91 protein-coding genes, 2 tRNA genes and 1 pseudogene (1 of these 94 only partly in view) are annotated in these 96,047 nt (G+C 65.1%); 35 read left to right on the top strand and 59 right to left on the bottom strand.

Features of this window, described 5'->3' with window-relative positions:
- From GQO94_RS08980 to GQO94_RS09050, 15 genes are all read right to left on the bottom strand, one after another.
- Window positions 1-253, bottom strand: partial view of an ABC transporter substrate-binding protein gene (locus tag GQO94_RS08980; protein WP_156840805.1) — the start only. The gene continues 956 nt to the left of window position 1, outside the view; only the first 253 of its 1,209 coding nucleotides appear in the window; its start codon is at window positions 251-253; the stop codon falls past the left edge of the window.
- The gene (locus GQO94_RS08985) at window positions 250-828 is read right to left on the bottom strand and encodes an ANTAR domain-containing response regulator (RefSeq protein WP_156840806.1); all 579 of its coding nucleotides are present in this window, start codon (window positions 826-828) and stop codon (window positions 250-252) included. Before GQO94_RS08985 ends, GQO94_RS08980 begins: the two co-directional genes overlap by 4 nt.
- Window positions 829-1,286: 458 nt before the next feature.
- On the bottom strand, window positions 1,287-1,697 hold the full coding sequence (locus GQO94_RS08990) for a hypothetical protein (protein WP_156840807.1): 411 nt from the start codon (window positions 1,695-1,697) through the stop codon (window positions 1,287-1,289).
- Between the two features lie 13 nt (window positions 1,698-1,710).
- Window positions 1,711-2,247 (bottom strand): hypothetical protein, encoded by a 537-nt coding sequence (locus GQO94_RS08995; RefSeq protein ID WP_156840808.1) that lies wholly within the window; start codon window positions 2,245-2,247, stop codon window positions 1,711-1,713.
- Window positions 2,237-3,058, bottom strand: coding sequence for a TIGR04255 family protein (locus GQO94_RS09000; RefSeq protein WP_156840809.1), 822 nt, complete (start codon window positions 3,056-3,058; stop codon window positions 2,237-2,239). The genes GQO94_RS08995 and GQO94_RS09000 overlap by 11 nt, the downstream gene beginning before the upstream one ends.
- 378 nt (window positions 3,059-3,436) lie before the next feature.
- Window positions 3,437-3,988 (bottom strand): recombinase family protein, encoded by a 552-nt coding sequence (locus GQO94_RS09005; RefSeq protein WP_156840810.1) that lies wholly within the window; start codon window positions 3,986-3,988, stop codon window positions 3,437-3,439.
- Between the two features lie 541 nt (window positions 3,989-4,529).
- Complete coding sequence (locus tag GQO94_RS09010) at window positions 4,530-7,073, bottom strand: DUF927 domain-containing protein (protein WP_156840811.1); 2,544 nt, start codon at window positions 7,071-7,073, stop codon at window positions 4,530-4,532.
- Between the two features lie 104 nt (window positions 7,074-7,177).
- Window positions 7,178-7,507 carry a hypothetical protein gene (locus tag GQO94_RS09015; RefSeq protein WP_156840812.1) on the bottom strand — a complete coding sequence of 110 codons (330 nt, stop codon included), beginning with the start codon at window positions 7,505-7,507 and terminating at the stop codon, window positions 7,178-7,180.
- On the bottom strand, window positions 7,504-7,689 hold the full coding sequence (locus GQO94_RS09020) for a helix-turn-helix domain-containing protein (protein ID WP_156840813.1): 186 nt from the start codon (window positions 7,687-7,689) through the stop codon (window positions 7,504-7,506). Before GQO94_RS09020 ends, GQO94_RS09015 begins: the two co-directional genes overlap by 4 nt.
- Before the next feature lie 63 nt (window positions 7,690-7,752).
- Window positions 7,753-8,400, bottom strand: a complete 648-nt coding sequence (locus tag GQO94_RS09025) for a hypothetical protein (RefSeq protein ID WP_156840814.1) — start codon at window positions 8,398-8,400, stop codon at window positions 7,753-7,755.
- Window positions 8,401-9,327: 927 nt separating this feature from the next.
- The gene (locus tag GQO94_RS09030) at window positions 9,328-9,621 is read right to left on the bottom strand and encodes a hypothetical protein (protein WP_156840815.1); all 294 of its coding nucleotides are present in this window, start codon (window positions 9,619-9,621) and stop codon (window positions 9,328-9,330) included.
- A 97-nt stretch (window positions 9,622-9,718) separates the two neighbouring features.
- Window positions 9,719-10,273: a hypothetical protein gene (locus tag GQO94_RS21015; protein ID WP_232332843.1), complete on the bottom strand. Its 555-nt coding sequence runs from the start codon at window positions 10,271-10,273 to the stop codon at window positions 9,719-9,721.
- Window positions 10,270-10,644, bottom strand: coding sequence for a hypothetical protein (locus tag GQO94_RS09040; protein ID WP_156840816.1), 375 nt, complete (start codon window positions 10,642-10,644; stop codon window positions 10,270-10,272). The genes GQO94_RS21015 and GQO94_RS09040 overlap by 4 nt, the downstream gene beginning before the upstream one ends.
- 102 nt (window positions 10,645-10,746) lie before the next feature.
- A complete protein-coding gene (locus GQO94_RS09045; protein WP_156840817.1) occupies window positions 10,747-11,979 on the bottom strand; it encodes a tyrosine-type recombinase/integrase in 1,233 nt (410 codons plus the stop codon).
- A 187-nt stretch (window positions 11,980-12,166) separates the two neighbouring features.
- Window positions 12,167-12,240: transfer RNA gene (locus GQO94_RS09050), tRNA-Gly, on the bottom strand.
- 222 nt (window positions 12,241-12,462) lie between these two features.
- On the opposite strand from GQO94_RS09050, the gene GQO94_RS09055 reads away from it, so the two are divergent.
- Complete coding sequence (locus GQO94_RS09055; RefSeq protein WP_232332844.1) at window positions 12,463-13,818, top strand: malonyl-CoA decarboxylase; 1,356 nt, start codon at window positions 12,463-12,465, stop codon at window positions 13,816-13,818.
- Between the two features lie 125 nt (window positions 13,819-13,943).
- Here the strand turns inward: GQO94_RS09055 and GQO94_RS09060 are convergent, their stop codons facing one another.
- The 5 genes from GQO94_RS09060 to pepN form a co-directional block, all read right to left on the bottom strand.
- Window positions 13,944-14,792 carry a cytochrome c1 gene (locus GQO94_RS09060; RefSeq protein WP_156840818.1) on the bottom strand — a complete coding sequence of 283 codons (849 nt, stop codon included), beginning with the start codon at window positions 14,790-14,792 and terminating at the stop codon, window positions 13,944-13,946.
- A gap of 28 nt (window positions 14,793-14,820) precedes the next feature.
- Window positions 14,821-16,137 (bottom strand): cytochrome b, encoded by a 1,317-nt coding sequence (locus GQO94_RS09065; RefSeq protein WP_156840819.1) that lies wholly within the window; start codon window positions 16,135-16,137, stop codon window positions 14,821-14,823.
- An 11-nt stretch (window positions 16,138-16,148) separates the two neighbouring features.
- Window positions 16,149-16,715, bottom strand: coding sequence for a ubiquinol-cytochrome c reductase iron-sulfur subunit (gene petA / locus GQO94_RS09070; RefSeq protein WP_156840820.1), 567 nt, complete (start codon window positions 16,713-16,715; stop codon window positions 16,149-16,151).
- Between the two features lie 199 nt (window positions 16,716-16,914).
- Window positions 16,915-17,685, bottom strand: coding sequence for a peptidoglycan editing factor PgeF (gene pgeF / locus GQO94_RS09075; RefSeq protein WP_156840821.1), 771 nt, complete (start codon window positions 17,683-17,685; stop codon window positions 16,915-16,917).
- On the bottom strand, window positions 17,682-20,336 hold the full coding sequence (pepN, locus tag GQO94_RS09080; protein WP_156840822.1) for an aminopeptidase N: 2,655 nt from the start codon (window positions 20,334-20,336) through the stop codon (window positions 17,682-17,684). The genes pgeF and pepN overlap by 4 nt, the downstream gene beginning before the upstream one ends.
- A gap of 77 nt (window positions 20,337-20,413) precedes the next feature.
- On the opposite strand from pepN, the gene GQO94_RS09085 reads away from it, so the two are divergent.
- Complete coding sequence (locus GQO94_RS09085; protein ID WP_156840823.1) at window positions 20,414-21,247, top strand: Rossmann-fold NAD(P)-binding domain-containing protein; 834 nt, start codon at window positions 20,414-20,416, stop codon at window positions 21,245-21,247.
- On the opposite strand, the gene GQO94_RS09090 is transcribed toward GQO94_RS09085, so the two are convergent.
- The gene (locus GQO94_RS09090; protein ID WP_156840824.1) at window positions 21,148-22,086 is read right to left on the bottom strand and encodes a DMT family transporter; all 939 of its coding nucleotides are present in this window, start codon (window positions 22,084-22,086) and stop codon (window positions 21,148-21,150) included. The genes GQO94_RS09085 and GQO94_RS09090 overlap by 100 nt on opposite strands.
- On the bottom strand, window positions 22,083-23,078 hold the full coding sequence (locus tag GQO94_RS09095; RefSeq protein WP_156840825.1) for a threonine aldolase family protein: 996 nt from the start codon (window positions 23,076-23,078) through the stop codon (window positions 22,083-22,085). The genes GQO94_RS09090 and GQO94_RS09095 overlap by 4 nt, the downstream gene beginning before the upstream one ends.
- Before the next feature lie 74 nt (window positions 23,079-23,152).
- On the opposite strand from GQO94_RS09095, the gene GQO94_RS09100 reads away from it, so the two are divergent.
- Window positions 23,153-23,443 (top strand): GNAT family N-acetyltransferase, encoded by a 291-nt coding sequence (locus GQO94_RS09100; RefSeq protein ID WP_156840826.1) that lies wholly within the window; start codon window positions 23,153-23,155, stop codon window positions 23,441-23,443.
- 96 nt (window positions 23,444-23,539) lie between these two features.
- Here GQO94_RS09100 and GQO94_RS09105 read toward each other — a convergent pair whose 3' ends face one another.
- Window positions 23,540-24,757 (bottom strand): M20 metallopeptidase family protein, encoded by a 1,218-nt coding sequence (locus GQO94_RS09105; protein ID WP_156840827.1) that lies wholly within the window; start codon window positions 24,755-24,757, stop codon window positions 23,540-23,542.
- Window positions 24,758-24,777: 20 nt separating this feature from the next.
- The gene (locus tag GQO94_RS09110) at window positions 24,778-26,190 is read right to left on the bottom strand and encodes a lipopolysaccharide biosynthesis protein (RefSeq protein ID WP_232332845.1); all 1,413 of its coding nucleotides are present in this window, start codon (window positions 26,188-26,190) and stop codon (window positions 24,778-24,780) included.
- Window positions 26,191-26,264: 74 nt separating this feature from the next.
- On the opposite strand from GQO94_RS09110, the gene GQO94_RS09115 reads away from it, so the two are divergent.
- Window positions 26,265-27,002, top strand: a complete 738-nt coding sequence (locus tag GQO94_RS09115; protein WP_156840903.1) for a phosphocholine cytidylyltransferase family protein — start codon at window positions 26,265-26,267, stop codon at window positions 27,000-27,002.
- A 1,217-nt stretch (window positions 27,003-28,219) separates the two neighbouring features.
- On the opposite strand, the gene GQO94_RS09120 is transcribed toward GQO94_RS09115, so the two are convergent.
- Window positions 28,220-28,537, bottom strand: a complete 318-nt coding sequence (locus tag GQO94_RS09120; RefSeq protein WP_198045895.1) for a hypothetical protein — start codon at window positions 28,535-28,537, stop codon at window positions 28,220-28,222.
- A gap of 330 nt (window positions 28,538-28,867) precedes the next feature.
- On the opposite strand from GQO94_RS09120, the gene GQO94_RS09125 reads away from it, so the two are divergent.
- On the top strand, window positions 28,868-29,500 hold the full coding sequence (locus tag GQO94_RS09125) for a glutathione S-transferase family protein (protein ID WP_156840830.1): 633 nt from the start codon (window positions 28,868-28,870) through the stop codon (window positions 29,498-29,500).
- A 31-nt stretch (window positions 29,501-29,531) separates the two neighbouring features.
- On the opposite strand, the gene dxs is transcribed toward GQO94_RS09125, so the two are convergent.
- The 7 genes from dxs to rpe all read right to left on the bottom strand — a co-directional run bounded on the left by dxs (window position 29,532) and on the right by rpe (window position 37,380).
- Window positions 29,532-31,454 carry a 1-deoxy-D-xylulose-5-phosphate synthase gene (gene dxs, locus GQO94_RS09130; protein ID WP_156840831.1) on the bottom strand — a complete coding sequence of 641 codons (1,923 nt, stop codon included), beginning with the start codon at window positions 31,452-31,454 and terminating at the stop codon, window positions 29,532-29,534.
- Window positions 31,455-31,639: 185 nt separating this feature from the next.
- Window positions 31,640-32,101 (bottom strand): Fur family transcriptional regulator, encoded by a 462-nt coding sequence (locus GQO94_RS09135; protein WP_156840832.1) that lies wholly within the window; start codon window positions 32,099-32,101, stop codon window positions 31,640-31,642.
- 54 nt (window positions 32,102-32,155) lie between these two features.
- On the bottom strand, window positions 32,156-32,788 hold the full coding sequence (msrA, locus tag GQO94_RS09140; RefSeq protein ID WP_156840904.1) for a peptide-methionine (S)-S-oxide reductase MsrA: 633 nt from the start codon (window positions 32,786-32,788) through the stop codon (window positions 32,156-32,158).
- Between the two features lie 50 nt (window positions 32,789-32,838).
- The gene (locus tag GQO94_RS09145; RefSeq protein WP_156840833.1) at window positions 32,839-33,003 is read right to left on the bottom strand and encodes a hypothetical protein; all 165 of its coding nucleotides are present in this window, start codon (window positions 33,001-33,003) and stop codon (window positions 32,839-32,841) included.
- 130 nt (window positions 33,004-33,133) lie between these two features.
- Window positions 33,134-34,723, bottom strand: coding sequence for a bifunctional phosphoribosylaminoimidazolecarboxamide formyltransferase/IMP cyclohydrolase (gene purH, locus GQO94_RS09150; protein WP_156840834.1), 1,590 nt, complete (start codon window positions 34,721-34,723; stop codon window positions 33,134-33,136).
- 91 nt (window positions 34,724-34,814) lie between these two features.
- The gene (locus tag GQO94_RS09155; RefSeq protein WP_232332846.1) at window positions 34,815-36,716 is read right to left on the bottom strand and encodes a heparinase II/III family protein; all 1,902 of its coding nucleotides are present in this window, start codon (window positions 36,714-36,716) and stop codon (window positions 34,815-34,817) included.
- Complete coding sequence (gene rpe / locus GQO94_RS09160; RefSeq protein ID WP_156840835.1) at window positions 36,709-37,380, bottom strand: ribulose-phosphate 3-epimerase; 672 nt, start codon at window positions 37,378-37,380, stop codon at window positions 36,709-36,711. Before rpe ends, GQO94_RS09155 begins: the two co-directional genes overlap by 8 nt.
- A gap of 326 nt (window positions 37,381-37,706) precedes the next feature.
- On the opposite strand from rpe, the gene GQO94_RS09165 reads away from it, so the two are divergent.
- Window positions 37,707-38,198 carry a DUF2141 domain-containing protein gene (locus tag GQO94_RS09165; protein WP_156840836.1) on the top strand — a complete coding sequence of 164 codons (492 nt, stop codon included), beginning with the start codon at window positions 37,707-37,709 and terminating at the stop codon, window positions 38,196-38,198.
- On the opposite strand, the gene GQO94_RS09170 is transcribed toward GQO94_RS09165, so the two are convergent.
- The 3 genes from GQO94_RS09170 to GQO94_RS09180 are packed head-to-tail and all read right to left on the bottom strand — an operon-like array spanning window position 38,164 to window position 40,920.
- The gene (locus GQO94_RS09170) at window positions 38,164-38,955 is read right to left on the bottom strand and encodes a nucleotidyltransferase family protein (protein WP_156840837.1); all 792 of its coding nucleotides are present in this window, start codon (window positions 38,953-38,955) and stop codon (window positions 38,164-38,166) included. The genes GQO94_RS09165 and GQO94_RS09170 overlap by 35 nt on opposite strands.
- Before the next feature lie 10 nt (window positions 38,956-38,965).
- A complete protein-coding gene (locus tag GQO94_RS09175; RefSeq protein WP_156840838.1) occupies window positions 38,966-39,865 on the bottom strand; it encodes a hypothetical protein in 900 nt (299 codons plus the stop codon).
- Window positions 39,862-40,920, bottom strand: coding sequence for a diacylglycerol kinase family protein (locus GQO94_RS09180; protein ID WP_232332847.1), 1,059 nt, complete (start codon window positions 40,918-40,920; stop codon window positions 39,862-39,864). The genes GQO94_RS09175 and GQO94_RS09180 overlap by 4 nt, the downstream gene beginning before the upstream one ends.
- Window positions 40,921-41,034: 114 nt before the next feature.
- Between GQO94_RS09180 and GQO94_RS09185 the strand changes: the two genes are divergently transcribed.
- Window positions 41,035-42,165: a CDP-alcohol phosphatidyltransferase family protein gene (locus GQO94_RS09185; protein WP_156840839.1), complete on the top strand. Its 1,131-nt coding sequence runs from the start codon at window positions 41,035-41,037 to the stop codon at window positions 42,163-42,165.
- A gap of 14 nt (window positions 42,166-42,179) precedes the next feature.
- Window positions 42,180-42,605, top strand: coding sequence for an HIT family protein (locus GQO94_RS09190; RefSeq protein WP_156840840.1), 426 nt, complete (start codon window positions 42,180-42,182; stop codon window positions 42,603-42,605).
- Window positions 42,606-42,780: 175 nt separating this feature from the next.
- Here GQO94_RS09190 and GQO94_RS09195 read toward each other — a convergent pair whose 3' ends face one another.
- The 3 genes from GQO94_RS09195 to GQO94_RS09205 are packed head-to-tail and all read right to left on the bottom strand — an operon-like array spanning window position 42,781 to window position 47,255.
- Complete coding sequence (locus GQO94_RS09195; protein ID WP_198045905.1) at window positions 42,781-44,124, bottom strand: amidohydrolase family protein; 1,344 nt, start codon at window positions 44,122-44,124, stop codon at window positions 42,781-42,783.
- A 35-nt stretch (window positions 44,125-44,159) separates the two neighbouring features.
- The gene (locus tag GQO94_RS09200; protein WP_408636609.1) at window positions 44,160-45,539 is read right to left on the bottom strand and encodes an amidohydrolase; all 1,380 of its coding nucleotides are present in this window, start codon (window positions 45,537-45,539) and stop codon (window positions 44,160-44,162) included.
- Between the two features lie 60 nt (window positions 45,540-45,599).
- Window positions 45,600-47,255, bottom strand: coding sequence for a peptide MFS transporter (locus GQO94_RS09205; protein ID WP_156840842.1), 1,656 nt, complete (start codon window positions 47,253-47,255; stop codon window positions 45,600-45,602).
- A 208-nt stretch (window positions 47,256-47,463) separates the two neighbouring features.
- On the opposite strand from GQO94_RS09205, the gene GQO94_RS09210 reads away from it, so the two are divergent.
- From GQO94_RS09210 to GQO94_RS09220, 3 genes are all read left to right on the top strand, one after another.
- Complete coding sequence (locus GQO94_RS09210) at window positions 47,464-47,745, top strand: integration host factor subunit beta (RefSeq protein ID WP_156840843.1); 282 nt, start codon at window positions 47,464-47,466, stop codon at window positions 47,743-47,745.
- A gap of 139 nt (window positions 47,746-47,884) precedes the next feature.
- A tRNA-Leu gene (locus tag GQO94_RS09215) sits at window positions 47,885-47,969 on the top strand.
- Window positions 47,970-48,215: 246 nt separating this feature from the next.
- Window positions 48,216-48,875, top strand: a complete 660-nt coding sequence (locus GQO94_RS09220; RefSeq protein WP_232332848.1) for a PilZ domain-containing protein — start codon at window positions 48,216-48,218, stop codon at window positions 48,873-48,875.
- On the opposite strand, the gene msrB is transcribed toward GQO94_RS09220, so the two are convergent.
- From msrB to GQO94_RS09235, 3 genes are all read right to left on the bottom strand, one after another.
- The gene (gene msrB / locus GQO94_RS09225) at window positions 48,833-49,330 is read right to left on the bottom strand and encodes a peptide-methionine (R)-S-oxide reductase MsrB (RefSeq protein ID WP_156840844.1); all 498 of its coding nucleotides are present in this window, start codon (window positions 49,328-49,330) and stop codon (window positions 48,833-48,835) included. The two genes, GQO94_RS09220 and msrB, sit on opposite strands and share 43 nt — an antisense overlap.
- Before the next feature lie 63 nt (window positions 49,331-49,393).
- Complete coding sequence (locus tag GQO94_RS09230) at window positions 49,394-50,632, bottom strand: ABC transporter permease (RefSeq protein ID WP_156840845.1); 1,239 nt, start codon at window positions 50,630-50,632, stop codon at window positions 49,394-49,396.
- Window positions 50,629-51,636, bottom strand: coding sequence for an ABC transporter ATP-binding protein (locus tag GQO94_RS09235; protein ID WP_156840846.1), 1,008 nt, complete (start codon window positions 51,634-51,636; stop codon window positions 50,629-50,631). Before GQO94_RS09235 ends, GQO94_RS09230 begins: the two co-directional genes overlap by 4 nt.
- 45 nt (window positions 51,637-51,681) lie before the next feature.
- On the opposite strand from GQO94_RS09235, the gene queG reads away from it, so the two are divergent.
- Entirely contained in the window at window positions 51,682-52,785 is a 1,104-nt protein-coding gene (queG, locus tag GQO94_RS09240) for a tRNA epoxyqueuosine(34) reductase QueG (RefSeq protein ID WP_156840847.1), read from the top strand.
- Between the two features lie 186 nt (window positions 52,786-52,971).
- Here queG and GQO94_RS09245 read toward each other — a convergent pair whose 3' ends face one another.
- The 7 genes from GQO94_RS09245 to GQO94_RS09275 form a co-directional block, all read right to left on the bottom strand.
- Window positions 52,972-54,198 carry an NAD(P)/FAD-dependent oxidoreductase gene (locus GQO94_RS09245; protein WP_156840848.1) on the bottom strand — a complete coding sequence of 409 codons (1,227 nt, stop codon included), beginning with the start codon at window positions 54,196-54,198 and terminating at the stop codon, window positions 52,972-52,974.
- Between the two features lie 116 nt (window positions 54,199-54,314).
- A complete protein-coding gene (locus GQO94_RS09250; RefSeq protein ID WP_156840849.1) occupies window positions 54,315-55,295 on the bottom strand; it encodes an LLM class flavin-dependent oxidoreductase in 981 nt (326 codons plus the stop codon).
- On the bottom strand, window positions 55,292-56,146 hold the full coding sequence (locus tag GQO94_RS09255; RefSeq protein ID WP_156840850.1) for a tetratricopeptide repeat protein: 855 nt from the start codon (window positions 56,144-56,146) through the stop codon (window positions 55,292-55,294). Before GQO94_RS09255 ends, GQO94_RS09250 begins: the two co-directional genes overlap by 4 nt.
- An 18-nt stretch (window positions 56,147-56,164) precedes the next feature.
- The gene (locus GQO94_RS09260) at window positions 56,165-56,911 is read right to left on the bottom strand and encodes an alpha/beta hydrolase (protein WP_156840851.1); all 747 of its coding nucleotides are present in this window, start codon (window positions 56,909-56,911) and stop codon (window positions 56,165-56,167) included.
- Window positions 56,912-56,951: 40 nt separating this feature from the next.
- Window positions 56,952-57,143: a helix-turn-helix transcriptional regulator gene (locus GQO94_RS09265; protein ID WP_156840852.1), complete on the bottom strand. Its 192-nt coding sequence runs from the start codon at window positions 57,141-57,143 to the stop codon at window positions 56,952-56,954.
- Complete coding sequence (locus tag GQO94_RS09270) at window positions 57,140-57,730, bottom strand: hypothetical protein (protein WP_156840853.1); 591 nt, start codon at window positions 57,728-57,730, stop codon at window positions 57,140-57,142. Before GQO94_RS09270 ends, GQO94_RS09265 begins: the two co-directional genes overlap by 4 nt.
- The gene (locus GQO94_RS09275; protein ID WP_156840854.1) at window positions 57,727-57,897 is read right to left on the bottom strand and encodes a hypothetical protein; all 171 of its coding nucleotides are present in this window, start codon (window positions 57,895-57,897) and stop codon (window positions 57,727-57,729) included. The genes GQO94_RS09270 and GQO94_RS09275 overlap by 4 nt, the downstream gene beginning before the upstream one ends.
- 348 nt (window positions 57,898-58,245) lie before the next feature.
- Between GQO94_RS09275 and thrS the strand changes: the two genes are divergently transcribed.
- Both thrS and GQO94_RS09285 read left to right on the top strand, forming a co-directional pair.
- The gene (gene thrS, locus GQO94_RS09280) at window positions 58,246-60,258 is read left to right on the top strand and encodes a threonine--tRNA ligase (protein WP_156840855.1); all 2,013 of its coding nucleotides are present in this window, start codon (window positions 58,246-58,248) and stop codon (window positions 60,256-60,258) included.
- 7 nt (window positions 60,259-60,265) lie between these two features.
- Complete coding sequence (locus GQO94_RS09285; RefSeq protein WP_156840856.1) at window positions 60,266-60,937, top strand: spermidine synthase; 672 nt, start codon at window positions 60,266-60,268, stop codon at window positions 60,935-60,937.
- Between the two features lie 37 nt (window positions 60,938-60,974).
- Here GQO94_RS09285 and GQO94_RS21250 read toward each other — a convergent pair whose 3' ends face one another.
- From GQO94_RS21250 to GQO94_RS09300, 3 genes are read right to left on the bottom strand one after another with little or no spacing between them, the layout of a single operon-like run.
- Window positions 60,975-61,109, bottom strand: coding sequence for a hypothetical protein (locus GQO94_RS21250; RefSeq protein WP_269748749.1), 135 nt, complete (start codon window positions 61,107-61,109; stop codon window positions 60,975-60,977).
- 44 nt (window positions 61,110-61,153) lie between these two features.
- Window positions 61,154-62,131, bottom strand: coding sequence for an agmatine deiminase family protein (locus GQO94_RS09295; protein ID WP_156840858.1), 978 nt, complete (start codon window positions 62,129-62,131; stop codon window positions 61,154-61,156).
- A gap of 12 nt (window positions 62,132-62,143) precedes the next feature.
- On the bottom strand, window positions 62,144-63,841 hold the full coding sequence (locus GQO94_RS09300; protein ID WP_232332849.1) for a M28 family metallopeptidase: 1,698 nt from the start codon (window positions 63,839-63,841) through the stop codon (window positions 62,144-62,146).
- Window positions 63,842-63,968: 127 nt separating this feature from the next.
- Between GQO94_RS09300 and glnE the strand changes: the two genes are divergently transcribed.
- From glnE to GQO94_RS09345, 9 genes are all read left to right on the top strand, one after another.
- Entirely contained in the window at window positions 63,969-66,683 is a 2,715-nt protein-coding gene (glnE, locus tag GQO94_RS09305) for a bifunctional [glutamate--ammonia ligase]-adenylyl-L-tyrosine phosphorylase/[glutamate--ammonia-ligase] adenylyltransferase (RefSeq protein WP_156840860.1), read from the top strand.
- On the top strand, window positions 66,680-67,150 hold the full coding sequence (locus tag GQO94_RS09310; RefSeq protein ID WP_156840861.1) for a peroxiredoxin: 471 nt from the start codon (window positions 66,680-66,682) through the stop codon (window positions 67,148-67,150). Before glnE ends, GQO94_RS09310 begins: the two co-directional genes overlap by 4 nt.
- A gap of 3 nt (window positions 67,151-67,153) precedes the next feature.
- Window positions 67,154-67,945 carry a ferritin-like domain-containing protein gene (locus tag GQO94_RS09315; protein WP_156840862.1) on the top strand — a complete coding sequence of 264 codons (792 nt, stop codon included), beginning with the start codon at window positions 67,154-67,156 and terminating at the stop codon, window positions 67,943-67,945.
- A 225-nt stretch (window positions 67,946-68,170) separates the two neighbouring features.
- Window positions 68,171-68,827 (top strand): M23 family metallopeptidase, encoded by a 657-nt coding sequence (locus GQO94_RS09320; protein WP_232332850.1) that lies wholly within the window; start codon window positions 68,171-68,173, stop codon window positions 68,825-68,827.
- Window positions 68,828-69,039: 212 nt separating this feature from the next.
- Complete coding sequence (locus GQO94_RS09325) at window positions 69,040-69,480, top strand: YeeE/YedE family protein (protein WP_156840909.1); 441 nt, start codon at window positions 69,040-69,042, stop codon at window positions 69,478-69,480.
- Window position 69,481: 1 nt separating this feature from the next.
- Window positions 69,482-69,895 (top strand): DUF6691 family protein, encoded by a 414-nt coding sequence (locus GQO94_RS09330; RefSeq protein WP_156840864.1) that lies wholly within the window; start codon window positions 69,482-69,484, stop codon window positions 69,893-69,895.
- Between the two features lie 89 nt (window positions 69,896-69,984).
- Window positions 69,985-71,415, top strand: coding sequence for a cytochrome ubiquinol oxidase subunit I (locus tag GQO94_RS09335; protein WP_156840865.1), 1,431 nt, complete (start codon window positions 69,985-69,987; stop codon window positions 71,413-71,415).
- The gene (gene cydB / locus GQO94_RS09340; RefSeq protein ID WP_156840866.1) at window positions 71,412-72,419 is read left to right on the top strand and encodes a cytochrome d ubiquinol oxidase subunit II; all 1,008 of its coding nucleotides are present in this window, start codon (window positions 71,412-71,414) and stop codon (window positions 72,417-72,419) included. Before GQO94_RS09335 ends, cydB begins: the two co-directional genes overlap by 4 nt.
- Before the next feature lie 12 nt (window positions 72,420-72,431).
- Window positions 72,432-72,566, top strand: a complete 135-nt coding sequence (locus tag GQO94_RS09345; RefSeq protein WP_156840867.1) for a DUF2474 domain-containing protein — start codon at window positions 72,432-72,434, stop codon at window positions 72,564-72,566.
- 173 nt (window positions 72,567-72,739) lie between these two features.
- On the opposite strand, the gene GQO94_RS09350 is transcribed toward GQO94_RS09345, so the two are convergent.
- The 3 genes from GQO94_RS09350 to GQO94_RS09360 form a co-directional block, all read right to left on the bottom strand.
- Window positions 72,740-74,326: an ATP-binding protein gene (locus GQO94_RS09350; RefSeq protein ID WP_156840868.1), complete on the bottom strand. Its 1,587-nt coding sequence runs from the start codon at window positions 74,324-74,326 to the stop codon at window positions 72,740-72,742.
- 128 nt (window positions 74,327-74,454) lie between these two features.
- The gene (locus tag GQO94_RS09355) at window positions 74,455-75,546 is read right to left on the bottom strand and encodes an alkene reductase (RefSeq protein WP_156840869.1); all 1,092 of its coding nucleotides are present in this window, start codon (window positions 75,544-75,546) and stop codon (window positions 74,455-74,457) included.
- Between the two features lie 505 nt (window positions 75,547-76,051).
- Window positions 76,052-76,750: a TetR/AcrR family transcriptional regulator gene (locus GQO94_RS09360; protein WP_156840870.1), complete on the bottom strand. Its 699-nt coding sequence runs from the start codon at window positions 76,748-76,750 to the stop codon at window positions 76,052-76,054.
- Between the two features lie 165 nt (window positions 76,751-76,915).
- Between GQO94_RS09360 and GQO94_RS09365 the strand changes: the two genes are divergently transcribed.
- The 3 genes from GQO94_RS09365 to GQO94_RS09375 all read left to right on the top strand — a co-directional run bounded on the left by GQO94_RS09365 (window position 76,916) and on the right by GQO94_RS09375 (window position 80,746).
- Entirely contained in the window at window positions 76,916-77,560 is a 645-nt protein-coding gene (locus tag GQO94_RS09365) for a (2Fe-2S)-binding protein (protein ID WP_156840871.1), read from the top strand.
- The gene (locus GQO94_RS09370; RefSeq protein WP_156840872.1) at window positions 77,560-78,579 is read left to right on the top strand and encodes an FAD binding domain-containing protein; all 1,020 of its coding nucleotides are present in this window, start codon (window positions 77,560-77,562) and stop codon (window positions 78,577-78,579) included. Before GQO94_RS09365 ends, GQO94_RS09370 begins: the two co-directional genes overlap by 1 nt.
- A gap of 103 nt (window positions 78,580-78,682) precedes the next feature.
- Window positions 78,683-80,746, top strand: coding sequence for a xanthine dehydrogenase family protein molybdopterin-binding subunit (locus tag GQO94_RS09375; RefSeq protein WP_198045896.1), 2,064 nt, complete (start codon window positions 78,683-78,685; stop codon window positions 80,744-80,746).
- An 84-nt stretch (window positions 80,747-80,830) separates the two neighbouring features.
- Here GQO94_RS09375 and GQO94_RS09380 read toward each other — a convergent pair whose 3' ends face one another.
- On the bottom strand, window positions 80,831-82,030 hold the full coding sequence (locus GQO94_RS09380; RefSeq protein WP_156840873.1) for a low temperature requirement protein A: 1,200 nt from the start codon (window positions 82,028-82,030) through the stop codon (window positions 80,831-80,833).
- 392 nt (window positions 82,031-82,422) lie between these two features.
- Between GQO94_RS09380 and GQO94_RS09385 the strand changes: the two genes are divergently transcribed.
- The 3 genes from GQO94_RS09385 to GQO94_RS09395 all read left to right on the top strand — a co-directional run bounded on the left by GQO94_RS09385 (window position 82,423) and on the right by GQO94_RS09395 (window position 85,589).
- Window positions 82,423-82,968 carry a fasciclin domain-containing protein gene (locus GQO94_RS09385; RefSeq protein ID WP_156840874.1) on the top strand — a complete coding sequence of 182 codons (546 nt, stop codon included), beginning with the start codon at window positions 82,423-82,425 and terminating at the stop codon, window positions 82,966-82,968.
- 273 nt (window positions 82,969-83,241) lie between these two features.
- Window positions 83,242-83,862 carry a TetR/AcrR family transcriptional regulator gene (locus tag GQO94_RS09390; RefSeq protein WP_156840875.1) on the top strand — a complete coding sequence of 207 codons (621 nt, stop codon included), beginning with the start codon at window positions 83,242-83,244 and terminating at the stop codon, window positions 83,860-83,862.
- Window positions 83,863-83,921: 59 nt separating this feature from the next.
- Window positions 83,922-85,589, top strand: a complete 1,668-nt coding sequence (locus GQO94_RS09395) for an FAD-dependent monooxygenase (protein WP_156840876.1) — start codon at window positions 83,922-83,924, stop codon at window positions 85,587-85,589.
- Between the two features lie 126 nt (window positions 85,590-85,715).
- On the opposite strand, the gene GQO94_RS09400 is transcribed toward GQO94_RS09395, so the two are convergent.
- The 3 genes from GQO94_RS09400 to GQO94_RS09410 form a co-directional block, all read right to left on the bottom strand.
- Window positions 85,716-86,570, bottom strand: a complete 855-nt coding sequence (locus GQO94_RS09400) for an NAD(P)-dependent oxidoreductase (protein ID WP_198045898.1) — start codon at window positions 86,568-86,570, stop codon at window positions 85,716-85,718.
- Between the two features lie 126 nt (window positions 86,571-86,696).
- Complete coding sequence (locus tag GQO94_RS09405; RefSeq protein WP_156840878.1) at window positions 86,697-87,602, bottom strand: alpha/beta hydrolase; 906 nt, start codon at window positions 87,600-87,602, stop codon at window positions 86,697-86,699.
- 115 nt (window positions 87,603-87,717) lie between these two features.
- A complete protein-coding gene (locus tag GQO94_RS09410) occupies window positions 87,718-88,611 on the bottom strand; it encodes a LysR family transcriptional regulator (RefSeq protein WP_156840879.1) in 894 nt (297 codons plus the stop codon).
- Between the two features lie 78 nt (window positions 88,612-88,689).
- Here GQO94_RS09410 and GQO94_RS21380 point away from each other — a divergent pair.
- The 4 genes and pseudogenes from GQO94_RS21380 to GQO94_RS09430 all read left to right on the top strand — a co-directional run.
- Window positions 88,690-88,869: pseudogene (locus tag GQO94_RS21380) on the top strand (hypothetical protein); the annotation flags it as partial.
- Between the two features lie 330 nt (window positions 88,870-89,199).
- Window positions 89,200-91,479 carry a TonB-dependent receptor gene (locus GQO94_RS09420; RefSeq protein WP_156840880.1) on the top strand — a complete coding sequence of 760 codons (2,280 nt, stop codon included), beginning with the start codon at window positions 89,200-89,202 and terminating at the stop codon, window positions 91,477-91,479.
- 14 nt (window positions 91,480-91,493) lie between these two features.
- Window positions 91,494-92,723: a Ca2+-dependent phosphoinositide-specific phospholipase C gene (locus tag GQO94_RS09425; protein ID WP_156840881.1), complete on the top strand. Its 1,230-nt coding sequence runs from the start codon at window positions 91,494-91,496 to the stop codon at window positions 92,721-92,723.
- A 113-nt stretch (window positions 92,724-92,836) separates the two neighbouring features.
- Window positions 92,837-94,045, top strand: a complete 1,209-nt coding sequence (locus tag GQO94_RS09430) for an MFS transporter (protein ID WP_198045900.1) — start codon at window positions 92,837-92,839, stop codon at window positions 94,043-94,045.
- On the opposite strand, the gene GQO94_RS09435 is transcribed toward GQO94_RS09430, so the two are convergent.
- Window positions 94,029-95,255 carry a TetR family transcriptional regulator gene (locus tag GQO94_RS09435; protein WP_156840883.1) on the bottom strand — a complete coding sequence of 409 codons (1,227 nt, stop codon included), beginning with the start codon at window positions 95,253-95,255 and terminating at the stop codon, window positions 94,029-94,031. The two genes, GQO94_RS09430 and GQO94_RS09435, sit on opposite strands and share 17 nt — an antisense overlap.
- Before the next feature lie 80 nt (window positions 95,256-95,335).
- On the opposite strand from GQO94_RS09435, the gene GQO94_RS09440 reads away from it, so the two are divergent.
- Both GQO94_RS09440 and GQO94_RS21385 read left to right on the top strand, forming a co-directional pair.
- A complete protein-coding gene (locus GQO94_RS09440) occupies window positions 95,336-95,713 on the top strand; it encodes a TetR/AcrR family transcriptional regulator (protein ID WP_198045901.1) in 378 nt (125 codons plus the stop codon).
- Window positions 95,714-95,776: 63 nt separating this feature from the next.
- Window positions 95,777-95,974, top strand: a complete 198-nt coding sequence (locus GQO94_RS21385) for an HGGxSTG domain-containing protein (RefSeq protein ID WP_408636610.1) — start codon at window positions 95,777-95,779, stop codon at window positions 95,972-95,974.
- Window positions 95,975-96,047: the final 73 nt, after the last annotated feature.

The following is a 96,047-nucleotide window of genomic DNA, read 5'->3' on the forward strand; positions in this document are numbered from 1 at the left end:
CGAGCACGAACGGCACCGACAAGGGCTGTGCGGGACGGCCTCTTCCCAGCGTCGTCGCGATCGCAAGCGGCGCCACCATGTGCGCCGCATCGGAATGTCCATAGAGCAGGCGATCGAGCACGGTGGCCCAACTCATGTCCCTGACCAGCCGGAGCGACAGCCCTTCTGCCTCGGCGAACCCGTGTTCGGCTGCGAGGATCGGCAGGCAGGCATCCACGAGCGGCAAGAAGCCGATGGCCAGTTCGTTCGTCATGCCCGTCCCATCATCTTGTGCGCCGTGACGATCGCCTCGGCGATTTCGGCAATGCGCTTGCCTTGGTTCATCGCCGTACTGCGCAATTCCGCGTAGGCCTGGGGTTCCGCAAGCCCGCGCGAGTCCATCAAGATGCGCTTTGCCCGGTCCACCGTCTCGCGATCGGCGAGCTTGCCCTTCGCCGTCTCGAGATCGCGCTGCAGCCGGGAAAAGGCATTGAACCGTGTCACCGCCAGATCGACGATCGCCCGGATACGCTGCGGTGCAAGACCGTTCACGACATAGGACGAAACCCCGGCCTCGACCGAGGCGACGATCGATTCGTCATCGGACTGGTCCACGAACATCGCGATCGGGCGGGCCAGCACGCGGCTGACGGTAAAGTATTCCTCGAGCACATCGCGCGAGGGATTTCCCAAGTCCATCAGCACGATATCCGGGTCGATCTCGGCAATGCGCGCAATCAGGCCGCGCCGTTCGGTCAGCACGAAGACTTCACAGTCCGTCAGCGCGGCCAGACCCTCGCGGATCACGGCAGCGCGCGAGGGACTTTCATCAATGACGGCGACACGCATGCCGTATATTGCATTGCAACATCGCAGTGAGCAATGCCCTTGGGATAGCGCCATTAACCCCGTCGATGCGACCATCAGTAACATCGCTCCCAGGGGTTGATGATCGAGCAATCACCTCCGCATCGGCGCGTGGCCCCTCGATGGGGCCACGCCTCTGCTCAGAGTTCGACAACTTCCCAGAATGGCCCCCGCTCAGCGCGGATGGTGATGGAAATTTGTAGACAGCTCTGGACAGACGAAGCGCAAAAAGCGCCCGTTTCCCAGGGGTTTTATACACTTTATGGGATGTCCGCGGAAGTGGCGGCTGGAGGGTAGCGGGAACCGCAAAGTGCCTTGATATTGGCTGATTTTCGATAATCATCCAGCGGCACACTATCAGCATACCCCCAATAGTACCCCCAGACCGAGTGGGTAGAATGGTACAGTAGTTGAAACGATCCGGATGGAGATCGACATTTTCAGAACGTCTCCAGATCCTCTCGGTGCTCGGGCAAAACCCAATCGGCATAGCTTACCCATCTAGCCGCTGCGCGAAGCCTCTTCTGTGGGCCGCCGGTCATGCGCGGAAAAATCTCGCAGTGATTGAGATTGCCGACCAGCGGTGCTCGCGAGATAATGACGTTGTGCTCGCGAAAGGCGGAAGCTGGCACGCAAACGACGCTGAAATCTTCGTGACGGCGAAGGATGTCCTCCAGGTCGCCAGGAGCTTCCCAGATCGTTACGGACAAGCCACAGCCCGGCGCTCGCTCGTCGAAGACGCTCTTTTCGATCCGGCCGGAATGAACCAGCAATTCCGGTACGCGCCGAAGGAGCCTGATTGGCCCGGCGATCTCCGCATCGTCGACAACCCAGGCAGGCAAATCCTCCACCGGGCGGCCAACCTCAAAGCGATGCTTCGAAAATCAACTCCGCTTCCTCTGGAGTGTTCACGGGATATTCGTGAATCTCGCCAGAGGCGACATCCTCGACGGTAAACTCGAAAGTCCCGCCTGGTTGTATGTCTAAGTCGATTTCCTTTTCCGGGGTTTCCCAGCGCAAGCCGATCCCACCACTACTAAGCGGCGTGAGTCTCGGGCACGGGCTACCTCGATGATGGCTGAGTAATAGGAATTTCAGGACCGGAGCAACGATGGTCTTATCGAGGGTCTGGCCGCCATAGCTATCCCAGCCGCCCTCCAGTCCTTGGATCGTATAAAGGCGCTCGATCGCCGCGAGAATCATAGGCGGAAACTCTCGGCCGTCTGGCGTCCACGTGATCTCAACGCCAAGCACGTCCAATGTCACCGGCGTCAGCACCGGCTGGCGCTTGCGTGCTGCAGGCGAGCGAAACTTCAGATCGGCTTGCATATACCCATGGGCATTATTGGCCTGGGCAGGTTGGTCCCAGACCCCGTCCACCTGTGCAGCATTAGACGCCATGTTGCTCTCCCCACCGCTCTTTCATGGCATCTGTGACCGATGCCATGAATGCGCCATTTATCGCGTTCCGCGCTATTTCAAAGAATTGTTCAGCATCCTCAAGCGATCGAATGTTCGGTGCGCTTCGAGCAGTCAGCTCATATCGGATGCCCTGAGAGTTATCGATATTTGAGACGACGGGTGCCAGCACTGTATGGAGCCGGCCTATGGGCTGGCCGTCATCGCCAAGGATCTTGTGCTGGCGAGATCGCTCGAAAATCTCTGACTGAACATTAGGCAGACCTAAGTCCAGGGCGTCAACGCGCAGAGCGTTGGGCACGTCCGAAAAACCGGTCCCAAAATCGGAAACTGGGATGACGTTCAGATTTGTCAGTTCGCACTGTTTTAGGACAAACTCGCCTAAATCCTGCTTGCGTGCGTAGGCGGCAAATCGCGCGAACAACGCCTTGAATCGTGCCATCAGAGGTTCTGACCTCGGATATGACTGGTCCCCCACCTTTGCCCAGTTGAACCCAAAGCGATTGTTCTGAAGCTGAACCAGTTCGCCGTTATTCGGATTCCGGAACATCGCGCGAGGGATGGGCGGCACCTTGAGCAACTGGAATGACATTTCCGTCGGACGAAAATTATCGAACTGCTCGACAGGTGCCTCTAGTGGAACATCGGTCGTGACTTCGGGAAACTCGCCTGCCACCTCGGCCCAAAACAGGCCGTAGTCGACGATCCGAAATTTATCGAGAGGCTGAAAAACAATTGAAATCGCCTGCTCCTGCAGGGGTGGGCGCTCAAAGTTTGGCCTGATCGGCGTCACATGCGATCCTAACTAAATTCGTGCCGTCAGAATCGACAGACGGCGCAGGATTGCTCCTGACGCCGCCTGGTCTGGCGGCTTGTTGACTCGTTAATATGGGGTCTGTCAACTGAGTCTCAAATACCACAGTGCAGCGGGAGAAAAGTAAACGTACAAAAGGCCCTGAGACTTCCGGCCAGAACCGGGTCAGCTCGGCTGGCTCGCTGGCGTTGTGGGATTGCTCTCCAAATGCCGGGAACAGCGGGAAACTGGGAACATGCCCGGCAAAAGCCCGATTTTACGAGTGAAAGCGTGTTCCCGAAAATGAGAAAGGCTGTCCCCAGTCAAAGCACTTGGGAACAGCCTTACGCCCTCGGTGGGGGCCAGCGGCCAACACCCCTACGCAAGGGCGGCATTCAAGATCTTGTAGACCGCGCTGCGTGAACAACTCAGGCGGCGGGCGATCTCCGTCACACCAAGCCCGCTGGCTTTCATGTTCTGGATTGCAGCAGCGTCCAACGTTGCCGGTCGGCCATTGTAGCGCCCCTCAGCTTTCGCCTTCTCTATACCGTCCTTCTGCCGCTCGCGAATGAAGCCGAGCTCCATTTCGGAGACCATACCGAGGACCGTGAGCACAACCTTACCCATGGGGCCCTTAGTATCGATATCCGGTTCCAGCACGCGCAACGCGGCTCCTCGCTCCTCCAGATCGTGCACCAAGTTGAGCACGTCCCGAGTTGAGCGTCCAAGGCGGTCAAGCTTCGCAACAACCAGCGTGTCGCCGGCTTGGATGAAGTCCATCACCGTTTCCAACTCGGTTCGACCCTCTCGGCTGCGACCAGAAACCTTCTCCATACGGATCACGCTGCAACCGGCCTCTTTCAGCTTTTCAACCTGAATCTCGGTCGACTGGCTGGCGGTCGATACGCGGGCATATCCGATCATGCTCATTCGAGTGCATCCCTGCTTGCGGTGTGCACTAAGGTCTAAGACCCTTACCCGAGATTGTCAACTAACTTCGATATAGACCCTAAGTGAACACTTTTCGCAATCGACGTGCACGTACTCTATGGGTGCACCTTAGTGAACACGGGAGGCCTACCCCAGCATCTCATCCCGGTAGTGCAACCGAAGCGTCGGCACCGTGATGCCGAGCAGCCGAGCAACCTGCGCTTGCGTCAGGCCAATGCGGATCGCGCGCCGGACAACGTCCCGCCTCGCTGGGGTCGGCGCATGCCTACGCCTGCCCATGGGAGGATTAGAGACGACACTGGGAAAGTAGTACTTTGCCAGAGTGCTGGTCCCAATCCCGAGGGCGCGAGCTATGGCCTCCTGAGTTTCTCCAGCCGCTTGCATCTCTCTGACCTTCAGCTTGCTTTCAGCGGTCGGCACGTGGCGGGGAATACCGCCTCGCTGGCGGGGAGGTGGTGGCGGAGCTGGCTCGAACAGATCAAACTGCGGCTGGCCATTGCGTTTTGTCATCGTTGGCTCCTCAGTCAGCCAGCGGATCGATGCCATCGGCATCACTGTCGAAATCGTCCCAGCCGGGAGGCAAGTTATCGACTCTGGAACGCCACGGCTGCGGTTCGGCTGGCAGACTTTCGGGCGAGGAACTGTCGCCGGCACCATCCAGGTCGCCAGCATCCCAATCAAGGATGGCGGCGCGCACCGTGTAGAAACGGCGGCTTTGCTCTCCCACGCGCTGCTTTCGTTTCGGCCGGCCGCCATCGCCCGCGACGAGATAGCCACGCTCCAGAAGCACTCCGGCAGCTTCCTTCTGATCGAAACCCGCGAGGATCTCTGCCCAGCCGCTATCGTGGAACAGATAACAGGGCTTTCCCGGTTCAATGTCATGGTAGAAGCCCAGCGTTGTCAGCGACCGCGCCTCGCCTTCGCGATTACTGGCCCCAGCGCTTTCGTCGGGATCTTCCCCATAGAACGACGACAATCGCGCCTTGGGGATCGCTGCGAAACGGGACTGCCCGGTCTGGATCGCGTTGCGCACCCGCTCCAATATCTGCCGATGCTCTCGGAGCCCGGTGCGTCCGAATCCCACTGCCCAGGCATTGAAACATGCCAGCGCCGCTGCCTCAGCGTCTCCCGCCCGCCAGGGAACAATGCCCAGCGCTGAGGCCATCTCTCCAGCCGCAGAGACGGCGGCGAAGCGAAACGCCCCGCGATGCACTTGCCCGCTATCCCCCTCCAAGGCCGCCTTCGCGACAAACGATGCTGCCAGCCGCTTAGCCTCTCGCTCCCAATGCTCGGGATCAGCAACAAGGCCGCGCACGAAGGCGGGCCCAGCATGCCCATAGTGGGCCGCACAAGTTGATTTGATCGCGTCGGACAGGGCGGCTGGGCTGGCCACATTGTGCAGGCTCTCCCATGCGCCCATACCCGCTCCGGCATCGGCTGGGATGTCCAACAGCCGCAATTCCTGCCCTGCCATTGTGCGTTCAGCTCGCTTCGCGGCGCGCATATGATCAGCAAGGCCGATTTCCCCTGTGCTGCACACCATGACTCGCCATTCGGCGCGACGGCGCAAGGCCCCGCTCTGTTGCGCCCTCGCCTTGCCTTGCCCACTTGCAAGCGCATAGGCGGCGCTGCCAGCCTCCTGCGGATCGACAAGCGCCAGCTCGTCCAGGCAGAGCAGAGTTTCGGTATGCCCATGGGCAACGCCCTCAAGAGCATTGCCGGTCGCTCGCCAACTCGATGCAAAACCGAGCTGTCCGCCACCTCCCCACACACTGCCAGCCGCCATGGCCAGCGAGGTCTTGCCAGTGCTGGAGGAACCTCGAAAATGGAACCCGCCGCCTTCCATTTCGAGCCAACGCATAATCGGCCCCGCGAAGGCCAGCGAGATCGCAAATGCCAATCGACTGTTGCCCGGCGCGATCGTCGCCAAATGGCGCCGCCAGCCATCGAGACTTCCATTTTGCCGATAATTGAGGGCGGAGGCCGCCCCGTCGAAATGCACGGCTTCCGCTCCGGGCGGCGCAATGACCGCGTTGGGAAGGACAAAGCGGTCTCGGCCATTCCAGCCAGTCCGCTCCGCCAAGGTCAGGCGGGCGCTATGCGTCACGTGGCGGAGGTATCGAATGAACCGGTCGCTCTGGCCCGTAGCGGAAAGGATGAGCAGCCCGCCCGCCGCCAGCATGGCACGCACAGCACCCGCGTCAGACGCCAGAGCAGCCCGCTTCACGGTCATAGACTTTGCCACGCCATCGCGGTCGCGAAACCGGACCAGCAATCCCCAATCATCACCCTCGGCATTGCGCACTTCGCCCGCGATTTCGAAGGGATCTGACAACCGAATAGCGCGCGGATCGGCACCATCCTTTCCAGGTTCGTGCCAATAGAGGCCGTCGGGCTCCAGCGAATAGCCGGGAACGTCCGCAATCTGCCCAGCGCTGGCGGTATCGAGCGCCGACCCGATCAGACCCAGCAGGTCGGCGAAGGTAAAGCCCGGCGGGAACGGATCGGCACAATCCCACCTGTCAGGCAGCGTGGCTGGGAGCCGGACGATTGCGGCACCCTCCGCCCCAGCCGCCAGGACTGCCTTGAAAACGGCCTGCGCGGCTTCCCGGCCCGGCATGTCGGCATCGGGGACAATGACCACCCTGCGGCCCGCCAGCGGCCCCCAATCAGCCTTGCCGACTGCCTTTGACCCACCGGACCAGGTGACAACCGCAAAGTCCGGAAACAGCTCTGCCGCCGCGTCCGCTGTCTTTTCCCCTTCGACAAGCAGCACGGGCGCGGCTGGAGCCACCGCGAGCCGATCCAGCCCATAGAACGGGCGAGGGACTGGCGGCGCAGCCCAACGCCAGGACAGCCGCCCGCCTTCACGCCACAGGGTCTGCGGCGGCGTCTCCTTACCCCCGTCCGGGAGTTCGAACCGGCAAACCCATTGCATCACCCGCCCCTCGGCGTCGCGATAGGCCCATGAGGCCGAAGGCTTGCCAAGCCGATTGTGCGAGGTGCGCGCTGGCGGCGCATCGGCTGGCACCGGGCAGACCCATTCGCCTTTGGGCTTGGGCACGCCCCTACCCTTGCTCTTGCGTTCGGGCACCTCTCCGGCTGGCACATCGCCCCCAGCCGCAATAGATTTGGAGACGTTGGCGAATGGATCGTCCGATTTCTCACCTACGCCCACGGGGACACCCCCATGGATTCGGCAAGCCGGATGGCCGCCTCGCGCTGGGGCAAGCCCGCCACGAAAGCAGCAAGGCTCACCAGATCGCCTCCCCCGTCACCGGTCGCGAAATCCGCCCACCGGCCCGTTGAGACATTGACCTTGAAGCTCCCCAGCCGCCTGTCCGGGCGCAGTGGGTTGCGGGCAACCCATTCGTGCCCTTCCAGCCGCCCTTCGGGCAGCAGGCCCCGCACAATCGCGTTGGCATTGGACAGCGCCGCCCGATTGACCCGCCCGAAGTCAATCCGCCCGGACCGCACGGCCCCGCTTTCTCCGATCATTGGTCGCCCTCCAGCAGCTTATGGAGGGCATGTGCAGGGATCAGCGTGCGATTGCCGATCTTGACGACTTCCAGCCGCCCAGTGGCAATCAGTTGATAGAGCCGGGTACGGCCCAGCGAGGTGGCGCGGCTAGCCTCTTTGATCGAATAGGCGAGAGGTCCGGCCTGTGATGTATCGTTCATTCTCGAACTCCCTTGTTCATGGGAGTTCGGATCAGTACGCGCCGCTACGACGCAGGGGTGATGTCAAAAACTGTCCCGATGGAACCGGTAAAAGTCTGAAAGGCGGAATGCGCCGAATCGCGAGCTGTGCCTCGCCGTCTGCTCCGCTAGCTCAATCGTCTCAGAAACCCAGTTGGGCCAGAAGACCATGCGCTCCAAGTCAAAGCCGCGGCGATCCTCACCGGCATAATGTGAGCACAACACTTCAACAGTTGCCGATGCAAGGTGCAAAACCGGCTTGCGCTTTGACCAAATGGCCCGGATTGCATTCCCCTGTTCGACGCCATGCCGAGCCGCATACGACCTCGCCAACGCCCGCGTCGATGCGCCCATGCTGCGTATTGCAGTGAGGATCGGGCCTTGATTGGCAGGCAGTGCGGCGTTGCACCGCCGATCAAACCACAAACCTGCGTGAAAGCCCTCTAGCACCCGTCTATTGAACTGTGCGAGCTGAACAGTGATCCGGCTTTGCTTGCTCAGGTTGTATGGCAGGATCGGAACGCTTTCACCACGGTAGCGCCGTCGCGCCCAGCACCATTGCTCCAACAGATGCACGCCAGATTGGGGACGGTGCGGCATGGCTATCCAGGCCAGTATCTGCGCGCCAGCTATCAGGTCGTCGGTGTCGAGCCTGATCTCACGCCTTGGCGCAAGCGGGGCAGCACAAGGCATCAACCTCGGTCGCCGGATCGAGGGGGCAGGGGGGAGCCACATGCGCGCGGATTTTCAGCCATCGGCATCGGGCATTTCTGTTCCCATGTTCCCAAAGCGTCCTGACGGCTTGGGAACATGATCGTTTCATCCGAGAGCCCGACATTCTGCCTGTTTGACATACCTTGTTCCCATGTTCCCAAGGTTCCCGCCATAAATATAGCTTCCCGAATGCCACTCGCATAATGGGAAAAAATCGGCCCTTTTCCGGCCTCTCTCGTAGGATCTCAAAACCATATTGCGAATGCGCCCAGTTCGGGCGGAGATGTCAGCAGCGGCGGCGCGGCGACTGAATTGGATTGGCGAAAGCCCCACCTGCTTGGCTGACCTCACCCGGCCCGCCTGTCCGCCACTTCTCCAGGTCGCTGTCCGGAAATTGCAGCGAGCGAAAAATAAATCTGCCGATGAGGGGGACAGCGGTCAGACCAAAGGGATGGCTCAGGACTTTTGGCCTCCCCCCCTTTTGCCTCCAGCTCGCCCGGCCAGGCCTCGAATTGCCATGGAATGCCGCGCGCTTGTGGCATCCCCACACCCCCACCGCCGAGCGCACTCTCGCCTTGCGGCTGGCTTATTCTGGGTCCGAACGCCATAACCGCCGCCTCGCATCCCATAGCGCTTCCCATGCCCGGAGGTGGGCCGGGTTGCTAGGATCGAACGGCGGTACGTCCGCCCGAAGCTCAGGCGACTGAGCCTCTCGTTCTGCCGCGCGCCAGAACGGTAGCTGATATGGGAATTCAACGGGCTGGCTTGCGATCATCGCGCGCTTTGCAGCGACGTACTTCCGACCATAGTAATGTTGAACTTTCCTCTCCGCCGCAGTCGGAAGGATGACGACATTCGCAGGGCATTTGCGCCGCAGCGACCGGAGACCGGGGATGCGCTTCTCAGTCATTGCGCGAACCTCCGCAGATCGGACAGGACAGCCGTCCACCATGTGTCCGGCCAATCCTCGAAATCGACCCATCGCTCGCGCGCATATTCAATTTTCCAGATCGCGGTGGACAAATCTGGCGAGGGGACCGCGATCAAGACATCTTCGGCCACACAGCGCAGCTCGCTGCGCCGCTCAGCTTCGGCCTCGAACGCATCAGGTATCGCCGGACCGCCGGACGTCTGGGCCTGATAGTGAAGCAACCATTCCCCTTGGCTATACGCCTCCTCGAAATCGCGGGCGATCTCCAATGCCACCTGCGCTGCATCCCACTTGCTCATATCCCGGAACCTTTCGCTCGATTGATTGGCACGATGCGTGCTCTTGTTTGCGTGTGCGATGCGGCAATCATTCGACGAGCATCGCCAGCACCAGCGCCTGGGAAAGCACACCCAGGGGAACAGGAACACTTGTCGAGACGAATCCAACATTCTGCGCCCTGCGTTGCCCGTAGATTTCGATCCAACGCCTGCCGTTCATTCGCCAAGCGCGCTGGAGAAGAGGCACCGGCAAGAGATATGCTCGACGTGAAGGTGCGAATGCGTAGGCTATGAAGTCACACGCCAGCGGCTTCTGGACCCAGCCGGGCTTGCGGCGATCTTCATCGCTCCACTGTTCCAGCAGAATGTCCCGCCACTCGTTGGCCCTCACCTTTTCATCGACCGTATAAGTGCGGCCGCAAGCGAGCGTTATGACGCGATCGATGCCGCCGCGCTGAGCCCAACCATCGTTGCGCACCGACACGGCAGAAATCATCGTCGGGAATGCCTTTCTGTAGAGATCCAGCCACCAACCCGCCTCAGAGTGCACGGTGGACATCGCCAAGCTGGCGGCGAATTTATGAACCGGCGGTCGGTCGAATGGTCGCAATGGCAAACGGCCGCCCTGCGCGACCGGCGTCATGAGCGGCCAGCGCCAATCTTGCCGAAATAGCTGCTCATCCCGTGCGAGCGCATATGGGCTTCGATCGCCTGATATCCGCAAGGCAGTGCCTGAATTGCAGCAAGAAGCCCGCGCATCTTGCCATGATAGTGCGCGTCTCGCCAGACGTGCTGCTCCGCCGAAAGATTGGCAGAAGCCTCAACATAGGCAGGACTGCTGTAATAATCTGGGAAGCCAAGCGATGCCGTGTAGTCGGCTGCAAGCAGGACTGACCCACCAGCTTCAACCCATTGTTGGAGCCAAGCCGCCGCGAACAGATCAAGACCGGGCGCTATCGCATCAGGAATTGCATGCGGTTGGGGATCGCAAGGGCTATGATTTGCCTTAGCCATAATCTCGACTCCTTTTCAGTCGGGTTGTTGGTGAGGGACAGCCGGGAGATTAGGCCCTCCCTGCTGTCCCGGTTCCAATCGGGCCGCCTGCCCGATCGGAAGCTATCCGGCCTCTCTGCCGGGGAAGTGCACAACGTCCGCGCCCTTGCGCAGCGTATCGAGATGATCGCTCCACCATTGGGCCATTTCCACCCGCTCGTTCCAGTAAGCGCCTCGCGTGTAGGCGGCCCGCACCTTGTCGGCATCGCCATGGGCAAGCGCCCGCTCGATCGCGTCTGGATGCCACTTGCCGCTTTCATTCAGCAGCGTTGCGGCCATGGCCCGGAACCCATGAGCGGTCATTTCATCGCTGGCATATCCCAGCCGCCTCAGCCCGGCATTCAACGTGTTCTCGCTCATGGGGCGGGCACGGGTGCGGACAGAGGGAAAGACGTAGCCAGCCGGGCCGGTGAGGGCGTGAATCTCTCGCAGGATCGCCACGGCCTGCCGGGACAGAGGGACGCGGTGATCCTTCCGCATCTTGGTTTTCTCGGCTGGGATGGTCCACAGCGCCACGTCCAGCTCGATTTCATCCCAGCGGGCATGGCGCAGCTCGCCGGGCCGCACGAACACGTGGGGGGCCAGTTGCAGCGCCAGCCGGGTAATCCCAAGGCTCTCATAGCCGTCTATCGCCCGCAGCAGCTCGCCGACCTTCACCGGCTCAAGAATGGCTGCGTAGTGCGTCACCTTGGGCGTTGCCAGCGCCCCGCGCAGATCGCGCGTAGGATCGGAAGCCAGCCGCGCCGTGGCCACCGCATAGCGGAACACCATGCCCGCGAGCTGCAGTGTCCGGCGGGCGCTCTCCAGCGTTCCCTTGGCTTCGATCTTGCGGACGGCAGTCAGAATGTCGGCTGGTTCAATTTCGCCGATCGGCAAGCTGCCGAGGGCGGCATTCAGGCGGGACAGCAGGTATTCGCTGCGCTTGGCTGTGGCTGGCGACCAGCCGGCCTGCCCGTCCGCCTTTCGCTTGGCACAATATTCGGCAGAAATGATCGCGAAGGTGTTCATCGCCTCTGCCCGCTGCCGAACCTTCGCGCGGCGCTTCTCCCGCGACGGATCCTTGCTGGCGGCGATTTGTTCGCGAGCTTCATCCCGCCGCTTTCGGGCATCGGCCAGGCTGATCTCGGGATAGGCCCCAAAGGCCATCAGCTTCTCTTTACCAGCAAGGCGATACTTGAGACGCCAGAGCTTTCCGCCGGCTGGGGTCACCAGGAGGTAAAGGCCAGCCCCATCCGCAAGTTTATATTGTTTTGCCGCCGGTTTTGCCTGTCGAACCGCGATGTCGGTTAGCGCCATGGTTCGCCTCACGTACCCCCAGGGTGGCGCATCGTACCCCCTGCATCTCTTGGCTTCCCCCAATCATACCCCCATCAGCGGGTGGCTAGATCTGAACGCGGGCGAACGAATGCGGCCTGATAGGCCCTAAATACCGCCGATTTCGGCGGGATGTCCAGACAGATACGGACGTGGCTGAACTGGAAAGTGGAGCGGGTAGCGGGAATCGAACCCGCATAGCCAGCTTGGAAGGCTGGAGCTTTACCACTAAGCTATACCCGCGCAGTGCCCGAGGCGGACTGCGCTTGCCATGCTGATGGGCCTTGCGTCAATCACAGATTGACCTGAGGCGCCGCACCACCGGATCGCCCGGCCCGAATGGATCCTCGCTCGGGCGATCCGTGGCCCGCGTGGGGTGCGTGGGTCTGTGACTGGCGCCAACTCGTGATAGAATGGCGATCGAGGAATCTGTTCCGGAACCACGAAGAGGGGAAGCACGCGCATATGAATGCCACGACCAAGGGCAAACCGAAGACTGCGAGTCCAGCGGGAGCGCGGCGGCGCAATCCGCTCGATCTGCTGATGAATTCCGGCCTTGGCAAGCTGCTGCGCGGGATCGGGATCGCCCCGCGCCCGGAAAGCGGCGAGAGCCTGCTCGACCTGGCCGATGCGCTGCTGTCGCTGCGCGGTCGCGCCTCCGGCCCGGCGCTGGCGTCGGCGTTCTTCGATCTCTATGAGGCCAGCGATGCCAGCGCCCGGCAGGAATTCCTGGGCAAGATCCACGATTCGCATCCCGCCGATACGGTGGCGATCGAGTCGGCCATCGCGCTGTGGCACGAGAATCGCGACGAGAATTCGGCCCGCGCCCTCCACAGTGCGACCGAATCGCCGAGCCAGAAGCTGATCCGGCTCCTCAATCTGGCGCCGCAGGGCACCCAGCGGCTGATCGGGATGCGCGAAGATCTGCTCGCCGTGCCCGGCAAGGCACCCGGCCTCAAGGCGTTCGATCGCGAACTGGAAAGCGCCTTCACGACTTGGTTCAACGCGGGCTTCCTCGAGCTGCGCCGGATCCATTGGGATTCGCCTGCCGCCCTCCTCGAACGCATCATCCGCTATGAGGCAGTGCACGAGATCCATGGCTGGGAGGACTTGCGCCGCCGCGTCGAGCCGGTCGATCGGCGCTGCTACGGCTTCTTTCATCCGCAAATGATGGACGATCCGCTGATCTTCATCGAAGTGGCGCTCACCACCAGCTTGCCCAGCGGCATTCACCAGATCATCGCCGAGGAGCGCGATCCGATCGAACCGCGCGATGCCTCCTGCGCGATCTTCTATTCGATCAACAATTGTCGCGAAGGTCTGCGCGGCATCCCTTTCGGCAATTACCTCATCAAGCGCGTCGTCGGACTGCTGCGCGAGGAATTGCCGCACCTCAAGACCTTTGCGACGCTCTCTCCCGTCCCGGGTTTCGCCAAGTGGCTGTCGAAGGAGCGGGGAGACGCGAAGAGCGTGCCGGGGGCCAAGGATCTGCGCGCCCTGACCGCGCAATACCTCGTGACCGCCAAGGGCCGCGGCGGCCAGCCGAAGGATCCGGTCGCGCGCTTCCATCTGGGCAACGGCGCCCGACTCGAGGCGATTCACGCCAATGCCGATTTGTCCGAGAACGGGCAGCGCCAGGCGCATGGCGTGATGGTGAACTACGTCTACGATCTCGGCGAGATTGAGGCCAATCACTTCGCGCTGACCGAGTTCGGAACCGTCGCAACGTCGAAGTCGGTGCAGGCGCTGGTCGACGAAGCCGACGAAGGCAAGGACGCAAAGAAGAAGGATAGTGCGGCAAAGGATACCGTGTCCGCCTGATCTCCCCCCACGCGCTGTTCCAGTTGCGGTGCGAGGGGGATCGAGTCCAACGAAAAAGGGCCCCGCCGTCTTGGTGACGGCGGGGCCCTTTTCGCATCTAGGATAGCGTTCCTAGAAAGCCTTGGTCAGACCTTCTTCTTCTTTTTCTTGTCGGCCCAGATCGTGCGGTAGGACATGTAGCCCAGCACGGTCGCGAAAAGCAGGAAGCCGATCACCGGCCAGCCGGTCTGCTTGCGCTTCTCGAGCTTGGGTTCCGCGGTCCAAGTGAGGAACGCAGCGATGTCCTTGGCCATCTGGTCGACGGTCGGCTTGGTGCCGTCTTCGTAGGACACCTGGCCTTCGCCCGAGAGCGGCGGCGCCATCGCGAGATTGAGATTCGCGAAGTACGGATTGTAGTGCAGGCCAGCGGGCGTCTTGGCGTCGGGAAATTCCTTCAGCAGCTCGGCCGGCTGAGCCTGATAACCCGTCAACAAAGAGTAGACGTAGCGACTGCCATCGTGACGCGCCTTGGTCATCAGCGAAAGATCAGGCGGAATCGCGTTGTTGTTGGCAGCGCGCGCGGCAACGTCGTTGGCGAACGGCTTGGGGAAGTAGTCGGTCGGCATGCCCGGTCGCAGCGCGTCCTCGCCCGTGACCGGATCGATCCCGGGAACCTGGAAGCCGGCGGCGATCGCCTTCACTTCGGGCTCCGAATAGCCGAGCGCCTGCAGATCGCGGAAGGCGACCAGTCGCAGCGAGTGGCAGGCCGAGCACACTTCCTTGTAGACCTGGAACCCGCGCTGGAGCTGCTGGCGGTCGAACTTGCCGAACGGGCCGTCGCTGGCGAAGGATACGTCCTTGGGGTGCTTGTGAAATTCCTCTTCGGCCGTCGCCGGTGCCGGCTCGGTGATCGCGAGGTAGGCACCGTTGCCGAACGACCAGAGCAGGGCGACCGTAAAGAACAGCCCGACGAGGATGGAGATGATACGTGCCATGGCTTCCGTCTTTCCGTCTTGCTGTAGCTTACGCGGCCGGAGCCGGCGTGTCGTGCGGGGAGCCTTCCGCGGTACCGAGCAAGGCGTTGTCGTCAGACCCTAGCACGGCCTCGGTGATCGAGAACGGCAGCGGATCGGGGCGCTCGATCGCGGAGACGATCGGCAGGATGATCAGGAAGTGCGCGAAGTAGTAGAACGCACCGATCTGGCTCAGCATCAGATAGGGTTCCGCCGCGTGGGCACCGCCGCAATAGCCGAGCAGCAGCACCGCCGGGATCAGGCCGAACCAGAAGAACTTGCGGTACAGCGGGCGATACGCGGACGAACGAACCGGCGACCGATCGAGCCAAGGCAGGAAGAACCACACGAGGATCGCGGAGAACATCGCGAGCACGCCCATCAGCTTCGCAGGGATGATGAAGAAGTCCGACGTGAACGCGCGCAGGATCGCGTAGAACGGCCAGAAATACCATTCGGGAACGATGAGCGCCGGCGTGCTCATGGAATTGGCCGGAATGTAGTTGTCCGGGTGGCCCAGCGCGTTCGGCATGAAGAACACGAACACGCAGTAGACCAGCGCGGCCGCGCCGATGAACCAGCCGTCCTTGGCGATGTAGTAGGGAAAGAACGGAACGGTGTCGCTCTCGCTCTTGACCTCGACCCCGGTCGGATTGTTCGAGCCCGGAATGTGCAGTGCCCAGATGTGCAGCACGACCACGCCGACGATCACGAACGGCAGCAGATAGTGCAGCGAGAAGAATCGATTGAGCGCGGCGTTATCGGGGGCGAAGCCACCGAGCAGCCACTGCTGGATCCCCTCGCCAACCACGGGAAACGCGCCGAACAGGCCGGTGATGACCTTGGCGCCCCAGAAGCTCATCTGGCCCCAAGGCAGCACGTAGCCCATGAACGCGGTCGCCATCATCAGCAAGAAGATCACCACGCCGAGCAGCCACACCATCTCGCGCGGGGCCTTGTACGATCCGTAGAACAGGCCGCGGAAGATGTGGATGTAGATCACCACGAAGAACGCGGAGGCGCCGTTGGCGTGCGCATAGCGCAGCATCCAGCCCCAGTTGACGTCGCGCATGATGTGCTCGACCGAAGTGAACGCCACCGCCTGGTTCGCAGCATAGTGCATGGCGAGCACGATGCCGGTCACGATCTGAAGCATCAGGCAGGCCATCGCCAGGAAGCCGAAATTCCAGAAATAGTTCAGGTTGCGCGGCACCGGATAGCCGGACCCGACCGAGTTGTAGACGAGGCGCGGCAACGGCAGCTTCTCGTCCATCCACTGCATGAAGGGATGGGTCGGGGTGTAGTGCTTGGCCCAGGGAAAGCTCATGATTTTCTACCTCAGCCGATCTTGACCACGGTTTCGGACGTGAAGGCGTACTCCGGAACCTCGAGGTTCTTGGGAGCAGGGCCTTTGCGGATGCGCGCGGCGGTGTCGTACGCAGAACCGTGGCAGGGGCAGAAATAACCGCCGAACTCGCCTTTGTTCTCGCCTTCGCCGGCGCCAAGCGGGACGCAGCCGAGATGGGTGCAGACGCCCATCGTGATCAGCCAGTTCTCCTTGCCCGCGAGAGTGCGCTCCTCGAGCGTCTGCGGATCGCGCAGCGAGGAGATGTCGACCGCGTTGGCTGCGGCAATTTCCTTGGGCGTCAGGTTGCGCACGAAGACAGGCTGGTTGCGGAACACCGCCTTGATCGCCTGCCCGGGCTGGATCGCCGAGATGTCGACCTCGGTCGAGCTCGCGGCGAGCACGTCCGCCGACGGCGCCATCTGGCTGATCAGCGGGACCAGCACCGCGACGCCGGCGACGCCGGCCGCGCTGACTGCCGCAATATTGATGAAGTCACGACGCCGCACGCCGTCTCCGGCCACCGTATCCGGAGATTCAGTGATCGCTTCTTCTGCCATGGTTCGACCTTGCCTTGCCTCAATGCCTGCCGACGACCCCGCGCGCAGGCTGGAAACTTAAACCGCGCTGCGCGTGGTAACCCCCGGATTTCAACAGGCGGTCGGACGTGAAAAGCCCGGACGCATGCCGACTTGGCGCGCTGATAGACGCGAAAAACGCACCTGCCAACCGCCTTTTTGGGTCATGGGGAAAGTGGCGTCAGCGAAGCGCAATCAGGGAAATCTGTCGGCCATACGACGGTTCGTCGCGATGAGTCGCGCGGCGGTAGGAGAAGAAGCAGTCTTCGTGGGCATAGGTATCGAGCCCCAGCCGCTCGACTTTGGCCAGACCGTGCGCTTCGAGACGGCGCGAAACATAGCCTTCGAGATCGAACTGGTAGTGCCCTGACTTGCCGGGTTCGAGCAGGTCCATGTTGGCAGCATCAAGCGCGACGAGGCGATCATGGAACGCGGTATCGACTTCGTAGCTGGGCTGCGCGATGCACGGGCCGACGGCTCCGACGATGCGCGCGGCTTTGGCGCCAAGCGATATCATCGCTTCGATGGTCCTATCCGTCACGCCCGCGACTGCGCCTTTCCAGCCCGCATGCGCGGCGCCGATCACGCCCGCCTCACAATCCGCGAGAAGCACGGGCGCGCAGTCCGCGGTCAGAATGCCGAGAAGCAGGCCCGGCCGATCGGTGACGAGCGCGTCGGCTTGGGGCCGCGCGTCGTCGTCCCACGGCTCGGTGACCACGACGCAATCGGGCGAATGCACCTGGTAGACCGTGACGAGCCTGGCATCGGGCTGCACCGCCGCGACCGCGAGCCGCCGATTCTCGGCGATCAGCGCCGGGTCGTCGCCCGAGCCGTGCCCGACGTTGAGACCCGCGACATCGCCGGTCGAGACCCCGCCCTTTCGGCCAAGAAACCCGTGCGCGATGCCTTCGAGCACCGCCGCGCGGGCGACATCGACCGACTCGGACGTCATCCGAGGCTCTTGGTCACCTGCTCGAGCACGTCGCGCGAGAGCTGCGGCACGGCCGCGATCTTCTCCAGCTCGGCGCGCATCATCGCCGAGCGACCCGGCTCGATCCGACGCCAGCGGCCCAGCGAGGGCACGAACCGCGCCGCCGTCTGCGGATTGACCGGGTCGAGGCGACGGATGAGATCGCCGATGATGCGATAGCCCTCGCCGCTGGCGGCATGAAACGCGTGCGGATTGGCCGCAAGCGCCATGTACAGCGCGCGCACCCGGTTCGGGTTGTTCATCGTGAAGTCGGGGTGATTCGCCAGCGCCTTCGCATGCTCAAGCACGTCGGGATGGAACGAGCTCGTCTGCAGCGAGAACCACTTGTCGACGACCAGCGCATTGCCCTGGTAGCGCTTGTAGAAGTCGCCCAGCGCTTCCTCGCGCTCGGGGCAATCGAGGCTCGCCAGCACCATCAGCGCGCCTTGGCGATCGGTCATGTTGTCGGCGGCCTGGTACTGCGCCAGCGCGCGGGTCGCGCCCTCTTCCGGATCGCCCGCGGCGATGTATTGCAGCGCGATCGACTTGACCTTGCGCGCGCCCCGCGCCTCGGCATCGCGCGAATAAGGCACGGCCAGCGCGCGATCGTGGAGGTCGAGGAAATCGTCCTGCAGTTCCTCGCCCAGCCACGCCTTGAGCGCCTCGCGCTCGGCATGGATCGCGGACGGATCGGCGACCAGCATCTGTTCGGCGAGGTAGCTCTCGGCAGGCAGGATCATCAGCTCGCCGCGCATCAGGTCCTCGAGCGAATCGGAATCGAGGATCGCTTCGAAGGCCTGGCTTACCGCATCGCGCTCGACATCGCGCGCGCGCTCCTCGAGCCCGCCGCCGACTGCCTTGACCAGATGCCGGACGACGAGGCTCTGCATCGCTTCGTACCGCGCGAACGGATCGTCGTCGCGCGCGGCAAGGAACACGAGGTCTTCGTCGGGGCGCTCGCTCTCGATCGCGACCGGCGCGGAGAAACCGCGATTGAGCGAGACGACGGGCGGGCGCAAGTAGCCCTTGAACGGGAAGTCCTGCGTCTCCTTGTCGAGCACGATCAACTGCTCGCCATGGTGCTTGCCAGTCTCGCGCTCGAACAGCGCGACTTTCAGCGGGATCGGCATCGGCTGCTTTTCGGGCTGGCCGGGCGTCGGCGGGACAGTCTGCGTCAGCCGCAGCGTCGCGAAGTTGTTCTCGTGGATCAGCTTTGCCGTGACTTGCGGCGTGCCGGCTTGCGAATACCACAGGCGGAACTGCTCGAGATCGATCTCGGCGCCGTCCTCGATCGCCTTGACGAAGTTCTCGCACGTCGCGGCCTCACCGTCATGGCGCTCGAAATAGAGATCGGTGCCCGCACGGAACCGCTCCTCGCCCACCATGGTGCGCATCATGCGGATCACTTCGGCGCCCTTGTTGTAGACCGTCGAGGTGTAGAAGTTCGAGATTTCCTGGTAGGAATCGGGGCGGATCGGATGCGCCAGCGGGCCGGAATCCTCCGGGTACTGCGCCGCGCGCAAGATGCGCACGTCTTCGATCCGCTTGACCGCCGCGCTGCCCATGTCGGCGCTGAACAGCTGATCGCGCAGCACGGTGAAGCCTTCCTTGAGGCTGAGCTGGAACCAGTCGCGGCAGGTCACGCGGTTGCCCGACCAGTTGTGGAAATATTCGTGGCCGATCACGCCTTCGATGCCATCGTAGTCGGCGTCGGTCGCGGTTTCGGGGTCGGCCAGCACGTAGCGCGTGTTGAAGACGTTGAGCCCCTTGTTCTCCATCGCGCCCATGTTGAAGTCGGAGACGGCGACGATGTTGAACAAGTCGAGATCGTATTCGCGGCCGAAGGTCTCCTCATCCCACTTCATCGAGGCCTTGAGCGAGGCCATCGCGTGCTCGGTGCGCGCCTCGTCGCCCGGGCGGACATAGATGTTGAGCGCGACTTCGCGGCCCGACATCGTGGTGAAGCTGTCCGAATTGGCGACCAGATCGCCGGCGACGAGCGCGAACAAGTACGAAGGCTTGGGCCAGGGATCGTGCCACTCGGCCCAGTGCGTGCCGTCCGCGCCGTCACCGCTGTCAGTGCAATTGCCGTTCGACAAGAGGATCGGGAACGTCTGCTTGTCGCCTTCCATCCGCACGGTGAACGTCGAAAGCACGTCGGGCCGATCGGGGAAGAAGGTGATGCGGCGGAAGCCTTCCGCCTCGCACTGCGTGCACAGCATGCCGCCCGAGGCATAGAGCCCCATCAGCTGACTGTTGGCAGCGGGATTGACCGCGGTTTCGATTTCGACCTCGTGCGCCTCGCCCGGCAGATCGATCAGGAGATCGGAGCCGTCGAGCCGCCAGTCGTTCACAGCGCTGCCATCGAGGCTGACCGAGACCGGCGTCAGATTGTCGCCATTGAGCCGCAAGGTCGTGCTGCCATTGCCATCGGGATTGCGGCGCACCGCAAGCTTCGAGCGAACGCGGGTGTCGTCGAGGCCGAGCGCGAAATCGAGCGCGATCTCTGGAACCAGCCACGCGGGCGGCAGGTAATCCTCGCGACGAATGACCGGCGGCGCCTGCGGCGGCGGCGCAGCATCGGCGAGTTGGGGGCTGGCGGCGGGCTCTGACGGTCTGCTGGCGATATCCATTGCGGCTAATTAGGCTCTCGCGCCGCGAATGAAAGGGACCTTTCGCGACGAGCGGCATTCGCGCTAGGACGGGCGACATGCCACGCATGTTCATCTTCGGCCTGGGATACACGGCCCAGAATATCAACCGCGAGCTGGTCGCGCGCGGGTGGGAGGTCGTGTCAACGGGCCGCGAGGGCACGCTCTCGTTCGACGATGGCGATACGGTGAGAATGGCGCTGGCCGATTCGGATCACGTGCTATCGTCAGTGCCGCCGGGCGGCGAAGGGCTGGACCCGGTGCTAGATCGCTATGGCGCAGCACTCGCGGGCAAGCCCCTTTCCTACCTCTCCTCGACGGGTGTCTACGGCGACGCCGGCGGGGCCTGGGTCGACGAGCATTCGCCAGTGGGCACGGGCCGCCGCAGCGCACGTAGCGACGCCGACGCGGCATGGCTCGCAATGGGGGCGCGGGTCTATCGCTTGCCGGGCATCTACGGACCGGGGCGCAGCGTCTTCGAGCGGATCGAAGAAGGCAAGGCGCATCGCATCGCCATGCCGGGTCAGGTTTTCAGCCGAGTCCATGTCGCCGACATCACCAGTGGCGTGATCGCGGGGCTGGAGGCGCCCGCGGGCGCGTACAACCTGGGCGACGACGAACCGTGCAGCCAGAACCGCCTGGTCGAAGAAGCATGCCGCCTACTCGGCGTGGCCCCGCCGCCGATGCAGTCGCTCGAGGAGGCCAACCTCTCGCCGATGGCCCGGGGCTTCTATGCCGAGAACCGCCGGGTCGCGAACGGCAAGGCCAAGCGCGTGCTGGGCTGGCGGCCCGCCTACCCCGACTTCAGAACCGGATTGCGCGCTCTCAGGGCCACGACCAGCCCCACCATCGCCAGCACCGCGCCCGCCACCGACAGCGCGCTCCAGCGATAGCCCTCGAACAGCGTGGAGAGCACCATCGCGATCACCACCACGACCACGCCGTTATAAGCGGCGCGTCCGGCGCCCAATTGCCGGATCAGCGTGTAATAGAGCGGAAAGGTCACCACCGAGCCGAACAGCGCCAGGAAAACCGTGCCCGCCCAATACTCGGCGCGGACCGGCAGCACCGGCGGCCCGGCCGTCATCCACGCAACCGCGAAGTCGATGATCGTGCCGTAAAGCATCGCCCAGGCCAGCAGGCTGACCATCGGCAGCGCCCGGCCCGTCTCGTTCGCCTGCATCACGTTGGACAGCGATGCGCAGAGCATCGCGATCACTCCGAACACGATCCCGAGCCAGACATCGCCGCCCAGCGGCGCCGTGCGCGCCTCGTGCACCAGCAGCAGCGCCAGTCCGCCGATCGCGATGGCGCTACCGAGTGCGAATCGGCGCGTAATAGGCTGGCCCAGCACGAAGCGGCCGAGAATAGCGTTGGGCACCAGCAGCAGCCCGATCATCAGCGCGACGATCCCCGAGGTGAGGTGCAGCTCGGCCCGATAGACGAAGTTGAAATTGCCGCAGAACTGCGTCGCGCCCATGAACAGCGCCAGCGCCTGTCCGTTTCTGCCCAATGCCAGCCGCTTACGAGTCAGGAGCGCGACCAGAAACATCGCCGGCGTCGCCAGCATGAAGCGGTAGGTGACCGACCAACTGGCGGGAACGTCGTCGATCTGGTCGGTGATGACGAGCCAGGTCGATCCCCAGATCAGGCAGACGAGGATGAACGGCAGCGCGATGCGCGGCTGCAGCAAGGTATGCGGCGCTTCGGCCGCGCCGCTTGCGGCGGTCATAGCGCCTCGATCGCGCGGGCGAGAGCGGAGACGTGAGCGTCATCGGCATCCCATGCGGTGACGAGACGCGCCGCATCGTTGCCCCAATCGTAGAATTCGAACCCTTCGTGACGCAGCGCGCCGCGCTCGGCCTCGCTCACCGCGAGAAAGATCTCGTTGGCTTCGACCGGATGCAGCAAGCGTCCGCCTGCCGCTTGCGCAATGGCTTGTGCGGCGGCGTTGGCGGCGCGCGCGTTCTCGAGCCAGAGGTCGTCCTCGAGCATGGCCAGGATCTGTGCCGCGAGGAACCGGCCCTTGGACTGGAGGTGCCCGGCACGCTTGCGTCGATAGCGTACGACCTGCGCCATGGCCGGATCGAAGAATACGATGGCTTCCGCCCCCAGCCCGCCGTTCTTGACGAAACCGAAGCTCAGCGCATCCGCGCCCGTCGCCGCTTCTGCGGGCGCACAGCCGAGATGCGCGACGGCATTGGCGAAGCGCGCCCCATCGATGTGCAGGCCCAATCCGCGCGACTTTGCCATCTGAGCGATCGCGGCCAGCTCATCCGGCCGATAGACGCAGCCGTATTCGCTCGCCTGCGTGATCGAAACCGCGTGGGGCTGAACCTGGTGCACGTCGTCGCGGATCGGATCGACCACGGCGGCGATGGCCTCGGGGGTCAGCTTGGCATGATCGCCTTCGGCCAAGAGCAACTTCGCGCCATGAAGATAGAAGCCGGGCGCCCCGCCCTCGTCCGCTTCGATATGCGCCTCGCGGTGACACACGACACCGCCATGCGGAGGACACATCGCGGTCAGCGCGAGGCAGTTCGCCGCCGTGCCGGTCGCGACCCAGAGCGCCGCGCACTCGCGCCCGAACAGCGCGCTGAAGGTGGCGTCGAGCTCCCGGCTGAGGTGATCGTTGTCGTACGGCGAATCCGCCAGGTCCGCGGCGCGCATGGCCTCCCACACGGCAGGGTGGACGGCGGCGGCATTGTCGGAGAGGAATTTCATGACCATATCGCCTGCGAGCGGATGACGCGCAGGTCAAGTGGCGCCACCGCAAGCGAATGCAAGGAGCCCAGCATATGGTCGCAGTCACGATCACCAAGCACGACCGCGGTGACGCGGGCGAATACCAGGCGCATGTCGCGGACAGCGATCACATCGGCCGTCTTACCTGGGTCGAGCAGGACGGTGTGCACATTGCCGACCACACGATCGTGCCCCCCGCCATCGGTGGACAAGGCGTGGCCGGGCAACTGGTCGAAGCGCTCGTCGCCGATGCGCGCGAGAACCAGTTCAAGATCAGGCCGATGTGCAGCTACGTCGTTGCGGCGTTCGACAAGCATCCCGAATGGAGCGACGTCAAGGCCTGAGCCGACCAGTCCCGTAGCCCCGCGCGTGTTCTGCGGGGCAGCGCAGCACGCCCCGCCGCGCCCCCGGATCGGGTCGCGCGCGGGTTCGCCTGCCCCTCAGGCAAAACCCCGCGCGAGATATTCTTCGGCGAGCCCGGCCAGATAGGCCGCGCCTTGCGGCATCACCGTCTCGTCCACCATCATCCGAGTCGAGTGAATGCCGCAGCAATGCTGCCAGTCCTCGCCTTCGTGGCTGACCCCGAGGAAGAACATCGCGCCGGGCACTTTCTCCAGCACATAGGCGAAGTCTTCCGCGCCCATGATCGGATCGGCGAGCCGCAGGAACGCCTGCTCGCCGAACATCGCGCGCGCCACGCCCTCCCCGAAATCGACCGCAGCCCCGTCGCAGATCGTTACCGGGAAGCCTTCCTGGATGCGGGTCTCTGCGGTCAGCCCATGCGCGCCCGCGACGCCGGCCGCCAGCGACCCAAGCTCCTCGCGCAGCCGCGCGCGGCTTTCTGGCGAGAGGCTGCGCATCGTGCCGATCATCCGCGCGCTATCGGGGATCACGTTGTGCGCAGTGCCGCTATCGATCTTTGAGACGGTGACGACGACGGGATCGAACACGCTGAACCGCCGCGCGACCATCGTCTGGACCGCGCCCACGATCTCGCAGGCGACAGGCACCGGATCGAGCGTCTGATGCGGCATCGAGGCATGACCGCCGCGCCCCGTGACGACGATCTCGAACTGATCCGCCGCCGCCAGCAAGGGCCCGGCGCGGCCGCCGACCAGGCCGTGCGGCGCATTGGGCATGACATGCAGCGCGAAGGCCGCGTCGGGCAGCGGATGGTCCGCATCCTCGCCGCCGAGCAGCCCGTCCTCGAGCATGAACCGCGCGCCGTGATGGCCTTCCTCGCCGGGCTGGAACATGAAGCGCACTTCACCGCGCAGGCTGTCCTTGCGGCGGCACAGGATCTCGGCCGCGCCCGCCAGCATCGCGGTATGCGCATCGTGCCCGCAGGCATGCATCACGCCGGGATTGCCCGAGGCGAAGTCGAGCCCGGTCTCCTCGGGCATCGGCAGCGCATCCATGTCGCCGCGCAGCAGCACCGAGCGGCCCTCTCCGGCATCGCCGCGCAAGGTCGCCACCAGTCCCGTGGTCGAGGATCCCTCGCGCCATTCGAGCGGGAGATGCGCCAGCGCCTCGCGCACTTTGTCGCGCGTGCGCGGTGTCATCAGGCCAAGCTCGGGGTCGGCATGGATCGCGCGCCGCAAGGCGGTGATCTGCGGGGCGATGGCGCCGGCTTCGGCCAGCAGCGTCTGGGTCGTCATCGCACGATGATGGACCCTGCTCAGCCCACTGTCGAGGCATCCGCTTCCGCGATCGTCTCGACCTCGCCGCGTTCCAGGCCGCGCAAGGTGCGCCACGCCAGAATGCCCATGACGAAGTACGCCGTCGCACTGCCCAGCGCGACGGCCCAGGCTGCCCCGCTGGGGCCGAGCGGGATGAACAGGATCATGCCCACGGCCAGGGCCGCGACCGAAGCCAGCCGCGCGAAGAGGCTCAAGTGCGCGCGCCCCGTGGAGTGCAGCACCGGCTCGAACGCGACCATGGCCAGCTGGAAGCTGGCGGCGACCGCGAGCGGCACGAGAATGCTGGCTCCGCCCTCGAACGCCTCGCCGCCGATCAGCCCCAGCAATTGCTCGCCGAGAGTCAGCGCGATGACGACCACGATCACCCCGGTTCCGGTCGCAAGCAAAGTGGTCTGCAACACCAGCTTGCGAAATTCGTCGGCCTGCGCCGCAACGCGGGCCCGCGCGACTTCGGCATAGACCGCACGCGTCAGCAGGGTGGAGAGCTTGCCGAGCGCCTGCGTCACTTGCGCGGCAAGGCGGTAAAGGCCTGCGGCGCGCGTCGAGATGAACGCGCCCACCGCGAGCAGCGGGCCGTTCTTCATCACCGCATCGAGCGATTCGCTGGCATAGGTAACGAGGAAGAAGCGCACGATGCCTTCGTTCTCGTCGAGCGCCTTGCGCCAGTCGCGCAAGTAGCGGAAGCGAATCGCCTGCGGAGCAAGACGCCTCGCGGTGAACCAGTAAAGCGCCGCCTCGGCGAGATCGATCGCGGCCCAGGCGAACAGGAATCGCCCGACGGTGGGGCCCATGTGCCAGATCCACAAGGCGGCGAGCAACCGCCCCAGCGGCACGATCGCCTCGACATAGACCGCGCTGTCGAACCGATGCAGCGCGCGCACGATCCCGGTCGGCGCCGAAACCAGCGACCACAACGAGGCCACCGCGAACCAGAAGGCGATGTCGATGTAGTTCGGGTTGAGCGAGAGGGCATCGGCGAACCCGTAGATCGCGATACCGGCAATCGCGCAGCCCAGGATCGCGCCGATCAAGTCGAGGATGCCCGCCAGCATCGCCAGGCGCCCGAACTGGTCCCACTGCTGCGCATGGACGTGTTCGCTGCCGTAACGCACCACCACGCGCCAAGTCTGGAAGCCCGCCAGCGCGACCAGCGCCTGCGCGGTTCCGAAGATCAGCGAAAAGTGGCCGAAGTCCTTGAGGCCCAGCGTGCGGGTGAGGATCGCCAGATAGACGATGCTGCACAGCGCGCCGAAGCCCTTCCCGCCCAGCAGCCACGTGGTGTTCTGCAGGATCCGCCTGAGGGGATTCGTCGTGTCGTCTACGCTCTTGGCGGCCATACTGGCGAGGCATTTGGACGAGCCCGCGACGTCTGGCAAGCGCGGTCGCTGCACCGCCGCTTCCCCTGCAACCCAACAGCGGCTAGAGCGCCCGGCTATTCCGCCATTCCAAGATGACGAAGCGCACCATGATCGAACACGCCATACTCCTGAGCGCCGGCCAAGGCTCGCGCATGCTGCCGCTGACGGCGGAGCGCCCGAAGTGCCTGATCGACTTTTCCGGGCGCTCGCTGCTCGAATGGCAAGTCGAGATGCTGGCGCGCGGCGGCGTGAAGCGGATCGACGTGGTCACCGGCTTCATGACCGACATGGTCGATGCCGTGATCGACCGGATCGACGATCCGCGGGTCACCATCACCACGCGGTTCAATCCATTCTACAAAGTCGCCGACAACCTCGGTTCGTGCTGGATCGCGCGCGACACGATGGACGGCGATTTCCTGATCCTCAACGGCGACACGCTGGTCTCCGAGCAGATCGTCGCGAAGGTTCAGGCAGGCTCCGACTGGCCCATCGCGGTGACGGTCGACGTCAAGGACGCCTACGACAGCGACGACATGAAAGTCACGCGCGGCCCCGACGGCCGCCTCGCCCGCATCGGCAAGACGCTCACCGCCGAGGAAAGCAACGCCGAATCGATCGGCTTCCTCGCCTTCCGCGGCGAAGGCGCCGAGCTGTTCCGCGAAGCCGTGCGCACCGCGATGCGCACCCCCGAAGGCGTGCAGCACTGGTACCTCAAGGTCATCGACAGCCTCGCGCCGAGCGGCAAGGTCGGCACCACGTCGATCGAAGGGCTCGACTGGGCCGAAGTCGATTTCCTGAACGACATCGAGATCGCCACGGCCCTGACCGATCGCTGGGCCTAGCACCGCAAGCGCTGCGCGGAACTTCACGAAGTTCGCCCAGATAGCGCATGGTAAGTTTGGGCGGAGTCCCTAAGTCTCAGGCGTGCGCCGCAACGCGCGCGGCGGTGGCGATCCGGTTATCCGACGATGAAAAAGAGCGGACTTGCGCTGCTGGCGAAGCCGGCACACTTTTGACAGACCGCGCCACCGTAGGAAAGAAGGCGCTGTTTGGGCGTGCCAAAGCGGCTGCGGCGCGCCAGATCGCCCCAGTTCCCGCCCCCGCGTCATCCCGGCCCTGAGCCGGGATCCCGCTCCTTTCAAAGACCGAGACAAATATAAGCGAGACCCCGGATCAAGTCCGGGGTAACGGCGGCTTTCGGGGATGCGTTTAACGATCGCGAATGTCGCGAAAGTCGTGGCAAGCGGACATTCCTAACTTTAACGATATCTCGCAAAGGCAGTGATTCGCATTTCAAACTTAGTCAGTCCATGCGCGCAGATGATCCGTTGAACCATTTTCATGATCCCTATTGCTACGAATATCGTTTTCTCTGGCAATCCGAGTTTTCTAAGCGGCGCAGGGCGCTCGGGCCTTATGCTGCGATTAGAGCACAGAATTATGTTTCAGAATTGCGGGCAATGCGACGGTCATTGAGCATTGGTGGCAAGCCGTCATTACTTAATTTCAAATCTTTCGGGGCCGCTCATCATGAACATTTCATTCAGGATCGAAAAAATCAACGCTTAAGGCGTGCAATCGATAGAGGTGAAACGCGGCGATCAATCGCACGTCGCGGCTTATTTGGTTCATTGAAGAACTACTACACTTTTCACCGCAGCTAACGTTAGGCTCACGGAGATATCAAGATCAGGGTAGTCGGGTGGCGATGTCGGCTTTGGGGCGAAAAATGCGATAAGCTGCCAAGTCCGCTTTTGGGGAGGCCGACGCGGGCTTCGAACGACAGGAAAATCATTGGAAGCGGACATTAGGGATAGTCCACCAAGAGCCATTCGATGGCTGCGATGATCAATGCGAATAGGCCAATCGCTGCCGCACAACCAATGAATCCTCGCACCCACTGATTTTCGAATGCGGGTTCGCCATTGGGTTCTTCGTAGCTCACCCAATCCAACATCGCAGATTTTCTGATGGCAGCAATGTTGTCGTGTCCCGACAGTCCGCTTTTGGGGAGGCCGCCGTGAGCGGCAAACGGCGGGAACGTCGTGGGAAGCGGACGTTAGTCTCCCACTGGGTGACGCTCCAACCAAATGTCGTTCTGCCAGTCCTCATAGCCGAGCAAACTGCCAAAACGTCGCTCATGTTCATCTTGCCAATTGCCGTAATGCTCGATCAGCTGAAGCATCGCGTCCACCCGCCAATCTTCGCCGGGCAGAGTGTAGAAAACTCGGCGTGATAGCCAGTCTGGTCGATTAGGAACCCCTGAATCAACAATGCGTCGATTTATTCGGCGACTGGTGACATGTCGGTCGAACAACCGATGATACCGCATCACGCAATCAGGCTCATACCCCACTATATCGTTGAACATCGCCATGGGTTTAATACCACGTAGCATTAGTCCAAGTTCTCGGTTCGTGTGTACAAGGTAGGGCAAATCGCGAAGAGCATCAGGCAGCATCAAACAATATTACACTCGCCCGCTTCTGTCCGCTATGTTGTTGTGTCCGGAAAGTCCGCTTTTGCGGCTTGAAATTCGATAGCCTGTCATGTCGGCTCTTGGAGACACCGACGCGAAATGCGTGCGGCAGGATAGGATCTGCGAACCAGCGCCGCTGTGGGATCATCCCGCCGGGTATAGGCGTTGTCGTTAACATGCATTCCCTGAGCGTCGACCGACGCATCATTCCCGAAAGGAACTCCCGCCATGCTGACCGTCCATCATTTGCGCATGTCGCAATCCGAACGCATCGTCTGGCTGTGCGAGGAGCTTGGCATCGCATACGATCTCAAGCTCTATGACCGGCGCAGCGACAACCGGATGGCGCCCGACGAATACAAGGCGCTGCATCCCATGGGCATGGCGCCGGTCATCACCGACGGCGACATAGTGCTGGGCGAAAGCGCGGCGATTTGCGATTACATCAATGCGCGCCACGGCGGCGGCAAGCTTGCACCCGGAGCGCAGAGCCCGGACTTCGCCGAGCATCTGTTCTGGTTCCATTTCGCGAACGGATCGATGATGCCGATCGCCTTTGTCGAAATTTCCGCTTCGGTGACCGGAGCCGAGACCGTTCCCGACTTCATCCAGGACAGAAAGCAGCGCGCCTGGGGGATGATCGAACAGCGCTTGAGCGACGCTCCGTTCTTCGGCGGCGAAGCGCTGAGCACGGCCGACGTCATGATGATCTGGACGCTGACCACTGGCCGCCTATTCGACAAGTTTTCGCTCGAGAACTATCCCGCGGTCCGCGCCTATCTGCAGCGCATCGGTGAGCGTCCAGCCTACCGCTCGGCTCGCGCCAAGGCCGAACCGGGCGTTGAACCGATGCTGAGCTGAAAGGGGGCTGAGCTGAAGCGGCGCGCGCGCTTTAGGCGCGCGCTTCGCTGACCCCGGCGCTGTTGTGGCGCAGCGCTTTCAGCACGGTTTCGACGATCTGCGGGGCGTTCAGGCCCGCCGTGTCGTACTGCAGCTCGGGCTTGTCCTGATCCTGGAACACGTCGGGCAGGCGCATGGTGCGGATGCGCAGGCCATTGTCGGTCAGGCCCTCGTCGCTCGCCATGGTCAGGACGTGGGCGCCGAGGCCGCCGATCGCGCCTTCCTCGATCGTCACCACGACTTCGTGGCTGAGCATCAGCTTGCGGATCAGGTCGGTGTCGAGCGGCTTGGCGAAGCGCAAGTCGGCCACCGTAGTCGAGAGCCCCTTGGCTTCGAGCGCATCGGCGGCCTTGCGCGCTTCGGCGAGGCGCGTGCCGAGCGACAGCAGCGCCACCTTCGAGCCTTCGCGCACGATCCGGCCCTTGCCGATTTCGAGCCGCTCGGGAACCGCCGGCAGTTCGACGCCGACGCCTTCGCCGCGCGGATAGCGGAACGCGATCGGGCCATCGTCATGCATGACGGCGGTGTGGACCATGTGCACGAGCTCGGCCTCGTCGGCGGCGGCCATCACTACGAAGTTGGGCAGCGTCGAAAGATAGGTGACGTCGAACGAGCCGGCATGCGTCGCGCCGTCCGCACCGACCAGGCCGGCGCGGTCGATCGCGAAGCGTACCGGCAGGTTCTGGATCGCGACATCGTGCACGACCTGATCGAAAGCGCGCTGCAGGAAGGTGGAATAGATCGCACAGAACGGGCGCATGCCTTGCGCCGCGAGCCCCGCGGCAAACGTCACCGCATGCTGTTCGGCGATGCCGACGTCGAAGCTGCGATCGGGGAACTTCTGCGCGAACTTGTCGAGCCCCGTGCCCGAGGGCATCGCGGCGGTGATCGCGCAGATCCGCGAATCCTGTTCCGCCTCGGCGATCAGCGCCTTGGCGAAGATGCCGGTGTAGCTGGGCGGTCCGCCCGCGCTTTTGACCTGCTCGCCCGTGACGACGTTGAACTTCTGCACGCCATGGTACTTGTCGGCGCTTTGCTCGGCCGGGCCGTAGCCCTTGCCCTTCTGCGTCACGACGTGGACCAAGCACGGGCCACTGGTGGCATCGCGCACGTTTTCGAGAACGGGAACGAGCTGATCGAGATTGTGACCATCGATCGGGCCGACGTAGTAGAACCCCAGTTCCTCGAACAGCGTGCCGCCCATCGCCATGCCGCGCGCATACTCGTCGGTCTTTTTGGCGGCACGGTGCAGCGGTTCGGGCAGGCGGCGCGAAACCTTGCGGGCCAGCTCGCGCATCGAAAGGAATTGCTGCGAGGACACCAGCTTGGCGAGATAGGCCGAAAGCCCGCCCACCGGCGGCGCGATCGACATGTCGTTGTCGTTGAGGATCACGACGAGGCGATTGCCCGCCGCGCGCGCGTTGTTCATCGCCTCGTAGGCCATGCCCGCGCTCATCGCGCCGTCGCCGATCACGGCAATGCCGCGCCCCGGCGCGCCGCTCAGCTTGTTGGCGATCGCGAAACCGAGTGCCGCCGAGATCGAGGTCGAACTGTGCGCCGCGCCGAAGGGATCGTATTCGCTTTCGCTGCGCTTGGTGAAGCCGGAAAGACCGCCGCCCTGGCGCAGCGTGCGGATGCGATCGCGCCGTCCGGTCAGGATCTTGTGCGGATAGGCCTGATGGCCGACGTCCCACACCACGCGGTCATCGGGCGTGGCAAAAACATAGTGCAAGGCGATCGTCAGCTCGACGACACCGAGCCCCGAACCGAGGTGACCGCCCGTTTCGCCGACGGCAGCGATCGTTTCCGCGCGCAATTCCTGGGCGAGCTGTTCGAGCGCCTCAGGTTTCAGCTTACGAAGATCATCCGGAATGCGAATGGTATCGAGAAGGGGAGTGGCGGGTTCGCCTGTCATGTTATGGTTGTACACGAGCCTGTTTGCACTGTCGAACACCCCCCATATGACGGCCGGGGCCCGTTGCGAACCCCTCAAATGCGAGGAAGAACCCATGGGCATACGCTGAGGTGCTGGGCGGCAGCGGATGGCTCGTGGCGATTACGAGGCTTCGCTCGAAGGTGCTTCGGAGCTGAATCGGTCGGTCAGTTGCACTGCGAGCACGTCCCGCGCACTTCGACAACGGGGCGGACATCGGCGAAACCGGAGGCGCGGGCCGCGTTGGCGATAGCGCCGGTCAGCGCGTCATCGTCGATGTGGATGGCTTGGCCGCACGAATCGCAGATCAGGAAAATACAATCGTGGCGACAGCCGGGATGGCTGTTGGCGAGGTAGGCGTTCGCGCTCTCGACCCGCCGCGCCAGGTTGGTGCGCACGAACAAATCGAGGATGCGGTAGACGGTGTTGGGCGCGACCCGCTTGCCGCGTGCCGCAGAAACGCCTTCGGCAAGATCGTAGGCCGACGCCGGGCAATCCTGCGCCGCGAGCACTTCGAACACGTCGGCGCGCATGTCGGTCCATTGCTCGCCGGCGTCCACGAAAGCGGCTTGGGCGGCATTGCGCAGCTTTTCGCCGCTATGTTCCTGGTGACTGTGTTTGCTGGCCATGCTGCGCAATATGGCAATCCCTCGGCGCCTGTACAATCCGGCGCTCTGCGGCGCTCAATTGCGCGTGAAGTCGGCCTTGTAGACCACCGGGTACAGCGTCTTGAGCCCTTTGACCTTGGGCGCATCCCAACGCACGATATACGCAGCATCGGGGTTCTTGAGCATGTAGTCCTGATGGTAGGTCTCAGCCGGATAAAAGCCGCTGTATGCCTCGACCTTGGTGACGATCGGATCCTTCCAGATCCCCGCCTTGCCGATCTGCGCGAGGTAGGCGCGCGCGACCTTGGCCTGCTCCGGCGTCGTGGGCACGAGGGCGGAGCGATACTGCGTCCCGCGATCGGGACCCTGGCGATTGAGCTGCGTCGGATCGGCGCCGACCGAGAAGAAGATGCGCAGCAACTGGTCGTAGCGGATGACGGACGGATCGTACTTGATCCGAACCGCTTCGGCATGGCCGGTGCCGCCGCCGCTGACCGCGCTGTAGTCCGCATCGCGGCGCGAACCGCCGTGATAGCCCGCAACCGCGCTCTTCACGCCTTTGACGTGGCTGTAGACCCCCTCGATGCCCCAGAAGCAGCCGCCGGCGAAGATCGCGGTCTGCAGGCCCTTCTCGGAGGCCTGAACCTTCGCGATCGGCGCGCGAACGATGCTCTCGGCGGCAACCGGCGACTGGCACGCGGCCAGCATCGCCAGGCTCGCCGCCAGCGTCAGCGCGGAATGTTTGGGGCCGAAGGACTTCACTCGGCGGACGCAGCGACGGCGGCCGGTGCAATGCCGTTGGCCATCGAACTGGCCGGCTCGCCCGAGATCGTCGCGAAGACGAGCGCGGTGCCGCCGGCGAAGCCGAGCGCGAAGAGCCGGGTAAAGTCGGACTTGATGAGCTTTTTGAACATATCGATCACTGTGTCTCGTTGAAGTGCCCGACCCGTTTGTCAGATCGCGCCTTTAGGCGATGTGAACATTGCCACAGGGAACTTGTGAGATCGACGAACTGCGTTTCAGGAAGGACGGCCCGAGCCTGAACGCCCCGAATCAGTGACGGAAGTGGCGCATCCCCGTGAAGACCATGGCCAGGCCCGACTCGTCGGCGGCGGCGATCACCTCGTCGTCGCGGATCGATCCGCCCGGCTGGATCACGGCCGTCGCGCCCGCTTCGGCGGCAGCGAGCAAGCCATCGGCGAACGGGAAAAAGGCGTCGGAGGCGACGGCGCTGCCCACGGTGCGCGGTTCGCTCCAGCCGAACTTCTCGGCGGCTTCCTTCGCCTTCATCGCGGCGATGCGCGAGGAATCGCGGCGGTTCATCTGCCCCGCGCCGATACCGGCGGTGACGCCGTCCTTCGCATAGACGATCGCGTTCGACTTGACGTGGCGCGCCACGGTCCAGGCGAACAGGCAGTCGCGGATTTCCTGCTCGCTCGGCGCGCGCTTGGTGACGACCTTGAGATCGTCTCGCGAGATCGCGCCATTGTCGCGGTCCTGCACGAGAATGCCGCCGGCGATGATCGCCATGGTCTGCCCCGCGCGGCGCGGATCGGGCAAGTCGCCCGTCAGCAGCAGGCGCAGGTTCTTCTTCTTGGCGAAGAACGCCTTGGCCTCTTCGTCGGCATCGGGCGCGACGACGACTTCGGTGAAGATCTTGCAGATCGCCTCGGCCGTCGCGCCGTCGAGCGGGCGGTTCGCGGCGACGATGCCGCCAAAGGCCGAGACGTCATCGCATGCCAGCGCGCCTTCCCAGGCCTCCAGCAGGCTTCCCGCCTGCGCGACGCCGCAAGGATTGGCATGCTTGACGATGACGATCGCCGGGTCCTGTCCGCGGAACTCGGCGGCGAGCTCCAGCGCGGCATTGGTGTCGTTGTAATTGTTGTAGGACAATTCCTTGCCCTGCACTTGCTCGGCCTGCGGCAAGCCCCGCGTGTGCGGACCGCCCGGCAGATAGAGCGCCGCATCCTGATGCGGGTTCTCGCCGTAGCGCAGCGTGCCAGCAAGCACGCGCGACATGCTGACTTGGGCGGGGAACTTCTCGCCCTGGTCGGCATAGGCGAACCACTGCGAAATCATGGCGTCATAGGCTGCCGTCGCGGCGAAGGCGCGTGCAGCCATGCGCTTGCGGAAGTCGAGCGTCGTGCCGCCCGCGTCGTCGAGCTGGGCAAGCAATTCGGCATAGTCGGCGGGGTCGGTGACGATCGTGACGTAAGCGTGGTTCTTCGCCGCCGAGCGGACCATCGAGGGGCCGCCGATATCGATGTTCTCGATCACCGTGTCGCGGTCCGCACCCGAAGCGACGGTCGCCTCGAAAGGATAGAGGTTGACGACCACGAGATCGATCGCGCCGATCGCATGCTCGGCCATCGCCGCCGCGTGCTCGGGATTGTCCCGCACCGCGAGCAGGCCGCCGTGCACTTTCGGATGAAGCGTCTTGACGCGCCCGTCCATCATTTCGGGAAAGTCCGTCAGGTCCGAGACGTCCTTGACCGTCAGCCCCGCCTCGCGCAGCGCCTTGGCCGTGCCGCCGGTCGAAACCAGTTCGACGCCGCGTGCGGCAAGGGCCTTGCCGAGATCGACCACCCCGGTCTTGTCGGACACCGAGAGAAGAGCGCGTTGGAGAGGGATCGAATCTGGCATGAGCTCGGCTTTCGCTAACGGGCGGATCGCGCGCCTGTTAGGAGGGCGAATCGCGATTGTAAAACCGCGCGGCCGCGCCAATCCACGACGCTCAGCTCATCTTCTTGAACAGCCACCCGAAATTGCCGCCGCCGCGCGAGACGAGCCCTTGCACGACCAGTTGCTGCGTCGCCACGGGCCGGCCGCCGCCATCGACCCACAGACTGTCCTCGATCTCGAGTTCGACTCCGGTGCTGCGGAACTGCCAGTAGCTGCCGTCGGGCAAGGCCAGGCCCGCCCCCATGCGATCCTCGCCGAGACGCACTTCGACGCCTGCCCCGAGATGGAACCGGATCGCGAAAGCGACTTTGCCGCGCTTGCCCTTGCGGCCCGAAGGCACCAGCAGATCCTCGCCGCGCAGTTCGGTGCCGTCGTCGCGCATAATGAGGATGCGGCGGTGTTCGAGCCCGTAGCGCGTCGCATAGCCGTTATGGCTCGCTTCGATCCGAGTGGCGGTGCCGCCCCCCTCGAGCTCGAGCGAGCGACGGTCTACATCGACTTGCGACACGCCCGAACCGATCGCGCCATTGATCAGCACGGCGGTGGAATTGGCATCGTCGAGCGTCATCGTCGAATGCGCCGCGGTGGCACGCAGACCCTGCTCGAGCCGGACCGGGACCAGCCCGCCGGCACACGCGGCGCCGCCGCAATTGGCGACAATCCGCTGGCCGGCATGCGACAGCTCGAACGCCAAGGTCGAGGCGCAGCCGTAGCGGGCATGGCGCGCCAGCGGCGGCGGCGCGACGTCGACCATCAGGATCGATTTGCGCGCGGCAATTCGCTGATAGCCCCATTGCCGCACGTCGCGCAGCGGCCGCGCGCGCACTTTGCTTGCGTCGACGAGGCGGGCGAGCTCTTCGGCAGGCACTGCCCAGGCGCCCTGCCAGCTGCCGAGCGAACCGTTGCCGTGCGTCAGCGCCAGCAGCGGCGGCACCATGAAGGCCAGCATCTGCTCGAAGGGCTCGGGAAATTCGTGGCGCATCGCGGCGTAGCAGGCGCGCAGCTTCACCAGCAGCGCGATCGCGTCCATCTGCATCAGCGGACTGCGCGAGAGCAGCCCTCCGTCTTCACCGACCAGCTCGCCCAGCGCTTTGGCCAGCCCGGCTTCGCCGAAAAGGCGGCGCGGGCGTCCCTCGGGCAGCAACAGGCCGGCGGCGACGATGCCGCACCAGCCCGCCACTTCGGCCAGGCCATCTTCGGCCTTGGTGACGTTGTGATCGAGCCAGCGCGCGGCATCTTCCATCGCGCGCAGCATCCGCCCGCGAAACTCGGCTTCGCCGCCCAGCAGGAGCGGCGCATGCACCAGCCAGTTGATCAGGCGCGTCCCGGTGTTGCCGACGGTCCATGCCGGCCCCTTGCCCGGGCGGGTCGGCGCCTTGACGTTGGCATCGAGCCATTCGCCGGCGATCCGCTCGGCGACGGGGCCGGTCTGTTCCCGCGGAGCACTTGCCTCGAGATCGGCGAGCCAGGTGAAGCCGTGGACCACGCGCTCCAACGGCGGGGTCGCGCGTGCCGCGCCCTGATAATCGACTTGCGCGATCGGCAGCTTGGCGCCGTGGACGAAGAAATGCCCGGCGCGCAGGGCCGTGCCGGTCACGCGGTTGCCGGGCAGCGGGTTCTCGACCGTCGCCAGCAGCCGGAGCCGGACCTTGCGGCCCATCCGCGAGGTCAGCATCGAGGCGGGCATGCCCATCTTGTAAGCCAGCCGAATCAGCTTCTCGCCCGCACTGGCGCGCGGCGGCACGAAATCGGTCAGGGCAAGCGCCCGCCCGGGGCGAATGACCTGATCGGGCGCATGCGACGCCTCGCCCCCGTCCACGCTAGCAGCAGCATTGGCCGAAGGCTGGTCCGTGCTGTCCTGCGTAATGCCCTCCTCGGCACGATCGATTAGCGGCATGGCAACGGGTCCGTCCGAGCGCGGTTCGCGGCGTCGGACGCGGACCGCCTCAGCCATGGGGCACGAGCCCCTTCAAAGCGGCAATGTTGTCCGCATAGTAGGAGGAACCACCCTTGAACGTCGCGGTTCCCGCCACGAGCACATCGGCGCCCGCATCGACGCACATCGGCGCGGTGCGTCGGTCCACGCCGCCATCGACTTCCAGCCGGATGTCCTTGCCGGTCTTGTCGATCATCTTGCGCACCGCTTCGATCTTGCGCAGCTGGCTGTCGATGAAGCTCTGGCCACCGAAGCCGGGATTGACGCTCATGATCAGGACCAGATCGATCTCCTCGATCAGGTAGTCGAGCATCTTGGCCGGGGTCGCCGGATTGAGCGAGATGCCGGCCTTCTTGCCCAGCGCGCTGATCGCCTGGACCGTGCGATGCGCGTGCGGGCCCGCCTCCGGGTGGATCGTGATGATGTCCGCGCCCGCCTCGGCGAAGGCCTCGAGGTAGGAATCGACCGGCGAGATCATCAGGTGGACGTCGAACGGCTTGGTGGTGTGCGGCCGCAGCGCCTTCACCACCATCGGGCCGATAGTGATGTTCGGCACGAAGTGACCATCCATCACATCGACGTGAATCCAGTCTGCTCCGGCGGCGTCGATCGCACGGACTTCCTCGCCGAGACGCGAGAAATCGGCAGACAGAATCGATGGGGAAATGAGCGGGGGGGCCATGAGGCGGATCGAAGCTCCTTTCACAGGCGATTAAATCACCCCGACTCCGCCTAACAATACGATCATGCCCGGTTTTCCACACGCAATCGCGAATTCGGCAATTCTCTTTGCCCGCCGAGCACCGCCAGGGACCAATTGGAGACGACGAACCGAGCGCCCTGCGCCATGAACCGACAATTCAGTCCTTATTCACTGGGATTTGTCTAGAACCGGGATGTTGAAACACTCGCCGGGACGAGCCAGCTCTCCTCCCGCACGGCCTGTGATCGGCGCGACCGCCGATCAAGGCGCGATGGACGATTTGAGAATTACGGGGTCTAGCTTTGATGAACAAGTACCTTGCCGCTTGCGTGACCGGTATCGCCGCCGTGGCGCTGACCAGCCCCGCCCCTGCGGCGGCGCAATACGGGCAGAAGATCGGAAACGACCTGTCGAAATGCTACAAGGGATCATCGTCGGCAGTGATGGTCACCGTGGACGGCGTCAAGAATTCGGTCGGCGAAGTGCGCGTGCAGGCGTATCGCGCGACGTCTGGCGACTGGCTCAAGAAGGGCCGCTGGCTCAACCGGATCGAGACGCGGGCCAAGAGCGGCTCGATGACCTTCTGCGTCCCGGTTCCGGGCCCCGGCAGCTATGCCATCGCCGTGCGACACGATGCCAACAACAACCACGAAACCGATATCACCGTCGATGGCGGCGGCATGTCGAACGATCCCAGCATCAACGTGTTCAACCTCGGCAAGCCGAGCGTGTCCAAGACCGCCTTCACGGTCGGCAATGGCGTCAAGTCGATCCGGATCCAGATGAAGTACATGTGATCGCGCGACGCGCGGCGGCGATCCTCCGCGCGTCGTCGAGATCCTTGGGCCGATCGACATCGACGGCCGCGAGGCCATCGCGCGCGGCGACGGCCGCGGCCCTGAAGCCCAGCCGATCGCCCAGCCGCTGCACGGTATCGGCCAGCGTCAGCCGTCCGCGCCAATAGGCCCAGAGCGTCGCCGGACCCAGCCGGGCGGCGATCCGCCAGGGCCGCTTGCGGTCCGCTTCCACCATCGACCAGGTCGCGATCCCGTCGCGCGCGCCCTCGGTTGCCAGCAGGAACAGATTGCAGCCCGACCATTCACCGTCGGCAAAGCGCAAATACGTGCGGCGCGAGCCCGGCACGGCGCGCTCGATCGCTGCGCGATGCGCCAGCAGGATGGCGACGTCGGTACCGACGGGCGTGTCCGCAACGAAATCGGTGATCCAATCGGACTGCAACAGCGCATGGTCCGCCGTCGTCACCAGCAGCGGCGCGCCGAGCAATTCGAACCCCGCCGCGACGCTCGCGCTCGGTCCTGCGCGCGCGGGCACCCATTCGCATTCCAGACGACGCGCCAGCGCTTCGACTTCGGGATGGTTCCCGGCCACCGCGCAGCGCGCGATCCCCGCCGCACGGATCGCCTCGACCACGCGTTGCAGCATCGGCTTGCCGTCGATCTCGGCCAGCGCCTTGTGCGCCACCCCTGCCGCCTCGGCCACGGGATCGGGCGCGCCCGGACGGGCGCCCGCGAGGACCAGCGCGGACAGGCTCATAGCGGCTGGCTCATGCCCGGCTGCGCTTTGCCCGCCACAGCTTCCACAAGACCCCCGGTGCCGCGAGCATCGGATGGCGTTCGCGCCACGGCGTCAGCGGCACCGCCACGCCGGTGTGGCGCTCGATCTTCCACGCCGCATAGCGCGCCGCGCCTTCGAACGTGGTGGAGGCCTTGACCAGGCGGGCGAGGTTGTAGGGCCGGCCCGCCCGCCGCCGCCGGTGCCACCAGCGCAGCAGGCGTTGCCGTCGCTCCGGATCGAGGCGCGGCGTCAAGGTGCCCTGCGCGCCGCGCGCGAAATCGATGCCTTGCGCGATCAGCGCCAGCGGCAGCAGCCCGTCGAAATGCTCGCGATTGACCGCCAGGATCGAATCCTCGCGCCCCGCCTTCTCGACGCGGAATTCCGCAGCGTACGTCGCGCGAAACAAGGTTCGCCAGTATTCCTCGGGCGAAGCGCTCGGCGCGCCCAGCGCCACGGCGACGCGCGCACCGGTCTGCGCCGCGGCGCACACGGCGGCGGTCACGGCCTGGCGCGCAGACGGGGTGCGCGCGTAGACCAGGGCCGAGGGCTGCACGAAGCGCGTCCAGATCGTCGTGTCGATCGTCTCGCCCGCGGCAGCGGCGGCGAAGGTCTGCAGCGTCATCGTCGCGACTTTCGCGCGCAGCGTCACGCCGTCGATATCATGCTCGTGGTAGCTGACGCGCGGCCAGATGCCGCGCTCCACCGGCCCGGGCAGCAGCACATAGAAGTCGAGCACCCCCTCGAGCGATCCAGTGCGGAGATTCGATCCGTAGAACACGGTGGCCAGGGCATCCTGCGCGACACCGAGCTGCGTGGCGAATGCGGCGACTTTCGGATCGACCGGTCGCGCCAGCGCGGTGGCGATCCGCGCTTCCAGACCGTCGGTCACGGAACGACGAAGGCGAGCCGCGGCCCTTCCTCGACCAGATACCGGCCCGCGGGGAACGCTTCGCCATCGAGAATGAAGGCAGCGCCCAGGTCGAAAGTATAAGGACCGCCCTCGAGGCGATGGCCGGCATTGCCGCCCCATCCTTCCATCGAGGACCCGAAGATGATCGCCGGCAGTCGGGCAAGGAAGCGCCGCACCGGATAATCGATGAGGCCCAGCTTGAGGCCCGCGCCGGCATTGCGTCCGAACGGCTTCGCGCCGAGCGGGAATTGCTCGAAGGTGGTCGCCACCGCGATGAAGCGCTCGTCCGGATTGCCGGTGTCGCCGTGCGGGACTTCCTGTCCGGTAGACCGGTCGACGATCCGCATCGGGGTGCACGAGCGCCAGATATTGCCGCGCCGACCGAAAAAGGACTGCACGATTACCCAGATCACTGCCAAGGCGACGGCGAAACTGCGGAAGGCACCATGGCGATGCGCCGCCTGCGCGGTATCGGTCGCGCGCGTGAAGACGCCCGCGCCCATGAAGAAGCCCATCGCGCTGCCGCCTTGCCCGGCGGCGCCGGAGATCCGCAGCGGGCTGCGATGGGCGATGCGTCCACCCCGGGCCGCCGCGAGCGCTTCCGCCAGCGACCAGTGATCGGGGAGGCCCAGATCGATGGTGAGCGCGTTGGTCTTGCCTTTGGGCAGGATGATCAGGCGCGGCCAAATTCTGCCGAAGATCGCCTCGCCCGTGCTCAGCACGTCGCGCACTGTCCCGTCGCCGCCGTCGACCACCAGGAAATCGATACCGCGCTCGGCAAACCCGGCGAGGCAAGCGTGCAGCGCCTCGCGCGTCCGCGGCGTTTCGATCAGGATGTTGGAGCAATCGGCAAGTTCGGGATCGCGGCCCTTGTTGCGATGGCTGCGCGGATTGCGCACGATCCCGACCAGCGGAACCGCGCGCCCACGCGGCGCATAGCGACCGGCACGCGCCAAAGGCACGGCGGGCTGCTCGAAGAGGCGCAGGGTGTCGATTTCGTAAGCGGATCCGTGCACAGCGGGCCATGTAGACACGGAACTATCAAAAATCATCCATAAAACTGTACTCTATTGTAATCGCCGCCCTCCGCCCGTCGCAAAGCGCAGCGCGATTGCGTCGTCGCCATCGCCCTCTTAGGGGCTGGACAGATGAACGAGCGCAGCGAGACACTTCAGGTCGAATTCGTCGGCACCAATCCGACGAAGCTTTGGGGCCTCACCCTGGCGGAGCGAACGCGCCGGCTATCCGCGGCCGCCGGATTCGACTGGGTCGAACGCGTCTCGGCGAGCCATGGGCTCCTCGTCAACGCGACGTTTGCCTGCGATCCGGCGTGGTTTCGCCATGTCGCGCAGCATCCGGGCACGATGCTCGCGTTCGAGGGGGTTCCCGCGCTAGCGCACGTCCGCTCCGAGTCCGAAGCGGCCGAAGTGCGCGAGGCGATGCGGACGGATCGGCCATGCGCCGCGACCGCCCTCGAGACGCTGGAGTATACCGAGGGCCCGACCATCGAGGACAAGGCGCTGCGCAAGCGCGAGACTCCGTTCCTGATGCCGCTGCGCCCCGACACGGTCCGCCCGATCGAGCGCGCCAGCTACTTCGGCGCCTACAAGGGCGTCACCGACATCCTGACGAAGTACCTGTGGCCCGAGTGGGCGCTGGTGCTGACCCGGATTGCCGCGCGCATCGGCATGACGCCCAACATGGTCACCGCGATCGGGGCCACGCTTTGCGTCGTTGCCACTGTGTGCTTCGCTTACGGCTGGTACTGGACCGGGATGGCGACGGGTCTCGGATTCATGGTGCTCGACACCGTGGACGGCAAGCTGGCGCGCTGCACGGTCACGTCCTCGTGGTGGGGCAATATCTTCGATCATGGCATCGATCTGGTCCATCCGCCCTTCTGGTGGTGGTTCTGGGCAACGGGGCTTGCCGCGTGGGGCCTCGCCTACGACACCGCGACGTTCTGGTGGGTCCAGGGCGCGATCCAGATCGGCTATGTCGTGCAGCGCGTGATCGAAGGCATCTTCATCCGCCGCCACAAGATGCACATCCACATCTGGCGCCGGTTCGACAGCCGGTTCCGCCTCATCACCGCGCGACGCAATCCGAACATGGTGATATTGTTCGTCAGCACGCTGGTGCTGCGCCCCGATCTGGGCCTGATCGCGGTGGCGTGGTGGACGGTGCTGTCCTGCCTCGTCCATGCCGTCCGCCTGGTGCAGGCCGAAGCGGCCATGCGGCGCAACGGGCCGCTCACATCCTGGCTCGCCGAAACCTGAAGGAGACGAGACCGATGAACCCCACGATCGAGAAATTCGGCTTTCCGCAATCGCTGGTGGCCGAATTCGACCACTGGGTCGTCCTCGCCCGTCCCGCGCAGCCGACGCTGGGCTCGCTGGTGCTGGCGGCGCGATCCGCCGCGACTGCGTTCGGCGAATTGCCGGCAGAAGCGCATGCCGAGCTGAAGACGGTCACCGCCGCGATCGAGGCGGCGCTGTCCGAGGCGGTCGATTACGCCAAGATCAACTACCTGATGCTGATGATGGTCGACCACGAAGTGCACTTCCACGTCATCCCGCGCTACGACGGCGCGCGCGAGTGGGAGAGCCGCGAATTCGTCGATGTCGGCTGGCCCAAAGTGCCCGACCTCGGTCACGCCGTCGCGCTGGAACGCGAGGATCTGATGAAGCTGGTCGAGTGGCTGAAGGGCTACTTCTGAGCGTGGATTGAGTCTTTTGTTTGGTGCGCTCGTCACATCCGTGACGAGCTTTGCGGCACCGGCCCACGCCCCCACCCGACCTCCCACGAGTGTATCCTGATGGGAGGTCGGGTGGGGGCGTGAGCCGGGGCCGCCAAAGGTCCGGACATCCGTCCGGACCTTCCAAACCTAGAAGCTACCAGTCGTAGGCCTTGGGCAAGTCGCTCTCGTCGAGATCGCGATAGCGCTGCTTGAGGCGGCTTTGATGGCTGTCGAGCGGCTGCACGACGCCGTCGATGACGACTTGTACCGGCGCCGAGGTTACTTCCAGCGGATCGCCGTCCCAGACCACGACATCGCCCACCGCGCCCGGCTTGAGCACGCCGGCCCTGCCGCCCATTCCGGCGATTTCGGCGGGAATCGAAGTGATCGCGGCCAATGCCTCGCCCCAGGTCAGTCCGGCGGCCCCCGGAATTTTGGTGAGCGCGACGAGATTGCCCGCGTACTGCGGCGCATAGCGCGGGTGGTTGTCTCCATCGAAGGGCCCGATCGCGACCTTGACGCCTGCCTGCTTCATCCGGCCCACGTTCGATTGAGTCGAGGCGAGCTCTTCGAAGCCGACGGGCAGGTCCATCAGCGCCTGCGCGATCACGGGCACGCCTGCCGCCGCGATCTGATTGGCAACCTGCCAGCCCTCGCTTGCGCCGACGATCACGAGGTCGAGCTTGGGAAACTCGCGGCTCAGATCGAGCACCGAGAGAATGTCCGACGCGCGCTCGACATGGACGTAGAGCGGCTGGCGGCCCTCGACCACCGGAACCAGCGCGGCTGCATCGAAGCGCGTCAGCAGGACGTCGCCGCCGCGTTCGGCCCGGTCGTCACCCGCCAGACGCGGGTCGATCGGCAGATCGTCGCCGCTGCGCATCGGATCGGGGCTGGAGGACTGCCCCGGGATCGATGCGCGGGTGCCATAGGCCTTGGCTTCGCGCAGCGCGTTGCGGAACAGCGCGTGCGCCGAGGTGCGGCTGCCGCCGGCGCGGCGGGCACCGTATTCGCCGAGCTCGACGAACTGGAAGGCGCGCGGCCGCGTGACCGCATTGCGATCCGCGCCGAGGTCGATCACCGCGCCTTGTCCAGCGAAGATCGAGGATTCGGCGTCCGGCGCGACCGTGGCGCGCGTGACGCCGCCTTCGCGGCTGACCACGACATCCTGCGAGGCCGGATTGATCGCCGGCGCCACGTCGAGCGCGGCATTGAACGGCGAATTGCCCGCGCCGATGTCGTTGCTCTCGTCGACCGCGAGGACATCGTAGAGGCCAAGGTCGGTAATCGCGGCGAAAAGCCCCGGCGTCACCCACATCCCCGTGCCGTCGACCGCCTGCACCCCGGCGGGAACGGCGATTCCCGTGCCGACGGCGGCGATCCGGCCGCCGCGCACGACGACGGTGGCGTTCTCCATCGGCGCGCTGCCATCGCCGGTCGCGACCGTGGCGCCGGTGACGGCGTAGTCCTGTGCCTGTGCGAGACCGGGGACGGCCATGGTCAAGGCGACGAGCGCCGTGCGGATCAGGCGCTTCACTTCACGTCTCCTTCGCCGGGCTGGCCAAGCTCGAAATCGCTCACCGGCCGCCGCTTGCGATCCATCGCATCGTACATCAGCGCGCCGTCGACCCAGACCTTCTCGGGCCGCGAATAGACCGAGAGCGGATCGCCGTTCCACAAAACGACATCGGCCATCTTGCCGCTTTCGAGGCTGCCGGTCTTGTCACCGATTCCCATCGCCTTTGCCGGGTTGAGCGTGAACCAGCCGACCACGGTGGCGTCGGGAATTTCGATGCCCATGCGCCGCCCGTCGGCCTGCGCCTTGGCGGCTTCCTGGTTGAGGCGCTGGATGCCGTTCTCGTCATCCGAGTGAATGATGACGCAAGCGCCTTCGCGCGAGAGCAGCGCGGCGTTTTCGGGAATGGCGTCGTAAGCTTCCATCTTGAAGCCGTACCAGTCCGCCCAGACCGCCGAACACACGCCCGCCTCGCGCAGCAGATCGCCGATCTTGTAGCTTTCGACCGCGTGGTGGAAAGCCGTGACCTTGTAGCCGAACTCCTTGGCCATATCGAGCACCAGCGCCATCTCGTCGGCGCGATAGCAGTGGTTCTGGATCAGGATCTCGCCCTTGAGCACGCCTTCGAGCGTCTCGTTGGCGAGGTCGCGCTTGGCGTGATCGCCGTTCATGTAGTTCTGCGCGTCGATCCAGGTCTGGCGATTGACCGCGAAGTTGCCCATCCGGGTCGAAGGCTTGGTGCCACGGCTGCCGTAGACGCGCTTGGGGTTTTCACCGCAGGCCATCTTCAGCGAATAAGGCGCGCCGGGAAACTTCATGCCCTGCACCGTGCGGCTCGGCACATTCTTGAGCGTGACCGAGCGGCCGCCCATGAGGTTGGCCGAGCCCGGCAGGATCTGCAGCGACGTGACGCCGCCATTGGCGAGCGCGCGGGTGAAGCCGGGATCCTGCGGCCAGACCGAATGCTCCGCCCAGACATCGGGGGTCGTGGGCGAGGTCGCCTCGTTGCCGTCCGAGTGCGCATCGACCGACGGCGTGGGATAGTCGCCGAGGTGCGAGTGGATGTCGATCACGCCCGGCGTCACGAACTTGCCGCTGCCGTCGATCTGCGTGAAGCCTGCCGGGATCGCGAGATCGGGGCCGCCGATGCCGGTGATCTTGCCGTTCTCGAACAACACCGTGCCGCCCTCGATCACGCCGCCCGCGCCATCGTAGACGGTGGCGCCGACCAATGCGGTCGGCGTGCCGGGATAGGCCTTATAGGTCGATGGGTAAGGCGTTTCGGTCGAAGCGGTCGACTTGGCGCCGCCCGATCCGCCGGTCGTGGCGCAAGCGCTCAGAGCGAGGGCAGCGGCAAGCGCGCTACCAAGTTTCCCGATCCCGGGACGTACCATCATGATTTTGTCTTCCCTGTTAATCAACATACTGCCGCGCCGAAGCGCCGACAGAATCTGTGTTCACTTTGGTTTGACAGCCGGGTGAATGCCCGCTTCCTGCGCCTCGAGGCCTGCCCCCGCCTGGCCTTCCAGATCGTCCGAAACGTTCCGGTCGCCGAGCGTATCGAGATGCATCCAGCGCTTTACGATCGGTGACAAAAGCAGAACCACCACGGCGATGCCGATCGTGGTCCAGCCGATCGTGCTGTAGATCGACAGCGTCAGCTCCTTCGACATCTCGCCGCTTTCGCCGCCGGTCGCCTCACCGATCTTGCCCGCCACGAAATTGCCGACGGCGGTCATGTAGAACCACGCGCCCATGATGAAACTGCCGAGATGCAGCGGCGCAAGACGTGTCATGGCCGAAAGGCCGACGGGCGACAGGCAGAGCTCGCCGGTGGTGTGCAAAAGGTAGATGAGAAACACGAAGATGACCGGCGTCATGATCGCCGGATCGCCTGTGCTTGCCCCCCAGACGAAGACGAGGAAGCCGAGGCCCACTTGCACCAATGCCAGACCGAACTTGGCAGGCGCGCTCGGCTCCAGCCCCTTGGCGCCAAGAAACTGCCATAGTGCGGCGAAGACCGGCGCGAAGATCACGATGTAGATCGGGTTGATGGACTGGAACAGGCTGGTCGGCACCCCGCCCCGGTCGACGAATTTGTCGGTATAGAGCGACAGCGAGCCGCCCGCCTGCTCGAACAGCCCCCAGAAGACCGGATTGAGTGCGATGAGGAACAGGATCGCGAAGATCCGCTCGCGCGCATCCTTGGGCAGCTTGAACGCCTCGTAGAGCGTATAGCCCAGCATCGCGACGCCGGTGATGATCAGCATCGTCTGGATCACGTCGACGTATTGAATCAGCAACCAGATTACCGCGACGGCGGCAATGCCGGTGGCATAGAGCAGCATTTCCTTGCGCTTCACCAAAGGCATGGGCGGCTCGCCCTGGCCCCTGAGCGCGGGCTTGCCGAGCATGAAAATGATGAGCCCCAGGAGCATCCCGATGCCCGCGATGCCGAAGCCCCAGGACCAACCGATCGTCTCCCCAAGGTATCCGACCAGAATGGTCCCGAGCGCCGCGCCGACGTTCACGCCCATGTAGAAGATCGTATAAGCCGCGTCTCGGCGGGTATCGGTCATGCGGTAGAGCTGCCCGACGATGACCGAAATATTCGCCTTCAGGAAGCCCGAGCCGACGATGATCAGTGCGAGCGCGAGCCAGAAGATATTGATCGCGGGATCCGCCTGCTTGACCAGGGGATCGGTTGCGCCCTGCACGCCCTCGACCGCCATGAACAAGTGGCCGAGCGCGAGCACCAGCCCCCCGAAGAGCACCGCCTTGCGCTGCCCAAGCCAGCGATCGGCCAGATAACCGCCCAGCACCGGCGTGATATAGACGAGGCTGGTGTAGCCGCCATAAACAAGCGCCGCATCGCCATCGCTGAACAGCCAGAACTTGGTGAGATACAGAATCAGCAGCGCGCGCATGCCGTAGAAGGAGAACCGTTCCCACATCTCTGCATAGAACAGAACGAAGAGGCCACGCGGATGGCCAACGAATTCGTCGGACTTTCGCGTGGCGATGACACCGCCGATGGCCAGAACCGCGAAAAGAGCGAGGGCGGCAATCGCCGCGATCCAATCGCCCTCATTCCACATGGAAATGTTCTTCATGCGCCCCCGAATGCCTTTGAACCCCGTTGCGGGGCTTATCAGCGGGTTAGCGTAGCGAGCAAAATGCCCAAGCGAAAGGCTTTAGGCTCGCTTCGGGCAAAAGCGCGCGGGTATTGCGCAGGCACGATCCCGGTGGCAATTTTCTGTTGGGTTTGCAGAAAGGTAAGAGCCTGTTTATTGCGGCACACTTGCAAAGGGGGAACTTCGCATGATCCGATCGGAACTCGTTCAAGAGCTTGGCAAGATGAACCCGGAGTTGCGGGGGGAAGACATCGAACGTGCCGTCGATGCCTTCTTCGAGGAAATTGCCCAGCGCCTGAGCGAGGGCGGCCGCGTCGAGCTGCGAGGCTTCGGCGCATTCTCCACTCGCCATCGCGAAAGCCGCAAGGGCCGCAACCCGCGCACCGGCGAATCCGTGGACGTCCCCGAAAAGCGCGTTCCCTACTTCAAGCCGGGCAAGGAAATGCGCCAGCGGCTCAACGTCGAGTAGGCGCGCAAGGAACCTCGCGCGCCTCGCCATCGGCCAGGGACGCGCGTCGGGTCCGAAGGACGGCGTGTCGGATCCGACATGATTGCTTCGACTTGCCGCCGGGGAACCGATCTGCCAGACGTCGCGCCGCACCGACTGCGCGGACGTGGCGGAATGGTAGACGCAGGGGACTTAAAATCCCTTGAGCCTTGCTCGTGCGGGTTCGAGTCCCGCCGTCCGCACCACGCCTGCACGGTGTCGGCAAGCCTTACATCCGGACTGGTCCAAAGCGCAGTTTTGATCAGATCGATCGCGCCCTGGACCCGGCAACGTGTTCCGTCCCGCACCCGACCGTCGGGATAATTTACGAAACCGCAATATGTCAGGATGTAACATCATTCGTGAATTCCAGGGTCGCTCCTCGGGGTTCGACACTTTCGCGATGGAATTTGGCCCGCATGGTGACGATGAAAACCCAGGAGACGGCAACGATGCCTCTCGCATCCAGTGATGAGCCCGGCGCCGAACAGCGCCAGGAGCCGCGTTTAGCCCTGCTGCTGCGAACCGCGAAAGTGGTCTCGCCGCAGGGCGAATTCCTCTGCATCATCCGGGACGTGTCCGAAGGCGGCGTCCGCCTGCGCCTGTTCCACTTGCTGCCCGAAAGCTTCGACGGCGGTCTGGTCGAACTCGGCAACGGCGCCCAGTTCGGTGTCGAGAGGGTGTGGGAGAGCAATGGGGAAGCGGGCTTCCGCTTTACCCAGCCGATCGATCTTGAGGCCTTCATGGGCGAGGCGAGCCCGTACCCCAAACGCGCCATTCGCCTGTGCATGGACGTTCCCGCCGAGATCGCCTTCGCCGGGCAGCAGATCCCGGTGAGGATCCATGATCTGTCGCGCCAGGGTGCCTGCATCGAAAGCGAGGAATTGCTCGCGCGGGGCCAGGTCCTGCGAATCAAGGGACCGCATCTGCCCGAGATCGAAGCCACGGTCTGCTGGCGGCGCGCGCCCAATTACGGTCTGGTGTTCGATCGCATCATGACCATGAGCGACCTCGCCGAACGGGCCGCGGCCATGCAAGGCGCGCTCGCGGCGCGTTCGTCCGATCCGGTTCAGGCCGGGCGGAACTTCATCGCATCGCCATTCATGCAGTAGCGTTTGCCGGTGGGCTTGGGCCCGTCGTCGAACACGTGCCCGAGGTGGCCGCCGCACTTGGCGCAGTGCACTTCGGTGCGCGGATAGCCCAGCTTGAAATCTCGCGACGTGCCGATCGCGCCCGGTAGCGGCTTCCAGAAGCTGGGCCAGCCGGTGCCGCTTTCGAACTTCGTGGCCGAAGAGAAGAGCGCATTGCCGTCGGCCGCACAGACGAACGTGCCCTTGCGCTTTTCCTCGTTGAGCGGCGAGCTGTAGGGCCGCTCGGTGCCTTCCTTGCGCAGGATCTGAAACTGCGCGGGAGTGAGCCGCTTGCGCCACTCGGCTTCGCTGTAGCTGACGGGAAAGCCCTTCGCCTCGGCATCGCGCGATCCGCACGCGGCAATCACCGGCATGGCGACGCCCAGGCCGAGCCATGCCAGCATCCGGCGCCGGTCTGTCTGCTCGATCGTGATCATCGCCTAGTCTCCCTCTGGAACAGCGCGTGATAGCACGCCGCGCCTGAACCGGGGATGTCGGGATCAACCCCGCGCGGTGCGAAGCCGAGACAGGAGCTTGCGGCGCTGGCGCACCGGGGCCGGGCCCGACTGCATCACCCGCTTGCGGAACAGCCGCGAGCCCAGCTTCACGAACACGACCACGCAGACCAATTGCCACGCGATCGCCAGCACGTGCGGCACGAGTCCGGGATCGAGCGCGGCCCGCGCCAGCATCGCGAAAGGCGAGCTGAACGGGATCACGATCGCGGCGATCTCCAGCCCGCTGCCCGCCTCGGTCATCGCGAAGCTGGCGAAGAAGAAGTTGATGAGCTGCAGCATCGTCACCGGCATCGACATCGTCTGCACTTCGCGCACGGTGGTGGCGAGCGAGCCGATCGCGAGAAACAGCGAGCCGACCAGCAGATAGGCCATCGCGAAGTAGACCACGCCCAGCGCGAACAGCAGCGGCCAGCCCACGGCGGGCGCGGGCAGGCTCGGCAGCGCGGACCCGGCAGCCAGCACCAGCGCGCCGACCATCGATCCCCACACGGCGATGCCGACGAACGACACCCCGAGCATCGCGAACAGCTTGCCGAAGAACACTGCATCCATCGGGATCGCGGCGGCGAGGATCTCGATGATCTTGTTGCCCTTCTCCTCGACGAGGTTCGAGAGCACCATGCCGGCGAGGATCATCATCAGCAGGAACAGCAGCGTCTGCGCGCCCTGCGCGGTCTTGAGCCGGCCCGAGCGGCTTTCGCCACGCTTCGCGACGACGACCTGCGTCTCGACCTTGGCGTAGTCGCGCGGGCCGTTGCCTTCCGCCTGCGCCGCGATCAGCGAGACCGGTCCGCGCCATTCCTCCACCCAGCGCTGCGGGCCGGTGAGAACCGGGCTCGCGGGCGTGCCGGACAGAATCGCGGTGGTATCCGCTTTGGCAAGGCGGGCACGGGCGTCAAAGGCCTCGCCTGGCCGCACCTCGGCAATGACGCGCATGTCGGGAAGCGGGATCCCGGCGGACCCGGCCAGCGAATCGCGCGCGGTCGTCATCCGCAGCGCATCTTCGCCGGACATGGCGATGCCGATGCGCGGGGTCTCGGCGCTGGTCTGCACGCGCTGGCCGACGCCGCCCGCCATGACTGCGACCACTACCGGAAACAGCGGGCCGAGCAGGAAAAACAGGAAGCTGCGGCTGAACAGGATCGCGGTGAAATCGCGCCGCGCGACGACCATCGCGGCGGCGAAAGTGGACAGACGGCCTGTCTCGACGGACTTGCTCATCGCTTCTGCTCCACGGGGCTTTCCGCTTCGAGCGCACGCGCCGCCGCCTCGCCGGCGATCGCGACGAAGGCATCGTGCAGCCCCGCGCGCTCGATCGAGAGCGAGAGAATTCCGGCCTCGCCTTCGATCAGCGCGCGCAACAGCGGCTCGATCCCGGTTTCGGGCAGCGAGAAATACCAGAACTGGCCTTCGTTGCGGGCATCGGCGGGCAGCGCGGCCCGCCAGGCTCCGTCGATGGCGCGAGTCTCCAGCCGCACTTGCGCGGGGATCCGGTCGCGCGCGACGTCGACGGACCCGGCAAACGGCACTTTGCCGCCGGCGATGATCGCGACTTCGTCGCACAGCCGCTCGGCATGGGCGATGACGTGAGTGGAAAAGATCACGGTGGTGCCGGTCGCGGCGAGATCGCGCATCATCCGCTCCAGCCGCCCCTGGTTGAGCGCATCGAGGCCGGAAAACGGTTCGTCGAATACCACCAGCCGGGGCCGGTGCACCAGCGTGCCGATGATCTGCACTTGCTGCGCCATGCCCTTCGAGAGCTGGCGGATCTGCCGGTCTGCCGCATAGCCAAGGCCATGCTCCTCGAGCAACTCGCGCGCGCGCGCACGACCCGTCTTGAGCGGCAGCCCGCGCAGCGCGCCGACGAACGCGATCGCGTCCACCGCCTTCATCGCCGGGTAGAGCCCGCGTTCCTCGGGCAAGTAGCCGATCCGGGTGGCGACATCGTGCGGCCGGTCGGCGCCGAGAATGCGGCGCGTACCCGAATCGGGATCGATGATGCCCAGCAGCATGCGCAGCGTCGTCGTCTTGCCCGCACCATTGGGGCCGAGAATGCCGTAGATCGCGCCTTCGGGGACGGAAATGTCGACCCCGTCGACCGCGGCGAAGCCGTCGAAGCGCTTGACCAGGCCGCGCGCTTCGATCGCGAGCGGCACCGTGTCGGTCCCGGTGTCCGGTGCGTCCGCGTTGCCCGCCACCGGCCATTCTCCTACAGCGATGTTCATTCCTGCGCCCCTAGGCCCTGCACATAAAGTCGAGCATCCGCAAGTTTGGTTAAGACCGTCCTAAATCCCGATCTTTCGGACGCGCTCGCCGCCGAAGCGGAGCGGCTGGGCTTCTGCGCTTGCGGGATCGCGTCCGCCGAGCGCGACGACACGCGCGCCCGGTTGCTGGAGACCTGGCTGGCGGAGGGCATGCACGGCTCGATGGGCTGGATGGCCGAACGCGCGCACCAGCGCCGCTCGCCACAGGATTTGTGGCCCGAAGCGCGCTCGGTGATCGTGCTGGGAATGAGCTATGCACCCGGCGCCGATCCGCTGGCGCTGGCCGAACATGGCGGGATCGCGCGGATTTCGGCTTATGCGCAAGGCGCGGACTATCACGACACGGTCAAGAAGGCGCTGAAAGCACTGGCCCGCTGGCTGATCGCGGAAGCGGAGCGGCGCGGCCTACCCGATGCCGGCGTGAAAGTGTTCACCGACACCGCGCCGGTGATGGAAAAGCCGCTGGCCGCCGCCGCCGGGCTCGGCTGGCAAGGCAAGCACACCAATCTGGTCAGCCGCGAACACGGATCGTGGTTGTTCCTCGGCGAGATCTACACGACGCTGGAGTTCGAGACCGACAAACCCGCGCAAGACCGCTGCGGCTCGTGCCACGCCTGCCAGGACGCCTGCCCGACGAACGCCTTTCCCGAACCCTACCGCCTCGATGCGCGCCGCTGCATCAGCTACCTCACGATCGAGCACAAAGGCGCGATCCCGGAAGAATTCCGCGATGCTCTCGGCAACCGCATCTATGGTTGCGACGATTGCCTTGCGGTTTGCCCCTGGAACAAGTTCGCCAGCACCGCGCATACCATGCGTGCCTTCCTGCCCCGCGCCGAACTCGCCGCCCCGCCGCTCGACGCGCTGCTGGCACTCGACGATGCGGGCTTCCGCAAGCTGTTCGCCGGCTCCCCGATCAAGCGAATCGGCCGCGACCGCTTCGTCCGCAACTGCCTCTACGCGGCGGGCAACAGCGGCGATCCCGGACTGCTGCGCGCGATCGAGCCCTTGCTGACGGATCCTGATCCGGCAGTAGCAGACGCGGCGGCGTGGGCGAAGAGCCGACTTGAATGCGAGCGGGTGCGGTCCGCCCATCCGGGCGAACCTTAGCGGCACCGGCCCACGCCCCCACCCGACCTCCCATCAGGATACACTAGTGGGAGGTCGGGTGGGGGCGTGGGCCGGTGCCGTGCCAAACCGCGAATGCGGTTTGGCAATCACAAAGACTCGCGGGGGACGGGGGCGGGGGCAACCTGGCGATGCAGGTTGCCACTCGGAAAAGACTCCCGAACCCTCTTACAACAATTCCTTGAGCGGCGTGTCTTTGTCGGCAAGCGCGTCGAGGCTTGGCGTGGCCTTGGCTTCGACCAGCTTGCGGCCCTGGACGTAGTCCTTGACCATGTTGACGCAATCGAGCGCCACCACCCGGCCTTCGCGCAGATAGACGACCGAGAAGGCGCGGTCCTCGGGATCGCCGCGCAGCACGGTGTTGTCGAAGCCTGCGTTGATCCCGGCGGTCTGCAGCCGCAAGTCGTACTGATTGGACCAGAACCACGGGAAGGAGCGATACTCCTGCTCGTCGCCGCAGATCTGCTTGGCGACGCAAGTGGCCATGTCGTTGGCGTTCTGCACCGATTCGACCCGCATGACGACGCCGCCCGCGTAGTCGCAAGCGAACGCGGCGCAATCGCCGACCGCGAAGACATCGGGCAGCGAGGTTTTGCAATATTCGTCGACGTCGACGCCATTGGCGCCGGCCGCGCCCGCCAGGATCAGCGGGCCGACGGCGGGAACGATGCCGATGCCGACGATCACCGCCTCGCAGGCAAGCTCCTCGCCATCGGCAAGCTTGACCGCCGAGACCTTGCCGTTTTCGCCGAGAATGCAATCGACCGCGACACCGGTGCGCAAGTCGACCCCGTGATCGCGGTGCTCTTTCTCGTAGAACGCGGAAAGCTCCTCGCCGGCGACGCGCGCGAGCACACGGTCGAGCGCTTCGAGCAGCGTGACTTTGCAGCCCAGCTTGGTCAGCACCGCCGCCGCCTCGAGCCCGATGTAGCCGCCGCCGATCACGACGACATTGCGCGTGCCGTCGTCGATCTCGGCCATCAGCGTGTCGCAATCCTGCCGCGTGCGCACGGTGTGCACGCCGGCCAGATCCGCGCCGCTGCAGGACAGTCGCCGCGCATCGCCTCCGGTCGCCCAGACGAGATGGCCGTATTCGAGCGTGTCGCCGTTGGAGAGCGTGACCGTGTGTGCCGCCGGATCGACCTTGGAAACTTCGACGCCAAGCTCGAAATGGATCTGCTTTTCGGCCCAGAACGTCGGCGGGCGGATGTAGAGGCGGTCAAAGGTCTTGTCGCGCGCGAAGTATTCCTTGGAGAGCGGCGGCCGCTCGTAGGGATACTCGGGCTCGCGTCCGACAACGGTGATCGTCCCTTCGAACCCGTTCTGGCGCAGCGCGATCGCGCATTGCGCGCCCGCATGGCCTGCCCCGACAATGATGACGTCTGCCTTATCCATATCCCGTCCGTTGTTCATTTCCGTTCGCTTGCCTGCCCTTCCCGGCAATCTTCATGCCGCGGGCAAGCCAATCACGCGTTGATACAAAGCCGCAACGCACTTAACCCGCCTGACCGTCAGCGCAAGGCCTCCATCGTCATGGCAAGTGAGCGGCGCCAGGCCTCGGGGTCGTAGGTCGAGCCCGAAACGATCAGCTCGTCGGCTTGCGTGCGCGCGACGAAGTCTTCGATCCCGGCTCGCACGGTGCTGGGCGAGCCGATTGCGCTGACCGAGCGCATCTGTTCGAGCAAAGCCATCCCGCTGCGGTCCAGCGTGTCGCGATAGCCGCGCACGGGCGGCGGCAGGCGCCCCGGATTGCCGCTGCGCAGCGAAACGAAGCTCTGATCGTTGCTCGATGCGAGATACCAGGCTTCCTCATCGGTATCGCCGCACATCACGTTGATCGCGGCCATGAAGTGCGGCTTGTCGAGCGTGGCGGACGGCTCGAACCGCTCGCGATAGACCTGCGCGGCCTGGTCGAGCAGGGCCGGCGCGAAGTGCGAGGCGAAGGCGTAAGGCAGCCCGAGCATCCCGGCGAGCTGCGCGCCGAACAGCGAGGAGCCGAGGATCCACATCTCGACATCCGCGCCCACCGCCTGCGTCGCGGGAAACGGCAGCGCCGGATCGCCCGCGAAACGCGCCCGCAATTCAACCACGTCCTGCGGGAAATTCTCGGCGGCCTGGCGCGGATCCTTGCGCAAGGCGTAGGCAAGCCGCCCGTCCGCACCCGGCGCACGGCCCAAGCCAAGGTCGACCCGGCCGGGAAACAGCGCCGCCAGCGTGCCGAACTGCTCGGCGATCACGTAAGGCGTATGGTTGGGCAGCATGATCCCGCCCGCGCCGATGCGGATGGTGCTGGTGGCATTGCCGATATGCGCCAGCACGACCGAGGCCGCGCCGCCGGCGATGCCTTCCATGCCGTGATGCTCGGCGACCCAGTACCGCCGATAGCCCGCCTTTTCCGCCGCACGAGCCGTCAGCGCGGTCTCGTGGAACGCGGAAGCGAGGGTCTCCCCTTGGCGTACGGGCACGAGGTCGAGTAGCGAAATGGGGATCAACGTCCGGTCTCCGGTTGGGGTGCGAGCTGGTTGATGTAGCCTTGGGCCGTCGCCGCTGCGGGACTGCCGGGCGCGGTCGCCATGACCGATCGCCAGCTTCTGCGAGCCGCTTCCTCGCGTCCGCCGAGCATCGCGATCACGCCGGCCTCGAGGCCCACTTCGGGGTTCGCCGGATCGATCCGCGCGGCTTCCTCGATCTGCTGCTGGGCCTCGTCGAGGCGGTTCTCGCGGCGAGCCAGCGTGGCGGACAACAGCCAGGCCTGCGCGTCGCCCGGCGCGAGCAGGCGGGCGTCGGCCAGCGCGCTGCCAGCCTCGGCCGGACGGTCGAGCGCCACCAGGGCACGCGCCCGGTCGAGTTCGACTTCGGCCGCCAGCGCCTTGTCCGAGACCGCCTTGGCATCGGCGAGCGCGGCGTCGAGCGCACCCATGGCGGCGCCCGGGCGGCCACCGGCAAGCGCGGCGTTGCCGGCCATGGCGCCAAGCCTAGCGCGGCTGGCGCGATCCTCGTCAGCGGCGGCCTCGCGCGCGTCGGCAAAGGCCCGCTGCGCCTCGTCGAAGCGCTCGAGATCGACCAGCGCCATGCCGAGGCACAGCCCGGCGCGCACGCGCTCCTCGCCTGCCGCGCGCCACATCGCTTGTTGCGCCGCCTCGACGCCGCGAACCGGATCGGCCTCGATCTCGGCAATGCAGCCCGCGCTCCCGACCGGCGCGGCAACCGCAGTGACCGGTGCCGTCGGCTGAGCCACGCGCCGCTGCTCGCGGATTTCGGGCGGGGTTTCGAGCGGGCTGGTGCCGATGGCGGGCGCGGCGCCGACCTGGGCAAGCAGAAAGAAGAAGAACAGAGGGGACATGGCGATGGGCTCCGAAGCTCAGCCGCGCTCGGGGAAGTGCGCCAGAGTGCGCAGCAGCAGCGCGACGTCCGCGTCGCGCGAGAGGCGGTGGTCGCCGTCCTTGATCAGCGTGACCTGCACTTGCGGTGAACGCAGCGCCGCCGCCAACCTGAGGGAGATGTCCCAGGGCACATCAGGGTCCTGCTGGCCGTGCAGCAAGTGCACCGGGCAATCGAGCGCGATCTCTCCATCGAGCAACCGGTTCGCTTGCCCGTCGGCCCAGAAGCCGGGATGGGTCGGCGTCGGCTCGGGGCCGTACGGGTTCTCTTCCAGCACGGTTTCGCCGGCCGCGAGCCGCGCTTGATCCTCGGGCGACGTGCCCCAGTCGGTGAAGTCCGGCGCCGGCGCGACACCGATCAGTCCCGCGCGCCGCTCGGGCGGCAGCGCCAGCGCGGCGAGCAGCATCAGCCAGCCGCCCATCGACGATCCGATGAGCAGCACCGGCTCGCCCGGCAATTGGGCTTCGATGAGCGCCAGCACTTCCTCGCGCCAGCGCGACAGGGTGCCATCGGCGAAGTCGCCGGAACTCTCGCCGCAACCCGAATAATCGAGCAGCAGGCAGGCGCGGCCGTTCGCGCGCGCCCAGTCGAACACGGCGGTCGCCTTGCCGCCCGCCATGTCGGACATATAGCCGGGCAGAAAGACGATCGCGGGGCCGGTGCCGGCGGTGAAGCGATGGGCAATGCGGCGCCCGTCGGGCATGTCGTGGAAGCGGGTATCGCTCATGCATCCTTAGTGGGGACGGCGACGGCGGGCGGCAACCGCATCACTCCCGCAGGAAAATATCCTCGATGGCCATCCCGAACACATCGGCGATGCGGAAGGCCAGCGGCAGCGAAGGATCGTACTTGCCCGTCTCGATCGCATTGACGCTTTGTCGGCTGACTTCGAGCCGCGATGCCAGTTCCTGCTGGCTCCAGTTCCGTTCGGCGCGCAGCACCTTGAGGCGATTGTTCACCGGCCGCGCGCCAGGATCGCGCAGTTGCCGATCCCCATGCCAATCCCGAAGACCGGCACCACCCACCAGGCCCAGACATGCGGCACCACCCCGAAGGTCTCGAGAAAGCCCCAGAACGAGCCGAGCGCGAGCACGAAGCCCAGCCCGATGACCGAGGCGAGCAGCGTGCGATAGCGCAAATACTCGTCGGTCTCGTCGAGCAGATAGCGGGCCATCGCCCAGATCATGGCCAGCGTCGGGATCGCGGGCAGTAGCGCGAGAACGGCTAGCAGCGGCGTCGCCAGCCGGATCTGCTCGTAGACCAGCGTCGCCACGCCGAGCCCGGCGACATAGCCGAGCGAGGCGAACAGCATCCGTTTGTTGTACGCCTGCAGCGCCGAGCTGGAATTGCCCGAGCGGCGGGCCGCAGCCATGGCCGTGCGGAAGATCTGCGGCAGGCAGGCCGCCGAAACGACCGCGAGCAGCAGGAACCCCGTCGGCGGATTGATCATGTCGAGGATGCGGGCGGCCGCGATCAACGCCATCGCGATGCCGAATAGCGTGCCCCAAAAGGCCGGGCCGCGAGTTCGGGCCATACCGTCGGTCATTGCGCTGCGCCTTGGCGACGGCAGGCGGCGCGAGACATCACGGCGACCGCCGGAAGGACGAGCAACATCAGCGCGCCGACATCGCGGGCGACGACGTCGAAGCGCACGGCGATGGCGGCGATCAGGAGCGCCGCTGCGCATACGGCTGCGAATCTGGTCGATGGCATGGTCAAGCTCCCTTAGCTTTGTGATAGGTTTCCTTTACATCGCGTCGCCATATAGTCAAGTGTCCTTGGCAGACCGACAAGCGTCCTTGTCACTTTCGGAATTGCGACGTGACAGCGCCGCCCCTGCGCCCTACATCGACCGCCATGGCGACGCAGCGCACCACGACCACGACTACCACCCGGTTCGCCCGGGCCCGGTCGGTCGCGCGTTAAGCGTACCTGCCGCCGCCCGGGCATCCGGGCAGGACGGCGCCGCCTTCCCGGATCGATCACATCACGGCGCCAGCCTTTGCGGTCCGCGCGCACCTGTGCCATGGCGCGCTCCGGTTGAAAGAAGAGACGCCAGCGATGTCCGAGATGTTCAAGATCAGCCTTCCCGACGGGTCCGTGCGCGAGATGCCCGAGGGCTCGACCCCGGCGGACGTCGCCGCCGCGATCGGCCCGGGCCTTGCCAAGGCCGCGCTGGCCGCCAAAGTGGACGGCGAGCTTGTCGATCTGACGCGTCCCTTCGCGGGCGACGCCGAACTGGCGCTGGTCACTGGCCGCGACGAGGCCGATGCGCTGGAACTGGCGCGGCACGATTATGCGCACGTCCTCGCCGAGGCGGTGCAGGCGCTGTGGCCCGGCACGCAGATCACGTTCGGCCCCGCGACCGATGACGGCTTCTACTACGACGTCATGGCGCCCGCTTCGCGCGATCCGTTCTCGATGGACGATCTGCCCGCGATCGAGGAAAAGATGCGCGAGATCATCAAGGCCGACAAGCCGCTGGTCCGCGAAGTCTGGTCGCGCCAGCAGCTGATCGACCGCTGGCAGGCACAAGGCGAGACCTTCAAGGCCGAATGGGCCGCAGAACTCCCCGAAGGCGAGGATCTGACCGTCTACTGGTCGGGCGATCCCGATCACGAGAAGGGCTGGCTCGACATGTGCCGCGGGCCGCATTTGCCTTCCACCGGCAAGCTCGACCCCGCCGCGTTCAAGCTGATGCGCGTCGCGGGCGCCTATTGGCGCGGCGACCAGAAGAACGCGCAGCTCACCCGCATCTACGGCACCGGCTGGCTCAACAAGAAGCAGCTGAACGAGCACCTCACCCGCCTGGAAGAGGCCGCCAAGCGCGATCACCGCAAGCTCGGCGCGGAGATGGACTTGTTCCACCTCCAGGCCGAAGCGCACGGATCGGTGTTCTGGCACCCCAAGGGCTACGTCATCTGGCGCGAGCTGGAGGCCTACATGCGGCGCGCGATCGACGGTGCCGGCTACCGCGAGGTCAAGACCCCGCAAGTCATGGACGCGCGCCAGTGGGAGCAGTCCGGCCACTGGGGCAAGTATCGCGAGAACATGTTCGTCATCCCAGACGAGGTCCCCAACGTGGAGGACGAGGGCCCGATCATTTCGGGCGAGGCGGACTGGATGGCGCTCAAGCCGATGAACTGCCCCGCGCACGTCCTGATCTTCCGGCAGGGCATCAAGTCGTACCGCGACTTACCTCTGCGCATCTACGAGAACGGCTGCTGCCACCGCAACGAGCCGCACGGCGCGCTCCACGGGCTGATGCGCGTGCGCCAGTTCACGCAGGACGATGCACACATCTTCTGCCGCGAGGACCAGATCGTCGACGAAGTGCAGGCCTTCTGCGAGCTCGCCGACCGGGTCTACAAGCACTTCGGGTTCACCTATGCGATCAAGCTCGCCCTGCGCCCGGAAAACCGCTTCGGCACCGAGGAGCAGTGGGACCAGGCCGAGCAGGAACTGCGCGACGCGGTCCACCGCGCCGGCCTCGCCACTGAGGCTTATGGCTGGGAGGAGCTGCCCGGCGAAGGCGCGTTCTATGCGCCCAAGCTCGAATGGCATCTCACCGACGCGATCGGGCGGACCTGGCAGGTCGGCACGATCCAGTCGGACCGCGTGCTTCCCGATCGGCTCGATGCGAGCTACGTCGGCGAAGATGGCGAGCGGCATCGTCCGGTCATGCTGCACCGCGCGATCTTCGGTTCGTACGAACGCTTCATCGGCATCCTGATCGAGCACTTCGCTGGCAAGCTGCCCGTCTGGCTCGCGCCGGTGCAGGCGGTGGTAGCGACGATCGTCTCCGACGCGGACGATTATGCGGACGATGTGCTGGCCAAGCTCAAGGCGGCGGGGATCCGCGCCGAAAGCGACCTGCGCAACGAGAAGATCAACTACAAAGTGCGCGATCACTCGCTCAAGAAGGTCCCGCACTTGCTGGTCGTCGGCAAGCGCGAGGCCGAGGAAGGCACGGTCGCGATCCGGACGCTGGGCGAGCAGCAGCAGAAGGTCGTGTCGCTCGACGAGGCGATCGCGATGCTGAAGGGCGAAACGACGCCGCCGGACTTGCGATGACCGGCACATGATCCGCCGCGAACTGCTCGGAACCGCGCGAGTGCCCGGCGGCGAAACGCTCGAGCTCTATCGCCACGATCGCGATTTCATGATCGTGATGGGCAACAACGAGCTGATGAGCACGCGCAAGCAAGGCTCGGAAGAAGCGCTGGCGACGATGAGCTTCGAGCGGCTGGGCCCCGCCGGCGGGCAGCGGCACTTCCTGATCGGCGGCTACGGCATGGGCTTCACCTTGCGCGCCGCGCTGCGGGTCCTGCCCGCCGATGCGCTGGTGACGGTGGTCGAACTGGTGCCCGAAGTGATCGAGTGGGCGCGCGGGCCGATGGCGGACGTCATGGCCGGCTGTCTCGACGATCCGCGCGTGACGCTGATCGAAGCCGACGTGGGGCAGTTCATTTCAGGCGCCGAAGGCGAGTACGATGCGATCCTGCTCGATGTCGACAACGGCCCCGACGGGCTGGTCCGCGCGGAAAACGACGGTCTCTATTCGAAGCACGGCCTGCGCGAAGCAAGGCGGGCGCTAGTGGATGGGGGCATCCTCGCGATCTGGTCGGCCGCGCCCGATCCAGCCTTTACTCGCCGATTGGAGCGCGCGCGCTTTTCCGTCGAGGAAAGGCGTGTCGCGGCGCGCAGCAATGGCAAGGGCGCCAAGCACGTGATCTGGTTCGCGCAGCGTTGAGCGCGCCGCGCGCTGCGCAGTGCTCGGCTGACGGTTTTTAGAGAGGCAGGTAGGCCAGCGCTTCGCTGGCGCAGATCAACGCGATGGCGCAGCCCGCGACGATCGCGGTGCGCGCGATCTCTTCGACGGCTGGGCGGCGCGAGGCGTCGATGCGGGCGATGATCCGGTTCATGCTCCACATGATGCCCGGTCCCGGTTGCGAAACTGTTAATGCGCCTATGCCGACGGCATCTGCTGGCTGGCGCAGTGGAACGAGCCACCGCCCGCGAGCACGGCATCGGCGCGCAGGCCGATCGTTTCGCGATCGGGGAACAACGCGGCGACCGCAGCGACACCCGCCTCGTCGTGCGGCGTGCCATACGTCGGCACTACCACAAGGCGCGAGGTGATCGCGAAGTTCATGTAACTGGCGGGTTCGATCCGGCCGTCGGTCTCGACTCGTCCGGGCGACGGGATCTCGCGCACGTCCAGCCCGAAAGCCAGCGCCCGCGCCTTCGCATCGGCATAGATCGCGGCGTTGGGATCGTCTTCGCCAGTAGCGCGAGGCAAGGCGAGCACACCCGGCGCGACGAAGCGCGCGAGGTTATCGACATGGCCGTCGGTGTGATCGTTGATGAGCCCCTCGCCCAGCCACAGCACGCGCTCGAAGCCGAGATCGCGCGCCAACCGCGTTTCGATCTCGCCGCGCGTCAGCGAGGGATTGCGATTGGGATGGAGCAGGCATTGCTCGGTGGTGACGACGAGACCGGTCCCGTCCCCGTCGATCGCGCCGCCTTCGAGGATCCAGTCGGCGGTTCTGCAATCCAAGTCGGCGCTGGCGGCAAGCTCGACGCCGATCTCCTGGTCGCCCTCCATCTCGAACTGCCCGCCCCAGCCGTTGAACCCGAAGCGCTGCGCGTAGCGGCGCCCGCCCTCGCCGGTCAGCACCAGCGGCCCGGTGTCGCGCAGCCAGACGTCGCCGTAGCGCCGCTGTTCGAGCGTGACGCCCGGCCCGATCAGCGCAGCAGCGCGCGCCGCGTTGGCCGCGTCGCGCACGATCAGCCGCACTGGCTGACCGCTTGCGGCGACGGCGCTGGCGAAGGCGGCGATTTGCGCCTGCGCGGGTTCAAGAAAGCCGGGCCACTCGACCGGATCGTGCGGAAACCCGATCCAGATCCAGTCTTGCGGCGCCCATTCAGGCGGAAAGTACGCCATGCGCGGCTGGGATCAGCAGCCGTTCGGCGAAGCCGCGCAGGCCTTGTCGCGAATGGCGCGGAATTCGTCGCCCTCGTTCCAGTTCGGCCATTGGTCGCTATCGGCCAGCAGACGGCCGAGCGTGTAGTACATCTCGACGTCCTGCACGATGCCGTCCCAATTCCAGTCGTCGGAGTATTCGTCCGAGGGCTGGTGGTAGCGGTTCACGGTGTAATCCTCGGCCACCGCATCGCCCGCCGCGGTGCCGCCTTCGACCAAGTCACGCCCACGGCTCACGTCGAACATCGGCACGCCCTTCTTGGCGAAGCTGAAGTGATCCGAACGGTAGTAATGCCCCTTTTCCGACGACGCCTCGGGCGTCTCGACGAGGCCCTTGGCGGCGATCGTCTGGCGGACCAGCGCGGTCAGGTCCGACTTGTCGCCGCCGGTGATCGCATAATCGCGCGTGCGACCGCTCGGCGCCAACGCGTCCATGTTGACGCCGCCGACCGTCTGGTCGAGCGGGAAGACCGGGTTCTGCGCATAGTATTCGGAACCGAGCAGTCCCGATTCCTCCAGCGTCACCGCCAGGAACACCTGGCTGCGCTCGGCCCCGCCGGCGGCCTTTTCGGCCTTGGCGATGGCGGCGAGCGCGGCGATGCCGGTCGCGTTGTCGACCGCGCCGTTGCAGATATCGTCGCCAGTGGCATCGGGCGTGCAGCGGCCGAGGTGATCCCAGTGGCCCGAGTAGAGCACGTATTCGTTGGGCCGGGTCTTGCCGGGAAGCAGGCCGACGACGTTGTGCGACATCGACTTCTTCAAGGCGTTGTCGAACCCGAAGCTGGCCTTGAGGTTCAGCGGCACCGGCTTGAAGCCCTTCTGCTTGGCGGCGGCGGTGAGGGTGGCGAGGTCCTTGCCGGCGGCGGCGAGAATTTTTTCGGCGACGTCCTTCTGCATCCAGCCGTTGGCCGCGGTCTGGTCCGCGCCATCATTGGCGGTCTGGACGTAATACTGCTCGCCGGTCCAGCTCGAATTGACGACGTTCCAGCCATAGGCGGCGGGGAACGTGTCATGAATAATCAGCGCGGCGGTGGCGCCTTGGCGGGCGGCTTCCTCGAACTTGTAGGTCCAGCGGCCGTAGTAGGTCATTCGCCGGCCCTTGAAGAGCCCGTCCTCGGTGGCGGTTTCGTAGTCGGGATCGTTGACCAGGATGACCGCGGTCTTCCCCTTCATGTCGAGCCCGGCATAGTCGTTCCAGCCCAGCTCGGGCGCGTTGATGCCGTAGCCGACGAAGACCAGCGGGCTGTCGGTGATCTGCGTCTTGGGCGTAACGCGATAGCTCGCCGCGACGTACTGATCGCCGAACGAGAACGACATCGGCGAAGCGCCGCCGGTCACCTTGAGCGGCGTCTGCGCGCTGGCGGTGATGCCGACCATCGGCACGTCCTGCAGCCAAGAGCCCTTGTTGCCCGGTTGCAGCCCGGCTTCCTTGAACTTGGCGACGATGTAATCGAGCGTCTTGGGCTCGGCAGCGGTGCTGGGGCCGCGGCCTTCGAATTCATCGGAAGACAGCGTGCGGACCATGTCCTTCATCAGCGCGAGGTCGATATCGGGCTCTGCGGCGGCTGCGGGCGCCGGTGCGGAGGCGGTGGTCGTCGGCGTGGTGGCGCAAGCGGATACCAGCGCGGATGCGGCCAGCACGGCAAGCGTGGGCAGGGATTTGCGATTCAAGGTGGCGGCCCCTTCGAAAAGAATTGTTGCTGGCCAGGAGCCTAGGCGGCCCACTCGGGCGGGGCAAGGGCGCGGTCGGAGCCATGGCATGCCTTGTCCTCAGCCGCGAGCAGCGTAAGTCAGCGCCATGCAGCAATTGCCATCCCCGGACTGGACCGACGCGATCGAGCGCGCTCGCGCCCATGCGCCGTATCTCGCCGGCCTGCTCGACCGGCACCCCGAGCTGACCGACAAGCTCGCCGCGGGCGACGCCGAGGCGGCCTTGGCGCAGGCACTGGCCGCCGGGGAAGGCGCGCCCGACGTCGCCTCGGCACTGCGGCGCGAGAAGCAGGCGCTGGCGCTGGCGCTGGGCATCGGCGATCTCGCGGGCGCGTTTCCGCTGCTGCAAGTCACCGGTGCGCTTTCGGACTTCGCAGACCGGGCGCTCGATGCCGCCATTGCCGAAGCGATCCGCCGCCGCGCGCCGGGGGCGGACCCCGCCGGCTTCTTCGCCCTGGCATTGGGCAAGCATGGCGCGCGAGAGCTCAACTACAGCTCGGACATCGATCCGATCCTGCTTTACGATCCGGACACCCTTCCCCGGCGCGAGCGCGACGATCCCGGCGAGGCGGCGCAGCGCGTCGCCCGGTCGCTGGTCGAAATCCTCGCGACGCCGAACGCCGAGGGCTACGTCTTCCGCGTCGACCTGCGGCTACGCCCGGCCTCGGAAGTCAGCCCGCTCGCGATCTCGATCGATGCCGCGCTGACGCATTACGAATCCTCCGCGCTCGCCTGGGAACGCGCGGCTTTCATCCGCGCCCGCGCCGCCGCCGGAGATATCGCCGAGGGCGAGGCGTTCCTCGCCGCGATCCGGCCCTTCATCTGGCGCAAGAGCCTCGACTTCGGCGCGATTACCGAAATCGGGCGCCTCACCGCGCAGATCCGCCGCAGCGCCAGGGGCGGCGATGTCGTCGGCCCCGGGTTCGATCTCAAGAAAAGCCGCGGCGGCATCCGCGAGGTCGAGTTCTACGCGCAGACGCATCAGTTGATCCACGGCGGCCGCGATCCCTCGCTGCGGCTGCGCGGCACGCGCGCGACGCTCGATGCCCTGGCCGCGGCAGGGCTGATTCCGGCGGACGAAGCGACGCTTTTGGGCGAAAGCTACGACCGCTTGCGCCAGATCGAGCACCGCCTGCAGATGGTGCAGGACCAGCAGACGCACGCGCTGCCGCAGACCGAGGCGCTGATCGACGGCGTGGCGAAGCTCGACGGCCTGCCCGATGGAGGCGCGCTGATCGAGGAGCTGACCGCGATCACGTCTGCCGTGGGCGAGCGCTATGATGCGCTGCTCGCAGCGACGTCGCCCGACACCCCGTCCAAGGCGCCCTCGCCCGAACGGCTGGCGGGTCAACTGGAGGATCTCGGCTTTGCCGACCCGGACGTGCTGGGCGCGCGCATCGCCTCCTGGGGCTCGGGCAAGACCCGCGCCTTGCGGACCGATGCGGCGCGCGCCGCCTTCGAGGCCATCCGCGACCAGCTCCTCGCCGCGATTGCCGAATCGCCAGAGCCCGAGCGCGCGCTGGCCCGCTGGGAACAGCTGCTCAACAACCTGCCGACCGCGATCAACTTGTTCCGCCTGCTCGAAGCGCGTCCCGGCCTGCTCGAGCGGCTGGCCCGCATCCTCTCGCTGGCACCGCCGCTGGCCGATGCGCTGTCGCGCCGGGCGGACCTGCTCGATCCGCTGATCGATGCGAGTGCGTTCGAATTGCCGGGGTCGATCGACCACCTCGCCGCCGATTTCGCCCGCGTCTATGCCGACGACGACTACGAACAGAAGCTCGACCGCGTCCGCCGCAAGGTGGGCGAGGAGCGGTTCGCGCTGGGCGTGCAGTTGATCGAAGGCGTCAACGATCCGATCGCGATCGGCCAAGGCCTGGCCCGGATCGCGCAGGCCGCGGTGCGCACGGGCGCCGACGCCGCCATCGAGGAGTTCCGCGAGACCCACGGCGTCGTCCCGGACAGCGAACTGGTGATCCTCGGGCTGGGGCGGCTGGGGGGCGGCGTCCTCACCCACGCCTCCGACCTCGATCTCGTCTATCTGTTTACCGGAGACAGCAATCGGGAGTCAGACGGGCGCCGGCCCTTGGGCGCCACGCTCTATTACAACCGGCTCAGTCAGCGCGTGACCGCCGCGCTCTCAGTGCCGACTGCCGAGGGCGCGCTCTACGAGATCGACACAAGGCTGCGGCCCTCGGGCGAGCAAGGGCCGCCCGCGGCCAGCTTCGACAGCTTCGCGCGCTACCAGTGCGAGCAGGCCTGGACCTGGGAGCACATGGCGCTGTGCCGGGCGCGGCCGCTCTATGGCTCGCCTGGCGCGCGCGAGACCCTCGAGGCGCTGATCCGCGAGGCGCTGCTCGCCCCGCGCGATCCGGACACGCTGCGCGCCGACGTGCTGGACATGCGCGCGACGATGGCGACGCACAAGCCGGGCAAGGGGCCGCTCGACGTCAAGCTGTCGCGCGGCGGGCTGGTCGATCTCGAATTCCTGGTGCATTTCACGCAGCTGAGGACCGGACGCGGGCTCGATGCCGATCTCGGCAGCGCGATCGCGGAGCTGGTCGAAAGCGGCGATTTGCCGGCCGATCTGCTGCCCGCGCACGATCGCCTCACCCGCTTCCTCGTCGCCGCGCGGCTACTCGCGCCCGATGCTATGGAACCGCTGCCCGGCCCGCGCGCCGCGCTTGCCAAGGCTTGCGGATGCCGCGATTGGGACGCATGCCTGGGGCAGCTGGCCGAGGCCCGCCGCGCCGTCGCGCGGGGCTGGGCGGCGGCGTTCGGCGAAGAACTGGAGATCGAGACATGAGCAATCCCGGCGTCGGCGACGCCTTTCCCGACATCGCACTGGAAACGCCCGATGGCGGCACCGTCAAAGCATCCGACTTTCGCGGGCAGAAGCTGGTCGTGTTCTTCTATCCCAAGGACAACACGCCGGGCTGCACCACCGAGAACCAGGATTTCTCGGCGATGAAAGCCGACTTCGACGCGGCGAACACGGCGCTGCTTGGCGTCAGCAAGGATTCGGCGAAGAAGCACCAGAACTTCATCGCCAAACACGATCTCAAGGCGCCGCTGGCGACCGATGCGGAAGCCGGCGGCCTATCCGACGCGCTCGGCATCTGGACCGAGAAGCAGAACTACGGCCGCACCTACATGGGCATGGTCCGCACGACCTACCTCGTCGACGCCGAGGGCAAGATCGCGCAAGTGTGGAACAAGGTGAAAGTCAAAGGCCACGCCGAAGCCGTGCTGGAGGCCGCCAAGGCGCTCTGAACGATGGACGATGTCGGGACCGCGATCCGCGCCGCACTCGAAGCGCGCGCACCCCGGGACAAGGTGATGCTGACGCGGCGCGTCGCGCGCGACTGGCGGCTCGGGCGGCTGGCCTTCGCGTTCGAGGCGGCGATGCCCGAGGTTCCCGGCCGCCCGGACCGGCCCGAACTGCTGCCGCCCGGGCGCATGCCCAAGCGCGGCAAGGCGCAAAGCGAACGCGGCCGGATCGCGCTGTTCCATGCGCTCGCGCACATCGAATTCGTCGCGATCGATCTGGCGCTCGACATGGCGGGGCGGTTCGGTGCGGAGATGGGACCGGCCTTCGTCGGCGATTTCCTGGCGACGGCGGCAGACGAGGCGATGCATTTCGCGCTGCTCGATCGGCACCTGGCGACGATGGGCGCGCGCTATGGCGATCTTCCCGCGCATGGCGGCTTGTGGACCGCCGCGCACGACACCCGCGACGACGTCGCCGCAAGGCTCGCGGTGGTGCCGATGGTGCTCGAAGCGCGCGGCCTCGATGTCACGCCCGGAACCATCGATCGCGTCCTGGCGAGCGGCGACGCGCGCGGCGCTCGCATTCTCGAAAGAATTCTTGTCGACGAAATTCGGCACGTCGGATTAGGCACAAGCCACTTCGTCGCGCTTGCGAAAACCCGCGGAATTCCGCCCGAATCCTTATGGAGAGATTTAGTATCTGTTCATTTTCGGGGACGGCTCAAACCACCGTTCAACGACTCAGCGCGGCGACGAGCCGGTTTATCGCGCGATTTCTATGCCGGCCTTGCTTGTTAACCAGCGCCAAGTTTAAGTCCAACTCGCGAGACGGCGGGGGGTTCCGACCATCTCTAAAAATTGAACGCGGGTTCCGGCGCAGCGGAGCCACAACGCACTTGAACAGGCCGTGCGGGCTAACACGCATGGCCGTAAGACAAGGGATTGCGAGTGGTCGTTAAAAAGTTTCTTGGTCGCATTCGTGAAATTTCCGCTTCCGTTATAGTGGTTTCCGCCTTTTTCTCCGTGACGCCGGCGCAAGCCAACAGCAGCGCCAACGCCGATATCGCAGCGCCGCTCCGCGCCGCGCAGGCCGCGAACCAGTCGGCCACCGGCGCCGAGGACGAGCAGTTCCGCAAACTCTTCAATTCCTGGCAGTCTTACGAGAAGACCGGTGTTCCGGCGCTCGCCGCGGTCGCTTCCGCCGTCGGCCAGAAGGGCAACCTTGGGACCGGCATCACCGGCGGTGTCTCGATCCCCTCGCGTACCCCCATCGAAGGCTTCACGCTCACCAGCTCGTTCGGCATGCGCGTCCACCCGGTCACCGGCGGACTGCGCGGCCACAAGGGCCTCGACCTCGCCGCAGCGATCGGCACTCCGATTTACGCCACGGCGGATGGCATCATCAGCAAGGCAGCGTGGTTCGGTGGCTATGGCCTGTTCGTCTCGATCGAGCACGGCGGCGACCTGCAGACGCGCTACGGCCACATGTCGCGCCTCAACGTCGCGGACGGGCAGCGCGTGAAGAAGGGTGAGATCATCGGTTTCGTCGGATCGACGGGGCGTTCGACCGGCCCGCACCTGCACTACGAAGTCCGCGTGAAGGGTGAAGCGGTCAATCCCATCCCGTACATGCAGAATGCCGTGGTCGCGTCGTCGGGCGCGGGCGCCAAGGGCGGCTGACTCTAAAGAGTTTCAAGTTTAAGGCCGGGCCGAGGCTCGGTCTTTTCGATTGGAGAGAGGGGAAAGGCGGTCGCAAGGCCGCCTTTTCTATTGTGCGGGGCGCGTTCTCTTGTGCGGCGCGCGCAGGAAGCGGAGCCGGGCCAGGCCGGCTCGAACGCGTGGGCCCCACTTCGGTGTTGTCGAAGCTCGTCCTGAAGGGCCATGGTGACGCCATGCTCGATCTTTTCCCCCAAGCCCAGCCGGTCCAAGGCCTCATCGGCGGCGTGCTCATCGGTCTGGCCGGCGCGATCATGTTGCTCGGTGTCGGGCGAATCGCCGGCGTCAGCGGACTCGCCGCCAGAGCGCTCGGCCTCTCGTCCAGCCCGCCCTGGCCCACCGCCGCGCTGTTCATCGCCGGACTGCCTCTCGGCGCGCTGTTGGTCGCGGGTCTGACGGACGGCATCCCAGCGCGCTTCCCGCAGTCCAACGCAATCCTGATCGTCGCGGGGCTCGTCACAGGCCTCGGGACGCGCATGGGCAGCGGCTGCACCAGTGGCCACGGCGTGTGCGGAGTGTCGCGCTTGTCGCGCCGTTCGATCGTCGCGACCGTAAGCTTCATGGCCAGCGGCATGGTGACGGTCGCACTGGTGAATGCCTTCGGTGGCGGCTGGTAGCATGCGCGCGGTTCTCGCCTTGGTGTCCGGACTGGTCTTCGGCGCCGGCCTCGCGATCTCGGGCATGATGGATCCGGCGCGCGTGCGCGGTTTCCTCGATGTCGCGGGGGCCTGGGATCCGACGCTCGGCTTCGTCATGGGCGGCGCGCTTCTGGTCATGGCCCTGGCCTGGTTCGTCCAGCGGCGCATGGTGCGGCCCGTCGCGGACGACGCCTTCGCCCTACCCGGCACGCACAATCTCGATGTCCGACTGGTGGGCGGCGCCGCGCTGTTCGGAATCGGCTGGGGGCTCGCCGGGCTCTGCCCCGGTCCCGCCATCGCCTCGCTCGCCGTGCATCCGGAGCCTGCCGCGATCTTCGTCGCCGCCATGGTCGCGGGGATGGGCTTGTTCCGCTTCCTGGAGGAACGCCGCTAGAGGCTCGCGTTCGCCGGTTGCATGGTCCGGCAGCGCGCGTGCGCGATTCGCCCTTGGGTCGACCGTCTCAAGAGAGTATCGCGGCCACCATGTTCGATGCCGCCGACGCCCTGCTCCTCGCGAGGTTGCAGTTCGCCTTCACGGTGAGCTTCCACTTCATCTTCCCCGCGTTCTCGATCGGGCTCGCGAGTTACCTCGCGGTGCTTGAAGGGCTGTGGCTGAAGACCGGCAAGGCGCTCTATCTCGATCTCTTCCGCTACTGGCTGAAGATCTTCGCGGTCGCCTTCGCGATGGGCGTCGTCTCGGGCATCGTCATGAGTTACCAGTTCGGCACCAACTGGTCGGTCTTTTCCGACCGCGCCGGGCCCGTCATCGGCCCGCTGATGGCCTACGAAGTGCTGACCGCCTTCTTCCTCGAGGCCGGGTTCCTGGGCGTCATGCTGTTCGGGATGGAGCGCGTCGGGCGCAAGCTGCATTTCGCGGCCACTTTCATGGTGGCGCTGGGCACGTTCGTTTCGGCGTTCTGGATTCTGTCGGTCAATTCCTGGATGCACACCCCGCAGGGTTTCGAGATGGGCGCCAACGGCCAGTTCCTGCCGGGTCCGTCCTGGATCGAGATCATCTTCAATCCCAGCTTCCCCTTCCGCCTGATGCACACGGTGACCGCGGCCTACCTCACCACCGCCTTCGTCGTCGGTGCGGCGGGCGCCTGGCACCTACTCAAGGCGCACGACAATGCGCATGCCCGCAAGATGTTCTCGATGGCGATGTGGATGGCCGCGCTCGTCGCGCCGGTGCAGATCTTCCTCGGCGATGCGCACGGGCTCAACACGCTCGAGCACCAGCCGGCGAAAGTCATGGCGATGGAGGGCCATTTCGAAAGCCATCCCGACGGCGCGCCGCTGATCCTGTTCGGCATTCCGGATCAGGACGCGCAGAAAATGCATCTCGCGATCGAGATTCCCAAGCTCTCCTCGCTGATCCTCAAGCACGCGCTCGATGCGCCGCTCAAGGGGCTGGACACGGTCGCGCGCGAAGACCAGCCGCCCGTCGCGGTCGTCTTCTGGTCGTTCCGGATCATGGTCGCGATCGGCTTTGCCATGCTGGGTATCGGCGCCTGGAGCCTGCTCGCGCGGCTGCGCGGCAAGCTCTACCACTGGTCCTGGCTGCATCGGGCGGCGCTGGTGATGGGGCCTGCCGGTTTCATCGCCGTGATCGCCGGCTGGGTGACGACGGAAGTCGGCCGCCAGCCCTGGACGATCTACGGATTGCTGCGCACCGCCGATTCGGCCAGCCCGCTCGACGCCCCCGCCGTCGGCGCCTCGCTGCTGGCGTTCGTGGTGGTCTATTTTCTCTGCTTCTCGGTCGGCACCTGGTACATTCTGCGGCTGATGAAGAAGCCTCCGCAGCCGCACGAAGGCGGCATCGAGCAGACCGAAAGCGGCCCGATCCGCACTGCCGGCATCACTCCCGGGCCGCCCCAGGGCGATGAACGCCAAGGCAGGGAGGACGCGACGTGAGCGTGAACGTCGATCTCACCACCGTGTGGGCTTTCATCATCGCCTTCGGCGTCTTCGCCTATGTCGTGATGGACGGCTTCGACCTCGGCATCGGCATCCTCTTCCCGACCTTCCGCGTCGGCGAGGGCCGCAATCGCGCGATGAACGCGATCGCGCCGGTGTGGGACGGCAACGAAACCTGGCTGGTGCTGGGCGGCGGCGGCCTGTTCGCCGCCTTCCCGCTCGCTTATGCGATCATCCTGCCGGCGACCTACCCGCTGATCATCGCGATGCTGCTCGGCCTCGTCTTCCGCGGCGTTGCCTTCGAGTTCCGCTGGCGCGACCCCGGCCATCGCAAATACTGGGACGCTGCGTTCTTCGGCGGATCGCTGGTCGCGGCGCTTACGCAAGGCATGATCCTCGGGGCGGTCCTGCAAGGCATCGAAGTCACCGATCGGGCCTACGCCGGCTCGTGGTGGGACTGGCTGACGCCTTACACCCTGCTGACCGGCCTCGGCGTCGTCACCGGCTATGCACTGCTCGGCGCTTGCTGGCTGATCTGGAAACTCGACGGCAGCGCGCAAGACCACGCCTATGCGGTGGCGAAGAAGGCGCTGCTCGCCACCCTGATCATGCTCGGCGCAGTCAGCCTCTACACGCCCTTGCTCGACGGCGAATACTGGCGCCGCTGGTTCGAGGCGCCTGGGATCTACTTTGCCAGCCAGGTCCCGCTGCTCACCGCGATCATCGCCGTGCTGCTCTATCGGAGCCTCGCCAAGCGACGCGAAGTCGCGCCGTTCTGGCTGTCGCTGGGCCTGTTCCTGCTGGGCATGGCGGGGCTGGGCGTCAGCATCTGGCCTTACGTGGTGCCCGATGCCGTGACCATCTGGGACGCGGCTGCGCCCGAGCGAAGCCAGGTCTTCATGCTGGTCGGCGTTGCCATCACGATGCCGCTGATCATCGCCTATACGGGCTGGGCCTACTGGGTGTTCCGCGGCAAGGTCGGCACCGAAGGCTATCACTGAGGCGCAGTGGCGATGAAAGGTCCGCCTCTCGATGCCGACCGCGCGCCCTTGTGGCGGCGGCTCGGCTGGATGGCCGCGATCTGGGCCGCAAGCGTCGCGGTGCTGGGCGCCGTCGCCTGGCTCCTGCGCACCTGGATCGCGAGCTGACGCAAATCGTCGCGGGGGACTGCCAGTCTTCCGCAACCCCGCCCTGCGCTGCGCGCGGCCGGCGCATCCGCGCCTCGCTCGGCACCCACGCTTCGGACATCGGAAGCGCTTGCTCAACGCCACCAAGGAGCCCTTACTCCGTCACCAGCGCAAGCCCTTAACGCGTCCTCAGCCTAAGCCTCCAGCGCGGCGCCTTCGAGCCCCGACACCGCGATCGTGCGACCGCCGCCGAATTCTTCGCGCACCACGATCAGGCCCTGGCGTTCGAGATGATCGAGCAGGCGGCGGATGCGGCTTGGCGAGGAACTGCCGTAGACGCGTGCCAGTTCCTCTTCGTCGGGTTCGGTCTGCCCTCGGGCGGCGGCAATCGCGATGACGAGCCAGGGTGCCAGCACGTCGTCTTCCACGGTTTCGGCAAGTCCTGCGATGACGGCCCGCAGCTCCGGCTCGACGCGATCGAGGCCGGCGCTCGCGGCAGCGAACATGCGGCGGAAGCGTGCCAGATCGACATGCGCGCTGCGCACGCCTTCCTGGCGGCAGCGCATGGCGAAGCTGCGGAACAGCGCGGTCGTCGACTGGTAGGTGGCACCCTCCTCGGCAGCCAGTTCGCGCACGATGCGAGTCACCTCGCCATCATCGGCCACGTCCGCAAGCACTGCGCTCGGCCTATCCTGACCGGGATCGGCTTGCCCGGCTGCTTGGGAATGTCCCGCCTCCGCGATCTCCGGCTTTCCCCGTGACGCGCTTTCGTCGCCTGGCACCTCCGATCCGACCGAGACGTCCGCGTGCGTGAGGGGTTCGCGCTCGCTCCGTTTGGCGGCCCGGCTCGCGAGTTCGTGTTCGATCTGGGCCGACTGCTGGACGGGCGGCACGGGGCGCGGCGGGGCGGGCATCGCGGCGTCCTGCGCCAATTCGTCGAGCAGCAGCGCCTCGCGCTCGTCGGCATTGGCGACGGGCAGCGGCATCAGGCCTTCGGCGGCGTTCTTCCCCCCGGTCCGCACCGCACCGATGCGGACCGCCAGCGGACGGCGGCTGATCGCCGGACCGAGACCGAGGAAATGGCCCCGCTGCAAGTCGCGGATACGCTCGGCCTGACGGCGATCCATGCCGAGCAGATCGGCGGCGCGCTGCATGTCGATGTCGAGGAACGTGCGCCCCATCAGGAAGTTCGAAGCTTCGGCCGCAACGTTCTTGGCGAGCTTGGCCAGGCGCTGGGTGGCGACGATGCCGGCAAGCCCGCGCTTGCGGCCCCGGCACATCAGGTTGGTCATCGCCGAGAGCGTCTGGCGACGAGTGTCCTCGGCCAGTTCGCCCGCGGCGGCGGGTGCGAACATCTGCGCCTCATCGACCACCACCAGCGCAGGAAACCAATGCTCGCGCGGGGCATCGAACAGAGCGGCGAGAAACAACGCGGCACAGCGGATCTGCTGTTCGACTTCCAGTTCCTCGAGCGCGAGGACCACCGAAACGCGGTGCTGGCGGACCCGGCCCGCGAGCGCCGCGATCTCCCGCGCGGAATGGGCCGCGCCGTCGATCACGACATGATCGAAGGCATCGGCAAGGCTGACGAAATCGCCTTCAGGGTCGATCACGACCTGCTGGACCATGGCGGCGCTTTGTTCGAGCAGGCGGCGCAGCAAATGCGACTTGCCCGATCCGGAATTCCCCTGGACGAGCAGCCGCGTGCCGAGCAGTTCCGCCACGTCGACGAAAATGCCCTGCCCGGACGAATCCGTACCGATTTCGATCTGAGCCGTCATGGTTCGCGCAACTATAGGCAAACCGTCGCGACCGCAAAGCGGCGCAGGTCGGTTATCCCGGACGCTTCGCCTTCACACTTCGCCGCAGTGCCGCCTCACCCGTCCGACTGCTCGAGCACGACATTACGTCAGTGCGCGGGGTCGAGCGCGGGGTAGTCTGTGTAACCCTCGCGATCGCCACCGTAGAACGTCTCCTCGTCTGGCGTGTTGAGCGGCGCGCCGATCCGATACCGTTCCGGCAGGTCCGGGTTGGCGATGAAGGGGCGCCCGAACGTGACGGCGTCGACACCGCCCTCGGCAATCGCCTTGCGCGCCGCTTCGGCGTCATAGGATCCATTGGCGATGTACGTCCCTTCGAACAGGCCGCGCAGCCGTTTCAGCATCGCGCGGTCGTCGTCTTCGGTCTCCTGCCCGTAGAACTGTTCGATGACGTGGAGATAGGCAAGGCCGCGGCCATTCAGCAGACGATAGGCCGCGCTGAAGGTCGTTTCCGGATCACTGTCATGCATGTCGTTGGCCTGGCCGAGCGGCGAAAGGCGCACACCCACGCGATCGGGCGAGAAGACGTCGCACACCCGCTCCATCACCTCGCGCAGCAACCTGCTGCGGTTGTCGACCGAGCCGCCGTATTCGTCTTCGCGCTGATTGACCCCGTCCTGCAGAAACTGGTCGAGCAGATAGCCATTCGCCGCATGAACCTCGACCCCGTCGAACCCCGCCGCCTTCGCGCATCTTGCGGCCGTGGTGTAATCGTCGAGTGTGCGGGCGATACCTTCGGCATCAAGCGCAACGGGCTCGGAAACGTCTTCGAAACCGTTCGCGGTAAAGGTCTGGCCCTTGGCGCGCACGGCGCTGGCGGAAACGGGCTGGCGTCCCTGGGGCAGCAGGGAAACGTGGCTGATACGGCCCACGTGCCACAACTGACAAAAGATCCGACCTCCGCCGGCGTGAACGGCTTCGATCACAGGTTTCCATCCCTCGACATGGGCATCGGTGTAGATGCCCGGCGTGTCCTTGTAGCCCTTGCCCATGGCGGAAATCTGCGTCGCCTCGGAAACGATGAGCCCCGCCGAGGCACGTTGGCGATAGTAAGTCGCGGCCAAATCGCGCGGCGTGCCGTCGGCATGGGCCCGGTTGCGAGTCAGCGGCGCCATCAGCACGCGGTTGGGCAACGCGAATGTGCCCGCTTGGAGAGGGCGGAAAAGAACGTCATCGGTCATCGATATATCTTTCGGGAAAGAGGGGGCGCCCCCGTGGGCGGAGAGATCCTCGGATGTGAAGCCAGGAATCGTGGAAGGCTTTATGGGTTGCCTTCATGACCGCCCGGATTCTTCGTCGCTCATGTGTCGCGGAGGGGGATGACCACTCCGGTGAGGGAGGTAACGGTGACGATTGGCATGGCGGGCAAGGCTGGGGTCTCCAGGATCATCGTCGATGCGAAGGGCGCTGCCAATGCAATCCCGCGAGTTCGGCGATGGTTCCGAAAGTTCTTTCGGCGAAATCTTCGTGCTGAGCCTGCCAGGCCTTCTTGACGGTGGTCGGCCCTCAGAGGGCAATGACGGCAAGGCAATATCTACGCCATTTTCAGCCAAGGCCCGACCATCGTGGGGATGGGTTTCCTGCGCGAACGGGTTGAGGGGAGACGTGGCGATGCCGCGCTCGACAAGAGCCGTCCGGAAGCGGATACTTCGCTCCGGTGTATCAGCACCACAATAGCACGGCGTACTATCGAACCTGGTCGTTTGGCGACGAGATGAGACGGCCGAGGAGTTCCGACATCAAGGTGCGCTCCCCGAGCGACAGAACCGTACTGGTAGGCAACAGGGCTTGCAATGTAGATGCGGCGGCTCGTGCGACGTCTGTTTCCTCGCTCACTTCGCTTTTTCCGGCGATGGCACTGACGACCAGTTCGCGCGCGGTCGCGGACAGGTCTTTCAGGTCTTCCGGATGGGCGCTTCCGATCAAAGTCATTACGGTGCCGTTAGCGCATGCACGTACGAGAGCAGTCGCGATCGGGACCGGGATCGCGAGCTTACCCTTGGCCGCGATATCCACGATGAGTTCCTGCAGGTTTTCGATGCCGGCAGCAGTGGCGGGGGAGTGTTCAGCCTCCTTCTTCCGCGTGAGAACGGCGAAGATTGCGGGATTCGCAAGACAGAACTCGACGTGCCGATCCCAGCTTGCTCGCAATTGCTCGATCGGATCGGGCCGGCGAACGCTTCGCTTCTTAGAGTCCACATAGAGTTGCAAGCCGTATTCGGCCGTGGCTTCCACCAGGCCCGCCTTGTCCACGAACAAGCGATAGATCGTGGGCGCCTGCACACTCGCACGCTCGGCGACGGCTCGTATGGTCAGCGCGTTTTCGCCGCCTTCCGAGAGAAGGTCGTGCGCGGCGCCGAGGATTTTTTGGCGTGGATCGATCATCGTAACACTCTAATTCTAAAGGGGAATGCGTGGCGGCAAGTCGCTCCATAACGCTGTTAACATAGTTCTTGTAACATCGATACGATCATCTTATCTTCTCACAGAAAGCTGCGGCAACTCGATACTCACCTGATGTCGCGAGATAGCCGAACGGAAGGAGGTCGCATGTCGGACGATAGAGACGAGCCAACGACGAGCGAAAGCTTATTCGCGGTAAACCGTCGCGAAGCCCTGGCAACGGGGGCGATAGCAGCTACGGCAGCGACTGTGCCGTCCGCAGCGACAGCGCAAGACGTTCTCGACCGCACGGGGATCGTTGCCCCTCCGCCATCGATCGACACTCTCGAGATCGCTCCGAAGATCAACGGCACGCGCCTGCAGATCAGGGTCGATCCGCGCTCTTCGCTGCTCGATGTGTTGCGTGAACAGGTTGGGCTCACAGGGGCCAAGAAGGGTTGCGACCACGGGCAATGCGGCGCCTGTTCAGTGCATGTCGATGGCCGCCGTGTCGCTTCGTGCCTCACCCTCGCTGCGAAAGTTGACGGGCGCGAGGTCACAACGATCGAAGGTATTGCCGATGGCGATGATCTCCACCCGATGCAGCAGGCCTTCATCGATCACGACGCGCTCCAGTGCGGCTATTGCACGCCCGGACAGATCATGTCGGCCATCGCCTGCGTTCGCGAGGGCAACGCGACATCCAAGGCGCAAATACGCGAGTACATGAGCGGAAACATTTGCCGCTGCGGCGCCTACCCCGGTATCGTCGCGGCTATCGCGGATGCGGCCCCGAAGATGGGGAGAGGCTGATGCGCCGTTTCACATACATAGCGCCGACGTCCCGTGAAGACGCGTTCTCGGCTTTCGCCGCCGCTGGCGAAGGCGCGCGCTGGGTCGCCGGCGGAACCAACATCTACGACCTGATGAAGCTCGATATCGAGCGGCCGGCACATCTGATCGACGTGACGGCGATCGAGGGGCTCGATGCCATCGAGACCGGCGGCGAAATGCTGCGCTTCGGCACGAATGCCCGCATGGCGGATGTTGCGGCGAATGAAACGATCCTTCGCGACTACCCCGTACTGTCGGAATCGCTTTGGAAGGCGGCGAGCCAGCAATTGCGCAACATGGCGACCGTCGGCGCCAACCTGCTGCAGCGAACGCGGTGCCTGTATTTCCGCAACGGTGCGGGCGGCGCGAGTGGCGGGGCGGTTATCTATCCGTGCAACAGGCGCGAGCCGGGGAGCGGTTGTGCGGCCATCGGCGGGATCGATCGGGGTCAGGCGGTCCTGGGCGCAAGCGCGAACTGCACGGCGGTCTCGCCCGGCGACTGGCCGGTCGCGCTCACCGCGATGGATGCGCAGGTAGAGCTTGCCGGTCCGCAAGGCGCACGGGCCATTCCCATAGCAGAGTTGTACCGCTTGCCGGGCGAAACGCCGCAAATCGAATTCACGCTCGGCGATGGCGAAATGATTACCGGGATTTCCGTGCCGAAGACCCGCGCGGGTCGCCGATCCACTTACCACAAGGTTCGCGATCGCGAGAGCTATGCATTCGCGCTTGCCTCCGCTGCGGTCGCCCTCGACATGGACGGAGACACCATACGCAAGGCGCATGTCGCGCTGGGGGGTGTGGCGACGGTTCCGTGGCGGTCGCCTGAGGCGGAAGCGGTTCTGGCTGGTAAGCCACTTACGGAGGGCCTGGCAGAAAAGGCCGCGCGCGCCGCATTTGCGGAGGCGAAGGCGGGCAAGCTCAATGGATACAAGATCGATCTCGGAATTCGCACGTTGGTCGATGCCCTGTCGATCGCTGCCGAAAGGAATTCGTGATGCCCCCAGCACCATTCCCCGAAATCGCCCGGGTGGACGCCTACGACAAGGTGCGCGGCGTGACCAGATACGCCGCAGACCACCGCTACGGCGGTATGGCGGTATGGCGCACGCCATGCTGGTGCCGGCGCGTATCGCCAAGGGCCGGGTAACCTCTGTCGACACCGGCGCAGCTTCAGCCGTGCCCGGTGTCTTGCGCGTACTGACGGCGAAGGATTATCCGGCTCCGCCCGAAACCGACGAGAACGGCCCGCCACCGCCGCCGCCGACAATCCTCGATGCGATTGCCTATCGTGGTCAGCCCATCGCTCTGGTCGTTGCCGAAACTATCGAGGCGGCCATCGAGGGGGCCGAAGCCGTTACCGCGCGTTACGCGGAAGAAGCCTTCGCTTCCAAGATCGATTCGAAAGGGGCCGTTCGGGAGGAAACCGAACCTCGCGAGGCCGGAGATGGCACTCGCGCGCTGGCGGACGCGGCAACCAGGATAGACCAGCGCTACGTTACGCCGACACAGCATCATAATCCCATCGAACTCATCGCCACGAGCGCTCGCTTGACGGACGGAAAGCTGCGAATCCACGAGAGTTCGCAATACAGCTCAGGGGTCCGCGGCGCTGTGGCGCGTTCGCTTGGATATGATCCCGCGACGATCGAGGCGGACAGCTCGTATATTGGCGGCGGCTTCGGCCAGAAAGGCTCGCTCTATGGTTATAGCGCCATCGTGGCCCATGCCGCGCGCCTGATACGACGGCCGGTCAAGCTGGTCGTACCGCGCAGCCAGATTTTCCATCAGGCGACGTTCCGGCCCGAGGCGCATCATCATGTTCAATTGGGCGCCGACACGGGAGGAAAGATGGTCGCTGCGGTCTATCATGCCGAGCATGAGCAGTCGCGCGCGGGGCAGTTTCCGCCCAGCGATTATCACGAAGCGACCAGCCGGCTATACGACATCCCCAATTACCAGGGCACCGCGGCGAATATCCGCCTCGACCGGAACGATCCGGGCTACATGCGCTGCCCCCATCCGCATCCCTCGTGCTTCGCTTTCGAAAGCGCCGTGGATGAACTGGCGATCGAGCTGGGCCGCGATCCGGTCGAGTTCCGGCTGGCCAACGACGGGATGACCGACGTCCTGACCGGCAAGCCCTATTCTTCCAAATTTATGGCCGAGTGCCTGCGCGAAGGTGCTCGCCGCTTCGGCTGGGACCGGCGAACAGCCGAGCCCGGCTCCATGCGATCGCCATCCGGCGGTTCGATCGGTTGGGGGGTGGCGGTAGCCGCCTATCCATCGATGATGGTGCCGTCGATCGGCACGCTGCGCGTCTACGCGAACGGGCGCACGACGTATTCGATCTCCGGCCATGAAATGGGACAGGGCATCCGGACATCGATCGCCAATGTGCTGGTTCAGGGATTGGGAATCGATCCGGACAAGCTGGAAATTTCCGTCGGCAATACCGCAACCGCGCCCCAGCATATCACCGCCGGATCGTGGGGCAGCGCGGGCGCGATTCCGACGACGGCGCAAGCTGTCTCGCGGATGCAGTCCGCGCTGAAGCAACTTCTGGGAGGGCGCACACCGCGCGGCGATATTCATCGCCGGCTCGCGTCGACCAAGCGCCCTTATCTCGAAGTGCAGGCGAGCGCGCTCGGTCCGGGGCAGGATGCGAGCGCACTGGAGAGCCTTCGCCAGGGCGGCTATGCTGTCGCGGGGCCGGAATATCCCGCGTTCACGACGATGAGCTATATCGCGCACTTCGTCGAAGTCGAGGTCGAGCCGCGTCTGCGACGTGTGCGCATGCCGCGCGTCGTCAGCGTGGCGGATTGCGGACGCGTGATCAGTCCACGCACCGCGCGCAGCCAGATCATCGGCGGCGTGGTGTGGGCGTTCGGTTCGGCCCTGCGCGAAGGAACCGAGATCGACCCCCGCTATGCCGGTTACCTCAATTGCGATCTGGCCGACTATGTCGTGCCGGTAAATGCGGACATCGGCGAGATCGAAGTGGATCTCATCAACGAACCCGATCCACTCGCCAATTCCATGGGCCTGAAAGGACTAGGCGAGGTCGTGATGGCCGGCGCGTCCGCCGCGATCGCCAACGCCATTCACCACGCGACCGGCAAACGCATTCGTCACATGCCGATCAGGATCGAAGACATGCTCTGAACCCGGCGTCTGGACTTCCCAATCGCATCGAGGATTTCGCGACGCGAATTCTCTACCAAGACGCGTGGAAAAACCGAGGCCGTATCAAATACGGTGAGGGTCACCGCGTAGTCGCGCCTTGTCCTCGTCATCGAGCCGCCGCCACTGCAGATATTCGAGGATTGCGAGTAAAGTTACGATAAGGGCGATCGATAGGCTTGTCGCCAAGGCCGACGTGGGGAGTGGGACAAGAGCCACCATGGTCAGCGCGGCAGCGATCCTCAACGGCTTCCACTTGCCGAAGATCAGGCGCGCAACGATCACCGCTGCAATGAGGAACAGCGCGGGCCCCGCGATGAGCACGGCTTTCTCCAGCCCATGTGGAATGACGGCAGGATCCTCGAGGACCAGCTCGCTGCCTACCGCGGTCAGTACCGCGCCGCTCACGAACAGGACCGGAAGATAAGTGTAGGCGGTAAGGGCCAGCAGAACCGATCTCGGATGCGAAGCAACGCGATGCTGGGCAATGCCGCCGGGCTCGCCGAAGTAGATCCACCACATCGCCACGATCACCGCGACGCACGCCAGAAAGCAGACTTCAAGCTCTACGGTCCAGACATTCTCTGCGAAGCCGCCCCCGATCAACAGCACGGCCTCGCCCAATACGATGATCATGAAAAGGCCGCACCGGTGGGCGATGTGCCCCCCCTCGATATCCCAGTGAGAGAACGGGGTCGCGCCCAAGACCGGAAGCCAGAACCGCACGGCCGCTGCGAGCAAGTCGAGCATCATTGCCAGTCCCCATATCCAGATGCGATCTTCGGGGGCGGCGATCCCTCCCGCGATCCAGACTATGCCGACGGTCGCGAACCAGGTGCCTGCGCGGATGAAATTCGCTCTGAGTTCGGCATGTCCCTTCGAAGCCCAGAACACGAATGCCGTCCTGCCGAGTTGGAACCCGACATAGGCCATCGCGAAATACAGCCCGCGCTCGGCAAAGGCATCCGGGACGGCGCTGGCAAGTAGAAGCCCCAGGGCCATCAGGCCGAATAGCAAAAGGCGCACCGTAGCCTTTTCGGCATCAAGCCAGTTGGTCACCCACGTCGTGCAGATCCACGACCACCAAAGCGCGAGAAGGACGATGAAAGACTGGACGAGGCCGAGTACGCTGAAGTGCTCCAGAATCGTGTGAGACACTTGCGTGATCGCGAACACGAAGACGAGGTCGAAAAACAGTTCGGAGAAACCCACCGGGACTTCATCGCCATCACGCTCATGCAGCAATTCATTGGATGCGGCGCTCATTGTGTTCCTCGAGTCATAGGGACGCGTCGCAAGACGGGTTTCGAAGGAAGACCCATCATAAATGTGCCACCTTCGAGTGTGTGAAAGCGAACCAGTGACATATCCGCTGACCCACGGGATTTCATCGCAATTTCGTCCGCCCTGTGGGGAGCAAAGGTCCCCCTTCCTAAATCACGCACTGATCAGTGAACTAAAATTGGAGCGCAATTTAAATAGATAAAACAGAAGGCACCAAATCGTTTTGGTTCTCGATCGCGTAAGGCGCATTTGATGTGCGGAACAATCATCGTAGGTCGGGCGTCCTTTAGGACAGTGGCGGATGACATCCGATTTACGGGACAATAGCTTCCATCAAAGTCCGCTTGACGAGGATTCGAGAGGAAAAATTGCCGATGCGTACACTTACAGCTTCAGTCGCCATTCTGGCGCTCGTCGCCTGTTCCGAAACACCGGAGTCTCAAGTCGATCCAGCGACTGCGGAGCAGACGGCTTCCGGCCCTGCGGGAGGCGATATGACGCCCGCAAGCGTCGATGTTGTGGAGGCAGCCAGCGCTGCGGGCAATCTCGACGTGTTTCTCAAGGCCGCGACGGATGCCGGGTTGGGGGAGACGCTGGCACAAGCCGACCAGATAACGATCTTCGCGCCGATCGACGAGGCCTTCGGGGCAGTCGAAGGCCTCGATCAGATCAAGCAGGACAAGCAGCAGCTCGCCCAGCTTCTCAAGCGCCATGCTGTCGCGAAAACACTCATGGCTGACGAGATACCCGCAGGCGAAACCGAGCTGCAAACCTTGAGTGGCGAGACCATCACGGTTGTGAACAATGGCGGCACAATCTCTGTGCAAACGCCCGGAGGGACGCGTGCGATGGTGGTTCAGGCTGATATTTCAGGCGGCAAGGGCGTGGTCCACGCGATCGATACGGTTCTGGTCAAATAAGTACATAGCGGAGCCCACCAGGCTCGATCCTACCGCCCTGCGATGAGCCATTTTTTGCTCCCTATCTCGGATAAGGAGCGGCCTTTCGCGGCGTGATCTGCGCGAGGATCATCCGGCTCTGGCGTCCCGGTCATCCGCAGGAGCCATCGCCCCTCCTGCGCTTGCCGCGTTGCCGCGCGTGGTCCTGATGTATCCCGACAAACCGAAATAGGCGTCGACGATCCGCTGGCGGCCTATGGTCGCCCGGTCGCCGAATGCTGTAATGAACGCACCATGCCCGATGAGACGCCTCCCGCCCCCAAGCCCCGCCGCCGTGACCGTGCCAAGACAGAAGCGGCGCTTCTCGAGGCCGCCCAGGCCGAATTCAGCGTCCACGGGTTCAAAGCCACGACAACGCGCGCGATCGCGGCGCGGGCGGGCTGTTCCGAAGCGCTGATCCAGAACTATTTCGGCGGCAAGGAAGGCCTGCTCATGGCGGTGATGCGCGCCGGTGCCGCCGACCAGGGCGACATGCTCGACAGCGGCTTCTTCGAACGTCCCAGGGCAGCGTCGGCGGAAGCCGAGATGGACGAATTGCTGGTTTTCGTCACCGGCGTCATGCGCCGGGTCGCCCCGCGGCTGCGCATCCTGTTCGATCGCATGCTGCTCGACGCCGAGTTCGCGCGACGCTTCGCCGACATGACGCCGCGGCACTTGCTCGTCGACGCGGTCGCCGCCCGCCTTCGCCGCGAATGGCCGGCCACCCCCGATCCCGAACGGACCGCCGATGCGATCGTCTCGTTCGGGTTCGAACTCGGCTTCATCTACCCCGAACTGCTGGGCCGCGACCCGGACACGGTGGCTGCCTTCACCGCTCATTATGCCAGCTTGCTGGCACCGGCCCTGCGCCTCTGACTTGACTAACTGAGTGCACACTCAGATATCAGCTGCGTCTTATTCGACGGAGTGGTATCATGACCGAAGTGGAAGCGATCGCGTGCGAGGTGCTGGTGATCGGCGCCGGCCCGACAGGGCTGATGGCGGCTTACCTGCTCAAGCGTTGTGGCGTCGACGTACGCGTCATCGACAAGCGTGCCGAGCCTTCCGCTGAATCACGCGCCGGGGTGATGTCGTCGCGATCGGTGGAATTGTTCGCCTCGCTGGGGCTTGCCGACAAGGTGTTCGCGCACGGCGTGCCCAACAGCGACTTCGACATCTTCGTCGCCGGACGCCATGTCGGCGGATTCCACTTCGACGACGCGCATGCCGACGACACGCCGTTCCGGTTCCTCACCATGATCCCGCAGTCGGGAACGGAGGCCCTGCTGATCGAGGCGCTCGGCGAGGTGGGGCTTGCGGTCGACCGCAGCGTGGAGGGGAAGGCATTCGTCGATACCGGCGAAGCGGTGACCGTCGAGGCGACCCACGCCGATGGCACTCCGCTGACCTTTCACGCGCAATATGTGCTCGGCGCCGATGGCGCTCACAGCCTGGTCCGCCATGGGCTCGGCTTGTCGTTCGAGGGTGCCCGATACCCTCAAAGCTTCCTGCTTGGCGACGTGCAGGTGGACTGGGACCTGCCCGGCGAGCGGTTCCGCGTGTTTCTCAACGGCGACCGTCTCGGCCTTTACGTGCCGTTTCAGGGTCACGGCGTGGCGCGGGTGATGACCACCGATCTCGCGCCCCCGACCACGCAGGACCAGACCTGGTCGCATCTCGATGTCGCCGAGCTTCAGGCCGGGTTCGAAGCGGCGGCAGGCCGGCCCGTGGGCCTGCACGACCCGGTGTGGCTGACACGTTTCTCCTCGCAGCACCGTGTCGTCGACCGCTACCGCGTCGGCCGCGTGTTCGTCGCCGGCGATGCCGCGCACATCCACTCGCCCGCCGGCGGCCAGGGGATGAACACCGGGCTGCAGGACGCCGCCAACATCGCCTGGAAGCTCGCGGCCGTGCTCCGACGCGGTGCTGGCGACGCGCTGCTCGACAGCTACGAAGCGGAACGGCTGCCCGTCGCGCATCACGTGCTCGAGCTTTCCGATCGCATGTTCGACGTCAGCGCATCGCAGACCGGCTGGCGCGCCAAGATGCGCGACGCGTTGGCGCGGATCGTTGTCGGCCCCGCCTCCCAACTCGACCGGGTGCAGACAGCCGCTTTTCGCGCCTTGTCGCAGATCGACGTCGGCTATGCCGAACCCCGTGCACCGCGCGGACCCAAGGGGCCGGTGGCGGGGGAGCGAGTGCCCGACGCGCCAATCCGCCGCGGGCGCGACGTGTTCGACCTCATTGCCGGCTACCGCTTCACCGCGCTCGCGCTGTCGCGCAAGCGGCTCGACGCGGACGAGGCGGACCGGCTCGCAGCGGCGCTCGACGCGTTGCCCGGCGTGACGGCCCGCATCGCCGCGCGGCTCAACCTGCCCGCGCACGAGCGGGTCGAGCGGGTCGAACACGCCGAGCTGTTCGCTCGTTACGGCCTCACGCAGGACGACGCGCAGGCGCTGCTGCTCGTCCGCCCAGACGGCTATGTGGCCTGGCGCGGGGACGGGCTCGACATTGAAGGCTGCCGCACCGCGCTCGCCGCGCTGATGGGGCAAATGACCGATATTTCGGGTCAGGCCCGATCGATGGCGGAGCCGGCATTGTAAAAGTCGATAAAGGCACGCAGCGGCTCGATCCCTTATCGATCATCCCCGGATCAGCGGTGGCCGGAAGGTCTCGCACCGATGGGCCAGGCGGCAGCTTGCCCCCACAATGCGTGCGCGATGGCTCAGTTATTCCGGCAAGGGTTGGCCTAGCGCAGACAAGTCCCGCTCGCCCCCGTCGGCTGCGATAATCGCGTCCAGGCGGGCTGCGATGAGCTCTGCCAGCGGCAGTCGCTCGCCTTCGCCTGCAGCAAGCGCGAGGCCGACATCCTTGCGTCCGAGACGCATGGGGAAGCCCGCCGGTTCGAATTGCTGCTCCGCGATCATCGGGGCATAGCTGCGGATGATCCGGTTGCCGAAATCGAACCCGATCAGCAAGTCCGCCATCTGCGCCGGCTCTACGCCATGCACACCGGCAATGCGGAATTGTTCGCTCAGCATTTCGATGATCGCGGAGATCCCGAAGTTCGTGGCAAGCTTCACGGCGACCGCCATCACCGGGTCCTCCCCGATGCGGAACGTACCCGATCCGATCGCATCGAACAGCGGCTGTGCGGTATCGAGATCTGAGGGCGCACCGGCGGCCAGGACCGAGAGCTTGCCTGCGGCACTCACGTCGGGACGGCCCAGCACCTGCGCCGAGACGAAGCGCTGGCCGGCGCGATCGTGTGCCTGCGCCAGACGCTTCGTCAGCTCGACGCTTACGGTGCTGCATGAGATATGAAGCACACCCGCGCCGGCCGACAGGATCCCGTCCTCGCCGAATACGACCGCCTCGACTGCATCGTCATTGGCCAGCATCGTCATCGCAATGCCGGTGCGCGCTGCATCTTCAGGGCTCTGCGCGATCTTTGCGCTCTGCTCCGCGAACGGCTGCGCCTTGGCGCGATCGCGGTTCCAGACCGTGACTTGATGACCCGCGCCGATCAACTGATTCGCCATGCCGGAACCCATCTGGCCCAGTCCGAGAAATGCGACATTCATCCTTGCGTCTTTCATTCTAATGAGTCGGTGCCAACCGGGTTGGACCGCCTGTCGTCCATTGTCAGCACGCGAGGGGTAAGGCGGGTTGCGCCCACGGTGTTCCGAGAGGCGCCACCCGAACCCTGATCAGAAGTGACGCTTGAGGAACTCGGCAGTCCCATCGAGCGCCTGACCCGATGCTTTCAGCATTCCGACATTAGCCGGGAAGACATGGACCATGCCCTTCCAGACATGCGTCTCGACCTGCCGGCCGGCTTCGCCCGCGAGCGCTTCGAAGCGCAGCGCATCGTCGAGCAGGATCTCATCGTCACCGACATCGATCCGCACCGGCGGCAGCTTGGCAAAATCACCCTTGAGCGCGTTGACGCGCGGATCGCTGGGATCGGCGCCGGCGAGGTACTGGCGCGCGCCGGCAGAAAGCGCATCTTCGGTGAGGATCGGATCGACATCGCCCCGACTCCGAACGCTCTCACCTTCGAGCGCAGGATCGACCCAAGGCGAGTAGGCCACCACGGCGACCGGTGCGGGAGCTCCTTGGGAGACGTGCATCGCGACCGAAAGCACCGCACCGCCGCCTGCGGAATCGCCCATCAGGGCGACTTTGCCGCTCGCCATCTCGGCCAGCGCGACATAGGCCCTGCTGACATCGTCATAGGCGGCGGGGAAAGGATTTTCCGGCGCGAGCGCGTAATCCACCACGAAGACAGGGCGACTCACGCGCGTGGCGATCTGGCTGGCGAGCCCGCGATAGGCCGCGGCGCTGCCCAGAACATAGCCGCCGCCATGGACGTAGAGGATGGCGCCGTGATCGGCATGTGTGCCGACAGGCGTGACCCACCACCCGCTCACACCGCCGACCTGACCTCGGGCGGTCTCGACACCGTCAGCGATCTTGGTGCGGGCGATCAGCTGATCATAGGCCTCGCGGGCACCCGGCTCGATCGAGAAGCGGCCTGATACGGCGATCATCGCGCGCATCGCCAGCATGGCGGCGCGGTCGCGGAAAGCCTCGTCGTGGGTGATGATGCTCATGATTCAATTCCTTGGCTTGATGACTGCCAGGGATTTAACGTCTCGCCGTACTGCGCGGCAGAGCATCATTGTGAACGCATTGTCCCATCAGCGAGACGAAGCAAGGAGCCGTTCGCTACCGAACGAAGGCCGCCAACTCGTGCGCCGATCCGGTCGGAAAGGTCGCCTTGAGGTGATCGAGGAACGCCGAGACGCGGGAACTCAAGAGACGCCGCGAGGGATAGAGCGCCCACAGTTCCGTGCCTGGCATATCCAGCTCGCCCCACATCACCAGGTTGCCACGTTCGACCTCGTTGTTGACCAACGAAAAAGGTAACACCGCCGCCGCTTGCGCATCTCGCAGCGCGTCGCGGATCATAATCAGCGAGGAGAGCGACAATATCGGTTCGATCGCCACTGTCTCAATCCCTCCTCCGTCATGGCGCAGGCGCCAGTTCGTCTGCTTCCAGTCGGTGCTGCGCACGATCGCGGGAACGCTCTTGCGGCCGGACGGTCGATTGAGCCCCGGAGGCGCAACGACGACCTGGTAATCGCGCAGGAATACGCGCCCGATCAGGTTGTCGTCCGCACCGGGGTTGATCCGAATGACAAGATCGATCCCCTCCTCGACCATATTGACCGCACGGTCCTCACTGACGATCTCGAGCTGGACCTCGGGATAGGCGGCGGCAAAGCGCGCGGCGACCTCGCCCATCGCGATCTGGCAGAAGAGGAGCGGCGCGCTGATCTTCATGTGTCCGCGCGGGGTTTCACCGCCTGACGCGATGGCAGTGACGGTCTCGTCGAGATCGGTCAGCAGCTTCGCGCTACGCTCATGAAGCGCGCGACCTTCCTCGGTCAGCTTCAGATCACGGCCGCCGCGCTCGAACAGCCGAAGGCCCAGCGCTGCCTCGAACTCCGCGACCCGGCGCGAAAGGGTCGCCTTGGGCCGGTTGGCCTCACGCGCGGCCTTGCTGAAGCCGCCATGGCGAGCGACGAGGTTAAAATCGGCGAGCGCAACAAGATCCATGTTTCACCTAAGAGACGATAAACCAGCAGCGGTCACCATCCGCCTCAGGAACGAAACAGTCAACGCTGGGCACTCTATCGCGGGCTACAGCATTACGGCGTCGAAACCCAGCTGGTGGTTTACGACAACGCCGGTCACGGCTTCGGCACGCCGCGGGACAAGCTGGCGGCAATGGAGCACAACCGCCGGTGGTTCGACGCCTATCTCTTCGCTGAAGGCGACAGGCCTGATCTCTCATTGGTAGAGCCTGGAAGGTAGCGGGCAGGCGTCGGCGGTGGTTCGCTGCGGCGCCAGAAGAGCAAGGCTCCTTGTCAAAGATACTTGGGGGCTGCTTCCGCCGGTGCCTACAGCGAGAAACACTGCAGCCCGCACAAGCGTCTGTGTGGACGCGAACTATCGCCTCGCGGCGACGCTTCCGTTTTCAAACCTGCTTTTGCAAGGAACCCGAGGCAAACAGCGCGCCGAGAGCATATCCGTACATGCGGATTTATATGGCTTATTTGAACCTCTCGAATCCCGTACACCCGTCTTAATTGTGAAATGCGCCCGCTGTAGGAGGCCCCATCAAGCAGCCTCAAAGGGGGGATCATGCATTTTCGTTCGTACAGCCGTTGGCGCACCACAGTGTCCTGCGGAGGCATTGCCGTTTTGACCGCATCGGGCGCGGCTGCGCAAACAGCAGACCAGACCGTGGGCGCAGCGGCCCTGCCCGAGATCGTAGTGACCGCGCAGCGCCGCACCGAGAACAGCCAGGACGTACCGCTCGCCATTCAGACCGTCAGCGGCCGGGCCATCGCCAATGCCGGCTATACCGACGTTACGGACCTGCAGTATCTGGCGCCGGGCGTGCAGTACGACCCTACGCAGGGAGCGGCATTCCAGATTCGCGGAGTCGGAACGACGTCCTTCGACTTTTCCAACGCGAAGTCGGTCAACGTGGTCGTCGACGACGTGGTGATGGACGGGCAGCGCGCCAACGGGCTGATCGGCCTGGTCGATATCGACCATGTCGACGTGCTCATGGGGCCGCAGGGCACACTGTTCGGCAAGAACTCCACATCCGGGGTGATTTCCGTCACCACAAACTCGCCGCGCCTCGATGTCACGTCGTTTCGCGGCAGCGTCTCTCTGGGTGAGCACGACGAACGCATCCTGAACGCCACGGTGAACCTTCCGGTCGCGGAGAACGCTGCACTGCGTGTCTCGGGCTTCGATCAGGCGGAGGACGGCTTCGGGCGGAATGTCACGCTCGATCGGAAGGTCGGCTCGGTCCACGAATATGGCGGGCGCGCAAAGCTCTATTTCGAATTCGACAGCCGCTTCAATCTCACCCTCTCGGGTGATTACGGCCATCACTGGGACAGTTCGGTGCGCACGCCGGTGGGCGATCAGCCCCCGCAGGTGACACAGATGCTCGAGGAACTTGGCATCGTTCCGGGTCCCGAAAGTGCCGATACGGCCGATTCCCAGTTCGGCGAAATCGAAACCGAGGAATGGGGTTTTTCGGGCAAGATGGAACTCGGCCTGGGCGATCATACGCTGACCTCCATCACCGCTTATCGCCGCACCGCTTATGACAATGCGACGCCGGCCAATCTCCTGCCGATCGACCAATATGCGTTCGTGCCCTTCAATCAGGGCTATCTCGATACCGAGAAGTTCAGCCAGGAAGTCCATTTGGCGTCGCCCGCCGACCGCCCGATCAGCTACCTGATCGGCTTTTTCTACAATGATTTGCGAGCAGTTCAGACCCAGTATCAATGGGCCACGCTGGGCGCGCCCGTTCTTGCGGACGGTGGCAAGTCGACGGTATTGTACGCCTTGACCGGCGCGATTGGCGAGGCCGGCAACACCTCGCTGTTCGATGCGAAGAACGAGACGGTGGCCGGATTCGGCCAGCTGCAATTCAACCTCACGCCGCGTCTGCGCCTCACGCTTGGCGGCCGCTACACGCATGACGAAAACTGGCAGGAACTGTCCTATATTCAGACCGATCCGGTGCCGATCGTGGGCTATGATCCCACATTCGTCGCCACCAGTGCGCCTCCGGCATTCCGCGAAGGCACGGCGAAGGGAGACAATTTCTCCTGGCGCGTCGCACCCGAATACCAGATCGGCGAGAACGCGATGATCTATGCGTCCTTCTCGACCGGCTACAAGCCAGCGGGCATCGCATTTGTCGGAAACAAATATGCGCCCTACGCGGACGAGACGGTCGAAGCCTGGGAGGTCGGGCTCAAATCCGAATGGCTGGACCGGCGGCTGAGGTTCAACCTCGACTTCTTCCGGTCCGACTTCACCGACTTCCAGGCGACGATCCTGACCCGCGTCCCCGATGGCGCCGGGGGAACGCTGCTGGTGTCCGCGATCGGCAATGCCGGCGGCTTGCGCAGCCAGGGCGTCGAGATGTCTATCGCCGTGCGGCCCGCGCGCTCGTTCTCGCTAACGGCGTCGGGCAGTTACACGGACGCGAAGTTCACCGATTACGTCTACGACGCCACAACCGACTATACCGGCACTCGCCTGCCAAACGCGCCGGAATGGGCGGCGACGCTGGCGGCCGACCTCGACCAACCGGTTGCCGATAGCTGGCGCCTGCGCGCGCATGCCGATTATGCCTGGCGCAGCGAATATTGGACGGTGGTCGGGCAGCCGGATTATTCCCGCGTCCCCTCCTTCGGCCTGGTCAATGCTCGGCTGAGCCTCGCGAACGAGAACGGCACGATCGAGGCCGGCATTTACGCGCGCAATCTGTTCGACACCTATTTCTCCACCGGGTGGCAGATCTACAGCAGCCTCGGGCTGCTCCATTATACTTCCCCCCGCGCGCGGCGAACGGCCGGGGCGTTCGTGAACTTCAATTTATGATCGGGGGGAGTGAGATGATGCGCAGCCAAACTATTGGCGCAGCCTTGCTGTGCCTTGCCGCCATCGGCCCCTGGGCGCAGGTCCATGCGCAGGCGAGCCACCCGGCCGATGCCGATGCGCAGCCCGAAGCCGCGAACTTGCCGGACGACCTGCCGATCAACCGCATTCAAGTGCTGGGAACCCACAACAGCTACTCGCTGGGGACGGATCCACGCGTGCGAGCCATGCTCGACGAGCGGATCCCCTCCATGCACGAGATCATCGCGAGCATGCCCGCGGAAGCCCTGGAGGAATTCCGGACCGCGCATCCCAACGACATGACGATCGGCGAGGCGCTGGCCTATCGCTACACCTCGCTCACCGACCAACTGGAGCGGGGGGTACGCAGCCTGGAGATCGATCTCAACGCCGATCCGCAGGGCGGAGCCTATGCCGATCCGGCAGCCTACAGAGTGCTGCGCGCCCAGGGCGTCAGCGATCTGTTGCCGTTCGACCCGGCGCCCCTGGCAGAGCCCGGACTCAAAGTGCTCCACATGCCCGACATTGATTTCCGCAGTTCCTGTCCAACCTTCCACAAGTGCCTGGCGGAAATGAAAGCGTGGTCGGACGACAATCCGGGCCATGTGCCGATCTTCGTGATGCTCGAAGCGAAGGTTCAGGCTCTGGGTATCCTTCCGGGCTCAACGCAAGTGCCGCCGTTTACGCCTGAAACTTACGATCTGATCGACCGCGATATCCTGGACATCATCGGGCGCGAAAATGTGATCACGCCCGACGACGTGCGCGGCGATCGCTCCCGGCTCGAAGACGCAGTGCTGGCCGACGAATGGCCGGACCTCGCCAAAGCGCGCGGCAAGTTCGTTTTCATGCTGATTACGGCAACGGGCAAGGACGGGGCGTCCGACTACCTGATCGGTCATCCGGGGCTGAGAGAGCGTGTAGCGTTCCTCGACTCCATTCCCGGGCAGGATTTCGCCGCTTTCATCCTCAACGACAACGCCATCGACCGCGGCGACCAGATCCGGGATCAAGTGGCGAAAGGGTATCTGGTGCGCACCCGGGCCGATATCGAGACCTGGGAAGCCAAGGCCGATGACATGACGCGGGCGCACGCCGCGTTCGCATCCGGCGCGCAGATCGTGTCCACCGACTTCATAGAGCCGGGGAACGCATACGGAACGCCCTACATTGTCGAACTACCCGGTGGCGGGCCCGCCCGGATCGCTCCGCGTCCTGGCGATTGACCGAGGAAGGGGGCTTCCCGCGAATGTCATCTCCGCGCCCTATGAGGCGCCAGGTGAGCCCTTGCCCGCCGCCCCGCCTTCCATGGCAAACCGGCCTTACGGCCTATGGCAGCGTGCACTTCGGCAAGAGCCTGCTGTGGGCCGGAGAGGACGCGCTCACGCTCTACATCCTCGTCCGCTTCCTGCAGATCGAGCCGGCCCTGGCAGGGTCGATGTTCCTCGCCAGCGCCCTGTGGAACGCAGGGTGCGACGGGGTGTTCGGTGTTGCACTTCTTCGCTGGCCGTTACTGCAGCGCATTTTGCCGGCGCTTTCGATGGCGGCGATACTCGCGGCCGGCGGTGGCTTCGCCGCGCTGCCAATGCTGCCAGAGGGTAACCCGCTGGCAGCCGGGGCCCTGCTGGTTTTGTTTCGCACGGGCTTCAGTCTGGCTGACTTGCCGCATAACGGCCTGACGCGTCGGCTGGCACTCGAGCACGGCGATCTCGGCGTTGCGCGGCTGCGCGCGATCTATTCGGCGGCTGCCGCGCTGGTCGTGGGATGTGCGTCGCTTCCGGTGCTGTTGGCGGAGGGCGTCCGGTCGAGTTCGGTCATCCTGTTGATCGGCGCGGTCGGCCTGGTCGCGGTGGTATGCATGCTGCCGCTTCCGTCGATGTTGGCGCGCGAGGCTGTCAGGGAGCGTCGCGAGAGGGCGGCGGGCGAAGGATCGTTCATCGACCCCGCGCTGGTGGTTTTTTGCGCCGCTTCCGCTGTCGGACTGGCCGGACTGGCCGCTGCGGGCAAGGCCATGCTGCATCTGGATCTCGGCGGCCCGGAACTGACCGCCGCCGTCCTGCTGTTGCTCACCTGCGGCCGCCTGGCGGCCGTGTGGTTCTGGTCGCCGGTCGCTCGCAGCATCGGCAGCCGCAGCGCCCTCGCACTCGCCTATGGCCTGAGCGCGACGTTCATTCCGCTGGTTGCGCTCCTCCCGCAAGCGACGCCCCTGCCGGCGCTCGTGGCACTCGGCGTCATGAGCCTCCTGGGCGGAGGTGTCGCCATGCTGAGCTGGGCCGTTCTGTCCGAAACGATCGGCGGAAAGGGCGGCCAGACCCCGGCACGTTATGCGGCCGCGTTCGGATTGTTCACCATGAGCATAAAGATCGCGCTCGGGCTGTCCGGCTTCGCTGTCGGCGGCTGGCTTGCGTCGGTCGGGCAATCGGCCGACATCGAGCCCGCAGCGTTCTGGCCGCTCGGTGTTGCCATCATGGCCGGCTGCGGCCTTGCAGCGGTGCTCACACGCTACATGCCCGGTAGCGCCGCGCCCTCCGCTATCTCTCCGGCCTAGCGCCGCGCGCCGCGAGAGAGTTACTGCCGATCAAGCAGGCCGCGCGCAAATGCATCAAATCTTTCGGCCGGATGACCTTGTCACCGCCCGCACCGCCGCGGGCCATGGCGGCGAGGCCGGAGCCGATCAGGATCATCGTGGCAGTCTGCGCGGCCGCCCGATCGAGCCCCTCGCTGCCGCCGATCGTCTTGCTCACGTCCCCATGCACGTTTTCGGCCCGACGGCGCCGCATATCCAGGGCAAATACGACCAGGGCCGGATCGCGCGTTGCTGCGAGCGCGACTGAATGCGTCGCGCGGATCAGCGTGAGCCCGTAAGAGCCGTCGGTGTCGTCAAGGCTAGTCCCGCGCACCTCGTGCCGCGTCCGTAGGATCAGCGAACCGATCGCCGCATGCATGAGATCTTCACGAGTGGGAAAATAGTGAGCAACGCTGGTGTGCGGGATGCCGCCTTCCGAAGCGACCTGGCGGTGCGTGATCCCCGCTGCCCCCATTTGCATCATCACGTTGGCTGCATAGCCGGCCACTTCCACCCGCTTGGAGCCTTCCGGCAGATCGAACGGGAACTGCACCGCAGCGTTCCCTTCCCCGCACGCCGAAACCAGGGCGGCAAAGCCTCGGCTCAGCCCGCTTGCCTGCCCGACCATGCCCTCGGCCAGGCGCTGGATGGTGGCGGTGCGCAGCAGACGGAAGTCGGTGTGGCCCGGCGCGGCGATGAAAAAGGGCAGCTCATCGCGACAATAGGCCGCGATCGCGCGCCCTAGAGCGTCGGCACTGTGTCCATGATCGCGTTCCAGCAGGACGGCCCAGAAGTGATCTTCGTCATCAAGCAAGCCGGGCAGTGTCGGAAAACCATGCGGATCGACGATCGCCTCCACCAGGAACTCGCAGATGGTGACGGAAGCCTCGCGCCGCGCGACCGCGGCTTCCTCCAGATACGCCGCAATCACAGACGCTAGCACTTGCGGATCGGCCAGGGCGAGCTGCGCGGTGCGCTTCCGCCATCGATCGAGGAGGTCGCGCCGCTCCTTTCGCTCCTCCTCGATCAGTCTGCCGATAAGGGCCGCCTTGTCCCCGATATGATGATTGAGCGAACCGACCGAACTGCCCGCGCCCTGTGCAACGGTGCGCATGCTGAGGCCGCGAATGCCATGATCGGCGATGCGCGATCGAGCCACCGGTATGAAGGGCAAAGCGACAGGCTTGGACATTCCGATCTTTTGAGCGTGTCGATTGCACTTCTCAATGCATTAATCTGGCAGATAAGCGCTTCGTTATTGGGCAGCTCTGGGTGCAGGAGACGGGCGCGCTCAAAAAACCCACATTAGCGCGCGGCTGCCCACACCCAATTGCTCTCAAGCGTCTCCTTCGGGAAATTTATCTCGCGAGCACGACCGGCTTCACGGCTTCCGGCATGGACCGCCTGACTGCTGCGGCCGACGTGTCCAGTCGTACGCTCTACAAGCATCTGGGCGGTAAGACCGCGCTAATCATGGCGACGCTCGACCATCGCCGCGACCGCTTCTTTCAGGCCCTGGATGTAGATAGCGTAGATGGCCTCTTTTTCGCCCTGTCCGAGTGGAGCCGGAGCGAAGGGGCACGCGGATGCTACTTCTTGCGAGCAATCGCAGATGCCGGCAGCGAACGGCGCGCCAAGTCATCACCGTGAAAAAGGAGCTGCACCAGCATGTGCACTATCACCGGGGGGCGGAAGAAGCCGGCGGGCAACCCCATGAACGGGGAGCCCCCGCTTCTGACGACTGCTCCACTTTGCCAAGCACGCAATCGAACGGGGAAGCCCTGCCGATGCCCAGCTATCAAAGGGAAGTTGCGCTGCCGACTACACGGCGGAGCTAATAGATCTGGTGCACCGAATGGTGTGAGATGGTGCCGGTTTTCTGGACAGGGTGTTAAGCTACTCCCGACCTGATGGATTGGTACGGGAATGAAGACGACGAGGAAGCGCTACAGCGCCGATTTTAAGGCCAAGGTCGCACTGGAAG

Source organism: Novosphingobium aquimarinum (genome assembly GCF_009746585.1).
In the GTDB taxonomy this organism is placed as follows: domain Bacteria; phylum Pseudomonadota; class Alphaproteobacteria; order Sphingomonadales; family Sphingomonadaceae; genus Novosphingobium; species Novosphingobium aquimarinum.

Bases quoted from the DNA above. Each gene is read 5' to 3' on its own strand.
- GQO94_RS08985 (WP_156840806.1), bottom strand. From the start codon at position 828: ATGCGTGTCGCCGTCATTGATGAAAGTCCCTCGCGCGCTGCCGTGATC.
- GQO94_RS08995 (WP_156840808.1), bottom strand. From the start codon at position 2,247: ATGGCGTCTAATGCTGCACAGGTGGACGGGGTCTGGGACCAACCTGCC.
- GQO94_RS09005 (WP_156840810.1), bottom strand. From the start codon at position 3,988: ATGAGCATGATCGGATATGCCCGCGTATCGACCGCCAGCCAGTCGACC.
- GQO94_RS09015 (WP_156840812.1), bottom strand. From the start codon at position 7,507: ATGATCGGAGAAAGCGGGGCCGTGCGGTCCGGGCGGATTGACTTCGGG.
- GQO94_RS09020 (WP_156840813.1), bottom strand. From the start codon at position 7,689: ATGAACGATACATCACAGGCCGGACCTCTCGCCTATTCGATCAAAGAG.
- GQO94_RS09025 (WP_156840814.1), bottom strand. From the start codon at position 8,400: ATGCCTTGTGCTGCCCCGCTTGCGCCAAGGCGTGAGATCAGGCTCGAC.
- GQO94_RS21015 (WP_232332843.1), bottom strand. From the start codon at position 10,273: ATGACGCCGGTCGCGCAGGGCGGCCGTTTGCCATTGCGACCATTCGAC.
- GQO94_RS09040 (WP_156840816.1), bottom strand. From the start codon at position 10,644: ATGGCTAAGGCAAATCATAGCCCTTGCGATCCCCAACCGCATGCAATT.
- GQO94_RS09045 (WP_156840817.1), bottom strand. From the start codon at position 11,979: ATGGCGCTAACCGACATCGCGGTTCGACAGGCAAAACCGGCGGCAAAA.
- GQO94_RS09055 (WP_232332844.1), top strand. From the start codon at position 12,463: ATGAATGCCACGACCAAGGGCAAACCGAAGACTGCGAGTCCAGCGGGA.
- GQO94_RS09060 (WP_156840818.1), bottom strand. From the start codon at position 14,792: ATGGCACGTATCATCTCCATCCTCGTCGGGCTGTTCTTTACGGTCGCC.
- GQO94_RS09065 (WP_156840819.1), bottom strand. From the start codon at position 16,137: ATGAGCTTTCCCTGGGCCAAGCACTACACCCCGACCCATCCCTTCATG.
- petA (WP_156840820.1), bottom strand. From the start codon at position 16,715: ATGGCAGAAGAAGCGATCACTGAATCTCCGGATACGGTGGCCGGAGAC.
- pgeF (WP_156840821.1), bottom strand. From the start codon at position 17,685: ATGACGTCCGAGTCGGTCGATGTCGCCCGCGCGGCGGTGCTCGAAGGC.
- pepN (WP_156840822.1), bottom strand. From the start codon at position 20,336: ATGGATATCGCCAGCAGACCGTCAGAGCCCGCCGCCAGCCCCCAACTC.
- GQO94_RS09085 (WP_156840823.1), top strand. From the start codon at position 20,414: ATGCCACGCATGTTCATCTTCGGCCTGGGATACACGGCCCAGAATATC.
- GQO94_RS09090 (WP_156840824.1), bottom strand. From the start codon at position 22,086: ATGACCGCCGCAAGCGGCGCGGCCGAAGCGCCGCATACCTTGCTGCAG.
- GQO94_RS09095 (WP_156840825.1), bottom strand. From the start codon at position 23,078: ATGAAATTCCTCTCCGACAATGCCGCCGCCGTCCACCCTGCCGTGTGG.
- GQO94_RS09100 (WP_156840826.1), top strand. From the start codon at position 23,153: ATGGTCGCAGTCACGATCACCAAGCACGACCGCGGTGACGCGGGCGAA.
- GQO94_RS09105 (WP_156840827.1), bottom strand. From the start codon at position 24,757: ATGACGACCCAGACGCTGCTGGCCGAAGCCGGCGCCATCGCCCCGCAG.
- GQO94_RS09115 (WP_156840903.1), top strand. From the start codon at position 26,265: ATGATCGAACACGCCATACTCCTGAGCGCCGGCCAAGGCTCGCGCATG.
- GQO94_RS09120 (WP_198045895.1), bottom strand. From the start codon at position 28,537: ATGGCGATGTTCAACGATATAGTGGGGTATGAGCCTGATTGCGTGATG.
- GQO94_RS09125 (WP_156840830.1), top strand. From the start codon at position 28,868: ATGCTGACCGTCCATCATTTGCGCATGTCGCAATCCGAACGCATCGTC.
- dxs (WP_156840831.1), bottom strand. From the start codon at position 31,454: ATGACAGGCGAACCCGCCACTCCCCTTCTCGATACCATTCGCATTCCG.
- GQO94_RS09135 (WP_156840832.1), bottom strand. From the start codon at position 32,101: ATGGCCAGCAAACACAGTCACCAGGAACATAGCGGCGAAAAGCTGCGC.
- msrA (WP_156840904.1), bottom strand. From the start codon at position 32,788: ATGCTGGCCGCGTGCCAGTCGCCGGTTGCCGCCGAGAGCATCGTTCGC.
- purH (WP_156840834.1), bottom strand. From the start codon at position 34,723: ATGCCAGATTCGATCCCTCTCCAACGCGCTCTTCTCTCGGTGTCCGAC.
- GQO94_RS09155 (WP_232332846.1), bottom strand. From the start codon at position 36,716: ATGGCTGAGGCGGTCCGCGTCCGACGCCGCGAACCGCGCTCGGACGGA.
- rpe (WP_156840835.1), bottom strand. From the start codon at position 37,380: ATGGCCCCCCCGCTCATTTCCCCATCGATTCTGTCTGCCGATTTCTCG.
- GQO94_RS09165 (WP_156840836.1), top strand. From the start codon at position 37,707: ATGAACAAGTACCTTGCCGCTTGCGTGACCGGTATCGCCGCCGTGGCG.
- GQO94_RS09170 (WP_156840837.1), bottom strand. From the start codon at position 38,955: ATGAGCCTGTCCGCGCTGGTCCTCGCGGGCGCCCGTCCGGGCGCGCCC.
- GQO94_RS09185 (WP_156840839.1), top strand. From the start codon at position 41,035: ATGAACGAGCGCAGCGAGACACTTCAGGTCGAATTCGTCGGCACCAAT.
- GQO94_RS09190 (WP_156840840.1), top strand. From the start codon at position 42,180: ATGAACCCCACGATCGAGAAATTCGGCTTTCCGCAATCGCTGGTGGCC.
- GQO94_RS09195 (WP_198045905.1), bottom strand. From the start codon at position 44,124: ATGGCCGTCCCCGGTCTCGCACAGGCACAGGACTACGCCGTCACCGGC.
- GQO94_RS09200 (WP_408636609.1), bottom strand. From the start codon at position 45,539: ATGATGGTACGTCCCGGGATCGGGAAACTTGGTAGCGCGCTTGCCGCT.
- GQO94_RS09205 (WP_156840842.1), bottom strand. From the start codon at position 47,255: ATGAAGAACATTTCCATGTGGAATGAGGGCGATTGGATCGCGGCGATT.
- GQO94_RS09210 (WP_156840843.1), top strand. From the start codon at position 47,464: ATGATCCGATCGGAACTCGTTCAAGAGCTTGGCAAGATGAACCCGGAG.
- GQO94_RS09220 (WP_232332848.1), top strand. From the start codon at position 48,216: ATGCCTCTCGCATCCAGTGATGAGCCCGGCGCCGAACAGCGCCAGGAG.
- msrB (WP_156840844.1), bottom strand. From the start codon at position 49,330: ATGATCACGATCGAGCAGACAGACCGGCGCCGGATGCTGGCATGGCTC.
- GQO94_RS09230 (WP_156840845.1), bottom strand. From the start codon at position 50,632: ATGAGCAAGTCCGTCGAGACAGGCCGTCTGTCCACTTTCGCCGCCGCG.
- GQO94_RS09235 (WP_156840846.1), bottom strand. From the start codon at position 51,636: ATGAACATCGCTGTAGGAGAATGGCCGGTGGCGGGCAACGCGGACGCA.
- GQO94_RS09245 (WP_156840848.1), bottom strand. From the start codon at position 54,198: ATGGATAAGGCAGACGTCATCATTGTCGGGGCAGGCCATGCGGGCGCG.
- GQO94_RS09255 (WP_156840850.1), bottom strand. From the start codon at position 56,146: ATGTCCCCTCTGTTCTTCTTCTTTCTGCTTGCCCAGGTCGGCGCCGCG.
- GQO94_RS09260 (WP_156840851.1), bottom strand. From the start codon at position 56,911: ATGAGCGATACCCGCTTCCACGACATGCCCGACGGGCGCCGCATTGCC.
- GQO94_RS09270 (WP_156840853.1), bottom strand. From the start codon at position 57,730: ATGACCGACGGTATGGCCCGAACTCGCGGCCCGGCCTTTTGGGGCACG.
- GQO94_RS09275 (WP_156840854.1), bottom strand. From the start codon at position 57,897: ATGCCATCGACCAGATTCGCAGCCGTATGCGCAGCGGCGCTCCTGATC.
- thrS (WP_156840855.1), top strand. From the start codon at position 58,246: ATGTCCGAGATGTTCAAGATCAGCCTTCCCGACGGGTCCGTGCGCGAG.
- GQO94_RS09285 (WP_156840856.1), top strand. From the start codon at position 60,266: ATGATCCGCCGCGAACTGCTCGGAACCGCGCGAGTGCCCGGCGGCGAA.
- GQO94_RS21250 (WP_269748749.1), bottom strand. From the start codon at position 61,109: ATGAACCGGATCATCGCCCGCATCGACGCCTCGCGCCGCCCAGCCGTC.
- GQO94_RS09295 (WP_156840858.1), bottom strand. From the start codon at position 62,131: ATGGCGTACTTTCCGCCTGAATGGGCGCCGCAAGACTGGATCTGGATC.
- glnE (WP_156840860.1), top strand. From the start codon at position 63,969: ATGCAGCAATTGCCATCCCCGGACTGGACCGACGCGATCGAGCGCGCT.
- GQO94_RS09310 (WP_156840861.1), top strand. From the start codon at position 66,680: ATGAGCAATCCCGGCGTCGGCGACGCCTTTCCCGACATCGCACTGGAA.
- GQO94_RS09315 (WP_156840862.1), top strand. From the start codon at position 67,154: ATGGACGATGTCGGGACCGCGATCCGCGCCGCACTCGAAGCGCGCGCA.
- GQO94_RS09325 (WP_156840909.1), top strand. From the start codon at position 69,040: ATGCTCGATCTTTTCCCCCAAGCCCAGCCGGTCCAAGGCCTCATCGGC.
- GQO94_RS09330 (WP_156840864.1), top strand. From the start codon at position 69,482: ATGCGCGCGGTTCTCGCCTTGGTGTCCGGACTGGTCTTCGGCGCCGGC.
- GQO94_RS09335 (WP_156840865.1), top strand. From the start codon at position 69,985: ATGTTCGATGCCGCCGACGCCCTGCTCCTCGCGAGGTTGCAGTTCGCC.
- GQO94_RS09345 (WP_156840867.1), top strand. From the start codon at position 72,432: ATGAAAGGTCCGCCTCTCGATGCCGACCGCGCGCCCTTGTGGCGGCGG.
- GQO94_RS09350 (WP_156840868.1), bottom strand. From the start codon at position 74,326: ATGACGGCTCAGATCGAAATCGGTACGGATTCGTCCGGGCAGGGCATT.
- GQO94_RS09355 (WP_156840869.1), bottom strand. From the start codon at position 75,546: ATGACCGATGACGTTCTTTTCCGCCCTCTCCAAGCGGGCACATTCGCG.
- GQO94_RS09360 (WP_156840870.1), bottom strand. From the start codon at position 76,750: ATGATCGATCCACGCCAAAAAATCCTCGGCGCCGCGCACGACCTTCTC.
- GQO94_RS09365 (WP_156840871.1), top strand. From the start codon at position 76,916: ATGTCGGACGATAGAGACGAGCCAACGACGAGCGAAAGCTTATTCGCG.
- GQO94_RS09370 (WP_156840872.1), top strand. From the start codon at position 77,560: ATGCGCCGTTTCACATACATAGCGCCGACGTCCCGTGAAGACGCGTTC.
- GQO94_RS09375 (WP_198045896.1), top strand. From the start codon at position 78,683: ATGGCGCACGCCATGCTGGTGCCGGCGCGTATCGCCAAGGGCCGGGTA.
- GQO94_RS09380 (WP_156840873.1), bottom strand. From the start codon at position 82,030: ATGAGCGCCGCATCCAATGAATTGCTGCATGAGCGTGATGGCGATGAA.
- GQO94_RS09385 (WP_156840874.1), top strand. From the start codon at position 82,423: ATGCGTACACTTACAGCTTCAGTCGCCATTCTGGCGCTCGTCGCCTGT.
- GQO94_RS09390 (WP_156840875.1), top strand. From the start codon at position 83,242: ATGCCCGATGAGACGCCTCCCGCCCCCAAGCCCCGCCGCCGTGACCGT.
- GQO94_RS09395 (WP_156840876.1), top strand. From the start codon at position 83,922: ATGACCGAAGTGGAAGCGATCGCGTGCGAGGTGCTGGTGATCGGCGCC.
- GQO94_RS09400 (WP_198045898.1), bottom strand. From the start codon at position 86,570: ATGAATGTCGCATTTCTCGGACTGGGCCAGATGGGTTCCGGCATGGCG.
- GQO94_RS09405 (WP_156840878.1), bottom strand. From the start codon at position 87,602: ATGAGCATCATCACCCACGACGAGGCTTTCCGCGACCGCGCCGCCATG.
- GQO94_RS09410 (WP_156840879.1), bottom strand. From the start codon at position 88,611: ATGGATCTTGTTGCGCTCGCCGATTTTAACCTCGTCGCTCGCCATGGC.
- GQO94_RS09420 (WP_156840880.1), top strand. From the start codon at position 89,200: ATGCATTTTCGTTCGTACAGCCGTTGGCGCACCACAGTGTCCTGCGGA.
- GQO94_RS09425 (WP_156840881.1), top strand. From the start codon at position 91,494: ATGATGCGCAGCCAAACTATTGGCGCAGCCTTGCTGTGCCTTGCCGCC.
- GQO94_RS09435 (WP_156840883.1), bottom strand. From the start codon at position 95,255: ATGTCCAAGCCTGTCGCTTTGCCCTTCATACCGGTGGCTCGATCGCGC.
- GQO94_RS21385 (WP_408636610.1), top strand. From the start codon at position 95,777: ATGAACGGGGAGCCCCCGCTTCTGACGACTGCTCCACTTTGCCAAGCA.